This is a genomic window from Mesorhizobium sp. B264B1B (genome assembly GCF_020165765.1).
Taxonomy (GTDB): Bacteria; Pseudomonadota; Alphaproteobacteria; order Rhizobiales; family Rhizobiaceae; genus Mesorhizobium.
Genome location: NZ_JAIUIS010000003.1, coordinates 170,840 through 282,504 on the forward strand (window position 1 = coordinate 170,840; position 111,665 = coordinate 282,504).

General features: G+C 63.3%; 112 protein-coding genes and 1 tRNA gene (2 of these 113 running past the window's edge). 51 read left to right on the top strand and 62 right to left on the bottom strand.

The window, feature by feature from the left end; genetic code table 11:
• On the bottom strand, positions 1-107 hold the beginning of the coding sequence (locus LB547_RS07415; RefSeq protein ID WP_140513579.1) for a hypothetical protein. It extends 175 nt beyond the left edge of the window; only the first 107 of its 282 coding nucleotides appear in the window; its start codon is at positions 105-107; the stop codon falls past the left edge of the window.
• A gap of 364 nt (positions 108-471) precedes the next feature.
• Here LB547_RS07415 and LB547_RS07420 point away from each other — a divergent pair, with 364 nt between their 5' ends.
• Positions 472-810 (top strand): DUF427 domain-containing protein, encoded by a 339-nt coding sequence (locus tag LB547_RS07420; protein ID WP_318013600.1) that lies wholly within the window; start codon positions 472-474, stop codon positions 808-810.
• 76 nt (positions 811-886) lie between these two features.
• Here LB547_RS07420 and LB547_RS07425 read toward each other — a convergent pair whose 3' ends face one another.
• From LB547_RS07425 to LB547_RS07435, 3 genes are read right to left on the bottom strand one after another with little or no spacing between them, the layout of a single operon-like run.
• Positions 887-1,303 carry an HD domain-containing protein gene (locus LB547_RS07425; RefSeq protein WP_140560366.1) on the bottom strand — a complete coding sequence of 139 codons (417 nt, stop codon included), beginning with the start codon at positions 1,301-1,303 and terminating at the stop codon, positions 887-889.
• 13 nt (positions 1,304-1,316) lie between these two features.
• Positions 1,317-2,372, bottom strand: a complete 1,056-nt coding sequence (locus LB547_RS07430; protein WP_140560377.1) for an ATP-dependent DNA ligase — start codon at positions 2,370-2,372, stop codon at positions 1,317-1,319.
• Positions 2,324-2,740, bottom strand: a complete 417-nt coding sequence (locus tag LB547_RS07435; protein ID WP_140556685.1) for a GFA family protein — start codon at positions 2,738-2,740, stop codon at positions 2,324-2,326. Before LB547_RS07435 ends, LB547_RS07430 begins: the two co-directional genes overlap by 49 nt.
• 238 nt (positions 2,741-2,978) lie before the next feature.
• Between LB547_RS07435 and LB547_RS07440 the strand changes: the two genes are divergently transcribed.
• Positions 2,979-3,587 carry a cysteine hydrolase family protein gene (locus LB547_RS07440; RefSeq protein ID WP_140522250.1) on the top strand — a complete coding sequence of 203 codons (609 nt, stop codon included), beginning with the start codon at positions 2,979-2,981 and terminating at the stop codon, positions 3,585-3,587.
• Positions 3,588-3,606: 19 nt separating this feature from the next.
• Here the strand turns inward: LB547_RS07440 and LB547_RS07445 are convergent, their stop codons facing one another.
• The 4 genes from LB547_RS07445 to LB547_RS07460 all read right to left on the bottom strand — a co-directional run bounded on the left by LB547_RS07445 (position 3,607) and on the right by LB547_RS07460 (position 7,223).
• A complete protein-coding gene (locus tag LB547_RS07445; RefSeq protein ID WP_140522248.1) occupies positions 3,607-4,050 on the bottom strand; it encodes a PPC domain-containing DNA-binding protein in 444 nt (147 codons plus the stop codon).
• A 145-nt stretch (positions 4,051-4,195) separates the two neighbouring features.
• Positions 4,196-4,360: a hypothetical protein gene (locus tag LB547_RS07450; protein ID WP_181165226.1), complete on the bottom strand. Its 165-nt coding sequence runs from the start codon at positions 4,358-4,360 to the stop codon at positions 4,196-4,198.
• A gap of 101 nt (positions 4,361-4,461) precedes the next feature.
• Positions 4,462-6,060 carry a DHA2 family efflux MFS transporter permease subunit gene (locus LB547_RS07455; RefSeq protein ID WP_140522246.1) on the bottom strand — a complete coding sequence of 533 codons (1,599 nt, stop codon included), beginning with the start codon at positions 6,058-6,060 and terminating at the stop codon, positions 4,462-4,464.
• On the bottom strand, positions 6,057-7,223 hold the full coding sequence (locus tag LB547_RS07460) for an HlyD family secretion protein (protein WP_140556194.1): 1,167 nt from the start codon (positions 7,221-7,223) through the stop codon (positions 6,057-6,059). The genes LB547_RS07455 and LB547_RS07460 overlap by 4 nt, the downstream gene beginning before the upstream one ends.
• A gap of 39 nt (positions 7,224-7,262) precedes the next feature.
• Here LB547_RS07460 and LB547_RS07465 point away from each other — a divergent pair, with 39 nt between their 5' ends.
• Complete coding sequence (locus LB547_RS07465; protein WP_181165225.1) at positions 7,263-7,535, top strand: hypothetical protein; 273 nt, start codon at positions 7,263-7,265, stop codon at positions 7,533-7,535.
• A gap of 108 nt (positions 7,536-7,643) precedes the next feature.
• Here the strand turns inward: LB547_RS07465 and LB547_RS07470 are convergent, their stop codons facing one another.
• A complete protein-coding gene (locus LB547_RS07470; protein ID WP_140759955.1) occupies positions 7,644-10,112 on the bottom strand; it encodes a membrane-bound PQQ-dependent dehydrogenase, glucose/quinate/shikimate family in 2,469 nt (822 codons plus the stop codon).
• A 195-nt stretch (positions 10,113-10,307) separates the two neighbouring features.
• Between LB547_RS07470 and LB547_RS07475 the strand changes: the two genes are divergently transcribed.
• Genes LB547_RS07475 through LB547_RS07530 form a run of 12 tightly spaced genes read left to right on the top strand, consistent with a single transcriptional unit; the run spans position 10,308 to position 22,212 of the window.
• Complete coding sequence (locus LB547_RS07475) at positions 10,308-10,964, top strand: cytochrome c3 family protein (protein WP_140522240.1); 657 nt, start codon at positions 10,308-10,310, stop codon at positions 10,962-10,964.
• On the top strand, positions 10,948-13,923 hold the full coding sequence (locus tag LB547_RS07480) for a TAT-variant-translocated molybdopterin oxidoreductase (protein ID WP_140759967.1): 2,976 nt from the start codon (positions 10,948-10,950) through the stop codon (positions 13,921-13,923). The genes LB547_RS07475 and LB547_RS07480 overlap by 17 nt, the downstream gene beginning before the upstream one ends.
• Positions 13,916-15,289: an NrfD/PsrC family molybdoenzyme membrane anchor subunit gene (gene nrfD / locus LB547_RS07485; RefSeq protein WP_140518004.1), complete on the top strand. Its 1,374-nt coding sequence runs from the start codon at positions 13,916-13,918 to the stop codon at positions 15,287-15,289. Before LB547_RS07480 ends, nrfD begins: the two co-directional genes overlap by 8 nt.
• Positions 15,286-15,813: a DUF3341 domain-containing protein gene (locus LB547_RS07490; RefSeq protein ID WP_140518005.1), complete on the top strand. Its 528-nt coding sequence runs from the start codon at positions 15,286-15,288 to the stop codon at positions 15,811-15,813. Before nrfD ends, LB547_RS07490 begins: the two co-directional genes overlap by 4 nt.
• The gene (locus tag LB547_RS07495; protein ID WP_140556188.1) at positions 15,810-16,346 is read left to right on the top strand and encodes a c-type cytochrome; all 537 of its coding nucleotides are present in this window, start codon (positions 15,810-15,812) and stop codon (positions 16,344-16,346) included. Before LB547_RS07490 ends, LB547_RS07495 begins: the two co-directional genes overlap by 4 nt.
• The gene (locus LB547_RS07500) at positions 16,343-17,476 is read left to right on the top strand and encodes a hypothetical protein (protein ID WP_140759973.1); all 1,134 of its coding nucleotides are present in this window, start codon (positions 16,343-16,345) and stop codon (positions 17,474-17,476) included. The genes LB547_RS07495 and LB547_RS07500 overlap by 4 nt, the downstream gene beginning before the upstream one ends.
• Positions 17,469-17,969, top strand: coding sequence for a hypothetical protein (locus LB547_RS07505; protein WP_140672492.1), 501 nt, complete (start codon positions 17,469-17,471; stop codon positions 17,967-17,969). Before LB547_RS07500 ends, LB547_RS07505 begins: the two co-directional genes overlap by 8 nt.
• Positions 17,966-18,718 carry an SCO family protein gene (locus tag LB547_RS07510; protein WP_140518008.1) on the top strand — a complete coding sequence of 251 codons (753 nt, stop codon included), beginning with the start codon at positions 17,966-17,968 and terminating at the stop codon, positions 18,716-18,718. Before LB547_RS07505 ends, LB547_RS07510 begins: the two co-directional genes overlap by 4 nt.
• The gene (coxB, locus tag LB547_RS07515; RefSeq protein WP_140518009.1) at positions 18,715-19,674 is read left to right on the top strand and encodes a cytochrome c oxidase subunit II; all 960 of its coding nucleotides are present in this window, start codon (positions 18,715-18,717) and stop codon (positions 19,672-19,674) included. Before LB547_RS07510 ends, coxB begins: the two co-directional genes overlap by 4 nt.
• Entirely contained in the window at positions 19,671-21,314 is a 1,644-nt protein-coding gene (ctaD, locus tag LB547_RS07520; RefSeq protein WP_140759978.1) for a cytochrome c oxidase subunit I, read from the top strand. Before coxB ends, ctaD begins: the two co-directional genes overlap by 4 nt.
• Positions 21,311-21,952, top strand: a complete 642-nt coding sequence (locus tag LB547_RS07525; protein WP_140666761.1) for a cytochrome c oxidase subunit 3 — start codon at positions 21,311-21,313, stop codon at positions 21,950-21,952. Before ctaD ends, LB547_RS07525 begins: the two co-directional genes overlap by 4 nt.
• Before the next feature lie 5 nt (positions 21,953-21,957).
• Positions 21,958-22,212 carry a cytochrome C oxidase subunit IV family protein gene (locus tag LB547_RS07530; RefSeq protein ID WP_140522223.1) on the top strand — a complete coding sequence of 85 codons (255 nt, stop codon included), beginning with the start codon at positions 21,958-21,960 and terminating at the stop codon, positions 22,210-22,212.
• Between the two features lie 28 nt (positions 22,213-22,240).
• Here LB547_RS07530 and LB547_RS07535 read toward each other — a convergent pair whose 3' ends face one another.
• Entirely contained in the window at positions 22,241-22,678 is a 438-nt protein-coding gene (locus LB547_RS07535) for a GFA family protein (protein WP_140759983.1), read from the bottom strand.
• Between the two features lie 232 nt (positions 22,679-22,910).
• On the opposite strand from LB547_RS07535, the gene LB547_RS07540 reads away from it, so the two are divergent.
• The 11 genes from LB547_RS07540 (at position 22,911) to LB547_RS07590 (ending at position 33,775) form a co-directional block, all read left to right on the top strand.
• Positions 22,911-23,219: a hypothetical protein gene (locus tag LB547_RS07540; protein WP_140522219.1), complete on the top strand. Its 309-nt coding sequence runs from the start codon at positions 22,911-22,913 to the stop codon at positions 23,217-23,219.
• 100 nt (positions 23,220-23,319) lie between these two features.
• Positions 23,320-24,855 (top strand): sugar ABC transporter ATP-binding protein, encoded by a 1,536-nt coding sequence (locus tag LB547_RS07545; RefSeq protein ID WP_140556178.1) that lies wholly within the window; start codon positions 23,320-23,322, stop codon positions 24,853-24,855.
• The gene (locus tag LB547_RS07550; protein ID WP_140759989.1) at positions 24,852-25,844 is read left to right on the top strand and encodes an ABC transporter permease; all 993 of its coding nucleotides are present in this window, start codon (positions 24,852-24,854) and stop codon (positions 25,842-25,844) included. The genes LB547_RS07545 and LB547_RS07550 overlap by 4 nt, the downstream gene beginning before the upstream one ends.
• A complete protein-coding gene (locus LB547_RS07555) occupies positions 25,841-26,869 on the top strand; it encodes an ABC transporter permease (RefSeq protein ID WP_181177976.1) in 1,029 nt (342 codons plus the stop codon). The genes LB547_RS07550 and LB547_RS07555 overlap by 4 nt, the downstream gene beginning before the upstream one ends.
• A gap of 102 nt (positions 26,870-26,971) precedes the next feature.
• Positions 26,972-28,192: a sugar ABC transporter substrate-binding protein gene (locus LB547_RS07560; protein WP_224618028.1), complete on the top strand. Its 1,221-nt coding sequence runs from the start codon at positions 26,972-26,974 to the stop codon at positions 28,190-28,192.
• 65 nt (positions 28,193-28,257) lie between these two features.
• Entirely contained in the window at positions 28,258-29,547 is a 1,290-nt protein-coding gene (gene hisD / locus LB547_RS07565; protein ID WP_140518013.1) for a histidinol dehydrogenase, read from the top strand.
• Between the two features lie 23 nt (positions 29,548-29,570).
• Entirely contained in the window at positions 29,571-30,614 is a 1,044-nt protein-coding gene (locus tag LB547_RS07570) for a LacI family DNA-binding transcriptional regulator (protein WP_140760003.1), read from the top strand.
• Positions 30,607-31,224, top strand: a complete 618-nt coding sequence (locus LB547_RS07575; protein ID WP_140760008.1) for a hypothetical protein — start codon at positions 30,607-30,609, stop codon at positions 31,222-31,224. The genes LB547_RS07570 and LB547_RS07575 overlap by 8 nt, the downstream gene beginning before the upstream one ends.
• A complete protein-coding gene (locus tag LB547_RS07580) occupies positions 31,196-32,071 on the top strand; it encodes an N-acyl homoserine lactonase family protein (protein ID WP_140760011.1) in 876 nt (291 codons plus the stop codon). Before LB547_RS07575 ends, LB547_RS07580 begins: the two co-directional genes overlap by 29 nt.
• Positions 32,068-33,009 carry a 3-hydroxyacyl-CoA dehydrogenase gene (locus LB547_RS07585; RefSeq protein ID WP_140760029.1) on the top strand — a complete coding sequence of 314 codons (942 nt, stop codon included), beginning with the start codon at positions 32,068-32,070 and terminating at the stop codon, positions 33,007-33,009. The genes LB547_RS07580 and LB547_RS07585 overlap by 4 nt, the downstream gene beginning before the upstream one ends.
• Positions 33,010-33,025: 16 nt before the next feature.
• Entirely contained in the window at positions 33,026-33,775 is a 750-nt protein-coding gene (locus tag LB547_RS07590) for an SDR family NAD(P)-dependent oxidoreductase (protein WP_140760045.1), read from the top strand.
• Positions 33,776-33,852: 77 nt separating this feature from the next.
• On the opposite strand, the gene LB547_RS07595 is transcribed toward LB547_RS07590, so the two are convergent.
• From LB547_RS07595 to LB547_RS07625, 7 genes are all read right to left on the bottom strand, one after another.
• Entirely contained in the window at positions 33,853-34,989 is a 1,137-nt protein-coding gene (locus LB547_RS07595) for a succinylglutamate desuccinylase/aspartoacylase family protein (protein ID WP_181168601.1), read from the bottom strand.
• On the bottom strand, positions 34,979-35,995 hold the full coding sequence (locus LB547_RS07600) for an ABC transporter ATP-binding protein (protein WP_140522206.1): 1,017 nt from the start codon (positions 35,993-35,995) through the stop codon (positions 34,979-34,981). The genes LB547_RS07595 and LB547_RS07600 overlap by 11 nt, the downstream gene beginning before the upstream one ends.
• Positions 35,992-37,011: an ABC transporter ATP-binding protein gene (locus LB547_RS07605; protein WP_140760059.1), complete on the bottom strand. Its 1,020-nt coding sequence runs from the start codon at positions 37,009-37,011 to the stop codon at positions 35,992-35,994. Before LB547_RS07605 ends, LB547_RS07600 begins: the two co-directional genes overlap by 4 nt.
• The gene (locus LB547_RS07610; RefSeq protein ID WP_224655834.1) at positions 37,008-37,901 is read right to left on the bottom strand and encodes an ABC transporter permease; all 894 of its coding nucleotides are present in this window, start codon (positions 37,899-37,901) and stop codon (positions 37,008-37,010) included. The genes LB547_RS07605 and LB547_RS07610 overlap by 4 nt, the downstream gene beginning before the upstream one ends.
• A gap of 1 nt (position 37,902) precedes the next feature.
• Positions 37,903-38,841 carry an ABC transporter permease gene (locus LB547_RS07615; RefSeq protein WP_140522202.1) on the bottom strand — a complete coding sequence of 313 codons (939 nt, stop codon included), beginning with the start codon at positions 38,839-38,841 and terminating at the stop codon, positions 37,903-37,905.
• A gap of 131 nt (positions 38,842-38,972) precedes the next feature.
• Positions 38,973-40,547: an ABC transporter substrate-binding protein gene (locus LB547_RS07620; RefSeq protein ID WP_140496108.1), complete on the bottom strand. Its 1,575-nt coding sequence runs from the start codon at positions 40,545-40,547 to the stop codon at positions 38,973-38,975.
• A gap of 189 nt (positions 40,548-40,736) precedes the next feature.
• Positions 40,737-42,761, bottom strand: coding sequence for a CocE/NonD family hydrolase (locus tag LB547_RS07625; RefSeq protein ID WP_140760070.1), 2,025 nt, complete (start codon positions 42,759-42,761; stop codon positions 40,737-40,739).
• A gap of 107 nt (positions 42,762-42,868) precedes the next feature.
• Between LB547_RS07625 and LB547_RS07630 the strand changes: the two genes are divergently transcribed.
• A complete protein-coding gene (locus tag LB547_RS07630; protein ID WP_140582224.1) occupies positions 42,869-43,681 on the top strand; it encodes a helix-turn-helix domain-containing protein in 813 nt (270 codons plus the stop codon).
• Positions 43,682-43,801: 120 nt separating this feature from the next.
• Here the strand turns inward: LB547_RS07630 and LB547_RS07635 are convergent.
• Positions 43,802-43,878, bottom strand: a tRNA-Met gene (locus LB547_RS07635).
• Positions 43,879-44,118: 240 nt separating this feature from the next.
• On the opposite strand from LB547_RS07635, the gene LB547_RS07640 reads away from it, so the two are divergent.
• The gene (locus tag LB547_RS07640) at positions 44,119-45,084 is read left to right on the top strand and encodes a Gfo/Idh/MocA family protein (RefSeq protein WP_140582221.1); all 966 of its coding nucleotides are present in this window, start codon (positions 44,119-44,121) and stop codon (positions 45,082-45,084) included.
• A gap of 37 nt (positions 45,085-45,121) precedes the next feature.
• On the opposite strand, the gene mnmA is transcribed toward LB547_RS07640, so the two are convergent.
• Complete coding sequence (gene mnmA / locus LB547_RS07645) at positions 45,122-46,312, bottom strand: tRNA 2-thiouridine(34) synthase MnmA (RefSeq protein WP_140496104.1); 1,191 nt, start codon at positions 46,310-46,312, stop codon at positions 45,122-45,124.
• 288 nt (positions 46,313-46,600) lie between these two features.
• On the opposite strand from mnmA, the gene LB547_RS07650 reads away from it, so the two are divergent.
• Positions 46,601-46,876, top strand: coding sequence for a DUF1153 domain-containing protein (locus LB547_RS07650; RefSeq protein ID WP_006203587.1), 276 nt, complete (start codon positions 46,601-46,603; stop codon positions 46,874-46,876).
• A 70-nt stretch (positions 46,877-46,946) separates the two neighbouring features.
• Here LB547_RS07650 and LB547_RS07655 read toward each other — a convergent pair whose 3' ends face one another.
• Positions 46,947-47,873 (bottom strand): NADP-dependent oxidoreductase, encoded by a 927-nt coding sequence (locus LB547_RS07655; protein ID WP_140657040.1) that lies wholly within the window; start codon positions 47,871-47,873, stop codon positions 46,947-46,949.
• An 89-nt stretch (positions 47,874-47,962) separates the two neighbouring features.
• Here LB547_RS07655 and LB547_RS07660 point away from each other — a divergent pair, with 89 nt between their 5' ends.
• Positions 47,963-48,361 (top strand): winged helix-turn-helix transcriptional regulator, encoded by a 399-nt coding sequence (locus LB547_RS07660; RefSeq protein ID WP_140556158.1) that lies wholly within the window; start codon positions 47,963-47,965, stop codon positions 48,359-48,361.
• Positions 48,362-48,422: 61 nt separating this feature from the next.
• Here LB547_RS07660 and LB547_RS07665 read toward each other — a convergent pair whose 3' ends face one another.
• On the bottom strand, positions 48,423-48,800 hold the full coding sequence (locus tag LB547_RS07665) for a flagellar export protein FliJ (RefSeq protein ID WP_140496101.1): 378 nt from the start codon (positions 48,798-48,800) through the stop codon (positions 48,423-48,425).
• 451 nt (positions 48,801-49,251) lie between these two features.
• Between LB547_RS07665 and ctrA the strand changes: the two genes are divergently transcribed.
• Complete coding sequence (gene ctrA, locus LB547_RS07670) at positions 49,252-49,947, top strand: response regulator transcription factor CtrA (RefSeq protein WP_006203583.1); 696 nt, start codon at positions 49,252-49,254, stop codon at positions 49,945-49,947.
• Between the two features lie 87 nt (positions 49,948-50,034).
• On the opposite strand, the gene LB547_RS07675 is transcribed toward ctrA, so the two are convergent.
• Both LB547_RS07675 and chpT read right to left on the bottom strand, forming a co-directional pair.
• Positions 50,035-50,403, bottom strand: a complete 369-nt coding sequence (locus tag LB547_RS07675; protein ID WP_140496100.1) for a response regulator — start codon at positions 50,401-50,403, stop codon at positions 50,035-50,037.
• A gap of 242 nt (positions 50,404-50,645) precedes the next feature.
• Positions 50,646-51,275, bottom strand: a complete 630-nt coding sequence (chpT, locus tag LB547_RS07680) for a histidine phosphotransferase ChpT (RefSeq protein WP_140582215.1) — start codon at positions 51,273-51,275, stop codon at positions 50,646-50,648.
• A 387-nt stretch (positions 51,276-51,662) separates the two neighbouring features.
• On the opposite strand from chpT, the gene LB547_RS07685 reads away from it, so the two are divergent.
• Positions 51,663-52,199, top strand: coding sequence for a DUF1134 domain-containing protein (locus tag LB547_RS07685; RefSeq protein WP_224518884.1), 537 nt, complete (start codon positions 51,663-51,665; stop codon positions 52,197-52,199).
• A 186-nt stretch (positions 52,200-52,385) separates the two neighbouring features.
• Complete coding sequence (locus LB547_RS07690; RefSeq protein WP_140518301.1) at positions 52,386-53,534, top strand: hypothetical protein; 1,149 nt, start codon at positions 52,386-52,388, stop codon at positions 53,532-53,534.
• 2 nt (positions 53,535-53,536) lie between these two features.
• Here LB547_RS07690 and LB547_RS07695 read toward each other — a convergent pair whose 3' ends face one another.
• The 5 genes from LB547_RS07695 to LB547_RS07715 form a co-directional block, all read right to left on the bottom strand.
• Positions 53,537-54,340 carry a TrmH family RNA methyltransferase gene (locus LB547_RS07695; RefSeq protein WP_140760075.1) on the bottom strand — a complete coding sequence of 268 codons (804 nt, stop codon included), beginning with the start codon at positions 54,338-54,340 and terminating at the stop codon, positions 53,537-53,539.
• A 139-nt stretch (positions 54,341-54,479) separates the two neighbouring features.
• On the bottom strand, positions 54,480-54,824 hold the full coding sequence (locus LB547_RS07700; protein ID WP_140760683.1) for an ArsR/SmtB family transcription factor: 345 nt from the start codon (positions 54,822-54,824) through the stop codon (positions 54,480-54,482).
• Positions 54,825-54,980: 156 nt separating this feature from the next.
• Complete coding sequence (locus LB547_RS07705) at positions 54,981-55,760, bottom strand: HugZ family protein (protein ID WP_140582207.1); 780 nt, start codon at positions 55,758-55,760, stop codon at positions 54,981-54,983.
• 66 nt (positions 55,761-55,826) lie between these two features.
• The gene (locus tag LB547_RS07710; protein ID WP_140518304.1) at positions 55,827-56,588 is read right to left on the bottom strand and encodes a 3-hydroxyacyl-CoA dehydrogenase; all 762 of its coding nucleotides are present in this window, start codon (positions 56,586-56,588) and stop codon (positions 55,827-55,829) included.
• Positions 56,589-56,647: 59 nt separating this feature from the next.
• A complete protein-coding gene (locus LB547_RS07715; RefSeq protein ID WP_140496094.1) occupies positions 56,648-57,184 on the bottom strand; it encodes a GNAT family N-acetyltransferase in 537 nt (178 codons plus the stop codon).
• 286 nt (positions 57,185-57,470) lie between these two features.
• On the opposite strand from LB547_RS07715, the gene LB547_RS07720 reads away from it, so the two are divergent.
• Positions 57,471-58,469, top strand: coding sequence for a glutathione S-transferase family protein (locus tag LB547_RS07720; protein ID WP_140760078.1), 999 nt, complete (start codon positions 57,471-57,473; stop codon positions 58,467-58,469).
• A 1-nt stretch (position 58,470) separates the two neighbouring features.
• Here the strand turns inward: LB547_RS07720 and LB547_RS07725 are convergent, their stop codons facing one another.
• The gene (locus LB547_RS07725; RefSeq protein WP_140556147.1) at positions 58,471-58,968 is read right to left on the bottom strand and encodes an NUDIX domain-containing protein; all 498 of its coding nucleotides are present in this window, start codon (positions 58,966-58,968) and stop codon (positions 58,471-58,473) included.
• A gap of 53 nt (positions 58,969-59,021) precedes the next feature.
• Between LB547_RS07725 and LB547_RS07730 the strand changes: the two genes are divergently transcribed.
• Complete coding sequence (locus LB547_RS07730) at positions 59,022-59,945, top strand: metallophosphoesterase family protein (RefSeq protein ID WP_140496091.1); 924 nt, start codon at positions 59,022-59,024, stop codon at positions 59,943-59,945.
• On the opposite strand, the gene LB547_RS07735 is transcribed toward LB547_RS07730, so the two are convergent.
• The 4 genes from LB547_RS07735 to leuA form a co-directional block, all read right to left on the bottom strand.
• The gene (locus tag LB547_RS07735; RefSeq protein WP_140496090.1) at positions 59,929-60,546 is read right to left on the bottom strand and encodes a hypothetical protein; all 618 of its coding nucleotides are present in this window, start codon (positions 60,544-60,546) and stop codon (positions 59,929-59,931) included. The genes LB547_RS07730 and LB547_RS07735 overlap by 17 nt on opposite strands.
• Positions 60,547-60,656: 110 nt before the next feature.
• A complete protein-coding gene (locus tag LB547_RS07740; RefSeq protein WP_140760084.1) occupies positions 60,657-61,460 on the bottom strand; it encodes an alpha/beta fold hydrolase in 804 nt (267 codons plus the stop codon).
• A 329-nt stretch (positions 61,461-61,789) separates the two neighbouring features.
• The gene (locus LB547_RS07745) at positions 61,790-63,565 is read right to left on the bottom strand and encodes a tetratricopeptide repeat protein (RefSeq protein WP_140728532.1); all 1,776 of its coding nucleotides are present in this window, start codon (positions 63,563-63,565) and stop codon (positions 61,790-61,792) included.
• A gap of 182 nt (positions 63,566-63,747) precedes the next feature.
• Positions 63,748-65,484, bottom strand: coding sequence for a 2-isopropylmalate synthase (gene leuA / locus LB547_RS07750; RefSeq protein ID WP_140760093.1), 1,737 nt, complete (start codon positions 65,482-65,484; stop codon positions 63,748-63,750).
• A gap of 541 nt (positions 65,485-66,025) precedes the next feature.
• Between leuA and LB547_RS07755 the strand changes: the two genes are divergently transcribed.
• Positions 66,026-67,102 (top strand): siderophore-interacting protein, encoded by a 1,077-nt coding sequence (locus LB547_RS07755; RefSeq protein WP_140567155.1) that lies wholly within the window; start codon positions 66,026-66,028, stop codon positions 67,100-67,102.
• A gap of 40 nt (positions 67,103-67,142) precedes the next feature.
• On the opposite strand, the gene LB547_RS07760 is transcribed toward LB547_RS07755, so the two are convergent.
• The 5 genes from LB547_RS07760 to LB547_RS07780 all read right to left on the bottom strand — a co-directional run bounded on the left by LB547_RS07760 (position 67,143) and on the right by LB547_RS07780 (position 70,239).
• A complete protein-coding gene (locus tag LB547_RS07760; RefSeq protein ID WP_140524940.1) occupies positions 67,143-68,246 on the bottom strand; it encodes an AbrB family transcriptional regulator in 1,104 nt (367 codons plus the stop codon).
• A 62-nt stretch (positions 68,247-68,308) separates the two neighbouring features.
• Positions 68,309-68,566 (bottom strand): type II toxin-antitoxin system Phd/YefM family antitoxin, encoded by a 258-nt coding sequence (locus LB547_RS07765; protein ID WP_140524939.1) that lies wholly within the window; start codon positions 68,564-68,566, stop codon positions 68,309-68,311.
• Between the two features lie 5 nt (positions 68,567-68,571).
• Entirely contained in the window at positions 68,572-68,880 is a 309-nt protein-coding gene (locus tag LB547_RS07770; protein WP_140567149.1) for a putative quinol monooxygenase, read from the bottom strand.
• Between the two features lie 63 nt (positions 68,881-68,943).
• The gene (locus tag LB547_RS07775; protein ID WP_140672479.1) at positions 68,944-69,735 is read right to left on the bottom strand and encodes an SDR family NAD(P)-dependent oxidoreductase; all 792 of its coding nucleotides are present in this window, start codon (positions 69,733-69,735) and stop codon (positions 68,944-68,946) included.
• 66 nt (positions 69,736-69,801) lie between these two features.
• Positions 69,802-70,239 carry a DsrE family protein gene (locus LB547_RS07780; protein WP_140524937.1) on the bottom strand — a complete coding sequence of 146 codons (438 nt, stop codon included), beginning with the start codon at positions 70,237-70,239 and terminating at the stop codon, positions 69,802-69,804.
• Positions 70,240-70,342: 103 nt separating this feature from the next.
• On the opposite strand from LB547_RS07780, the gene LB547_RS07785 reads away from it, so the two are divergent.
• Positions 70,343-71,434, top strand: a complete 1,092-nt coding sequence (locus LB547_RS07785; RefSeq protein WP_140672478.1) for a hypothetical protein — start codon at positions 70,343-70,345, stop codon at positions 71,432-71,434.
• A 66-nt stretch (positions 71,435-71,500) separates the two neighbouring features.
• Positions 71,501-71,746 (top strand): antitoxin, encoded by a 246-nt coding sequence (locus LB547_RS07790; protein ID WP_140524936.1) that lies wholly within the window; start codon positions 71,501-71,503, stop codon positions 71,744-71,746.
• Between the two features lie 344 nt (positions 71,747-72,090).
• On the opposite strand, the gene LB547_RS07800 is transcribed toward LB547_RS07790, so the two are convergent.
• From LB547_RS07800 to LB547_RS07825, 6 genes are all read right to left on the bottom strand, one after another.
• A complete protein-coding gene (locus tag LB547_RS07800; RefSeq protein ID WP_224702874.1) occupies positions 72,091-73,038 on the bottom strand; it encodes a cation diffusion facilitator family transporter in 948 nt (315 codons plus the stop codon).
• Positions 73,039-73,043: 5 nt separating this feature from the next.
• A complete protein-coding gene (locus LB547_RS07805) occupies positions 73,044-75,233 on the bottom strand; it encodes an anthranilate synthase (protein ID WP_140516966.1) in 2,190 nt (729 codons plus the stop codon).
• A 222-nt stretch (positions 75,234-75,455) separates the two neighbouring features.
• The gene (locus LB547_RS07810) at positions 75,456-76,511 is read right to left on the bottom strand and encodes a succinylglutamate desuccinylase/aspartoacylase family protein (protein WP_140657054.1); all 1,056 of its coding nucleotides are present in this window, start codon (positions 76,509-76,511) and stop codon (positions 75,456-75,458) included.
• A 95-nt stretch (positions 76,512-76,606) separates the two neighbouring features.
• Entirely contained in the window at positions 76,607-77,782 is a 1,176-nt protein-coding gene (locus LB547_RS07815) for an MFS transporter (RefSeq protein WP_140675615.1), read from the bottom strand.
• 198 nt (positions 77,783-77,980) lie between these two features.
• A complete protein-coding gene (locus tag LB547_RS07820; RefSeq protein ID WP_140675612.1) occupies positions 77,981-79,357 on the bottom strand; it encodes an FAD-containing oxidoreductase in 1,377 nt (458 codons plus the stop codon).
• Complete coding sequence (locus LB547_RS07825) at positions 79,354-79,815, bottom strand: DUF4126 domain-containing protein (RefSeq protein WP_140516958.1); 462 nt, start codon at positions 79,813-79,815, stop codon at positions 79,354-79,356. Before LB547_RS07825 ends, LB547_RS07820 begins: the two co-directional genes overlap by 4 nt.
• Before the next feature lie 133 nt (positions 79,816-79,948).
• On the opposite strand from LB547_RS07825, the gene LB547_RS07830 reads away from it, so the two are divergent.
• Positions 79,949-80,506 (top strand): sugar O-acetyltransferase, encoded by a 558-nt coding sequence (locus tag LB547_RS07830; RefSeq protein WP_140675609.1) that lies wholly within the window; start codon positions 79,949-79,951, stop codon positions 80,504-80,506.
• A gap of 15 nt (positions 80,507-80,521) precedes the next feature.
• Here the strand turns inward: LB547_RS07830 and LB547_RS07835 are convergent, their stop codons facing one another.
• Entirely contained in the window at positions 80,522-81,517 is a 996-nt protein-coding gene (locus tag LB547_RS07835) for a GlxA family transcriptional regulator (protein ID WP_140675606.1), read from the bottom strand.
• 132 nt (positions 81,518-81,649) lie between these two features.
• Here LB547_RS07835 and LB547_RS07840 point away from each other — a divergent pair, with 132 nt between their 5' ends.
• Complete coding sequence (locus LB547_RS07840) at positions 81,650-82,294, top strand: cysteine hydrolase family protein (protein ID WP_140516952.1); 645 nt, start codon at positions 81,650-81,652, stop codon at positions 82,292-82,294.
• Between the two features lie 69 nt (positions 82,295-82,363).
• Here LB547_RS07840 and LB547_RS07845 read toward each other — a convergent pair whose 3' ends face one another.
• The 8 genes from LB547_RS07845 to LB547_RS07880 all read right to left on the bottom strand — a co-directional run bounded on the left by LB547_RS07845 (position 82,364) and on the right by LB547_RS07880 (position 92,858).
• Positions 82,364-84,043, bottom strand: coding sequence for a formate--tetrahydrofolate ligase (locus LB547_RS07845; RefSeq protein ID WP_140496069.1), 1,680 nt, complete (start codon positions 84,041-84,043; stop codon positions 82,364-82,366).
• A gap of 392 nt (positions 84,044-84,435) precedes the next feature.
• Complete coding sequence (locus LB547_RS07850) at positions 84,436-85,560, bottom strand: DUF2333 family protein (protein ID WP_140516950.1); 1,125 nt, start codon at positions 85,558-85,560, stop codon at positions 84,436-84,438.
• A gap of 103 nt (positions 85,561-85,663) precedes the next feature.
• Positions 85,664-86,962 carry a DUF6638 family protein gene (locus LB547_RS07855; RefSeq protein WP_140516948.1) on the bottom strand — a complete coding sequence of 433 codons (1,299 nt, stop codon included), beginning with the start codon at positions 86,960-86,962 and terminating at the stop codon, positions 85,664-85,666.
• A gap of 42 nt (positions 86,963-87,004) precedes the next feature.
• Positions 87,005-88,915 carry an AAA family ATPase gene (locus tag LB547_RS07860; protein ID WP_140760108.1) on the bottom strand — a complete coding sequence of 637 codons (1,911 nt, stop codon included), beginning with the start codon at positions 88,913-88,915 and terminating at the stop codon, positions 87,005-87,007.
• A gap of 24 nt (positions 88,916-88,939) precedes the next feature.
• A complete protein-coding gene (locus LB547_RS07865) occupies positions 88,940-90,085 on the bottom strand; it encodes a hypothetical protein (RefSeq protein WP_140760123.1) in 1,146 nt (381 codons plus the stop codon).
• Between the two features lie 220 nt (positions 90,086-90,305).
• Positions 90,306-91,394, bottom strand: a complete 1,089-nt coding sequence (locus tag LB547_RS07870) for a hypothetical protein (RefSeq protein ID WP_140496064.1) — start codon at positions 91,392-91,394, stop codon at positions 90,306-90,308.
• A gap of 326 nt (positions 91,395-91,720) precedes the next feature.
• The gene (locus LB547_RS07875; protein WP_140496063.1) at positions 91,721-92,110 is read right to left on the bottom strand and encodes a c-type cytochrome; all 390 of its coding nucleotides are present in this window, start codon (positions 92,108-92,110) and stop codon (positions 91,721-91,723) included.
• Positions 92,111-92,246: 136 nt separating this feature from the next.
• The gene (locus LB547_RS07880) at positions 92,247-92,858 is read right to left on the bottom strand and encodes a thymidine kinase (RefSeq protein WP_140516940.1); all 612 of its coding nucleotides are present in this window, start codon (positions 92,856-92,858) and stop codon (positions 92,247-92,249) included.
• A gap of 75 nt (positions 92,859-92,933) precedes the next feature.
• Between LB547_RS07880 and LB547_RS32300 the strand changes: the two genes are divergently transcribed.
• The 4 genes from LB547_RS32300 (at position 92,934) to choV (ending at position 96,204) form a co-directional block, all read left to right on the top strand.
• Positions 92,934-93,059 (top strand): hypothetical protein, encoded by a 126-nt coding sequence (locus LB547_RS32300; RefSeq protein WP_263483040.1) that lies wholly within the window; start codon positions 92,934-92,936, stop codon positions 93,057-93,059.
• 37 nt (positions 93,060-93,096) lie between these two features.
• Positions 93,097-94,032 (top strand): choline ABC transporter substrate-binding protein, encoded by a 936-nt coding sequence (locus LB547_RS07885; protein WP_140496061.1) that lies wholly within the window; start codon positions 93,097-93,099, stop codon positions 94,030-94,032.
• Between the two features lie 139 nt (positions 94,033-94,171).
• Entirely contained in the window at positions 94,172-95,026 is an 855-nt protein-coding gene (choW, locus tag LB547_RS07890; protein WP_140567114.1) for a choline ABC transporter permease subunit, read from the top strand.
• The gene (gene choV, locus LB547_RS07895) at positions 95,023-96,204 is read left to right on the top strand and encodes a choline ABC transporter ATP-binding protein (protein ID WP_140631799.1); all 1,182 of its coding nucleotides are present in this window, start codon (positions 95,023-95,025) and stop codon (positions 96,202-96,204) included. Before choW ends, choV begins: the two co-directional genes overlap by 4 nt.
• A 15-nt stretch (positions 96,205-96,219) precedes the next feature.
• Here the strand turns inward: choV and LB547_RS07900 are convergent, their stop codons facing one another.
• Positions 96,220-97,629 (bottom strand): ATP-binding protein, encoded by a 1,410-nt coding sequence (locus LB547_RS07900; RefSeq protein WP_140496058.1) that lies wholly within the window; start codon positions 97,627-97,629, stop codon positions 96,220-96,222.
• Positions 97,626-98,342, bottom strand: coding sequence for a response regulator (locus LB547_RS07905; RefSeq protein WP_140561408.1), 717 nt, complete (start codon positions 98,340-98,342; stop codon positions 97,626-97,628). The genes LB547_RS07900 and LB547_RS07905 overlap by 4 nt, the downstream gene beginning before the upstream one ends.
• A 280-nt stretch (positions 98,343-98,622) precedes the next feature.
• Between LB547_RS07905 and LB547_RS07910 the strand changes: the two genes are divergently transcribed.
• The 4 genes from LB547_RS07910 to clpS all read left to right on the top strand — a co-directional run bounded on the left by LB547_RS07910 (position 98,623) and on the right by clpS (position 100,138).
• Positions 98,623-98,925: a hypothetical protein gene (locus LB547_RS07910; protein ID WP_140556114.1), complete on the top strand. Its 303-nt coding sequence runs from the start codon at positions 98,623-98,625 to the stop codon at positions 98,923-98,925.
• A gap of 38 nt (positions 98,926-98,963) precedes the next feature.
• Entirely contained in the window at positions 98,964-99,197 is a 234-nt protein-coding gene (locus LB547_RS07915; RefSeq protein WP_140496055.1) for a hypothetical protein, read from the top strand.
• Between the two features lie 211 nt (positions 99,198-99,408).
• The gene (locus LB547_RS07920) at positions 99,409-99,732 is read left to right on the top strand and encodes a hypothetical protein (protein ID WP_140496054.1); all 324 of its coding nucleotides are present in this window, start codon (positions 99,409-99,411) and stop codon (positions 99,730-99,732) included.
• 100 nt (positions 99,733-99,832) lie between these two features.
• Positions 99,833-100,138 carry an ATP-dependent Clp protease adapter ClpS gene (gene clpS, locus LB547_RS07925; protein WP_140496053.1) on the top strand — a complete coding sequence of 102 codons (306 nt, stop codon included), beginning with the start codon at positions 99,833-99,835 and terminating at the stop codon, positions 100,136-100,138.
• A gap of 46 nt (positions 100,139-100,184) precedes the next feature.
• Here the strand turns inward: clpS and LB547_RS07930 are convergent, their stop codons facing one another.
• The 4 genes from LB547_RS07930 to LB547_RS07945 all read right to left on the bottom strand — a co-directional run bounded on the left by LB547_RS07930 (position 100,185) and on the right by LB547_RS07945 (position 107,163).
• Positions 100,185-102,263 carry a hypothetical protein gene (locus tag LB547_RS07930; protein WP_140760137.1) on the bottom strand — a complete coding sequence of 693 codons (2,079 nt, stop codon included), beginning with the start codon at positions 102,261-102,263 and terminating at the stop codon, positions 100,185-100,187.
• Positions 102,264-102,326: 63 nt separating this feature from the next.
• Positions 102,327-105,149: a DUF4159 domain-containing protein gene (locus tag LB547_RS07935; RefSeq protein WP_140631801.1), complete on the bottom strand. Its 2,823-nt coding sequence runs from the start codon at positions 105,147-105,149 to the stop codon at positions 102,327-102,329.
• Positions 105,146-106,159 carry a DUF58 domain-containing protein gene (locus LB547_RS07940; RefSeq protein ID WP_140760149.1) on the bottom strand — a complete coding sequence of 338 codons (1,014 nt, stop codon included), beginning with the start codon at positions 106,157-106,159 and terminating at the stop codon, positions 105,146-105,148. Before LB547_RS07940 ends, LB547_RS07935 begins: the two co-directional genes overlap by 4 nt.
• The gene (locus LB547_RS07945) at positions 106,159-107,163 is read right to left on the bottom strand and encodes an AAA family ATPase (RefSeq protein WP_140496049.1); all 1,005 of its coding nucleotides are present in this window, start codon (positions 107,161-107,163) and stop codon (positions 106,159-106,161) included. The genes LB547_RS07940 and LB547_RS07945 overlap by 1 nt, the downstream gene beginning before the upstream one ends.
• A gap of 135 nt (positions 107,164-107,298) precedes the next feature.
• On the opposite strand from LB547_RS07945, the gene LB547_RS07950 reads away from it, so the two are divergent.
• From LB547_RS07950 to LB547_RS07960, 3 genes are read left to right on the top strand one after another with little or no spacing between them, the layout of a single operon-like run.
• Positions 107,299-107,928, top strand: coding sequence for a DUF1285 domain-containing protein (locus LB547_RS07950; RefSeq protein ID WP_140517010.1), 630 nt, complete (start codon positions 107,299-107,301; stop codon positions 107,926-107,928).
• A 13-nt stretch (positions 107,929-107,941) separates the two neighbouring features.
• Complete coding sequence (locus tag LB547_RS07955; protein ID WP_140524963.1) at positions 107,942-108,574, top strand: CoA pyrophosphatase; 633 nt, start codon at positions 107,942-107,944, stop codon at positions 108,572-108,574.
• Complete coding sequence (locus tag LB547_RS07960; RefSeq protein ID WP_140567097.1) at positions 108,571-109,836, top strand: CCA tRNA nucleotidyltransferase; 1,266 nt, start codon at positions 108,571-108,573, stop codon at positions 109,834-109,836. Before LB547_RS07955 ends, LB547_RS07960 begins: the two co-directional genes overlap by 4 nt.
• Positions 109,837-109,894: 58 nt before the next feature.
• On the opposite strand, the gene LB547_RS07965 is transcribed toward LB547_RS07960, so the two are convergent.
• The 3 genes from LB547_RS07965 to hemF all read right to left on the bottom strand — a co-directional run.
• Positions 109,895-110,080, bottom strand: a complete 186-nt coding sequence (locus LB547_RS07965; protein WP_140496047.1) for a DUF1059 domain-containing protein — start codon at positions 110,078-110,080, stop codon at positions 109,895-109,897.
• A gap of 215 nt (positions 110,081-110,295) precedes the next feature.
• Entirely contained in the window at positions 110,296-110,556 is a 261-nt protein-coding gene (locus LB547_RS07970; RefSeq protein WP_140760152.1) for a DUF1344 domain-containing protein, read from the bottom strand.
• A gap of 309 nt (positions 110,557-110,865) precedes the next feature.
• Positions 110,866-111,665: the 3' portion of an oxygen-dependent coproporphyrinogen oxidase gene (gene hemF, locus LB547_RS07975; RefSeq protein WP_140524918.1), read on the bottom strand. Its footprint extends 115 nt past the window's final position; the window shows 800 of its 915 coding nt (coding positions 116-915); the start codon falls outside the window, past its right edge — the gene reads right to left on this strand; it ends in the stop codon at positions 110,866-110,868.

The following is a 111,665-nucleotide window of genomic DNA, read 5'->3' on the forward strand; positions in this document are numbered from 1 at the left end:
TCTGGAAGAACCCTGCCGCCCTTGATTGCATCCCAGTCCGCCTGCTGGATTGCCGGGGCTTCAGTTTCGTCCCGTTGTTCGGATCGTTGCTTCTTGCGCGGTTCCATCTCATGTCTCCGATATGAACGGGTGCCTCATGTGGCCCCTTTGTCGCCAGTTGCATCTCTTTCCGCCGCCAGAACTCGGCTATCCTGATGGATCGTGGAATCGGAAAGGCTAACGGATAACCGCCGACCCGGCCCGTTGTTCCTCTCAGTGGGATCGGTTGGTGTTCCGCCTTGGGCCTGGGATGCAGCATCGCGGGGTAGCCGCCGCATTCGCGCAACCAATCCCGCATTACCTCGTTTTGCCTTTGAGACCGGCCCTTGAACTTTACCAATTGGAAATCTCAGAGACACTCAAATGAACCCTTCAGCCGAGCCCCGATCACCGTCGGGAAACAATCTCCATATTCAGCCTTTCCATGGAACGGTGACTGTCAGATTCTCCGACGCCATCATCGCCTCCACCGAACATGCGCTGCAGGTCCAGGAAACGGGGAGGGATCCTGTGTTCTACATCCCGTTCCAGGACATCTATTTCGACCTGCTCGAGAAAACCGATACCACCTCGATATCGCCAAAAGGCACTGCGAGCTATTGGCGTGTGCATGCCGTTGGCGGATCGGCGGATGATTTCATGTGGGCGTATGAAGAGCCCGCGGCGCCTGTCCGGGTGCTTGCTCGCCATGCCGCCTTCGATCCCGGCAAGGCTCGCATAGACGCCGATCCCGCTGAAGACGAGCGCCACACGCCTCACATAGTGGAATAGCAGGGCAGCGGCAGGATCTATCCAAGGGAACCGATTCCATTGGGTTGTGGTGCGATGACACCGGCCCAGGTCGCCTTCACGCTGCGCGGTCTTCGTCGAGAATGCGCAGGCCCTCTTCAAATTTCGCGAGAGGAATCCCGGCCCGGCGCGCTTGCCACAGGTTGTCGGCCAGATCGGCACGCTTGACCGCCCGCGCCAGGGGATTTGACGCAGCCCGGCGCACGAAAGCGATTTCGTTCTCGCCAGGCCTCTTCGTCAGTGCATCGACCGCGGCGACAATCGAGGGGCCAAACCCCGCCGATTTCAGCCTTGTCCTTGTCCAGCCTTCCCCTTTTTCGAGGACGTCATGCAGATAAGCCACGATCTTCTGGTCAAGGGTTTCGACCGTGTCGACCACGCGCCTGCAGTGTTCGATATAGGGTTGCCCGGTCTTGTCGGTCTGCGATCGATGCGCGTCCTCGGCAATCTTGGCCGCGCGGTAGAGCATGCTCATTGCCAGCCTCCCTTCATTCAATCTGTTCGAACCCGCATTGCCGGGGCGCCTTGTCCGGCCGCCATCGCAGCAGTTTCGTTCCATGGCGAAACCGATTGCCGGTGACATGATCGAAACGGACTTCGACCACCAACTCCGGCCGCACGGGCTCCCACTCCCCGCTGCGTTCGGTGCTCCAGCGGCTCGGCCCGCCGGGAGCCTTGCCGGTAAAGCCGGGTCCGCCTCTCAGGTTCTCGAGCTTCGCGGTAATTTCTGCCCTGTCGTCCTTGCCGATCGTCGACGTAAACCCGACATGGTCGAGTTTGCCGTGGTCGTCATAGAGACCGAGCAGCAGGGATCCGACCTGGCTGCTGCCCGTCAGGTAGCGGAACCCGCCGACGACACAGTCCGCGGTGCGCAGCCGCTTCACCTTGATCATGGTGCGCTCGCCCGGCCGATAAGGGTCCATCAGCAGTTTGGCGACAACTCCATCGGTGGAGCCGTGGCCGGCCTCGCCCAGCCAGCGCCTGGCGGTGGTCACGTCGGTGGTGCGCGGCGACAACCGCAACGAGGAAACGCCCGACCTCATGACGAAGCGCTCGATCGCGGCCCGTCGTTCCGTCAAGCTCTTGTCGAGCATGATCCCCCCGTCCGGATCGGCGAGAATATCGAACAGGACGAGACGGGCCGGGGTTTGCGCGCTCAGCATGCGAATCCTGCTTTCGGCAGGGTGAAGCCGCATCTGCAAGGCCTCGAAGGAAGGATCGCCATTCACTTCGATGACTATCTCGCCGTCAAGAACGAAAGACTGGGTATCGAGATCGCGCAACAGTGTCGTTATTTCCGGAAAATACCGGCCGAGCGGCTTGCCGGACTTGGCCCTGAGATCGACGCTTGCGGTGCCTTTGAAGGCCAGGCAGCGGAATCCGTCCCACTTCGGCTCATACTGCCAGAGACCATCGTCGCCCGGCAGTGCGTCGGCCGCCTTGGCCTCCATGGGGCGGGTATCCAAAGGCAGCGGAAAAGCAGCGGCCACGGCTTCTACCACCGCTCTTCGGCGTCGTGGTGCGGCAGGTCCACACCGCAGCATGTCCATCCGAGCCGTTGCGCGGATCCGTAATTGTAGCGTGGCTCGAGATCGGCGGGATCGTCGAAGGTTCCGACATGCAGGGCGATCTCATCCGGCGATGCATCGTAGGCCAACGCGACGGGCGATCCGCAGTCGCGGCAGAAGCTTCTTTGTGCGATGGGTGATGACCTGCGGCAGAAAGGCTTGTTGGAAAGCCATTCCAAGCTGGCTGATGGTACCCACGCCAGGACTGCGAACGCACTGCCGGTCGAGCGTCGGCACATGTCGCAGTGGCAATAGTGAGTGCGCGGCCTGGAGATGGTGCGATAGCGGACGTTGCCGCACAGGCATCCCCCGGTTCGTTCTCTCATTTCTTGCTGCGCGACCATTGGCCGATCTCTCGAACCTCGATGCTGGTCAACGTTCCACCGATGATGTGGTTTCCGAGAGCCCGAGGGGAACGAGTTTCGCTGCCTCGCGTTTGGTCGGCACTCGAGAAACTGGGGACTAGCGCAAGGATGTCGACTTGAACGGAACCCCTATCCGGCTGGCATGTGCGTTTTGGTATCCGTCCCTGGCCGCCTTGTGCCGGCTCGACGCCGAAGACGACAAAGCGGGTCGCTGCTGATGTCGGCTCCGGGTCTGGCATATGGACCTCTGGGCGATCATTGTGCCCATCTGTGTGTCGACATGCAGCGGCTGTTCGCCGAGCCGTCGGAGTGGGCGACACCCTGGATCACCCGTGTCCTTCCCCGGATCGTCAGCCTTGCCGAAAGATATCCTTCACAAACGATCTTCACTCGCTTCCTTCCGGCGCGACGCCCGGGGCAGGGCACCGGCACCTGGAAGCGGTACTATGAACGCTGGGCATCGATGACCATCGACAGGATCGGCGAGGAGATGATCGAACTCCTGCCGCCGCTGGCGGCATGCTGCCCGCCGGCGATCGTTGTCGACAAGCACATCTACTCACCGTGGCCCGAAGGGCATCTGCACACGCTGCTTTCATCCCGCCGGATCGACACTCTCGTCATCACCGGCGGCGAGACCGACGTCTGCGTTCTGGCGACAGTGCTTGGCGCGATCGATATCGGCTACCGCGTGGTTCTGGTGACGGATGCCCTGTGCAGCTCTTCGGATGCAACACACGACGCGCTGATGACCGTCTATCATCAGCGGTTCGCGCAGCAGGTCGAAACGGTCGAGATGGAGACGGTTCTTTCCAACTGGACCTGATCTCGAAGCAATGTCCAGGTCAGGCGCTCAGGTCGATCAAGGCGATGCCGAGATCGGCGTGTTTCGTGCGGCGCAGATGAGCGGGGGACTCGACTAGTGTGACCTCCAGGGTCGGTCGCACCACGCCGCCCAGCAGATGTCCGCCCCGCGTCGCTCCGTCGCTCAGTCCGAGCACGGCATGCAGGTGGAGGCTGGGCTTGCCGTCATCGCCCAAGGCAATGTCGCCGATCGCGCTGAGAACCTCGCACTGCTCGTTGACCGGTATCTTGCGATAGTCCTTTGCCTCGAAATCGAACCAACCGACCGCTGCTCGCTCGAACGCGCCGAGCGCGGTCAGCGATGCGCCGTCGATCTGTTCTTCGCTGGCAAAGGCAGTGAGCACGCCAATCGCCTCTTCGCCAGGCTCGAGCACCACCACGAAGGTCCTCTGTCCCGCGACTTTCGAAACCAGTTTCGATTTCATTGCCGTTGTCCTGTGGCCAAGGTGCAGAAACCTTGGCGGTGAATTTTCAGGCCGGCCCACTTATTCGAACGAACCGTTCGCGTCCCGGTTCCATATTGCGGCAGGCGCGCGGCGTCGAAGCGGCCGGCAGTATCCGCCCGAACGCCTACCCCTCAGCCTTGAAGTTCTTGGCTTCCTTTTTCACCTCTTTCCTGTCGTTGTCGTGCTTGCGGATAAGATCTTTCGCCTGCTTGGGCGAGACGTCGGTCGTTTCGGCCAGATGCACGGCTTCGCGATCTTCGTCTTGTGGCCGGATCTTTTCCTTGGCCATCGGTCTGTCTCCTTTTTTCCGTGTCATGGGACGTAACCAGACAAGCGCCGCCCGGTTCCATGAAACTGCCTTGCTCGAAGGAGCGCCTGCCTCGGTAGAAGCTATTTCGCGGAGGAACTCGACTTGGGAGAGCGCAGCAAAAGTGCGAGCGGCACGAGCAGGGCGGTCGCGATCGCGGAGTAGCGAAACAAGTCCACGTAAGCCAGAAGCGTCGCCTGCCGGCCTATCGTCTGGCCAATCCAGCCGACCGCCTGGACTTTCGCCTCGACCGCGGGCGAGCCCTGAGCGACGAAATAGTCAGTCATGCGCCGAAGCATCTGCTGATAGACAGGCGAGGACTGCGCCGTGTTGCCGATCAGATGGGTCTGATGCAGTTGTGCGTTCTGCGCCACGACGGTGTTGGAGAGCGATACGCCGACGCTGCCGCCGATATTGCGGGCGACATTGATCAGCGCCGAGGCCTGGTTGGTCTTTTGCGGCGGCAGGCCGACATAGGCGGCCGTCGAAATGGGGATGAACAGGAAGGGAAGCCCTACCGTGATGAAAATGCGGGCATAGGTGAAATAGCTGAAACCGGCATTCGGCGACAGTGAAGTCAGGTGCCACAATCCCACGGCAACCGCCGACATGCCGATCATGATCAGGTATTTCGGCTGCACGAAGCCGGAGGCGAAGCCGGAAATCGGCATCAGCATCAGCATGGCGATGCCGCCAGGCATCATCGAAAGTCCCGAAAGCGTCGCGGTGTAGTCGAAGGTGGTCTGCTGGAGCTGCGGCAATATCTGCGTTGTGCTGAACAGCACCGCGCCGACCGCCATCATCACCAGGAAGGATGTGCCGAACTGGCGGGTGAAAACCAGCCGCATGTCGACGATCGGATCGCGATGGCGAAACTCCCAGGGGATCAGGAAAAAGAACGAGACGGCCGAGATCACGGCGAATGTCGTGATGAAGCCCGACGCAAACCAGTCGTTGCGCTGGCCCTCGTCAAGGAAGATCTCAAGGGATCCGAGCGCCAGCACGACGAAGATGAAGCCGATCCAGTCGATCTTGAGGCCATCCTTCAGCCTCTCCTGGCGCTCGCGCTCCAGCACGTCTGGTTCGACCAGCAGCCATTGCACAAGGGCCAACGACATGATGCCGAAGGGCACGTTGATGAAGAAGATCCAGTGCCAGGAGAAATGGTCGGTCAGCCAGCCGCCGATGGTCGGCCCGACCGTCGGTGCAACGATGACGGCGATGCCGTAGAGCGCGAAGGCCTGCGAGCGTTTTTCGGGCGGGAAAGTATCGGCGAGGATCGACTGCTCGCTGGGTGCCATCCCACCGCCGCCCAGTCCCTGAAGGATGCGAAACAGGATCAGCATTTCCAGGTTCGGCGCGAGGCCGCAGAGCAGCGACGCGAGCGTGAAGGTAGCGACGCAGATCATGTAGTAGCGTTTGCGGCCGATCACGCCGGCGAGCCAGCCGCTGATCGGGATGATGACGGAATTGGCGACCAGATAGGTGGTGATGATCCAGGTGCTTTCGTCCATTCCGGCCGCGAGGCTGCCGGCTATGTTGCGCAGCGCCACATTGGCAATGGACGTATCGAGCACCAGCATGAAGGTGGCGATGGAGACGACGATGGCGATAAGCCAGGGATTGCGCCCGCCCGCGGCGGACCGGCTTTCGCCGGCTTGCGCGGTCGCCTGGCCGGTCATCGCACCTTGACCGTCGGCACGACGGACATGCCGGGCCCGAGCAGCAGGCCGGTCTTCTTGTCGAAGACGATCTTCACGGGCACGCGCTGCACCACCTTGACGAAATTGCCGGTCGCGTTCTCTGCGGGCAGCAGGCTGAAAGCGGTTCCGCTGCCGGCCTGGATGCTGTCGACGTGGCCCCTGAAGGTCTGCTCCGGGTAGGCGTCGATATCGATCTCGACGGGCTGGCCAGGCCGCATAAGGTCGAGTTGTGTTTCCTTGAAGTTGGCCTTCACCCACACGTCCTCGGGCACGAACATCATCAGCACTTGCCCCGGTTGGGCATATGCGCCCACGGCGGCGGATATGTTCGTCGCCCGTCCGGCCACCGGAGCGGTGATCGAGGTGCGGGAAAGCGCGGTGCGGGCCTGCTCTTCGCTGGCATGGGCCTGGTCGAGTTTTGCCGCCACGCTTTTGCGCTGGGCCTCGAGGACGGCGACTTGTCTCTGGGCCGCCACGACGTTCGCCTGCGAGCTGTCGAGCGTCGCCTGGGCCTGGCGAAGCGTCGAGGCAGCCTGTTGCGCCTGCTGCAGCGTTCCGGTTCCCTTGGCAAGCAATTCGCTGTTGCGCTGATTTTCGGCTTTCGCGAAATCAAGCGCTGCCCGGCCTTGCGACACCTGCTTCTGGGCTTGGTCCACCTTGGCCTGCTGCGCTTCGATCTGGGCTGCGATGTCGGCGGTTTCGGCGTCGGCCTGCGCCACCTGCGCCTGAACCTGCTTGAGGGATGCCTGATAATCCCTGTCGTCGATGCGCAGCAGGACGTCGCCGGCCTTTACGCTCTGATTGTCGGTCACCGCCACATCGGTGATGCGGCCGGCGATTTCGGCACCTATGGTTACGGTACGGGCGTCGATGAAGGCATCGTCGGTCCATTCATACTGTCGCGCCTGGAGCCACCAGATTATCGCTGCGGCCGATGCCAGCAGCAGAACAAGGATGACCGCGGCGGTGACGTAGGGGTGCCGCCTGAGCGAGCCGAACAGGCCCTCTTTGTTCCCGGCGGAAGCATCGAGGTCCTGTTTCGGTTGTGGGCGCGACGAGGCGCGCTTCGGTCGTGCATCGGGGCGACGTTTTGTTTGAGGTCTTTCGTCGACCGGTGCGACGTCTGGAGAGTTCGTGTCCACGTTAGCGGTCCGCGGTAGGGTTGGTGCGGCAAAGGCCGCGTGCTGGAAGGACGTAAATCAACGGACCCGCGTCCGAAAAAGTTCCTGTTTCAGATTGAGCGTTTGTGGCCGGCCGCGCTAGGCGAAGTGCAGCAGCATCATCACCAGCACGATGCCGACAAGTCCCGCAATGAAGACGATACGGCGCGTTCGCGTTCGCAGGATAATCTCGCCTTGCCGCGCATCCTCTGCGGAAAAACAGGCCCCTCCTTGTCGGGATCGTTGCTCATGAGCTGCTCCTTCCGACGAATTTGGAGTGTCTCAGGCAGCTAAACCTGCTCATCCCGGCAAGGTTCCCCAGAAATCACGGGGGCTGACGGCCGGGGTCACGCTTTGCCAGCCGACAAGCGCAAGCCAGTCCGGGCCACGCCGGGAGCGCCATCAGTCGGCCGGCAACGCATAGGCGATCACGTCGTCGCCGACCTTCGTCTCCATGAAATGATGACCGCCGGGCGCGATGACGACATATTGCCGGCCGCCGACCTCATAGGTCATCGGGGTGGTCTGGCCGCCAGCGGGCAGATCCGTCTGCCAGACCACCTTGCCGGTCTTGATGTCGATGGCGCGCAGCTTGTCGTCCGTCGCCGCCGCGATGAAGATCAGGCCGCCGGCGGTCACGAGCGGCCCGCCATTGTTTGGCGTGCCGATATCCAGCGGCAGCATGGACGGGATGCGCCAAGGGCCATTCTCGACCGCCTCGCCGAGCGGCTTGTCCCAGAGCGTCTTGCCTGTCTTCAGCTCGATGGCACGGATATGGCCGTAAGGCGGCTCGGAACAAAGCAGCCCCGTCGAGAGGCGCCAGCCCGCGTTGACGGCAATGGCGTAGGGCGAACCCATCTGCGGGTCACCCATGTCCTTGGCCCTTTTCGAAGCGCCGCCCTGTTCGATCGACCTGAAGCCTATCTGGTCCGCCTTTTGGCGCGGTATCAACTGATCATAGTTGGGCATGTCGTTGTAATTGGCGACCAGGATGCCGGCGTCGGTGTCGACGGCAACGCTTCCCCAGTCGGAGCCGCCATTGTAGCCGGGATATTCGATGAAAGGCTTGTCCACCGTGGGGGGCGTATATTCGCCCTGGTAGGAAGCCTGCCGGAACTGGATGCGGCAGTAGAGCTGGTCGAGCGGACTCATGCCCCACATATCCTTCTCGGTCAGCACAGGCTGGTCGAGATGGGCATAGCCGGAATAAGGCTGCGTCCTGGACAATTTCTCTGGTTCGACGCCGCCCGACGGCACCGGCCGTTCTTCGACCGGGAACAGCGATTTTCCGGTCTTGCGATCGAGCACATAGATCTGGCCCTGCTTGCTGGGCACGATGATTGCGGGAACCTTTCCGTCGGTAGACGGAATATCGACGAGCGTCGGCTGCGAACCGAGGTCATAGTCCCAAAGGTCGTGATGGACGGTCTGAAAATGCCAGACCGGCTTGCCCGTCGTGACATCGATGGCGACGATTGAGGAATTGTATTGGTTTTCGAAGTCCTTGCGATCGACACCGTAATAGTCGACGGCGGCGTTGCCGAGCGGCAGGAAGACGTAGCCGAGCTGCGGATCGGCGGCGGCTACGGTCCACATGTTCGGCGTGCCGCGCGTGTAGGTATCGCCCTGGGGCGGTGCGCCCGTGCGGTCCGGATGGCCCATGTCCCAAGCCCAGACCAGTCTCCCCGACATCACGTCATAGCCGCGCACGACGCCTGACGGCGCATCCTCGGCCTGGCCGTCCAGTACCTGGGCGCCAAGCACGGCAATGCCGCGCACGACGGTCGGAGGCGCCGTCACCGAATACCAGCCGGGCACGGTCTTGCCGAGCCCCTGGGTGAGATCGACGACGCCCTGCTGGCCGAAATCGCCACATGCCTTTCCGGTCCTGGCGTCGATGGCAATCAGCCTTGCATCGAGCGTGCCCCACAGGATGCGTGTTGCGCATGGTCGATCGGCGCTTGCGCCTGGAACGGCGTAGTAGGCGACGCCCCGGCAACTGGCGCCGTATGGGATGGCGGCGTCGGATACCTTCGGATCATAGCGCCACTCCTCCTTGCCGGTTGCCGCGTTGGCCGAGATGACGATGCCCTTGGCCGAACATGCAAACAGGTGCCCGTCCACTTCGAGGGGGGTGTTTTCCGGGGAGTATTTGTCGGTCGCCGCCTTGCTTGGCATATCGCCCGTGTGGAAATCCCAAACTTTGGTCAGCTTCGCGACGTTGTCGGCGGTGATCTGTTTGAGAGGCGAATAGCGGGTGGCAAGTTCCGAGCCGCCATAGACGGGCCAATTCGGTCCAGCCTGGTGTATCGCGACATCGGGCTGAGGGCTGACCGGAGACTGACCAGATGCGCTTCCTGCGGCGGGTGGCGTGACCGGGGCAACCGGGGATGCCTCCTGGGATTGTGCCGAGGGCGTGAAATGCTGAAGCCCGATCGCGCAGCCGACAATGAAAAGGGCAGCGGATGCGGTCGCGCAGCCGCGGTCGCGAACCCGTTTCGCGTGCCCGGCGCGAAAGGCAGGCAAGGTCAAAAGAACGAAGATCAGGGTGACCGTCGGCGCGAGCACCCGGGGCATCAACCCCCAGCCGTCCATGCCAACTTCCCAATAAGCCCAGGCGAGCGTCGCGATCCAGGTCAGGACGTAGAGCCAGACTCCGGCGGCATTGCCGCTCAAAAGCAAAACACCCGCCGCCAGGAGAGCCACTCCGGTGGGCAAATAGTACCAGGAGCCGCCCAGCGCGACGAGCCAGGCGCCGCCTGCGCCGATCAGCAGACCAAGTATTGCCAGCAGCACACCCACGAACATAGTCCACCAGAAGGCGACGCCGGAGCGACGCCTGTCCGCGAGATTCGGATTGGCAGAAGTCATGACAGCATTTCCATTACGACAGGCTCATGATTGTTTCGAACGCTGGCCGTCCCGCATGGTTGCGATCGGCCGCGGTTTTCGAGGGTGCTCCCAACTCACCATTTTGTGAGCATTCCGCGCCGACGGAACCTTTGTCGCTTTGCCGCCGTTAGGCGCTCGATCCAAAAGCTTGTTCCAAGCGAAAAATCGGCGAGGATGCCGCAGGTCTTTTCCAGCAACGCCAATGGGATTGCCCGCTTCTTTCTGTGGGGTGTTTGCTGTTTCGCGCTTCTGGCGGCCGTCGGCGGCACGGCGTTTTTGCGTTCAGGGTTCGTTACCGGCGTGGGGCAACCGGTGGCTCAGGCCGTTCCGTTCAGCCACAAGCATCATGTCGGCGATATCGGACTGGACTGTCGTTATTGCCACAACGGGGTCGAGACATCAGCCTCGGCGGGGCTGCCGGCGACAGAAGTGTGCATGACCTGTCATTCGCAGCTCTTCACCAATGCCGAGATGTTGGCGCCGGTGCGCGCAAGTCTCGCCTCGGGACAGCCGCTGCAATGGCAGCGGGTCAATTCGGTGCCGGATTTCGTTTACTTCAACCACTCCATCCATATCGCCAAGGGCATCGCCTGCGAGACCTGCCATGGCGCGGTCGACGAGATGCCGCTGACGCGACGGGCGCATTCATTGTCGATGGAATGGTGCCTTGGCTGCCACCGCGACCCCGGTCCCAACCTTCGCCCGCCGCAAGCCGTTTTCCTGATGCACTGGAAGCCGCCTAACGACATCGAGCAGATCCGGCGTTCCCTGATCAGCGTGCTCGACATTCATCCCGAGACCATGACGGATTGCTATGTCTGCCACCGTTGACCGAAATCCGGCTTTCGATCTTGCGGCATTGCGGGTCGCCGCGGCGGGGCGCGAGCCATGGCGAAGCATGGACGAACTGGCTGACACGGCGGAGTTCCAGCGCTTTGTGGAGGCGGAATTCCCCGCGATGGCCGATCCCCTTCAGCCTGGCTTCGACCGGCGCACCGTCCTGAAACTGATGGGTGCATCGCTGTCGCTGGCCGGACTGGCCGCCTGCAGCGAGGCCGAGAGCATCGTGCCTTATGTCCGCCAGCCGGAGAACATCATTCCCGGCCGGCCGCTCTACTACGCGACAGCCCTCTCCAGCGACGGCTACGGCATCGGAGCCGTGATCGAGAGCCATGAGGGCCGGCCGACAAAGGTCGAGGGTAACCCGGATCATCCGGCATCGCGCGGCGCCACCGATGCCGTTATGCAGGCGGCGGTGTTGTCGCTGTTCGATCCCGAGCGATCTCGCACGCCGCTCAAGCTGGGCGAGCCCGCAAGTTACGATGAGTTCCTGAAAGATATCGCCGAACTGGCTGGTGGATTCCTCGCTTCAGGCGGGCAAGGGCTGGCATTGCTGCTCGAGGCGACGACATCGCCGACGACGAAGGCGCAGATCGCGGCGCTGAGGGTGCGCTATCCCAGACTTCGCGTCTTCCGCCACGATCCGCTTGCGGCCAATTCCGGTGAACAGGCAACGGGTACATTGTTCGGCAGGCCGTTGACGGCGATCTACCGTTTCGACCGCGCCGATGTGATCGTCAGCCTGGATGCCGATTTCCTGGGCGATGGGCCGGGGCGCCTGGCCTATGCTCGTGATTTCGCGCAGCGGCGGCGGGTGCGCAAATCGACGGACACGATGAGTCGCCTCTATGTCGTCGAGACGACTCCCACCATCACGGGTGCTGCCGCCGACCATCGCCGAGCTATCAGGTCAAGCGCCGTCGCAAGCGTTGCGGCGGCGATCAAGGCCGCCCTCGATGGCGACAATGCCGCGGCCGGCTTGTCGCCGCTCGATCCGGAGTGGATAAGGGCGCTTGCCGATGATCTGCACAGTGCCGGCCGCAATGCGCTTGTGGTGGCCGGAGCGCACCAGGCACCGATCGTGCATGCCTTGGCCCTAGCGATGAATGCCAGGCTTGGTGCCCTTGGCAACACGCTGCAATTGATCGAGCCGCCTGATGCCATGCCGGTGGATGGCGATCTTGCCACGCTCTGCCGGGCCATCACGGATGGTTCGATCGACAAGACCGTCGTGCTCGGCGCCAATCCCTTGCACACGGCGCCATCGGACATCGATGCGCGGAAGGCTCTTTCGAGCCTGAAGCTTCTTGTCCACTGGGGACTCTACCGCGATGAGACGGCGTTTCTGGCTCGCTGGCATATCCCAGCCGCGCACGAGTTGGAGAGCTGGAGCGATATCCGGGCCTATGACGGTACGGTCTCGATCGTGCAGCCGCTCATAGAGCCTCTGTTCGGTGGCAAGAGCCTGCATCAGTTGCTTGCCGCGCTGGGCGGTGAATTCGGCCCCAATGCGCAGGCACCGGTGCGCCGGACGTGGGCCGCCATGGACGAGGTGGCCTGGCGCAAGGCGCTGCGCGAGGGCATCGTGCCGAACACTGCTGCTGGTCCCGCTGCCGTTTCGGCACCGCCGGATAGCGATGGCTCGGCACCCAATGCCGCCACCAAGGGGTTGGAGGTTCGCTTCGTCGCCGATCCCTGGCTTCGCGACGGCCGCCACGCCAATTCATCCTGGCTTCAGGAATTGCCCCGGCCGTTAAGCAAGCTCGTCTGGGGCAATGCGGCGCTGGTCTCGCCAGCCACCGCGCAGCGCCTGAGGCTCGAAAACGGGCAGGTGGTCAACCTGGCGCGGGACGGCAGGACGCTGGACGCACCCGTCTGGATCACGCCGGGACAGCCTGACGACACAGTGACGCTGTCGCTCGGTTTTGGACGCAAGGCCGGCTCGGTGGCGGCACTCGCGGGCGGCTACGATGCCTTCGCGATCCGGACCAGCGATGCGCCATGGTTTGCCGACGATGTCGTCCTGAGCCCGCGCGGCGGTTCGGCGCGTGTAGTCACGACCCAACATCATCAAGCGATGGAGGGCAGGGCGATCATCCGCCATGCTTCGCTCGATGCGTTCAGGGCAAATCCCCATTTCGTGCGCGACCACGCGCCCCCAGCGCCCGTGGAATCGCTCTACCCCGACTGGAGCTACGACCAGGAAGCCTGGGGCATGTCGATAGACCTGTCGGCCTGCATCGGCTGCATGGCCTGCGTGTCGGCCTGTCAGGCCGAGAACAACATCGCAACGGTGGGGCCGGACGAGGCGGCACTCGGACACGAAATGCACTGGCTGCGCGTCGACCGCTACTATGCGGGCGGGATCGACGATCCGGACATGTTCTTCCAGCCAGTGCCGTGCATGCATTGCGAGAAGGCCCCCTGCGAGGTCGTCTGTCCGGTCAATGCGACCATCCATACGCATGATGGTCTGAACGCGCAGGTGTACAACCGCTGCATCGGCACGCGCTACTGTTCGCAGAACTGTCCCTACAAGGTGCGGCGGTTCAATTTCCTGGAGTACCAGGAGTTCGACAATGACAGCGCGGGACCGGAGCAGGCCGTCCACAATCCCGATGTCACCGTGCGTTCGCGCGGCGTCATGGAAAAATGCAGCTACTGCGTACAGCGCATTTCGCAAAAACGGATCCGCGCCCAGATCGAGAACCGGGAGATCGAGGACGGTGAGATCGTCACCGCCTGCCAGCAGGCGTGCCCGACAAAAGCCATCACCTTCGGCGATCTCAACAGGAAGGATTCGCAGGTCGTCCAGGAAAAGGCCTCGCCACACAATTACGCGCTGCTCGAAGAACTGAACACAAGACCGCGCACCACCTATCTGGGCAAGGTCAGCAACCCTAACGACAGGCTCGCCGCGACATCCGGCTCGGAGGGCGGCGATGGCTGACGTGGCCGCCCGCAGGACGAGCAAAGGCATGACACCTGTGCTGCGCGGGCGTCACGATTTTCCAGAGATCAGCGGCCGTATCAGCGCGGTGGTCCTGCAAGGGAAGTTGCCGCGGTTCTTCTGGTCGGCGTTCTTCGTCTGCTTCGCATTCGTATTGCTGTTCCTCTATTCCATCACCTACCTGGTCTCGGTCGGCGTTGGCGCCTATGGGGTCAACATTCCCGTGGTCTGGGGCACGATGATCTCGAGTTTCGTGTGGTGGATCGGCATTGGCCATGCCGGTACGCTGATCTCAGCGGTGCTGCTGCTGCTGCGCCAGCCCTGGCGCGCCTCGATCAACCGCTTCGCCGAGGCGATGACGCTGTTTGCCGTGGCGATGGCCGGCCTCTACCCTATCCTGCATCTTGGCCGGCCGTGGTTCTTCTATTGGCTCCTGCCCCTGCCCAACACCCACATGCATTGGCCACAATGGCGCAGCCCGCTGGTCTGGGACTTCGCCGCGATTTCCACCTACGCCACCGTCTCGCTGCTGTTCTGGTACACGGGATTGCTGCCTGATCTCGGCGTGCTGCGCGACCGGGCGAAGTCGCGTGGCGGGCAACTTTTCTACGGCGTCCTCGCGCTGGGCTGGCGCGGCTCGGCCTATCATTGGGCGCGCTATCGGACGGTCTATTTCCTGATGGCGGCACTCGCAACACCGCTGGTCGTTTCGGTTCATTCGATCGTCGCTCTCGATTTCACCTTCGCCATCACGCCGGGCTTCCATTCGACGATCTTTCCGCCCTATTTCGTCGCCGGCGCGCTCCTCTCCGGCTTCGCCATGGTGCTGACCATAGCCATTCCCTTGCGCTGGGCATTCGCTGTGGAAGACCTGATCACGCCGCGCCACATGGACAACGCCGCCAAACTGATGATCGCGGCCGGCATGGTCGTCATTTACGGCTATGCATCGGAAGCGTTCTTCTCCTGGTATTCGGGTGAGCCTTACGAGCGCGCGATGATGGTCCAGCGCGCCGTCGGCCCTTATGCGCCGCTGTTCTGGACCATGCTCTTCTGCAATTGCGCGGTGCTGCAACTGCTTTGGTTTCGCCGTGTGCGATCCAATATGCCGCTGCTGTTTTCGATCGCTCTGGTCATCAACATCGGCATGTGGCTGGAGCGCTACATCATCGTGGTGACCGGCCCGAGCCGCGACTACCTGCCGTCGTCCTGGGGCGAGCAGTCGCTGACCTGGCTCGATTTCGGCATCCTGTTCGGATCGATCGGCACCTTCTTCGCGCTGGTCTTCCTGTTTATCCGCATCCTGCCGGCGATAACCATCTTCGAGGTCGAGGAACTGGCCGAGCAGAAAGGCGGCGCGGCATGAGCGTCCATGGCGTCATCGCGGCTTTCGCCGATCCGGATGCGCTGACCAGGGCGGCGCAAGCGATGCGCGACAAGGGGTACCGGCATATGGATGCGTTCTCGCCGTTCGAGGTGCACGGCCTGACAGACATATTGGGCATGCGAAAGACACGGCTGCCATGGGTCATGCTGGCGGGTGGCGTCGCCGGCGGCGTGCTGGTCTATGCATTGATCCTTTATTCCGTCGAGATCGACTATCCGGTCAATGTCGGCGGCCGGCCGCTGCATTCCTGGCCGCCGTTCACGGTCATCGCCTTCGAAGCCGCGATCCTGGCCAGCGTGTTTGCCGGCTTCTTCGGCATGCTGGCCGAGAACCGGCTGCCGCAATATTATCACCCCGTCTTCAACGCCGAGAGCTTCACCTACGCGAGCGGCGGCAAGTTCTACCTGCTGATCGAGGCCACCGACCCGAAATACCGCAAGGGCGTCACCAAGGGGCAGCTGACACGGCTTGGCGCCGAGACGGTCGAAGAGGTGGCGATATGAACCCGCGGCTGCTTTTGCCGGTTTGCCTGCTCCTCGGCGCCTGCAAGCAGGACATGGCCGACCAGCCTCGCTACGATCCGCTCGAAAACAGCAGAGAGTTCGCCGACGGCATGTCGGCAAGGACACCGGTCGAAGGCACGGTGACGCGTGACGCCGACCTGGCGGCGACGCCGGACAAATTCCCGTACCCGATCACCATGGCACTGCTTCAGCGTGGGCAGCAGCGCTTCGACATATTCTGCTCTCCCTGCCACGGCCGCACCGGCGACGGGCACGGGATGGTGGTCAGGCGTGGTTTCCCGCCGCCTCCGACCTACCATCAAGATGCGCTGCGCAAGGCGCCGGACCGGCATTTCTACGACGTCATCACCGACGGTTACGGTGCAATGTATCCCTATGCCGCGCGTGTCGAGCCGCGGGACCGCTGGGCGATCGTGGCCTATATCCGGGCGCTGCAATATTCGCGACATGCTGCGGCCGGCACGCTGCCCGAGTCCCTTCGCGCGAAACTCGACGCCGAGGCGGCACGATGAAGCGCGCCGCCCGGCCCGACGGCCATCTCGTCCTGCTGCTCGCAGCGGCCGCCGCGGGGCTCTGTCTGTGCGCGGCCGGGCTGCTCGTCGCCGCGCGCGCGACACTGGCCGGCTGGCTGACGATGGTGGTGTTCCTGCTCGGATTGCCGCTCGGCGCAATGACCCTGGTCATGGTGCACGGGCTGACCGGCGGGCGCTGGGGCGACGCGTTGCGGCCGCCGCTGCGCGCGGCCGTCGCGACCTTGCCTGTCGCGCTGCTGTTGATGCTGCCGGTGCTTGCGCGGCTCGATCTGGTCTTTCCCTGGGCAGGGGCCGACCCGGCGGCGCTGACGGAAGCGGTGCGCCAGAAACTGACCTATCTCAACGTACCATTCTTCGTCGTTCGTTTCATCGCCTGTGCTCTCGTCTGGCTGGCGCTGGCCTGGCTTGTACTTGGCTGGACGGCGCCCGGTTCTGCCGCAAGCAGGACCGGCGGCGGCTACGCCATCGGGCTCGTCGCGCACGGCTTTGCCGTGACGGTGTTTGCCATCGATTGGATGATGTCGATAGAGCCGGATTTTTACTCCACCATCTATGCGATGCTCGAAGCGGCGGCCGAGGTCGTCGGCGTGTGCGGGCTGGCGCTGGCGGTGCTTTCGGCGGGCCGTGCGATCGAGTCGGCGCCGGGTGGCGAGGAGGACGTGGCGCTCGGCGAAGACCTCGCCAACATGATGTTCGGCTTCATGCTCATCTGGGCGTATCTGGCATTCATGCAGTGGCTGGTCGTCTGGGGCGGCGACCTGCCCGACGAAATCCATTGGTATGTCATCCGTGGTCGAAATGGCTGGCAGTATCTGCTTTGGCTGCTGATCGCGCTGCAATTTGCCTTGCCCTTCGCCGGTTTCCTGAACCGCTCCGTCAAGCGCAGCCGCGTTGGCCTGATAGGGCTCGGCGCGTTCCTGCTGGCCGGACATTTCGCCGATGTCGCCTGGCGCGTCCGGCCGGCTTTGTCCGCCCTCGGTGCAGGAGTGTCGTGGCCGGACCTCGCGGCAATGGTCGGCGCGGGCGGCATCTGGTTCGGGTGCTTCATCTATATCTGGACCAGGCCTGATCGCATCGTCGTCTGGCGCGGGAGGCTGGCCCGTGGCTAAGGTCGTGCGTCATCCCGAAACACGCGATGTCTGGCCGAGGGCGCTCGTGCTCATTGGCCTCGGCCTGCTTGTCTTCCTGGCGCTCGCCGCGCTTGGGCTGAGACTGATTTTCGATACGGCCCCGTTCTGGCCACTTGCGGGCACGCAGATGAACGGCAGCGCCGCAGGTCCCGCCTTGCAGGATTTCCCCGGGGCCGATCTTGCCGTGTTCCGTCAGCAGGAAGATCGTGAACTCGGCATGCTTGCATGGGTCGACCGCAATGGTGGCATCGCGCGCATTCCGATCGACGACGCCATGAAGCTGATCGCCGCGCAGGGACTGCCGGAGGCGGTAACGCCCGCTGCGGCCGGTGAGGACTGCGCCTTGCTCGAAGGCCAGGTTCCGCGCGCGCCGCAGGCCGGCATTTGCCGCGCCCGAGCGGACGCGGCGCAGCCAAACGCCAGGGCGCCGCAGCAGGGCCAGGCCGCACCGGCCATGGGGGCGAGGCCATGAGGCGTTTGGTCCTGCCGCTCGTGCTCCTGGCTGCAATGACCGCCAGCGTGCGCGCGCGGCCGGTTTTCGAACCGCAGATCGGCGCGCAGCTCAGCCTCGACACAGTCTTCCGCGAGGCTTCGGGCGGACGGCAGACGCTTTCCGGCATTCTCGGCGGGCGGCCGGCGCTGCTCATCTTCGGTTACGACAAATGCCCCAACCTCTGCGGCGTGACCCAGCAGGCGGTTGCCTCGGATCTGAACAAGACCGGCCTCGATCCCGCGACCTACCACGCTCTCTTCGTCTCGATAGATGCTTCCGAGACCGTCGCGGATGCGGCGTCCATCCAAGCCGAAGTCGGGCGGTCCGCCGGTCAGGCAGGGTTGTCCGCGTGGCGCTTCTTGACCAGCGAGGATGGCGCTGGCGCCGCCCTTGCCGTGGAGGCCGGCATCACATTCGACCGGCGCGACCGGATCTCGCAATATGTCCACCCGATCGCGGTCATCGCGCTGACGCCGCAAGGCCGCATCGCGCAAGTACTTCCGGCGCTGAGTTTCGAGCCGCGAGATCTCAGGCTTGCCCTGGTCGAGGCGTCGGCCGGGCGGCTTGGCTCCATCGCCGATCACGTCTTTCTGCTGTGTGCCGGCTTCGATGCATCAAAGGGCCAGTACACGCCAGCGGTCTGGGCAGTCGTGAAGGTGACTGGCATGGCGACGCTGCTTGGCCTTGGCGCCACCATCCTCGTTCTGTCGCGAAGGAGGCCGATTTGACGTTCGGCATCCCTTTTACGCCGCCGCAGGCCTCCTCGATTGCCGGCAGTGTCGACGCCCTGTTCTACGTGCTGCTTGCCTTCACCGTCGCGCTGGGCGTCTTCCTGACCAGCCTGGTCGTTTTCTACGCCATCAAATATCGCGCCGGCTCCAAGGTGGAGCGAACGGGGGAGCGTGCGCGCAGCACGCCGCTCGAGGTGACCTGGACAGTCGCCAGCCTGCTGATCGCTTTCACCATCTTCGGATGGGGAGCCGTGCTGTTCCTGCGCCGCGAACACCCGCCCCTTGACGCACTCGAGATCGCCGGCCTTGGCAAGCAATGGATGTGGGAGTTCCGTCATCCTGGCGGCCAGCGTGAAATCAACGAACTGCATGTGCCGGTCGGCAAGGCGGTGATCGTGTCGCTGGCATCGCAGGACGTGATCCACTCATTCTTCGTACCTGCCTTCCGGGTCAAGCAGGACGCGGTGCCGGGGCGCACCACGCATGTCTGGTTCATCGCCAGCGAGCCCGGGCGGTATCATTTGTTCTGCGCGCAATATTGCGGCACCCAGCATTCGGAGATGGGCGGCTGGGTGACCGTGATGCCGCCGCAAGAATATGCGGCGTGGCTGGGCAACCAGGGCCAGGGTGAAACGCTTGCGGCCGACGGCGAAAAACTCTTCCGCGCGCTCGGCTGCTCCGGCTGCCATGGCAATTCCAGCAAGGTGAGGGCGCCGGATCTGGCTGGGGTCTTCGGACGGCCGGTGGCCTTGGACAATCAACAGACCGTCATTGCCGACGACCGCTATTTGCGCGATTCCATCCTCAATCCGAAGAAGGAGATCGCCGCCGGGTATGAACCCGTGATGCCGAGCTTTGACGGCCTTGTCGACGAGCAGGAGCTACAGATGCTGCTGGCATATCTCAAATCCCTGTCGCCGCGAGCAACCAGGGAAAGCGGGGCGACCCAATGAGCAGGCAAGCCTTGGCGCCTTCGAGCTATCTGCATGGGGAGGCCGGACCTGCCGCCTGGCTCTTGACCACCGACCACAAGCGCGTCGCCTGGCTCTACCTGATGTCGCTGACGGCGTTCTTTTTTCTTGGCGGTGCCTTTGCCGTGATGATCCGGATCGAACTCGCGTCGCCTGCGGGCGATCTGGTGTCGGACGATGTCTATAACAGGCTGTTTTCCCTGCATGGCATCATCATGGTGTGGTTCTTCCTGGTGCCGTCGATCCCCGCGACGCTCGGCAATTTCCTGCTGCCGCTGATGATCGGCGCGCGCGATCTCGCTTTTCCGCGGCTCAATCTCGCCAGCTGGTACGTGTTCATCTTCGGCAGCGCCTTTGCCCTGGCCGCGGTGCTCGCCGGCGGTGTCGACACGGGTTGGACCTTCTACACGCCGCTCTCGACGCTCTATGCCAACGGCTTCGTTTCGATGGCCGCGCTGGGTGTCTTCATCGTCGGCTTCTCGACGATCATGACCGGCATCAACTTCATCGTCACCGTCCACACGTTACGCGCGCCGGGGCTGACCTGGTTCAGACTGCCGATCTTCGTCTGGACGATGTATGCGACCGCGCTGGTCATGGTGCTGGCGACGCCGGTGCTGGCCGCCTCGCTGATCCTGATCGTGCTGGAGCGTGCCTTCGGTATCGGCATCTTCAATCCCGCGCTGGGCGGCGACCCGCTGCTGTTCCAGCATCTGTTCTGGTTCTACTCACATCCCGCGGTCTACATCATGATCCTGCCCGGCATGGGCGTGGTTTCCGAAGTGCTGCCCTGCTTCAGCAAGCGCCCGCTGTTCGGCTACAAGGCGGTGGCGATGTCTTCGATGGCGATTGCCGTGTTCGGCTTCCTGGTCTGGGGTCACCATATGTTCGTATCAGGCCAGTCGGCCTATGCCGGCATCGTGTTCTCGTTCCTGTCGTTCTGCGTCGCGATCCCCTCGGCGATAAAGGTGTTCAACTGGACGCTGACGCTGCGCAAGGGCGAAATCACTTTCGAGACGCCCATGCTTTATGCGCTGTTTTTCCTGGCGCTGTTCACTTTCGGGGGGCTGGCCGGCCTGTTCCTGGCCGCTCTCGCCGTCGACGTCCACGTTCATGACACCTATTTCGTCGTGGCGCATTTCCATTACATCATGGTCGGCGGCATGGTGACGGCCTACATGGCGGGGTTGCATTTCTGGTGGCCGAAGATCACCGGCCGCGTCTATTCCGAAACCTGGGGCCGTATCGCCGCGACCGTGACCTTCCTCGGCTTCAACCTGACTTTCTTCCCGCAATTCGTGCTCGGTTTTCTCGGCATGCCGCGGCGCTATCACACCTATCCGCCGGAGTTTCAGTTCTGGCACGTATTGTCCTCGGCCGGCGCGGTCGTTCTGGCCGTCGGCTATCTTATGCCGCTGCTCTATCTCGGCTGGTCGCTGTTTCGCGGGACGCGGGCGCCGGCCAACCCGTGGGGCGCGACCGGCCTTGAATGGCAGACGGCTTCGCCGCCGCCCCCGCATAATTTCGACACCATGCCCGTGGTCAGGCGGCCGGCCTATGACTATGCCATGGAAGGCCTGAGGCACGAGACGTTCAGCCCGCACAGGGACGAAGCCTCATGAGCGGGCCGACCGAAAGCATTGCCTTCGATACACGGGCCCGCGAGAAGGCGGCCGATGCGTTCGGCATGTGGATTTTCATCGGCTCCGAGGCGATGCTGTTCGGCGCGATCGTGCTGGTGTTCCTCTACGCCCGATTGAGCTATGGCGCGGCATTCGCCGCGGCGTCGCAACATCTGTCATTGCCGCTCGGCACGCTGAATACGGCGGTTCTGATCACCAGCAGCTTCGCGATGGCGCTTGCCCATATGTTCACGGCTGCCCGGCGTTGGCGGCCCGCCCTCTGGGCCTTGATGTCCACGAGCCTGCTTGGCTGCATCTTTCTGGTGATCAAGGCCGTCGAATACAGCAAGGAATTCAGCGAGGGCCTGGCGCCGGTGCTCGGCGCGCCGTTCCGCTTCGCAGGCCCAGATCCGGCCCATGCCGAATTCTTCTTCGCGCTCTATTTCGCCATGACATCGCTGCACGCGCTGCATCTGATAGGCGGCATCGCGGTGATTGCCGGCATGCTGTTGCTCTGGCCGAGGACCGCGCAGGCGAGCCGGGCGCGCCGCGTGCAGGCGATCGGACTCTACTGGCATTTCGTCGACATCGTCTGGGTGTTCCTGTTCCCGGTCCTCTATCTGATCAACCGGGCCTGACGACGATGAGCGACCTCGCCAAGCTCACATTCGCCTATCTCGCGCTGCTCGCCTTGCTGGCGCTTACCGTCGGCTCTTCGTTTGTCGACCTCGGTGGGTTCAATTCCGCGATCAACCTTGCCGCGGCGGCTGCCAAGACAGTGGTGATCGCGCTGCTGTTCATGCATCTGGCGGGCGAGGGCATCCTCCCCAGGCTCGCGGTCGCGGCGGTGGGCCTGTGGCTGGCCATTCTCTTTGGCCTGACCCTGATCGGGCAATAGCCTGCGGGGCCTAGTGTGGCGCGCGTCATCAACGTTCGCGCGGATTGCCCAAGGCTGGATCGCGGCGCCTCGTGTAGCCGTCGACGCGGGGCAAGCCGTCGGCCATGTCGATGAATGGCAGGCGCATATCCCAATAGGCCTGTGCCTGAGGCGGAAACCGCTCCGGCGCGTCCATGAAGCCGATCGAGACATAGAGTTCGTCACGCAGGCCTTCGTCGGCATAGAAGATCGAGGTACCGCAATCGGCGCAGAAGGAGCGGACGACTCCCTTCGTCTTCGAAAAGGTCTTAGGCTTCCCGGCGGTCAGCTTGACCTGGTGCGGACGATAGCCGATCCAGATGGTCATCGGTCCGCCGATCGCCCGCCGGCAATCGTCGTCATGGTCGAAGCAGATCCAGAAGGGCTCTCCTTCCATCACCGCCGTGACGGCACCGCAGAAACAATGTCCGCGCTCGATGCGAGCCATGTTGCTGCCCGTTGTCAGAGACTGTCGGTCGTCAGGACGGCGCTTCCGCTGCGGTCGAGCATGAATTTTCTCCGAAGCTGTTGGGGGATCTGATCCTGCGGGGTCAACGCAGCGCCGCCAAATTGGTTTCCGGCCATAGGAGCGGCGGCGGATTCAAATCTGCGCTTCCGGCCTAGCCGCTGGAACCTGCCGGTCGAAACCAGGTTATGACTGTGCCAAAGGAGGACCGGCCATGACTGGAAGCGAAAATCGCCGCGAGACTGGTGCCACCAAATATCCGGCCAGGAGCGACGGCGATCCCGCCGATTCATTCTCCCAGGACGCCGCAGGCAACAAGCCGCCGGCGTCCGGGCAAGGCCTGACGCGCCCTTCAGGCGAGGTGAATGAGAAAACGCATCAGTCCGAGGGGCAGAATCCATCCCGGCGGGCGCCCCCCGACCAGCCGCCCAGAAAAGGCGCCGGCTCAGCCACTTCTGAGCACTCAAAAGACGGCCAAGTGCCGCCCGGAGGCCGGGAGCCTGGTGCGTTCGACAAGGAATGAACGATTCACAATTGACAAGCCGGCGGCGCTTGTGGATTAGTGAGAACGTTCTCAGAGAACGTTCTCACCGCTGCGGCGGACTTACCTTTTGGGAGGAGGTATGGGTACCGACGAGATCCGGCTGGCTGTTCGCATCGCGAATATTGCAAAATCCTACGGACCCACAGTCGCACTCGATTCCGTCTCCATTGATCTGCGGCCAGGGGAAGTCCATGCGCTGTTGGGCGAGAACGGCGCCGGCAAATCGACGCTCGTGAAAATCCTCAGCGGCGTCGTGACGCCTGACGGCGGATCCATGTCGATCTTCGGCAAGCCTTATGCGCCGCATGGCATCATCGATGCGCGGGCGCAGGGCGTGGCGACGGCCTTTCAGGAACTCAGCCTGCTGCCGAATCTCAGCATCGCCGAGAATCTCGTGCTGCCGAAAATGCCGAAGGGCAAGCTAGGTCTCGTTTCGCGCCGCACCGCCACGGCATCAGCTGGCAAGGTTCTTAACGACTACGCTCTCTCCCACTTTGATCCTGACACGCCCGTCGGCGTGCTTTCGCTTTCGGATCGTCAGCGGCTTGAGATCGTGCGCGCCTTCACCCATGCCTCGAAGCTCTTGATCCTCGATGAGCCGACGGCCGCGCTGGCGGACGTCGAATGGCTGTTTGAGCTCGTGCGCCGGCAGAAGAACCTGCAGACCGCCATCCTCTACATTTCCCACCGCCTCGGCGAGGTGCGCACCCTGTGTTCGCGCGCCACCATCCTGCGCAATGGCCGCAGCATCGGCACCGTCGAGTTGTCCGGCGCTTCGGACGAGAACATTTTCGAGATGATGGTCGGCCGAAGCGCGCGTGAGACGACCGCCTCGCAGCCTTTGGTCGCCGACACCGCGCCCGTCGCGCTCAGCGTTCGGGGCCTCTCCGGCGGCATTTTGCGCGACGTGTCGTTTGATGTCAGGCGAGGTGAGATCGTCGGCATCGCCGCGCTCGAGGGGCAGGGCCAACGCGACCTGTTCAGGACGATGATCGGCCTCTCCAAGGCGAAAAGCGGCGGCATCGAGATCGACGGCGTGCCCGCCCAGATCGCCAGCCCGGGCGCCGCGCTCCATTTCGGCAACGGCCTTGCCTACCTGCCGGAGGACCGCAAGTCGGAAGGGATTTTCGCCGGCCTCAGCACCGCCAGCAACATGGTGTTGCCTATCATTTCGCGTATCGCGCAGGGTGGCGTCGTCTGGCCGGCCAGCGAGCGTCGCATTGCGAAAAAAACCGCTGAGGCGGTCGAACTGCAGGAGCGCTATCTGCAGTTCAAGATCGATGAGCTTTCCGGTGGCAACCAGCAGAAGGCGCTTCTGGCGCGCGTCATGATGACGGGTGCGCGCACTCTACTGCTTTTCGATCCGACGCGTGGAGTCGATGTCGGAACCAAGCAGTCGATCTACGAGGCGATCCGGAAGTTCGCTGCCGATGGCGGCTCGGTGCTCTTTTACTCGTCCGAACTGCCGGAACTCGTCCATCTCGCGCATCGCTGCATGGTGCTCTATGGCGGCCGCGTCTTCGCCGAATATCAGGGCGATGCCATCGATGAGCCGACTATCGTCGGCGCGCTGATCGGCCACGCTGCGGGCGCGGTGAATGGAGTGGCCGCATGACCGCGGTCCAGGCAAATCCCGCGCCCCGCCGCTCCGCGTTATGGAGGGCTGTCATCAGCGGCACCGGCATCGTGGCGATAATCTATGTCCTGCTTTATGCGCTCTACGCGTTCTGGCAACCGGATGCGCTTTCGGTCTACACCTTCACCGACCTCGTCAACAACTCGACGCCATTGGCGCTCGCGGCAGCGGGCGAGACGCTGGTCGTCATCAGCCGCGGCTTCGACTTGTCCGTCGCAGGCGTCGTCTCGCTGACCAATGTGCTGATGGCGGTCTATCCGTTCGGTGGTCCGGGCGGTGCGCTGGCCAGCCTCCTGATGTGCTGTGCGATCGGCGGTGCCGTCGGCGCAATCAACGGCATTCTCGTGGCCAGGCTTGGACTGCAGACCATCGCGGCGACGCTCGGCACGATGATCGTCTGCCAGGGACTTGCGCTGGTTATCCTGGACGCGCCTGGCGGTATGGTTGCCGACTTCGTCACCTATACGCTGACCGACACCCTGTTCGGTATCATCCCGATCGCCGGGCTGTTTCTGGTTGCCGCCATCGCGCTTTGGCTTGCCTTCCGGCGGACCAATACCGGGATCGGCCTCTATGCGATCGGCGCCGACGAGCAGTCGGCTCGCTTCTCCGGCGTGCCCGTGGCAGGGGTACGCATCACGGCCTTTGTCGGCGCCGGCATCCTCTACGGCGTCGCCGGCTTCATGCTGAGCGCCCAGACGGCGACAGGAAATCCGACAGCCGGCACGCCATTCCTGATGCTCACCTTTGCCGCGGTGGCGCTCGGCGGCACGCCGTTGAGCGGCGGCCGAGGCAGCCTCGTTGGCTCGATCCTCGGCGCCGGTACGCTGATGCTTTTGCAGAAGGTGCTTTTCTCGGGTGGGGTCTCGTCCTTCTACACCGGCATATTCCAAGGTTTCGTGCTGGTGCTTGCGATCGTGTTCGGCAGCGCCGTGGCGCGCCTGCTCAAGAAGGAAGAGATCCGGTGAGCGCGCATAAGGACGTCGCAACGCGTTTCGAGGCCAATTCCGACCGGCGCGGCAGGCAAAGGCTCGACCGGGAGGTGGTGAATACGTTTGTGGTGTTTGGGCTGAGTGTCGTGCTTGTGGTGTGCTCGCGCTTCATCAGTCCGGCGCTGGGTTCCTGGGATCAGGTGCTGACGGTTCTTATCCTCGCGTCCTTCCTGATCGTGTTGTCGTTCGGGCAAGGGCTCGTCATCCTGATCGGCGGGCTCGACCTATCGGTCCCCGCCCTCATCACGCTCGGCGGCGTGTTGACGACGACTTGGATTGGTAGCGGCAACGCCGGCATCTGGTACATGCTGCCGGCCATTCTGGTCATTTGCGCGCTGGTCGGCACGATCAGCGGACTGGGAATTGTCTGGCTGAAGGTTCCTCCCTTCATCATGACCATGGCGACCTCGATCGTCGTGGCTTCGGTGGCGCTGGGCTATACCAGCGGGACGCCGCGCGGCGGTTCCCCGTCCGTCTTGCTATGGCTGATGAAGGAATGGTTCCTCGGCGTGCCGCTGGTCATCTACTTCACCGTCGTTTTCATCCTGTTCGGCTGGTTCTTGCAGAACTTCACTGCGCTCGGCCGCCGGCTCTACGCCCTTGGCACCAACAGGAACGCCGCCCTTATCGCCGGCGTCGCTGTCAATCGGCTCGAGCTCGCCCCCTATGCGATCAGTGCCACCTGCGCAGGGTTCGTCGGCATGATGCTGGTGGGCTATTCGAACGGGGCGACGCTGAGGATGGGTGACAGCTACATGCTGCCTTCCATCGCTGCCGTCGTGGTCGGCGGCTCCTCGATCCTCGGCGGCAGCGGAACTTTCATCGGGACGGTCGGCGGCGCAATTCTTCTGACGACGCTTGGCACCGTTATCTCCGCCATCGGCCTCAACGAAGGATGGCGCACCGTCATAGAGGGCGCAATCATTGTCGCCGCCCTGCTGGTGCTGCGCGGTGAATTCCTGGCCGATCTCGGAAATCGAATGCTGACGCGGAGGAAGTGACCATGCCTGTGCGTGAAATGCGTTTGTCCAATTGTGAGAACGTTCTCACAAGCTCTGGTCCGGCACCTGCAAGGGCCAAATTCCAACGGGAGGTTGATCGAAATGAGGCTGTTAAAAAGACTGGGACTGGCCGCGTCGCTGACGCTTGCCACCGCCATGGGCGTTGGGATGGTTGTCGACCATGCCCAAGCGCAGGACAAGAAGTTCAAGATATATCTGTCGCTGAGCTACAGCGGCAATTCGTGGCAGTCGGAGGCTGCGAACATCGTCAAGGCGTTGGCGCAGACGCCGCCCTACGACAAGACGGTGGAGCTGAAGGAAGTCATCTCGGGAACCGACCCCCAGGCTCAGATCTCGGCCTATGAAAGCATGATACAGGCTGGCGCCGACGGCATCATCAGCTTCCCGATCTCGTCGACGGCGCTGAACCGCACGGTCCATCGCGGCTGCCAGAAGGGCGTGCTCTTCTTCATGTACGACGCCACGGTGACCGAGCCTTGCGCCTACAATGTCAGCTATATCACCGCAGGCTTCGGCGAGAACACCGCCCAGGCCTTGGTCAACATCCTGGGAGGCAAGGGCAAGATCTTCCTGAGCCGTGGCGTCCCGGGCAACTCGGTGGATAAGCGCCACACCGACGGCGCGATGCACATTTTCAACCAGTATCCCGGCATCAAGGTCGTCGCGGAATACTACTCCTACTGGGATGACCGCACCACACAGCAGGAGACGGCCAAGGCTCTCGCTGCGCATCCCGATGTTGACGGCATCTGGGCTCAGGCAGGCGAATATGGCGCCGTTCAAGCGCTGCTCGACAAGGGCAACAAACTGGTTCCGATGACCGGCGAGAACTCGGACGGTTTTCGTCTCGGACTGGCAGACCCGAAGATGCAAGGCATGGGTCTCAAGGGTGTGTCCGCCGGTTCGCCGCCTGCTACGTCAGGCTATGCCTTCAAGCTGATGATGGAGATCCTGACCAAGAAGCGCGACCTGAAGCCGATGAACATCGAGTACCCGCTGCCTTGGGTGCCAGCGGATCAAGTAAAACCCTGCAAAGGCGATACCTTCGCCGACGGGTGCAATGTTTTCCCGTCCGACAAGGTCCCGAGTTCCTTCGTCACCGAGGTCTTCAATCCCGATTTGCTGCCGGAACTGTCGCTGCAGTCGGCGCTCGAGGGCAAGCCAACACCAGGAGCGACCATTCAGGCATTGCCCGCGGACGTGAAGCAGGCGCCCGATGCCCCTGGCATCAACTGCTCATCGTGCAAGGCTCCGGCCGACGAATACAAGCTCACCAAGATCGAGCCGACGGTAAAACCCTGACGATCAGCAATGCAACAGGTGGACGGCATCCTGCCGCCCACCTGACTCAACATAAGGATGAGAATATGCCGACTTTTCTGAAACGGGGCAGGGATCCCGAAGCTGTCGCCCAGAGCGATGCGGCCGTCCGGACGACCGTCGAGACGATCCTTGCCGACATAGAAAAGCGAGGCGATACCGCTGTCCGGGAGTTGTCGGAGCGTTTCGACAAATGGTCGCCGCCAAGCTTCCGGCTCAGCGACAGCGAGATCGAGCAGGCGATGTCCAAGGTGTCGGCAAGCGACATCGAGGATATTCGCTTCGCCCAGGCCCAGGTTCGCAATTTCGCCGAGAAGCAGCGCGCCTGCCTCCAGGACCTCGAAGTGGAAACGCTTCCCGGCGTTGTCCTCGGCCACAAGAACATTCCCGTGGAAACAGTCGGCTGCTACGTGCCGGGCGGGAAATACCCGATGGTCGCCTCCGCGCATATGAGCGTGGTGACGGCCAAGGTCGCCGGGGTGAAGAAGATCATCGCCTGCGCGCCGCCGTTCCAGGGCGGTCCGCATCCGGCTATCGTGGCCGCAATGCACATGGCCGGCGCGGACGAGATCTACGTTCTGGGCGGTGTGCAGGCCGTCGGCGCCATGGCGCTCGGAACCGAAACCATCGGGCGCGTCGACATGCTCGTCGGTCCTGGCAATGCCTTCGTCGCTGAAGCCAAGCGGCAATTGTACGGCCGTATCGGCATCGACCTGTTCGCCGGCCCGACCGAGACGCTGGTCATTGCCGACGACAGTGTCGACGGCGAGATCTGCGCGACCGATCTGCTCGGCCAGGCCGAGCATGGTCCGACCAGTCCCGCCGTGCTTTTGACAAATTCGGAGAGGCTCGCGCGCGACACCCTGGCCGAGATCGAGCGGCAGCTGAAGATCCTGCCGACCGCCGAGATCGCCGCCAAGGCATGGGCGGACTATGGCGAAGTGATCGTCTGCGCTTCCTACGAGGAGATGGTCGCGGAGGCCGACCGGATCGCATCCGAGCACGTCCAGGTCATGACGCGCGATCCGGACTACTTCCTCGACAACATGCGCAATTACGGCGCTCTGTTTTTGGGAGCGCGTACGAATGTTGCCTATGGCGACAAGGTCATCGGCACCAACCATACGCTGCCGACCAAGAAGGCGGCCCGTTACACAGGCGGTTTGTGGGTTGGCAAGTTCATCAAGACCTGCACCTATCAGCGCGTTCTGACCGACGAAGCGAGCGCCATGATAGGCGAGTACTGTTCGCGCCTGTGTGTCCTCGAGGGATTCTATGGGCATGCCGAGCAGGCCAACATCCGGGTCCGCCGCTATGGAGGTCGCAACCAGGCCTAAGCCAGCGCGCCAACGGAGTTTTCATGTCGATCATCGCCCGCAACAAGAACAGCAAGCCCCGCCTGACCGTGAAGGATCTGGCGCGCGATCTCGGCATGTCTGTTTCGACCGTATCCAGGGCCTTTCACGCCGATGCCGTGATCGCCAAGAATACGCGGGACCTGGTGCTGAACCGTGCGAGGGAGATCGGCTATTCGCCGAACCCTTTCGCGCGCAGCCTCATCACCAAGAAGACGCGTATCGTGGGTATCGTCGTCGCGGACATCAAGAACCCGTTCTATCCGGAAGTGCTGACGCGGCTGACCACCGCCCTTCGTGCCATCGACATGAACGTGATGCTCGTCGCCGCCGACCAGTCGGGAGACGTCGACCAGGCGCTACGCCTGCTGCTCAACTACCAGCCAGATCTTGCCATCATCCTGGCGGCCACCCTGTCTTCGGCGGCCGCGCAGGAATGCCGTAGGGCCGGCACTCCGGTGATCTTTTTCAACCGACTCTCGGCCGACGACCACGCGTTCGGCATTTCCTGCGACAATATACTCGGCGGCCGCAGCATCGCCGACTATCTCGTCGATACCGGCCACCAGCGCCTGGCCTACATCGCCGCCTTGCCCGATGCCTCCACCAATGTCGCACGCCACAGGGGCTTCAGCGAACGCGCCGTCGAGCGTGGCCTCGCCGCGCCGATAGTTATCGAGGCAGGCCAGTTCAGCTATCACGCCGGCTACGAAGCGGCGCGCAAGCTGCGTGACGTGAAAGAGGTTCCCGACGGTGTCTTCTGCGCCAACGACATTCTCGCCATCGGCTTTCTCGACGGCGTGCGGCGAGAGCTGGCGCTCGGCGTGCCGGACGACATTTCGATCGTCGGCTTCGACGATATCGAGATGGCCCACTGGCCTTCGCACGGGCTGACGACCGTCCGGCAGCCCATTGACCAGATGCTCGAGGCCACGGTCAGCCTGGCGAAGGAATTGAGCACGAATTCGGGCCGGGAGCCGATCGTTCAACTAATCCCGCCCGGCGCGGTGATCGAGCGCGCGACGACGCGAAAAAGGCACCATGGCTGATATCCCGGGAAAGCGCTTCTTCGAGCGGGCGGTAAGCGTCCACCGCTATGACTGCGAGGTCGTCGCGGCGCCCCATGTCTCCGTCGCCGGAAGCGAGGAACCCGTCGCCACCGTGAACGATGCCGCGTTGGCCGACGAAGCCATCGTCCGCTACGTCGTGGCAACCCGCCCCGTCTACGAAGGCCTGCGCCGGCTGATCGGCCAACTCGCTGGCCTGCTGGTCCTGGCTCAGGCCGGCGGACGCCGCGACGTGCTCGATCTGCCTGACATTCCGGTGGCCCGCGAACGGTGGACGGAGGTGGAGCAGCGGCTGGGCGCCTTGCACGCGCCGCATGGGCTCGAAAGCCATTGCGCGCGTCTGGGGGCCGCTCATGCAACGCTGGGCGAGGTCCTGGACGATTTCGGTTCGGCCCGACTGCGGCGCGACTGGCAGCAGGAGCTCGACCGGGCCGGGGAGAGGATCAAACGCGCCTACGCCGGGCTGCAGGCGGCGTCGGAACCGCGGGCCGGTATGACGCCGGTCGATTTCAATCACGCCTGCTGCAGCTGTGCGCAGCGTTGGCGACAACAGGGAGGAAGCAATGAGCCAATATTCGATCTGGGTGCTTGAGTACAGCTACGTCAGCAACTACCACAAGAGCGGCGTGCTCTACGGCGCCCACAACCAGGGTTACGTCAAGCTTCCCTACTGCTACGCGCTGATCAAGGGCAACGGTCGCGTTGCCATGGTCGATGTCGGCTACAACAACAAGGACTACGGCAAGCATCTCGCCGACAAATTTGGCGTCGAGAACTGGCACTCGCCCGACGCCGTTCTTGGCGAAATCGGCCTCTCGCCCAAGAACGTCGACACAGTTTTCGTCACGCACGCGCATTTCGACCATTTCGGCAATGTCGAGGACTTCCCGAATGCGACCTTCTACATCCAGGAGAGGGAGATCGCGAAGTGGGTCTGGGCGATGTCGCTGCCGGACCGCATGCGCTGGATGAACGTAGCCGTCGACCCCGGCGACATCGTGCGCGGCGTCGATCTGGCCCGTCAGAAGCGGTTGGTAACGATCGACGGATCGAAACAGGACGTCCTGCCCGACATCGATCTCCATGCCGCTTTTGACAGCCATACCTACGGGTCGATGTGGGTCACCGTGCGCAACGGCAAGGACGACACCTGGGTGCTGGCTGGCGATCTGGTCTACGTCTTCGACAACATCGAGGGCTCGGGAGCTGCCGTCGATATCGAGACGCTCTACGTTCCGGTGGGGCTTGCGGTCGGCAGCCAGACCAATCTCGTTCTCGCTACCGAGGAGATGATGAAGCAGGTGGGCCACGAGGCACGGCGGGTTATTCCCATCCACGAAGAGCGGTTGAAGGACCGGTTCCCATCCCGCATCACTCAGGATGGCCTGCGGATCACCGAAATTTGCCTCGCGGACGGCGAGACGTCGCGGGTGCAATGATGGATGCAATCCGCAAAGTCGCCATTGTCGGTGCCGGACTGGTCGGCCGTGGCTGGGCGATCGTCTTCGCCCGGGCCGGCCATGATGTGACCATCTATGACGGCAGCGCCGACATCCGCGCCGCGGTGCTCGACAAGATCCGGGCCAGCCTTGCCGATATGCAAGGGGCCGGGCTGGTAGATGCCGTCGATGCAGTCATGCGGCGGCTGAACGTTGTCGATACGCTGGAGGGTGCGGTAGCGGATGCCGACTACATCCAGGAGTCGGTGCTGGAAGTGCGCGACATCAAGGAGGCGGTCTGTCTGGAGATTGACCGGGCGATGCGGCCCGACGCGGTCGTAGGCAGCTCCAGCTCCGGCATTCCGGCCTCGGCCTTCACCGGGTCCTGTGCCAACCGCCGGCGTTTTCTCGTCGCTCATCCCGTCAATCCACCGCATTTGATCCCGTTGGTGGAACTGGTCCCGGCGCCCTGGACCGACGCGGAGGCCGTTGCGTGGCTGCGGGTGCAGATGGAGGCCGTAGGGCAGGCTGCCGTGATCGTGCGCAAGGAAGTCGAAGGGTTCGTCCTCAACCGGCTTCAGGGGGCATTGCTGAACGAAGCCTGGGCCCTGCTCGAGGAGGGCGTGGCAAGTACCGCCGATATCGACCTTACGGTATCGCATGGGCTCGGCTACCGGTGGTCCTTCATGGGGCCTTTCGAGACGATCGATCTGAATGCGCCCGGCGGGATCGCGGACTACGCGAGACGTCTGGGACCGCTCTACCATTCGATCGCCCTCGCCAGGCGCGATCCGGCCCCCTGGTCGGAAGGGCTGGTTGCCAAGGCCGAGGAAGCGCGCCGCGAAAAGTTGTCAGCATCCCAACTCGCCGAACGCAGCGCCTGGCGCGACCGCAATCTAATGGCGCTGGCCGCCCATAAGCGAAGCACCGGGGTTTGACACTCAGGAGACGGCCATGACAGCCACACTCACAGGCAAGGTTGCCCTGGTCACTGGAGCAACCGGCGGCATCGGCGCGCGGATCGTATCCAGGCTTGCTGCGGAAGGGGCTTCGGTTGTCATCGGCTACAACCGTTCGCGGCAGGCGGCCGACGATCTGGTTTCGTCATTGGCGTACGGCGATCACTTCGTCGCCGAGGCGACCGTGACGGACAGCGATTGCCTCGCGCGCCTCGCTGGTCAGATCGAGAAAAGCTTTGGCCGGCTGGATGTCCTGGTCAATTGCGCCGGGACAACCCGCTTCGTGCCACATCCGGATCTCGACAGCCTGGACGATGAATTGATCGACCGCATCTTCCGCGTCAACGTGCGCGGTGTGATTGCTGCGACGCGGGCCATGCGGCCGCTGCTCGATCGCACCGGCAGCGGGGTTGTTGTCAACATCTCGTCGATCGCAGGGGTCACCGCCATGGGAAGCAACGTCGCCTATTGTGCGTCGAAAGCCGCTGTCGATAATCTGACCAAGTCGCTGGCGCGTGCCCTGGCCCCGAGAATCAGGGTCGTGTCGGTCTCGCCCGGCGTCGTCGACACCGACTTCATCAAGGGCCGTGACGAATCCTGGCGGGACGAACAGGCAAGCCGGACGCCGCTGGGACGGCTGGGGACGCCCGACGACGTCGCCGAGGCGGTTTTGGCGGCTGCGACCCATCTCCGTTTCGTGACCGGCGTTATCATTCCGGTCGACGGCGGTCGGCCCCTGGCCTAGAGCCCGGGACGGATCAGATCGAACGGACTTCCTTTCGCCATCATCGATCTGCGGTCAAGAAGTGCCTGCTGATTGGTCTAATCCTCCAGCAGATAGCCTGTCCGGTGGGCGAGGGGCTTTTGGCCCACCACCTTGGCAATGACCTGATTGGCGGCGACGAGTTTCTTCAGCCTTCGTGTCACCACGAGCCCGTCGGTGCGCGCCCGTACCGTCACGCGCGCCTCGCGGCCCAGCGAAGAAGGCACGATGATGTCCGCGATCGGCTGTCCACAAGTGACGCGTTCACCCAGTTCGGCGCGGTAGACGATGACACCGAAAGCGGGCGTGCGAACCACATCGCACGCATCGAAGCCGGTGATCTCGCAAAGCGCGGCGGGCGGCAGGCCCGCTTGCCCCGCGACGTAGCCGCGGCGGCGAAGCACGTTGAGCAAGGCGGAAGCGTCAGCCGACGCCATCTCATCACTGATGTCGATGAAGCCGCGCAGTTCCACCGTCGCGGCGAGGCAGCCGATCGGGATCACCTTATCGGGAAGGGCAGCCGCAAGCCTGATCCAGGGCTCGACGCTTGCTTCGGCGAAGGTTGAGCCGCCCGACGAACCCTGTGAGAACACCGCCCGGCAACCGAGTTCCCGCGCAAGGTCGGACAATTCGGCCGAGATCTCGGGCCGCACGAACAGATGCATCAGCCCTTCGTCGTCGCAGTGCAGATCCAGCACAAGATCGGAATCGAAAGCCTCGCGTGCCAAGGCGGTGTAAAGGGAATCGACAGGCTGCCCTGCGCCGCGTTCGTCGAGAATTTCGCGAATCGTGCTGCGGATGAGCACCGTGTTGTCGTCGGCGCTGCTTCCGAGCCGATCGGCAAGTCGGATGGTCAATTCGCCGGCGACATCAGGCCATTTGCGGTTGAAATTCCGGCCGCTGGCCAGATCGTAACGCCCCAGATGATCGCCATTGACGAACTGCGCCAGGCCGAGCGGGTTGGCGTAGGGAACGACGACGATCTGGCCCCGGATTTCGCCGCGCGCGTCGGCGGCGTCAAGCTGCTCGACCAGATGGTGTAACACCAGCAGGCCGGGCGCTTCGTCGGCATGCAGCGCGGCATGTATGTAGGCTTTCGGGCGCGCGTCGGCGGCACCATACCGGATAATGCGCACGCTGTGTTGGCTGCCCGGCGTGCCGTTGGCAAGAGGAACATCGAGGATTTCACGAGACATTGGTGGCTCCGGCGAGCGCACGTTCCGATAGCGGGAAGTGGCAATTGAAGACATGGCGGGGATCTTCCCGGTCGGCTGCCCGGGACGGGAAGACGCTTTTGCAGATGCCCTGCGCATAGCGGCAGCGGGTGTGAAACTCGCAGCCCGTTGGGCGCGTCATCAGGCTCGGCACCTCGCCGCTGAGCTCGACCCTGTCGAGCACGGCGTCCGGGTCGGGTTCCGGATTGGCCGACAGCAGCGCCTCCGTATAGGGGTGGCGCGGCTGCGCGAATATCCGCTCAGTCGAGCCGACCTCGATGAAGCGGCCGAGATACATGATCGCCATGCGATCGGTCATGTGGCGCACGACATTGAGATTATGCGTGATGATGAGAATGGCGATGCCGAGTTCGCCCTGCAAACGTCCAAGCAGATTGAGGACTTCACCCTGAACGGACACGTCCAGTCCCGCGGTCGGCTCGTCGGCGATGATAAGATCGGGTTGCAATGCAAGGGCCCGCGCCACGCCGACGCGGCGCGCTTGGCCTCCGGAAAGCTGGTGTGGATATCGCCGCCCGAAATCGGCGGGCAGGCCGACCATGTTGAGCAGGCGTTCCGCTTCGGCGGCGGGGTCGCGGCCGGTAACGCCGTGAATGCGGAAAGGCTCCATCAGCAGTGAGCGTACAGTGAGTCGCGGCGACAGCGATCCGACCGGATCCTGGAACATCATCGCCATGCGCCGAAGATGCGGCTTGCGCTCCGTCGGGGCGAGGCCGTTCAGCACCTGACCATCGAAGCGTATCGTGCCGCCCGTTGGCGGCCGCAGGCCCATGATGGCGCGGGCGATGGTGGATTTTCCCGAACCGCTTTCACCGACGAGGCCGAGCGTTTCGCCCTTGCGGATCTCGAAGGAAACGCCGCAGACGGCGTCCACGAACGGGTTCTTAACGCCGCTGGCGAGCGCCTTCAGCGCGCCCATGGTGCGGAAGCGTACGCGAAGATCCTCGACAGAAAGCAGGGGGCTCATACCGGCGCCACCAGCGTGTCGTAGAGACGATGGCAACGTGCGGTGTGCGTTGCGCCGATAGCGCACGGGACAGGACTGTCATCCACGCACCGGGTAAAGGCTTGCGGGCAGCGCCGACGGAAGATGCAACCCGCCTGGGTACCGAGGAGGCTCGGCACCTCGCCTGGGATCGTCGGCAACTGGCGGGTGCGTTGCCGGATGCGTCCGGGATCACATTCGAGCAGCGCGCGCGTATAGGGATGCCCCGGTCGGCGGAAGATGTCGCGCACGGTGCCGTATTCGACCACCTCGCCCGCATACATGACCGCCACCCGGTCGCAGAGCTCGGCGACAGCGCCGAGGTGGTGAGAGACGAACAGGATCGAGCAGCCGATCTCCTTTTGCAGCTCTTTCAACAGATGGATGATCTGCACCTCCAGCGTCGCGTCGAGCGCTGTGGTCGGTTCGTCCGCGATGAGCAGCGCCGGCTTCACCAGCAGCGCCATGGCGATGCAGATACGCTGGCGCATTCCGCCGGAAAACTCGTGCGGATAGCCGCCGATGCGGCTCTCCGGGTCCGGAATGCCGACCCGATGAAGCATACCCAGGGCGCGCTGGCGCTTGGTCCGGTGCGAGCCGCCCTCGTGATGCTGGATATCGATCATCTGGCTTTCGATGCTGCGCACAGGGTTCAACGCCGTCATCGGATCCTGGAAGATCATCGACATGCGGTTGCCGAGCAAGCCGCGCCGCTCCGCCGGAGCCATGCCGAGCAGGTCGCGCCCCTCGAACAGGATGGCGCCGTTCACCATCTCGGCATTTTCCGCCAGCAGCCCCATCACGGCATAGGCGAGCGTCGATTTGCCCGAACCGCTTTCGCCGACGATGCCGACCACTTCGCCCGCCGGCACGTCGATATGGATATCGCGCAGTGCATGGGCGCGACCGCGCGGCGTGCCGAAATCGAGAGACAGACCGCGGATCGCCAGAAGCGGGTCGCGGTTTGGAGAATGTCTTGCCTGAGCGCCGGTGTTCATAGGTCTTTCCGAAGCTTGGGGTCGAAAATGTCGCGCAGCGCCTCGCCGAGGAAAGTGAAGCCCAGCGTGGTTATGACGATCGGGATGCCGCCGGCGATCACCAGCCACACCGTCTTGTGGATATAGCCATAGCCGTCACTGAGGATGGTTCCCCAGTCCGGCGTCGGCGGACGGACACCCATGCCTAGGAAGCTCATGCCGGCCTCCAGCGTGATGACCAGCGGAACATCCATGCTGACCAGGATCAGCAGCGGCCCGATCACATTGGGTAGCACGTGCACGGCAAGGATGCGCACGATGCCGGCGCCCATGGCGCGCTCCGCAGTGATGAACTCGCTCTCGCGCAGTGCGTGGGCCTGCGTGCGCACCACGCGCGCATAGATCGGCACGGACGTGATCGCGACGACGAAGATGACGCTGGCAAGGCTCGGCCCGAGCAGCGTCACCACTGCCAAGGCGAAGATGATAACCGGAAAGGAGCGGATCGTGTCGAAGACCAGCAGCAGCAGATTGTCCAGCCAGCGCGGACCGAAGGCGGCGATGAGGCCGAGCACAAGCCCTGCGCTGAGCGAGGCGCCCAACGAGACGAAGGCGACGAGCAGCGCGATCCTTCCGCCCATGACGACCCGCGAGAAGACATCGCGTCCCAACTGATCGGTGCCGAGAAGAAAATGCAAAGAGGGCGGCGCCAGCCGGGGCCCAACCATGATCTTGATCGGATCGTGAGGCACGATCCAGGTGGCGAAGACCGCAGTCGCCACCATCAGCACCACCAGCACGGCGCCCATCATGCCGAGCGGAGACTTGCGCAATTGCCGCAGGAACATGGTGGCCGCGCCCGGCCCGCGGCGTTCATCGACCGCCTCGCGAATGAGTTGAACTTCGGACACGCTACAAATTCTCGCGGATTCTTGGATCGAGCGCCGCGTTGACGAGGTCGGCGAGCGTCGTGGAGATGACGAACAGAACGGTGGTGACGAGGACCGTGCCCATGACGATCGGATAGTTGCGCGAGTCCACCGCCTTGACGATCAGCGCGCCGATGCCGGGCCGGGCGAAGACCACCTCGACGAAAACCGCCGCCGAGAGCAGGTGCGCCATGCCGACGCCGATGATCGTCACTGTCGGCACGATCGCGAGCGGCAGCGCGTAGCGCGCCACGATGCGCCGCTCCGAAAGGCCGAAGGAGCGCGCCATGCGAATGTGGTTCTCGCCAAGAATCTCCAGCATGGAGGCGCGCACGATGCGCGAGATGTAGCCCACCCAGCCGATACCGACGACGAAGGCTGGAAGGATGAGATGGACGAACCCGTCGCGGAAGCCTGAGCCGGCGCCGATGGCCGGCAGCCAGCGCAGGCCGACCGAGAAGATCAACAGCGCATAGATCGCCATGACGAAGGACGGGATGGCGATGGTTCCGACCGCGAATACACCCACGACCTTGTCGATCACGGAGTTGCGGCGCAGCGCCGAATAGCAGCCGAGCGGCACGCCGACGATAACGGCCCAGGCGATCGAAACCAGGATGAGTTCGATCGTGTAAGGCAATTGCTCGAAAACGATGGCCGCGACAGGGCGCTGGGTAAAGACATCGGTGCCGAGATTACCGTGCAGCAGCCCCCCGAAGAATGAGACGATCTGCACGGGCAGCGGCTTGTCGAGGCCCATTTCCTCGTGCAATTGCGCCTTCAGTTCCGGCGTCGCACGCGGTCCGAGCAGGACCGCGGCGGGATCGCCGGGAACGGCCTGGATCATCAGGAACAGCAGCGTGACGGCAACGACGACAATTGCCGCCGCCAGCACGATACGCTTGCCAAGATATAACCACATGTTTTGACTCAGCCTGTCCCAGCGACCGCGTCAGAGCGGTTCAGCGTTTGATAGAATCGCCGACCCGCTCTAACCCTTTGTTTTTTCGCAATTCCGGACGGAAAACCGCTACGCACTTTTCCTAGAATGCCCTAGGCCGATTTCGGCTCAAAGCCGAGATAGAGTGGCCGCCCGTCTGGGCGCGTCTCGGCCTCGAGTTGCGTCGTTCGGTACATGATCGGCGAGCCTTCATGGGTGAGGAACCGGTAGGAGCCGGAATCTTCCATGATGTCCTGCATCTCATAATACATCTTGGCCCGTTCCTGCGGGTCTTCGACGGTTACCGCCTTGGCGTTGAGCTCGTCGAAGCGCTCGCTGCGGAAGCGCTCCCAGTTCCACACACCGACCTGGTCGCGCACGAAAAAGGTGGTGGCGTAATAGGGATCCGGCACCATCGAGAAACGCTGCACGATCAGCTGCATGTCCTTCCAACGTTCGCCTTCCGATTCCATGCCGATGGTCCAGAACGAACCGGAATCCTGAACATTGACCTCGACCGTGATGCCGATCTGCGACAGCTGCGCCTGGACCATTTCCGCGATCGTGGAGAAGGTGGTCACGTTGAGCGCGTCGATGGTGAGGCTGAGTTCGGTGATGCCGGCCTTCTCAAGATACTGCTTCGCCTTTTCGAGATCGCCCTCCGGCGGTATCAGCGCTTTTTCCCGGTGTCCCACCAAGCCTGGAGCGATAAGGCCGGTCGCGACCTGGGCCTGGCCTGAATAGGCCGCGTCCATGATCTGCGGCACATTGATGGCCCATTGAATCGCCTTGCGGACATTGACGTCCTTCAGCTTCGGATGGTCCGAGTTCATGCCGATATAGACATAGTAGAGCGAAGGCTTTTCTTCGATCTTGGTGTTTTCGGGCGGGCTGTCCTTCAACGTGGCCAGCGAATCGAGGCTGAAATCGGTGAAGTCGATGTCGCCTGCCTGATAGGCGCGCTCGGCGGTCTTGATATCGCTCATGGGCAGGATATGAATTTCGTCGAAGCCCGGCCTAGGGCCTTTCCATTCGGGATTTCGGGTCAACAGGACGAGCTGGTTCGGCTTCCAGTCCGACAACACGTAGGGACCTGAATAGCAGGGCGGCTTCATGCCGAAATCGCCGCCGTCGGCAACTGCCTTCGTCACCGCTTTTTTCGAGACGATGTGGCCGCAACCATAGGGAAGAGTGATGTTCCAGAGCGGCACGAAAGGCGTCTTGAGCACGATCACGCCAGTATGGTCGTCCTCGATCTCGATGCGGTCGAGCGGACCCCAGTCGCCCTTGACCGGAGAATTGTGCTGGATGACGCGCTCGAACGAGAACTTCACGTCCTCGGCGGTCATTTCGCCAAATCCGCCAGTGAAATTGATGCCCTTCTTCAGGCGGAAGCGGATGTGCGTCGGATCGATCTGCTCGACGGATTCGGCGGCCTCGAGTTCCCAGCCCCACTCCGAACCCGGTTTATAGCGCGTAAGCTTGGTGTAGATGCAGTTCATGACGTCGACATTGTACGCGTTCTGGTAGAAGCCAGGATCGAGCTTGTCGATATCGGAATAGGCGCGGGCCTTGAGTACCTTGCCTTCGGCCGCCCATACGGCCTGCGACAAGGGCAGGCCGGAGGCGATGATCCCCGCGCCGAGGCCGGCGCCTGCCTGCAGGAAATGCCTGCGATTCAATTTCATTCCATTCACGGTTTCGTTCCCCTTTCAACTGAGCGGGTTTCCCGACGATTGCCGGGATCCCTCCTTTTTGGTGCCGCGCCGCCTGATGGGGCCGCGAGTTCGGACGGCGCATTCTTCAATTCAGCCGGCAAGCCGGTCAATTTCGCTGCCGACGCAGATGTGAGCGAGATTAGCGTCAGTTCGCGAATGTCACAGCAGGCGGCGCTCTATCGCCTCGGTCCATTTCTGTTCGTGGACAAGCTCGTTGCCTTCCCATGCCTCGAGATGCGCCTCGACGTGGAAGTGCGATGGCGTCGCGGTCATGGTCGTTTCGGTCACAGAACGCATGCGCCAATCAGCGCGCGAAAATTCGAACTCCCATTTCGCCTCGGCCCTGGCCGACCCGAAATCATTGCCGCGGAAGGAATAGCGTTCGCGGCCGAGCGAGGTGATGGTTAGATCGTTGTCGACGATGCGATAGGTGCCGGCGCCTTCGCCGATCTCAACGACAGTCGAAGCGTCTGCCAGATTCTCCGTGATCGCCCAATCCTTTTGCGGCTTCGAGATCGTCTCCACCCCTAAGGGCGACGCCCCTTCGGGTTCGGCAAAAGGTGCCGGCTCCGGATCTCCGGCGCCTCCGACGCGGACCGGAAGTTCAAGGCGGCAATCCGTCGGATGGACGGTGAGCGTGACCGGCTCGGGCGAAGGCCAAGCGATCGGGAAGTAATTTGTCGAGATGGCAAGGCGTATGCGATGCCCCGCGCTGAAGCGCTGTGCTACGTGCTTGAAGGGGACAGAGGTGCGGTAGCGCCTTGCCGGTTCGAGCGGTTCGGGCCTCTCATGGCTATCGCGATGCGTCAGGTTCAAAAGGCCGTAGCTGACGCGCGTCGTCGCGCCATCGGGGGCGACATCCGAAAGACGGACGGCCACCATGGCGACGGGCCTGTCGCTTTCGAAGACAAGATCGAGCATTGCATCGCCGGCGATCTCAACATCGTGCGCCAGCTCTTGCGTCTCATAGACCAGACTGCCGGCATCGTCGCCGCGCTGGTCAGCCGGCTGGTCGCCGGGCACGGCATAGGAGCACCATTTGCCGCCGCGCAGGCCAACCGACAAGGGCGAGCGGACCGTCTGCGTTCCGGCCGCATCGTCTGCCCGGCGCAGGGACAGGCGCCCATTGCCGGAAAGGAAGAAGGACTGCCGCTCGATATTCGGCGATGGCCATGCCGGCTCCGTGACCCAGCGTCCGGCGCGCGTCTCGTAGGAAGTTTGCGGCGGGGCGCTATCCTGCATGAACAGGCGCAGCATCGGCTCGTCCATGATGCCGGTGTCACGGCCCTTCAGCCATTGATCCCACCAGCGGACGCATTCCTGCAGAAAGCCGATGGCAGGACCAGGCTTGCCGATATGGGGATAAGTGTGCGCCCATGGCCCGACCAGCCCCTTGCGCGGGCCCTGCAGCTTTTCCATCAGGCGGAAGACCGAGCGGCAATAACCATCGGCCCAGCCGCTGACGGCGTAGACCGGGCAGGTGATCGCGCCGAAATCCTCGCAGACCGAACCGTGTTTCCAGAACTTGTCGCGGTGCTGGTGCTCCAGCCAGTTCTTCAGCCATAGCCCGCTTTCCTTCAATCGACTGTGCCACAAAGCGCGCCAATTGTGCGGCTTGTTGCGTGGGTCGGGCGGCAGCGTGTTGCGCCCGAACATGATCGCCGCCCAGGAGAGATTGTCGATGAGCAGCGTGCCACCCATGTGGTGGACATCGTCGGCGTAGCGGTCGTCGGTCGAGGCGCAACTGATCACCGCCTTCAGCGCAGGCGGCCGCATGGCCGCGATCTGCAATCCGTTGAAGCCGCCCCAGGAGATGCCGATCATGCCGACGTTGCCGTCGCACCAGGGCTGGGAGGCCAGCCATTCGATGACCGAGCAGCCGTCGTCCAGCTCCTGCTGAAGGTACTCGTCGAGCATCAGCCCTTCGGAATCGCCGGTTCCGCGCAGGTCGACGCGCACCACTGCGTAGCCGTGGCCGGCCACGTAGGGGTGCATGACGACATCACGCGCGGCGGTCAGATCGTTCTTGCGATAGGGGATGTATTCCAGGATAGCCGGCACCGGCTTTTGTTCGGCACCCTCGGGGAGCCACATGCGCGCCGCAAGCCGGCAACCGTCCGGCATCGGAATCTCGAAATGGTCGACCGAGCGGATCGGATGGGGGAAGTTGGACACTGTGCGCATGACGAGGCCTCTGTTGGAGAGCGCCACTTTGGGCAAATCGGCGGTGCCGCACAATTTCGCGACCCTTCGCGACTTGACACTGTTCTGGCGTCAGTATGCATTAGGTCATGCAGACCGAACCGCTTCCCCAGAACCTCGCCTTCCTGTGCAGCTATTATCCGTCTATCGCCGCCGTGTGCCGGCGCCTGCAGATCAACCGCCAGCAGTTCAACAAATATCTGAGCGGCCAGACCTGGCCGTCCCGCCGCAACATGCGCAAGATCTGCGATTTCTTCGGCGTGAGCGAAGGCGAGCTTTTGATGGACCAGCAGCGCTTTGCCGAGATCGTCGGCCTGCGCCGCCGCCCGCTCGGCGTCCACGCGCCGTCGGACATGCTGGTGCATATGGAGCAGCTCTATCAGCGTTCCGGCGATCTCGGGCGCTATGTCGGCTACTATTTCCGCTATTTCTACTCGTTCGGCTATGCCGGCAAGATCATCAAATGCCTGGTCGTGATCTATGAAAAGGAAGGCCGCTATTTCTGGAAATGCATGGAAAGGCTCGTCCATTTCGGCAAATATGGCGTGAAGACCTCGAAATATTCGGCCGCCCTGCTGCTGCTCGGCGATCGCATATTCGCGCTCGAATCCGAAACCCTGCTCAAGACCAGCATCACCCAGGTGATCCTCTATCCGAGCTACCAGACGAGCGTCGCCTATCTGGTCGGCATCCAGACGGGCATGCCCCTTTTACGAGGGCGGAGACCAGCGGCCTCGGTCGTGCTTCTGGAATATCTCGGCCGCTCCGTCGACCAGCGCAAGGCGCTGCAGGCCTGCGGCCTATTCGACGAAACTGACCCCGCCATCGATGCCGGCATCCGCGCCATGATCACCAACCGCATCCCCGCTGGGACATTCGTGCTCGAGACGGAAGAGGTGTAGACGTTCCTCCCCACGCGACCCGCATCAGCGTGGGCCTGTCCAACCCGTTCAGCGCGAGGTTGTCACCCATGTCTTAGGTACAGTCTGTTACCTATGTCTCCGGGCCGTACAGGTGAGAGGTGGTAGCGGGAGAGGGACTTGAACCCCCGACCCCAGGATTATGATTCCCGTGCTCTAACCAACTGAGCTACCCCGCCAGGGCGGCGAAAGGCCCGAAATCCGCCTTAAATCGCAAGGCATTTCGAGGCGTTCGCCAAGGTCGCGCGGATATAAGGTTGGGAGGGTGAGCCTGTCAAGCTTCGAACCGCTCGGCAGGGGCGCTTATTCTCGCTGCCGAAAAGCTTTGCCGCGCCGATAATTGGTTGCAGCCGCCGGGGTTGAGTTCGAAGAGGCACGTCGCTATGTCTCGGCCACGAGTTTTTAGAGTTTGAGAACAGATGAAGCCGCGCATTGCAGTCCTCGGTTGCGGATACTGGGGCTCCAACCACATCCGCACCCTCAAGGCGCTCGGCACGCTGCACGCGGTCTCCGACGCCAACCGTGCCCGCGCCGAAGGCTTTGCCAGCGAACAGGACTGCCTCGCGATCGAACCGGACCAGTTGTTCGTCCGCAATGACATCGACGCCATCGTCATGGCGCTGCCGCCGCAATTTCATGCCGAGATGGCGGTGCGCGCCACCGAAAGCGGCAAGGACGTGCTGGTGGAGAAGCCGATCGCGTTGACGGTTGCCGATGCCGAGCGCTCGGTGCAGGCGGCGAAGGACAAGGGCCGCGTCTTCATGGTCGGCCACGTCTTGCGCTTCCATCCCGCGTTCGAGACGCTGAAGGCGCTCATCGACAAGGGCGAGCTCGGCGAGGTCCGCTACATCCATTCGCACCGGCTCGGCCTCGGCAAATTCCACACCGAGAACGATGCGCTATGGGACCTGGCGCCGCATGACCTGTCGATGATCCTGGCCATCACCGGCACCGAACCGATCGAGGTGCGCGGCGAAGGGGCGGCGCTGCTCGACAATCTCAGCGACTTCGCGCATCTGCACATGCGCTTTCCCAACGGTTTGCGCAGCCATCTCTTCGCCTCGCGGCTGAACCCTTACCGCGAACGGCGGCTGACCGTGGTCGGCACCAAGGCGATGGCTGTCTTCGACGATGTCGAACCATGGGAGCGCAAGCTCGCCGTCTATCGCCACGCGGTCTGGCAGGACAGCGGCCAATGGGCGTTCACCACCAATGAGCCCTCCTATGTCGCGGTTGGCCAAGGCATGCCGCTGACGCGCGAACTCGAGCACTTCATCCATTGCATCGAAACGCGGGCCGAACCGCGCACCAGCGGCGAGGAGGCAATCCGGGTGCTGCGCATCCTGACCGCGGGTACGGTCACGCACACCAAATCCAATCCCTGAAGAAGATCGGGCCGCGTCGCGGCGGAGAGATCGTTGCCTACTCGGCGGGAACCTGCGCCGGTGACGCGGCAAGTCGGCTCAACATCGCCTCGGCCTCGGCGCCGCGCTCGGAGCGTTCGATGAAGCCGCCGCCGAACACGCGGGCCTCGTTGCCGTCGTCGGAATAGAGCACGCAAGCCTGTCCAGGCGCGATACCGGACTCGCCATCGGCCAATTCGACCGATGTGACGCCCGCCTCGTGACGCAGCATCGCCGGGCGTGGCGGCCTGGTCGAGCGGACCTTGGCGAACAGTTCCAGCCCGCCCGCGGGCATGTCGGCCAGCGCGCCGTCACCAAGCCAGTTCATGTTGCGCAGGTAGATCTTGTGCGTCTCCAGCGCCTCGCGCGGCCCGACCACGACACGGGCGCGCTCGGCGTCGAGATGGACGACATAGAGCGGCTCGCCGGAGGCCACGCCGATGCCGCGGCGCTGGCCGATGGTGTAGCGCAGAATGCCTTCATGGCGGCCGAGCACCCGGCCGTCGATATGGACGATGTCACCCGGATTGGCGGCCGTCGGCTTCAGCTTGGCAATGATGTCGGAATATTTGCCCTGGGGCACGAAGCAGATGTCCTGGCTGTCCTGCTTGGCGGCTACCGTCAGGCCCATCTCCTCGGCAATGGCGCGAACCTGCGGCTTCGGCAGGCCGCCGAGCGGAAAGCGCAGATAATCGATCTGCGCCTGCGTGGTGGCGAAGAGGAAATAGCTCTGGTCGCGATCGGCGTCGACCGGCCTATAGAGCGCGCGATGGGCGCCATTGGCGCCGGAGCGAATGTAGTGGCCCGTGGCCAGCGCGTCGGCGCCGAGATCCTTGGCGGTGGCCAGCAGATCAGCGAACTTCACCGTCTGGTTGCAGGAAACGCAAGGGATCGGCGTCTCGCCGGCGACATAGCTCTCAGCGAAGGGATCGATGACCGCCTTGCGGAAGCGCTCTTCGTAGTCGAGCACATAATGCGGAATGCCGAGCGTCTCGGAAACGCGGCGGGCGTCATCGATATCCTGCCCGGCACAGCAGGACCCGGCCCGGTGCGTCGCGGCGCCATGATCGTAAAGCTGCAAGGTGACGCCGACGACATCATAACCCTCGCGCTTCAAGAGACCCGCGACGACGGACGAATCGACGCCGCCCGACATGGCGACGACGATACGGGTGTTTTCGGGACGTCCGGGGAGATCGAGGCTGTTCATGGTTCTTTCGTTCTGCGCGGCGCTTGCATGCCAATGACGCGAATATAGGTCAAGCTTGGCGGCTGCGCCAGCTTGCGGGACCGATCGGCGGGCAACTGCCGGCCCGGTGACCGCGCAGATTTTTCGAGCGAATCCGGAACTTCCCGGCAGATATTTCAAATGTATGCGAAAAGACTAACGCGGCGTTCATGATCATTACCTAGCTGTTAGGGTCTGCTTAGGCAATTTTTAAAGCTGTGGCGGTAACGTGGTGGGGATTGGGTCTTTGAGTTTTTTGTAGAGAGTACGATGACCGATCTGGTTAGACCGCGAGTCAAATATGTTATCGGGCCTGACGGCAGCCCTCTCACAATTGCCGATCTGCCGCCGACGAATACACGTCGCTGGGTTATCCGGCGCAAGGCGGAAGTGGTTGCAGCGGTGCGCGGCGGGCTTTTGAGCCTCGAGGAGGCATGCCAACGCTACAAGCTGACCACCGAGGAGTTCCTGTCCTGGCAGGCCTCGATCGACGAATACGGCCTGGCCGGGCTGCGCACGACGCGCATCCAGCAATACCGGCACTGACGCTCAAGAATCTGCAAAAGGGCGCGAAGTTCACGCCCTTTTGGCTTTTTTGACAGAATTTGCGTCCGTTTCAGACCGTCAGCACCACCTTGCCGACCGGCTTGCTGGCGAGGAAAGCGTGCGCGGCGCCGGCCTGTTCTAGCGGGAAGGTCTTTGCCACATGCACGGTAAGCTTTCCCGCATCGACGAGCCTGCCAAGTTCCAGCAGGCCTTCGCGGTCGGGAACAACGGACATGCGTTCGACGCGGATGCTTCGCGCCTTGGCATCCGCCCTGGTCTTGTCGCTGACGTCGAGCAGTGACACCAGCACGCCGCCGTCCCTGAGCACCTTCAACGATTGATGGGCGTGCTCGCCGCCCACCGTCTCGAGCACCAGGTCGATGTCCTTCGCCTTGTCGGTAAAATCATCCTTGGTGTAGTCGATGACCTCGTCGGCGCCGAGCTTGTGGACGAAATCCAATTTTTCCGTGCTGACGGTGGCGGCAACCCAGGCGCCGCCCGCCTTGGCGACCTGCACCGCCAGATGGCCGACGCCGCCGGCCCCGGCGTGGACCAGCACGCGCTGGCCGGCTTTCATCGCGCCATGACGCACGAGGCCTTGCCAGGCGGTGAGGCCGGCCAGCGGCAATGCGCCTGCCTGGACGTAATCGGCGTGCGCGGGCTTGCGCGCGATTTCATCGGCGGGCACCGCGGCCAGTTCGGCATAGGCTGCCGCCTGCTTTGGGAAGCGCGGCATGCCGAACACCGCGTCACCTGGTTTCAGGCCGCTGACACCAGGCCCCAGTGCCTCGACGGTTCCCGAAAGGTCCCAGCCGAGGATGAAGGGTGGTTCGCCGAGCAGCGGGTAATAGCCGGCGCGCACGGCGCCATCGACCGGATTGATGCCGGCCGCCTTGATGCGGACCAGCACTTCGCCGGCGTTGGGCGAGGGCGCCGGGCGCTCGGCGATGACAAGGACATCGGGTCCGCCGACGGAATTCTGGATAATGGCACGCATAAGATTTCTCCTGATTGACCGGTCCCACTATAATTTGGAGAGTAATGGTCTCTTGTCTAGTATGTACCTTTTTGATATATAGGCACCGTATGGATAGTGATCTCGACTCCCCCTTCGGCTATGATGCATTCCGGCGGACCTGTCCCTCACACACGGTGCTGGAGACGCTGGCCAGCAAGTGGGTTTACCTGGTTGTTTGTGCGCTGCGCCAAGGCCGGCAGCGCAATGGCGAGCTTGCCCGCAAGCTCGAAGGCGTCACGCCGAAGATGCTGACGCAGACGTTGCGCGTGCTCGAGCGCGACGGCCTGGTGCGGCGCGAGGTGTTTGCGGTCGTCCCGCCTCGGGTCGAATATGAATTGACCGAACTTGGCCAGAATCTGGCGGGATTGCTCAACCAGATCAGATCCTGGTCGGAACAACACGTTCCCGACATCAAGGAGGCCCGGGCGCGGGCTGCGGCCGTGAATGAAGGGGAGTGGGCCGTTTAGCGCTCGCCCAATGCGTTGCGCGCCCGCTTGGACGTGCTCAAAGACGCGGATATCGGGCGGTTCAGCCGATCATCGCGCTACGACCGCCAGTTTCGGCCTCGCGAATCTTGGTGTCGCGCGATTCGAGCATTTCCGCCTTGGAAAGCTCCGCTTCAGCTTCGCCGAGTAATGATTCGGCGGCGCTTCGCTGCTGGGCGAGGTCGCCTTGCGAATTTCTGAGGTTGTCGCGGCGCAAACGGGCCGCCTTGGCGAAGGTCGGATAGGCGAAATGATTGATGTCGGTGATACCGGCCTTCTTTTCCTCGGCGCTGATCTGAAGCTCCAGCTCGGCGGCCATGCGTTCGAATTCGGCGATCATCATGTCGAGCTGCAGCAGCTGCCGCCGCTTCTCATTCACCTGAAACTGTTTCAGCCGAACGAGGTTTTCACGTGACTTCATGATTCGGTACTCCCGGAAACGCACACCTGCACATATCGTCCAAACCACTTGGAAAGGCCCAAGCGCTGCCCGTGTCCACCGGCTTTCCCCGCACTATGGGAAACAAAACCCTAAAGTTTTTTGCCGACGGTAACCATTCGTTTACGGGCATTGTTAATCATACGGGTCAGGACTTAAGGCCGGGTAAAAATCCGGCTGGCGACATGGAAGCGATGTCGATGAGTCCCTGGAGTCACTTAGTCCAGGTTTTTAATGTGTTGCATTAGCGGTTTGGTCCTGTGATTCGGTATTAAATTCAAGAGGGTGTAGAAAGTGGTTAAAAAATCTGGTACCGTCATCGACGCGGAATTAGGTTTTGTTAACCATTCCATGGCAGCCTCTGCACCAAGCAATCACTGCTCCGGTCCCGGATGGGTCGCAAGATGGTCCGGCAGCAGAAAAGGGGAATGAAATGCGTGTTCTGCTGATAGAAGATGACAGTGCAACCGCACAAAGCATCGAGCTGATGCTGAAATCGGAAAGCTTTAATGTCTATACGACCGACCTCGGCGAAGAGGGTGTCGATCTGGGCAAGCTCTACGACTATGACATCATCCTTCTCGACCTCAACCTGCCCGATATGTCCGGCTATGAGGTCTTGAGAACGCTTCGTCTTTCCAAGGTGAAGACGCCGATCCTCATCCTTTCCGGCATGGCCGGCATCGAGGACAAGGTGCGCGGCCTCGGCTTCGGCGCAGACGATTACATGACCAAGCCGTTCCACAAGGACGAGCTGGTGGCGCGCATCCACGCCATCGTGCGCCGTTCGAAGGGACATGCCCAATCGGTCATCACCACCGGCGACCTGGTGGTCAATCTCGATGCCAAGACGGTCGAAGTCGGCGGCCAGCGCGTGCACCTTACCGGCAAGGAATACCAGATGCTGGAGCTGCTCTCGCTGCGCAAGGGCACCACGCTCACCAAGGAAATGTTCCTCAACCACCTCTATGGCGGCATGGACGAGCCGGAACTGAAGATCATCGACGTCTTCATCTGCAAGCTGCGCAAGAAGCTCGATGCTGCGTCCGGCGGCCAGAATTATATCGAGACGGTCTGGGGCCGCGGCTATGTGCTGCGCGAACCTGAAGACATCCGCGTCAGCGCCTGAGCGACGGCCGATCGAAATTCCAGACAAAAACCCGGCGGCAGCCGGGTTTTTTGCGTCATAGACGGGTGGTAACCGCGATCCGACGGATCAGGCAGCGATCTTCAGGGTGCGAAAGCGCTCGAGTAGCTGCGGGCGGTTGAACGGCTTCAACAGATAGCCTTGGGCGCCGGCGCGTTTGGCTCGCATGATCGAGGCGATGTCCAGTTCGACCAGCGAGATCAGGATCTGCGGCTTGGTCGGGCTTTCCATGGCGCGCACGCGCCGGATCAGGTCGACCGCCTGTACATCCGGCAGTGCACCGTCGACGACGATGATATCAGGCATATCGGCGGCGCACATCTCCAGCGCGTCAAGCCCGCTGGCGGCTTCGATGACCATCATGTCGGAACCGCCCAGGATGCGCTTCGCAACTTTCCTGATGACGCTAGAATCGTCGACGAACATGCAGCGTTTCATTTCCGGGTCCTCTTTGCCTTGTGGCAATCCGGTCGCGTCGGGGTATCTGCGGCACAGCATAGGCCGATCTGGTAAAGAAGCCGAAAAGCCATTAGGTAAAATTTTTGCAAATATGCCAGTTGGCAAGCTTTTCTTTGCAGATGCTTTGGCCTGCGCTGTCAGGCGAAGTTGATCTTCCGCCGGTAGGTCCATTCAATCAATATTACAGAACTGAAATACTTTGCTGCTGGTTTGTGCGGATCTCAGGCCGCCGAAAGCACGATCTCTTCCGCGGTCGCATGGATCGATATCGTCATGTTGGCCTCCCGCGCCAGAAGCAGCGTATAGTAAGGCTGCACCGAATGCGCGTCGATCGGTTCTTCCGGCTTGTGGCCGGAATGCAGTTCGAGGAATTTCGGCGGCACCCGCAACATGGGGCCGCTCGCCGAAAGCGCGAAGCGAGGCTCGGTCTCGAGATTCTCCAGCGTCACCGAAAGCTTGCCGCCGCGTGGAATGGCGGCGTTGGCGACCAGGATCAGGTTGAGCAGCAGCTTGACCTTGTTCTTGGGCAACAGTGCACGGGTTCCATTCCAGATGAGTTCCGGCTTCTCGTTCTTGAGGAAGGCGATAGCGACGGCTTCGGCATCGCCGGTGTCGATCTGCATGCCGGCGGAACCAGCCGCGCCGAAGGCAATGCGGGCGAACTGCAGGCGCGCCGAGGCGTTGCGGGCGCTCTGGCGGATCAGCTTCATGGCGTCCTCGTCGGCGCCGCCTTCATCGAGCAGTTCAAGCCCGTTGTTGATCGCGCCAACAGGCGAGATGATGTCGTGGCAGACCCGGCTGCACAAAAGTGCCGCCAGATCGGGTGCGGAAAGGGTGAAAAGATCGGACATCGGCGAAAATCCCTGCAAAAATCCCATAAATCATGGCCGCGCGATCGATCGACGCCTGCCCACGCGAATCACGCTCTCTTCCCGAGCTTTCTGAATACACAGCGCCCGTGCGTGCAGCAACAAACCCAAAATCGCCGTTGGGGCCTATGGCGCGTTCACGCAGGCTGCTTGCCTGTATGAACGACCCCAACAGCCTTCGAACCGCCATCTTCATGTGCGAGTTTAATGGTTGAAAAAGGATTACGGCATAGTTTGCCCCTAACAGCCATCCTTAACGGCCGCCTAAAGAGCCGTACGGGTGCGAGGCGTCGGCGAAAGTGCTCCCTGACGGAGATTGGAAGCATGTTTTCCCGATTCTACGGCCGGAGTTTTCTCCGTGTCCTCTCAATGGCGATCACGCTCATGGGCGTTCTCGTCTTCTCGACATCGGCCCTGCGGGCCCAGGAGTACACCGCTCAGGAGATTGTCGATTCCGGTCACAAGTTCTTCGGCGCGACATCGGGCGGCCTTGCCACAGTCGTGGAGAAGATTTTTGCTTCCTATGGCTTGCCCAATGGCTATCTGCTTGGCGAGGAGGGATCCGGCGCGCTGATCGGCGGCCTGACCTATGGCGAAGGCACACTCTACACCAAGAATGCCGGCGACCATAAAGTGTTCTGGCAAGGCCCGTCGCTCGGCTGGGATTTCGGCGGCGAGGGATCGCGGGTGATGATGCTCGTCTATAATCTCGATGACGTCGGCAATCTCTACAACCGTTATGGCGGCGTCGCCGGCTCGGCTTATGTGGTGGCGGGCGTCGGATTCAATGTGCTGAAGAACAACAATGTGCTGCTGGTGCCGATCCGCACCGGCGTCGGCGCCCGGCTCGGCGTCAATCTCGGCTACCTGAAGCTTACCGAACGGGCGACGTGGAATCCGTTCTGACCCGAGGTCACGACCGGAATGTGTATACGCTTCGATAAGAATCCAGATCCGATGACCCATATGCGCCGCGGCGAGCCCTTGCCGCAGCGCCTGATTTCCGTCATGCCAACAGAGTAACGGTCAAAAGTCGCGACGGCTTTTGATCCTCGTATTGTTGCATGTCGGCGCGCGATAACGGATAGTCACTTGGTTCAGTCGGTCCTGTTCTTTGCTCTCGGCTTTCTCTGCGCCGGCTTTCTGGCGCTGATGGTGGCTCCGGCCATCTGGCGGCGGGCGGTCGCCCTGACGCGCAAACGCATCGAAGCCTCGATCCCGCTGACGCAAGCCGAAATCGGGGCCGACAAGGACCGGATCCGGGCGGAGTTCGCCATGGCGACGCGCCGCCTCGAGATGAACGTCAAGGCGCTGCGCGAGAAATCGACCGAGCAGCTCATCGAGATCAATCGCGGCCGCGAGGCCCTGAAGGGGCTGGCGCTGGAGCGCATGGACAAGAACCAGGTGCTCGATGAACTGGCCGCCAAGAACGCGGCGCTGCACCAGCGCGAGGATGAACTGCACCGGCTATCCGAGCGGCTCAAGGAGACCGAACGCAAACTGGAGAAGCGCGCGCTTGAGCTTGAGAAGCTGGAACGCATGTATGACGACGCCAGCTTCTCCTCCAGCAGCCGCCAGATCGAACTTGTGGCGCGCGAATCCGAGTTGCAGAAGCTCGCCAGCGATATCGCGCTGCTGCGCGGCCAGCGCAAGGAGGCGGACAGGCGCAACCAGGAGATCGCGGCCGAAAGCAAGGCCGCGCGTGAGGCGCTGAAGGCCGAGAGGAAAAAAACCGCCGAATTGGACAAGAAAGTCGAACGGTTGCTCGCCGCGCTTGCCGACCGAGAGGAGAAGCTCGAACGCCGCGAGAAAGATCTGGCGCGGCAGCGCGAAAAAGCGAAGGCTGGGGACGGCGCCTCGGCCTTGCGGTTGATCGGCGGGCAGGTACAGGCGGACAGGCGCGACGACGTCGAAACGGCGATCGCCAGGCTCGACGCCGACCGTGAGCGGCTGGAGGCCAGACTGACGGCACTGGCACGCGAGAACAAGCGGCTGAAGGCGGATCTGTCCGCCGCCGAGGCCGCCAGCCCGCAGGGCGATACACGCCACGCAAGTTCCATGTTGCGCGAACAGATGAATGACCTGGCGGCGGAAGTCGTCAACTTGACAGCCAAGCTCGAAGGGCCGGGGTCGCCGATCGCCAAGGCGCTGGAGGCGCAGCAGGATGCGCGTCCGAACAGCGGCGGCCGCAGCCTTGCCGACCGCGTGCGGGCGTTACAGAAGGCGGTTGCGGCAGATTGAATTCAGGCACCGCCGGCGCAGAAATGATGCAGGGCGATGGCGGATGCCGCCGCGACGTTCAGGCTGTCGAAGCCTTCCGACATGTTGATCCGAACAGTATTGAGACGGGCGAGCAGGCTTTCGGGCAGGCCGTGGCCCTCGGTCCCGAGGTAGAGTGCCAGGCGTTCGGCCGGCTTTGCATCGCGTATGTCTGATGTCCCGCGCGGCGACAGCGCAAATTGGGTAAAGCCACGCCGGTCGAGCGTCGCGGCGAACCGCGCGGTGTCGCTGAACGAGGCGAACGGGACCTTCAAGGCCGCGCCGACCGAAACGCGGATCGCCTTGCGATAGAGCGGATCGCAGCAGGTCGCATCCAAAAGGATCGCATTGGCGCCGAACGCGGCGGCGTTGCGGAAAATCGAGCCCATGTTGTCATGATTGGCGATGCCGACGAGCACCACGATCAATGCTCGGGCAGGCAAGCCGTCCAGCAGGGCCTCGGCCGGCTGGGGCGTCTCCTTGCGACCAATGGCAAGAATGCCGCGATGCAGGTGAAACCCGGCAATGGCATCCATCACAGCTCCGGCGGCGACATAGACCGGCAGGTCAGGAGATGCGTTGTGCAGGATTTTTTCGAGGCCGGCCAAGCGGTTCTCCAGAACCAGCACCGATTCGGCGCGGAAGCGCGCGGCCGACAGTAGGATGTCGAGCACCACCTTGCCCTCGGCAATGAAGCGGCCCTGTCGACCGGCGAGGTCACGCTCGCGGATGTCGAGATAGGCGGCGACGCGCGGATCCTGCGGATCGTCGATGTGGACAAGGATCATCTGAGCCTCGGCTGACAATCGGAATCGGTTGCCAAGAACACGATGCGCGGATGCAGTGTCAAAGTGTATTTTGCGCGCCCAGGATGGACGCACATTGCCGAAGGCCGCTGGCGGCGTAAACGTTTACGCGCCCAGCCGTTCAAGTTCCGGCGCGACGCAGCCTTTGTGCCATCTGGGACAGATCATCCTTACCGCTGCCGAAAATGCCGTCGAGCGTGGCAAGCAGTTCGCGCACAGCGTCGGATTTGCAGGAGTAGTAGATCATCTGGCGGTCGCGGCGGGTGTCCACAAGGTCCAGCGCCCGCAACCTTGCCAAATGCTGCGACAGGGCGGACTGGCTGAGCATCACCTTCTCGGCGATGGCTCCGACCGACATTTCACCGTCGATCAGATAACTCATGATCAAAAGCCGTTTTTCATTGCCCATCAGCATCAGAAATTCGGCCGCCGATCCGGCGTTGGCGATTAGCTTTGTCGAGATCATCGATCCCCCATGCTCTTTGCTCATCGAGGCACCATGGGGGCAATGGTGCCTGAATCCATAAACTCAGTTGTGAATGGTCGCCAACGAGTCAGCGCCACAGCCAAAGGGTAGAACATTTCATTCAAATCTCAAGCGTTGCTTTTGATCAAACGTAATTTAAGTGCGGTTATTTGGCGACGTTGCCGCCCGGCCGCTCTTGGCCATGTCGACCAAGACGTGCCTCAACTCATGCGCTGTGACCAAGGGCTGCGGAAAGAAGACCCTGCCGGCATCGTCGCCAGAGGCCAGATCCATGCCGTCGGCATCGAACCCGGCGATGACCCAGCCGTCGCCGGATGCCCGGGCAAAATGATGCGCGTAGAGGGCGACGGCGTCGAGATGGTCCGCATTCATGTGGTCGATCGCGGATTGCTCGCTGGCTGCCAGTTCCTCGACGATCGGCCCGTCGGTGATGAGATCGGTGCGATCAAGCAGGTAGGCCTTGCCGAAGCCGCCGTTCAGGCTGGCGCGCTGCGGTTCGAGACGAAAGATCGAAAAGTCGCCGAGGCCGGCATAGAGGCTGGCCTTCGGATTGTGGTTGAGATAGCGGCGTTCGGCGCGTGCATGCGCGTCCGATCCGCGCTCGATCCGCGCTGCCCGGCAGATCAGCGTCAACCGAGGATGCGCGAGCGGGTCGCCCTTGCCCGGCTCGCCGAGCAGCAGCGAACAGCGCGGGTCCGCAAGTATGGCGGGCGTATGGGCCGAAAGCTGCGATACCAGGATCAGCGGCGTGCCGTCGATGTCGGTGGCGACGCCGACCCGACTCGCCAGCGGCGAACCCGTTTGCGGCTCCAACACCGCCAAGGCGCCGAAGCGGGCGCGGCGCATGAGTGTCTTGGCCTGCCGGATCGCCTCGGCGTCGGTCTCGCGGATCACGTCCTTCGTTCGATCGGCCAAATGCTCGCCCTGCTAAGTTGATTTGGCTATTCCACTTATCAGACGATGGCGCCAGGCTGGCAAGTGCTACTTCGGAGCCATGCGAATGGCGCCATCGAGACGAATGGTCTCGCCGTTGAGCATCTGGTTCTCGATGATGTGCAAGGCAAGGGCCGCATATTCCGACGGCTCGCCGAGGCGCGAGGGGAAGGGCACCGCGGCGCCCAGCGAATCCTGCACCTCCTGCGGCATGCCGGCCATCATCGGCGTCCTGAATATGCCGGGTGCGATGGTGCAGACCCGGATGCCGGAACGGGCAAGATCGCGCGCCACCGGCAGCGTCATGCCGACGACCCCGCCCTTTGATGCCGAATAGGCGGCCTGGCCGATCTGGCCGTCATAGGCGGCGACGGATGCGGTGTTGACGACGACGCCGCGCTCGCCGCCCTGCAGCGGGTCGAGCTTTGCGGCGCGGTCGGCGACGAGGCGGATCATGTTGAAAGTGCCGATCAGATTGACTTCGATCACCTTGCGGTACTGATCGAGCGAATGGGGACCATCCTTGCCGATCGTCTTCACGCCGATGGCAATGCCGGCGCAATTGACCAGGATGCGCGGTTCGCCCAGCTTGGCCGCGACCTCGGCAAGCGCGGCAACACCGCTGTCGGCGCTGCCGACATCGCATTGGACGGCGATGCCGCCGATCTCGGCCGCCACCTTGGCCGCCCGATCGACGCCGATATCCAAGATGGCGACGCGGGCGCCCCTGGCGGCCAGCGCGCGCGCCGTCGCCTCGCCAAGGCCGGAGCCGCCGCCGGTAACAACCGCGACCTCGCCGTTTGGATTCATGGCGTCATCCTTTCACATGAGAGTCAGGCGTGGATCAGGCGCGCAATCGGCGCGAATGGTCAAGCCATCGCGGCAAAGTGCTCGGCGACCCTGGCCTGGTCGGCATGGCAGACCTCGCCCGTGAGCCTTGCAACCGCGCCCGGCATGATCTCGTGCGACAGCAGCCTGTCGAGATCGACGGGGCGTGGCATCGATATCTGGCCGCGCGGGATACGCTTGAAGCCGAGCGGTCCATAATAGGGCTCGTCGCCGACCAGCATGACGGCGGGCGCTCGGGCCTTGGCGGCCGCTTCCAGCGCGATCGCCACCAGCCGGCGGCCGATGCCGAGATTCTTGAAGGCCGGCCGCACCGCGAGCGGCCCGAGCATCAGCGCGCGTCCGGCGCCTGCGGCGATGCGGGTCATGCGAACTGATGCGACCACGAGATCGCCGTCCATGGCGACGAAGGACAGCGCGCGTTCATGCCCGCCGGCCTCGCGGATCTTGTAGGCGGCCAGCACAAAACGGCCGGGCCCGAAGGCTTCGTCATTGATGGCTTCGATCTGAGGGTCGTGCGCCGGAGTTTCCGGCAGGTATTCTACGTCGGCAAGGCTCATGGTCTTTGCGTTCCGGTACAGGAGGAAAGGTTTGCTGCAAACGGCAGCATTCGCCAATCAGCGCTTTATCAAGCGTGGGCGCCCTTTCGTCGTCGGTCGAACCGGATCAAAGCAAAATCGAACATGCGGAGTGTCCGCTAGCATCAATTTCCCGCCGCTGCAATCGGCGGTTTTGCAGGTAGAGAGCAACGGGCGCCGCGACGTGCTTGACGATCTGTTCAGCGCCCGGCGATTCCATGCAACGACTTGGAGCCCTACATGATGTACTAGACAGGAAGGACAAGCGATGGGATTGCTGGTCGAAGGCAAATGGCAGGACCGCTGGTACGACACCAAAGGCAGCGGCGGCAAATTCGTGCGGGCGCAGTCGCAATGGCGCGACTGGATCACTCGTGACGGGGCGCCTGCCGAAGGCCGCGGCCGCGGCCGCGGCTTCAAGGCGGAGCCCGGTCGCTATCACCTCTATGTCTCGCTTGCCTGTCCCTGGGCGCACCGAACGCTGATCTTCCGGGCGCTGAAGAAGCTTGAAGGCATCATCTCCGTGTCGGTCGTCCATCATTTCATGGGCGCCGATGGCTGGACGTTCCTAGCGCAGGACGGAGCCACAGGTGACACGCTCTATGGCCTGGACTTCCTGCACCAGATCTACACCAGGGCCGACCCTAACTATTCCGGCCGGGTCACGGTGCCGGTGCTGTGGGATAAAAGGGATGAGACCATCGTCTCCAACGAATCCTCCGAAATCATCCGGATGCTGAATTCAGTTTTCGACGCTTGGGGTGACGCCAACCTCGACTTCTATCCGCAGGCGCTACGCGGCGAGATCGACGCGGTCAATGCACTGGTCTATCCTGCCATCAACAACGGCGTCTATCGCGCTGGCTTCGCCACCACGCAGGCCGCCTACGAGCAAGCGTTCGGGGAGTTGTTCGCCGCGCTCGACACGCTGGAGCATCGGCTGTCGAATCAGCGCTATCTCGTCGGCGAGCGGATCACCGAAGCCGACTGGCGGCTGTTCACCACGCTGGTGCGCTTCGACCCGGTCTATGTCGGCCATTTCAAATGCAATCAGCGCCGCATCGCCGACTATCCCAACCTGTCGAACTATCTGCGCGATCTTTACCAGGTGCCTGGCGTAGCCGGCACGGTGAACCTCAATCATATCAAGTCGCACTATTACGGCAGCCACGAAACGATCAACCCGACGCGTATAGTGCCTGTGGGGCCGGAAATTGACTACGGCGCGGGGCATGACAGGGCACGGTTCGCCAAGGCGGCTGCCTGAACTACCAATAGGGTGACGGCGGCTTCCCGCCAAAAACCTCGGCGATGCGCCGCAGCGTTGCCGGGGTCGTACCCTGGGGCAAACGGTCGAGCGGAAAGAAACCGGCCTCGGCGATCTCGCGGTCCGGCAGTTTCGGGGCCGCCTGGCTGAATTTTTCGATCAGGTACAGGCCGACATGGTCGCGGCGGCTGGCGCGGCGGTTGAAATGCATCGAGCGCAGCACCGGCGGAGCGGTCAGCGTGATATTGCCCTCTTCCGCCAGTTCGCGCGCCAGCGCTTCGGCCATCGTCTCGCCGATCTCGACCCCGCCACCGGGAAGCTGCCAGCCCGGCACATAGGTGTGGCGGATGAGGAAGAGGGAGTTGGATGCCGTTTCGTGGATGAGCCCGCGCACGCCAAGCGTCATTGGCCGCCGCAGCACAAAGTAGAGATGGAACAGCCTGGCTCGCAGCCCCGGCCAGCCGGTCTGGCGCAAAGTGCTCTCGGGATCGGTCGTCATCAGTCGCGAAACCGTGGGTGGAAAGCCGCGTGCGCGTCGCCTATGAAAGAGAAATGTTCAGGCTCGCACATATTTCCGATATCCATTTGGGGCCACTCCCTGAAGTAACCTATCGCGATCTCGCCTCCAAGCGGGTGCTGGGCTACGTCAACTGGCAGCGCAACCGCCGCCGGCACATGCACGATGCGGTGATCGACACCATCGTGGCCGATATCAAGGCCAGCGCGCCCGATCACCTCGCGGTTACCGGGGATCTCGTCAACCTGGCGCTCGATGGCGAGATCGAGATGGCCAAGCACTGGCTGGAGACGCTCGGCTCGCCGCATGACGTGTCGGTGGTGCCGGGAAATCATGACGCCTATGTGCCTGGCGCCTTCGACAAGGTGTGCCGGTCCTGGGCGGCATGGATGACGGGCGACGGCGTCAACAGTCCGGTCGATCGCAATTCGTTTCCCTATCTGCGCGTGCGCGGCAATGTCGCGTTGATCGGCATCACCACGGCGCGTGCCACGGCACCCTTCATGGCCAACGGCTTCTTCATGGAAGGCCAGGCCGAGCGGCTGCGCAAAATACTCGATGCGACGGCGAAGCAAGGATTGTTCCGTGCGATCATGATCCATCATCCGCCGGTGCGGGGCGCCGTCCCGCAGCACAAGCGGCTGTTCGGCATCGCCCGCTTCCACAAAATCATTCGCCGGCACGGTGCCGAGCTCGTCCTGCATGGCCATTCACATCTGCCGTCGCTGTTTCAGATCGGCCCGCGCGACGCCAAGGTCCCGGTGGTTGGCGTCGCCGCGGCCGGCCAGGCTCCCGGCGGCAAGCCTCCGGCGGCGCAGTACAATCTGTTCGACATAGACGGTGAAAAAGGCGATTGGCGCATCCGCCTGACGCGGCGCGGCTTGACGGGGCCGGCGATACCACCTTCGGATCTGCAGACGCTCGAACTCGGGGCGCAACCGGCTATGGCCGCAAGCTGAGCCCCAGCGCCACGATACGGTCCCAGAACAGCACGATCGAAACCGCCAATCCCACCAGCGCGCCTGCGGCGATCAGGCCAAGGCCGGACAGGACGGCCGACCAGCCCTTGCTGCGCGGTGGCGATCGCAAAGGCGGCTCGGCTTCCGGCACCACGTGCCGCTTCATCCCGGGAACGGCAGCCTCGACGCCACCCTCCATCATTCTCTGACGTTCGACGATCCGCTCGGCGACATAGCGCGTCACGGAATCGGCAACCGGCTTCATCTCGCTCGATTCGGCCAGCACCACACGGCCGATGCGGGTGTCCTTCAGGAAACGGTAGGTGCGGCGGTCGCGCCCCATGGCGACATGGCTGACGGCGTCGATCCACAGGCGCGGCTGCAGACCGGACGAGACGACGAAGTCGAAACTGTCCATGTCGGCGGGAACGTCGGCAAAAACGGGCGCGAGTTCGGTGGCAAGAAGGTCGAGCCGCATGCGATGCGCCTCGCGCATGTCGACGACGACGTCGTCGCGATCGGCAAAGGCATTCTTTACATCGCGAATGGCATCGGACAATTTTCTCGACGGGTCGATGATCTTTTCGCCTGCATCCTTCATGGGCGTGGCCTCGCGGGTTTGGTTAACATGGAGTTAACACAGCCGCCGGCAAAATGCACTGGCGAGATCAATGCATCAAGGGTCGCCGTTGGCGGCGCAGACGGAAGAAGTCAGCTGGCCGCGGCGGACAGTTTCACCCGTTGCGGCCCGACGCGGCGATTGCTGTTGCGGCGAATGATCTCGGCGATCAGGTCGGGCGCTTCCTCGGCCAGCATATGGCCGGCCTCCAGCACATGGTGCACATGGAAGCGCTCCGGCGGGTCATCCACTTGGGTAAAGGGTAGAACGGCGTCATCCGATCCCCACGCCACCATCACCGGCATGTTCAGCGCATCGAGCCGCTCGCGCGGGATGACGCCCTGTCGATCGCTCCTGGTCATGGCGGCCGCGATCTCGACGAGCTTTTCGGTTTGTCCGGGGCGGCCGCGCATTTCGCACAGCAATTCGGCCATGCGACGCGAGGGCGCGGCTCGAGGGCCGGACATTTCGGCGAGGCAGGCCTGGACTTCGGCCAGGTCCTGCGCGCGGGCAAAGCGGCGCAACAACGGTCCATTGGTTTCGGGGCCAAAACCGCCCGGCGCCAGGAGCGTCAGCGAGGCGACTTTTGCCGGCTCCGCCAACGCCATCAGCGCTGCAACCGCGCCGCCCATCGAATGGCCGACGAGGTGGACGCGCTTGATCGCGCGTGCGGAGAGGTCGGCAAGGATGGCGTTTGCCGCGACCTTGGCCGGTCCGGCCGACGGAAAGTCGAGCGACAGGCCGTGTCCCGGCAGATCATAGGCCAATGTGCGTACGGAAGGCGGCAGCAAGGAGATCACCTCGCGCCAGACATCGTGGCTGCCGCCAAAACCATGCAGCAGGACGATGGTCTTCGAACCCACACCCCGTTCGTCGGCATAAAGTGATGAAGTCATGAAAGATTGAGGCTTTATTCGAGAAGGCGCGATGGAAATGTGGCTGAATTGCTCCTAGTCCAGAGCATTCGCCAGTAAAATTTTCGCGATTAGGCGATTGGCCGAACAGCGAGCCGGCTGCTGGTGGATGCCGCTCCCAAAAGCGACCTCGATTTGGGCGAACGACACGCACGAGCAAAAAGACCTAAGGCGTGTCGCATGAATCCGTTTCGACGCGAAACGCTTTTGGGCCTTTCATTATTCGATGGACTCGCTGTCCGCTTGAAGTCCTCATTTTCACGCAACTCCGGAAGGGAACCCGGCACTAGCTGCCCTGGAATGGCTCACATCTAGCTCGCGTTGAAGAGCCCGGCGGCACGCAAGGCGTCGACCAGCCGCTCGGTCAGATCGGCGGGATATTTTCTGTCGATGAAGGTTGCGCGCGGATTGGCGGCGAATTTCGGAAATTCGGTTATCAGCTCATCAAGCAGCCTGCGTGCCTGGTTGTCCCGACCGGCGATCTTGGCGCCGATCAGACGGGCGGCGAGATAGTGCGATTTCGCCGCAGTGGTTCTCAGAGCGCTGCTGGCTATCGCTGCCTTGCTGGTATCGCCCAGCATTAATTCTCCGGCGAAAAGCCCAAAGTCCCACCAGGTCGGGTGGCCGCTCGAGGCATCCACGGCATGCGCCAGAAGAGGTGTTCCTTCGGCGTACCGGCCGGCGAAAACCAGCCCGTAGCCATAGGCGGCGGCCATGGCGAGATCGTAGGGGTTAAGATCATGGGCCTTCCGCATCCATCGCAGGGCCTCGTCGGCATTGCCGAGGCGCGAATTGATGTAGCCGTAGGAGCGATGTGCGTACGGGCTGGTCGGCCCCATCTGCACGGCGCGATGGGCAAACGTCATCGCCTTCTCGATCGTTGCGTCCGGCGGGTAGGCGTAGTGGTCGGTCACGGCCTCCAAATGCAATGAGGCGAGTTCCGAATAAACCAGTGACGATTTCGCGCCACTGTTGGCAAGGGCTTCGAGGCAACGATAGGCGGTCTCGTGAGTCCTGGCGTTCTGGTCGAGATAGTACTTGTCGTTGAGCAGCAGGCACTGCGTCAGGCCGGTCTCCGCGCCGGACTGCTCGATGTAATTGTAGATGGTGCCAGAAGCGGGAAGTGCTGCACTGAGAATGCCGGATATGCGATCCTCGACTACGGTTGGTGCGCTGTCGGCGGCGGTCAGGTTGCGCGACAACAGCACCCGTCCGGACGCCAAGCTTTGCAGTTCGATGGTAACGTCGCCCGCATCTGGTCCAGGCAGGATATCGAAAATGAAACTCGTCGCATCGGCGACCGGATCGGCTTTGTTGACGGTGTTGCGACCGATGAAGTCGATCGTATCAAAGCTGCTCAGGCCGGCACGCAGCGATGCGGCGACGCGACTGGCATTGGGAGTGTTGGCCCTGAGGGCGATGTAGACGAGCGGCAGCGCTTCGACCATGGGCGACGGCGTGATGCTGCCGGTTTCGCCGGCGGTCTCGAACGTTGCCGGGATGTCGCCTCCCGCCAGCAAGGCACCGCCGCCCTGGCGCAGGATCAGAACGCCCAACATGGCGATAACCACGGCGATCGCGATCCAGAAGAACCTGAGATGGCGCGTCACCGAGAGGCCCGCCGCAGGAACCTGGCCGAGCAAGGCCGCCATGGGTGCGGCATCATCGGCGGCACCGGACTGTTCGGGCAGGCTGGCTGTCGGCTCTGCGTGACTGGCGGCTTCCGCTGCTTGCGGCAGGCGGATGGCATTGAGTTCGTAGGCCGGGACGTAACCGCCGCGCGGAATGGCTATGCGGACCGGCTCGGCAATGCCTTCATTGGCGAAATAATGTTGCAGCAGTTCGCGCAGGCGGCCCGCCTGCACCCGCACGACGGCATCGGTGGACGGATCGAAATCGCCGTCCTTGCCGAAAACATCCATGGCGATGGAAAAGCCCTTGAGCCTGTCGGCTTCCCCGGCCTGCTCGCGCTCGACGAGATAGCGAAGCAATTTGCGCGCGCGCTCGGATCTCCCGAACGTTTCGCTGGCAAGCAGTCGCTCCAGTGTCTCGCGCACTGCGGGGGCGGCAGGCGTGGCATGCTGCAAGTGTCGATCCTCTCGAAGTCGGCACAGGTTGAGGCGCGATCATATCGTTGCCGCACCACCGTACAAGCATACACGTATTATGCGATCGCGTACCACACCGGATAATTTCCCGGTGGTTAATGACACAAAAGTCGGGACCAATCGCTAAACGACGATGGTCCCGAATTCGTTCCAAGCCTGTATCAACCGGCTCTTTTGCCGATAATCCGGTTGGCGGCGGACACCACGGCCTCCAGCGAGGCAGCGACGATGTTGGTGTTGATGCCTGCGCCGAACAGCTTGCCGTCAGGATGTTCCATCTCGACATAGGAAATGGCCGAGGCGTTCGAACCGCGCTGCATCGAGTGCTCGGAATAGTCGAGCACCGACATATCGACGCCGACATGGCGCGACAGCGCATCGACGAAGCCGTCGATCGGGCCTGTGCCTGTGCCTGATATCGTCATCTCCTTGCCGTCGTCGATAATGACCGCCTCGACAACGCGCCGGCCCTTTACCTCGGTGTCCGGATAGGTGTGGTGATCGAGGAATTTCAGCCTGGCGCCCGGCTGGTCGACATAGGTATCGAGGAAGCGCTCATAGATGCGCCTGGCCGGCACTTCCTTGCCTTCGGCATCGGTGATCGCCTGGATTGCCTGGCTAAACTCGATCTGCAGGTTGCGCGGCAGGTTGAGCCCGTAATCCGCCTGCAGCACATAGGCGATGCCGCCCTTGCCGGACTGCGAGTTGATGCGGATGATGGCTTCGTAGCTGCGGCCGACGTCGGCCGGGTCAATCGGCAGATAGGGAACCTCCCACACTGGCGTGTTGGCCTTCTTCAGCGCCTTCATACCCTTGTTGATGGCATCCTGGTGCGAGCCGGAAAAGGCGGTGTAGACGAGTTCGCCCACATAGGGATGGCGCTCGGGAATCTTCAGCTGGTTCGAATATTCGTAGACATCCTTCATCCGGTTGATGTCGGAGCAGTCCAGCTTCGGATCGACGCCTTGCGTGTACATGTTGAGCGCCAGCGTGACGATGTCGACATTGCCGGTGCGCTCGCCATTGCCGAACAGCGTGCCTTCGACGCGATCGGCGCCGGCCATCAGGCCGAGCTCGGTGGTGGCGACGCCGGTGCCACGGTCATTATGCGGGTGCAGCGAAATGATCAGGTTCTCGCGCCTGTCGAGATTGCGGCACATCCACTCGATGCGGTCGGCATAGATATTGGGCGTCGACATCTCGACGGTCGACGGCAGGTTGATGATGAGTTTGTTGTCAGGCGTCGGCTTCACGATCTCGGTGACCGCGTTGCAGATCTCCAGCGCCACCTCGAGTTCGGTGCCGGTGAAGCTTTCGGGCGAGTATTCGAAACGGTAGCCGCCGCCGGCACCCGCTGCCATGTCGGTGATCATCTTGGCGGCATCGGTGGCGATGCGCTTGATGCCGGCAACGTCCTTCTCGAAGACGACGCGGCGCTGCAACTCGCTGGTCGAATTGTAGAAATGCACGATCGGGTTGGTGGCGCCTCTGAGCGCTTCGAAGGTGCGGGTGATCAGTTCGGGCCGGCACTGCACCAGCACCTGCAGCGAAACGTCGGCCGGTACGCTGCCCTCTTCGATGGACCAGCGGGCGAAGTCGAAATCGGTCTGCGAGGCCGAAGGAAAACCGATCTCGATCTCCTTGAAACCCATGTCGAGCAGCAGCGCGAACATGCGCGCCTTGCGTTCGTGGCCCATCGGGTCGATCAGCGCCTGGTTGCCGTCGCGCAGGTCGACCGAGCACCAGATTGGCGTCTTGTCGATCACTTTCGAGGGCCAGGTCCGGTCGGTGAGGCCCACGATTGGATAGGGTTGGTACTTGCGGGCGGCGTCCGGCATGCCGCCGTTCTGCTGGCCCGCCGGGGCCTCGCTTACGCGGATTTCTTCTCGTGCGTTCATCGTCGTTTCTCCCGGCGACCCTCGAATCCGCCTTCAGGCGGATGGGTGGCGAGTGGCGCCTTTACCAGTTTTTCGTTCGCTTGATGTGACTGCCAAGGAGCATGCGCTTGCGCGGCGGCTCGACCGCCGGGCGCTCCTTCAGCGAACCCGGCGATCGCCGATAAGGCCGAGAAGAAGCAGCGTCGAGGCAAGCGCGCGCACGGTCTCGCCGGCAAAGCCGGTCTGACGGGAAGCGGTGGTGGCGCGCGTGTTCATGGCGGCTTTCATACAGGAGCGGCCAGCCGGAGGCAAGCCGTACCGAAAGCCATGCCGACAGCCGGGCGCGTGCCGGGCCACGTTCCGTCTGACGTCGTCGCCGACGTGCGTGCCCTTCCAACAGGCCGAGGCCGGACCTGGCCGCCAACGGGACGTAGCGGTTCAATATATAAGATGACTTATGTATTCAAGTTTCTGTGGAAACTTCGGAACGTCTATGGCATGCCGCTGCCGGCGCGGCCCTCCTGCGGCCGATTGCTTCAAACCGTTTCGAAAGACGCGAACGATGGACCAACTGCGAGCGCAAACCCGGATCAGCGATGCGGCGATCAGGTCGGTGATGGACCGGCTGCGCACCGAGCACAGCGAATTCGAGGTCGAGACCGGTGTTGCCGATCGATGGGAACTTCGCCTGTACTACGGTTCGCTGAGCGCGGCACTCGAGGGCGACTCCATGCTGATCCGCGTCTCGGCCGTAGACGAAACCTGCCTGTCCTACATGAAGATGACGGTCGCCGGCCACGTCGCGCAGCATCTCGGAACGACGAGCGGACTGCGCTGGCAAGGCGACGGCAGCGACACCGGCACCCCGATCTTCTTCCGCGAAATCACGGTGGTGTCGTCAAAGCGGATTTCTCCGCACATGCAGCGCCTGCGCTTTGCAGGCGATGATCTTGGCCGGTTTACCCATGGCGGCCTGCACATCCGGCTGCTGCTGCCGCCGCGGGGCAGGCCGCCCGTTTGGCCCTCGATAGGCGCCGACGGCCTGCTTGTGTGGCCTGCCGGTGAGGATGCGCTCACCGTCCGCATCTACACGATCCGGGCGGTGGATCCGACAAGCGGTTGGCTCGATGTCGATTTCGTGCTGCACCCCGGCCATGACACGCCCGCCGCCACATTCGCGCAGAACGCGGTGGCGGGAGACGTCATCGGCATGATCGGGCCAAGCGGCGGCGAGACGCCGACGGCGCCGACCCTGCTGCTGGTCGGCGACGACACAGCGCTGCCGGCAATTGGCCGGATTCTGGGGGAACTGCGGCCGTCAACCCGCGTCGAGGCGCTCATCGAGGTCGATGGCCCGGACGACCGCATCGCGCTGGCGCAAGGCGACAACATCGAAATCACCTGGCTTTACCGGCACGACCGCGCGGCCGGCACCGCCGGCCTGCTGGCGGCCGCCCTGCGCGAGCGCAGCCACATGGCGCTTGCCGATAACCTCTACGTCTGGGCCGGATGCGAGTTCACGGACTTCCGCGAGATCCGCAAGATCGTGCGCAAGGAGTGGGGCCTGGGCCGCGACCGGCACCTGGTAACGGCCTATTGGCGTCGCGACGCGCAGGCCGAGGGCGACGACGAGGATTAGGATCGATCCATAAGTATGCCGGCAGCCGGGGCGGAGCAGCCTATTCCTTCACCGCGCGCGCTACCAGCCGCGCGATGCTCGGGCCGACAAGCAGCACGATCAGGAAACGCGCCGACTGGAGCGCCATGATGAAGGAGATGTCGACGTTCTGGGCGGCGGCGGCGATGATGGCGACGCTGTCCATGCCGCCGGGGCTGGTCGCGAGATAGGCGGTCAGCGGATCGATGTCGAGCAGATGGCTGATCATGAAGGCGAGGCCGCCGCAAAAGGCGATCAGAGCCACGATCGAAGCGACGATCTGCGGCAGGGCACGTGTCGCATGGCGCAGGATCGGCCTTGTGAAGTTCAGCCCGATCGACCATCCGACCATGGCGTAACTGACAGCCAGCAGCCAAGGCGGCAATTGCATCGGCACGCCGAGGCCAAGGTGGATCACCGCGCCGAAGATGAAGGTGCCCAGAAAGGAGGGCGAAGGCAACCGGCAAAGCCTTCCCGCCAGCCCGCCGACCAGCGCGATGCCAATGGTTGCTGCTAAGGCTTGGGCATCGATCGGCGGAAACCAGATAATCGGCGGGATTTCGACGCCTGACGTGTCGACCCACATCTTGGCGACAATGGCCGCCGTCATCGAGACGAAGATGACACGCAGATACTGCATGAAGGCGACGAGGCGCTGGTCGGCGCCGAAGGCGCCGGCCATCAGCACCATTGCGGTGGCCGCGCCTGGGGAGGATCCCCAGACGGCGGTCGTGCCGGGCAGGATGCGCCACCGGCTGATCAGCCAGCCGAGCAGGCTGGACGCCGCGACGGTGGCTGTCACTGCGCCGAGGAACAGCGGCCATTCGGCATAGAAGACGCGAAAAATGTCGGCCGAGATCGAAGCGGCGATGAGGCAGCCGACGATCGCCTGGGCGGAGCCGAACAGAAGCCGCGGCACGCGCACGGTAGCGCCGTTGGTGCCGGCGACGATGGCCGCCAGCATCGGCCCGATGAGCAGCGCCGCCGGCAGCGCGGCCAGTTCGAGCGCACCGGCAAACAGCACGGAAATGACGAGGAGGGCCAGCCATTGCCAAGGCTTGCGCATGCGCGCCATGCGCTCGACGGCCGGCTGGCCAGGAGACGGCTGCTTGGGCGAGGAATCCATGTTCTGGTCTTAGACTGAGCGGTAAGGGATGCGAACCCCCGCTGCATCGAAAAGCGATCGCCTCAGATGTCTGTGCCGAACAGTTGCTCGATTTCTCCACCGCTCATGCGATCGAAACGGTCGGACACCGAAAACTGACCAGCCATAAAGCCAACCCGTCGCGATTGTACCGGCACCGATTGATCCATAGGAATGACCTTGACCAATGACTTGCCAGCCTTGGCGATCATGAAAGGTTCGCCGTTGGCGGCTCGCTGAACGAGACGTGAAAGATTGGCCTTCGCATCGCTAATGTTCACGATTTGGGTCGAGTCATCCACCCGGATCAGCCCGCCTTGTCGTCAGCCAATCCAAAGCCGCCGACGGGGTTGGTTTCCACCTGGAACTCGAAGCCGGCGATGAAGGGCCTTGCCTTGGCGATGGCCGCCTGGACTTCGGGAAGCTGCAGCGAGGCTTTGTGGCTTGCCTGGTCAGTCCACACTTCTGTGACCCAGATGGCATCGGCATCGGCCGGGTCGGTGGCAACGATATAGCTCAGGCAGCCGGGCAGGGCGCCGGTGCTGGCGCGCAGGACGTCCATGACAGCGTCGCGCTGGCCGCGAGCCGCTCGCATCTTGCCGATCAGACCGTACATCCCTTCGTCTCCCTTCAGCGTTTTCGACAAGAGTATACCGTTCGCCAATATGCAGGTCGCGGCTCAAGGCATCAACTGGCCACCATTCACCTCGATCACCTGGCCGGTGATGTAGCCGCTCAACAGATCGGAGGAGAGGAACAGATAAGCACCGACGCAATCTTCAGCCGTGCCGGCGCGCCCCTGCGGAATGGTGGCAACCATGCCCCTGATCTGCTCTTCGGTCGAGTAGCGTTCGTGGAACGGCGTGAGAATGGTGCCGGGTGCCACCGCGTTGACGCGAATGCCGAAGCCGATCAGTTCCTTGGCCATGCCGCGCGTGACGTTGGAGACGAAAGCCTTGGCCGAGCCGTAAAGCCCGGCGCCACCGCCGGCGCCGTTGCGGGCGGCGATCGAGGAGGTGTTGACGATGAAGCCGCCTTGTCTCTTCAGCCACGGCATCGCCTTGCGCGAGGCGGTCAGCACCGAACGCGCGTTGAGATCCATCACCGCGTCGTAATGCGCCTCTGTCTGCTCGGCGTAGGGCACGCGGCCGAGCATCCCGCCGGCATTGTTGACCAGCCCGTCGAGGCGGCCGAAATGCTGCGCGCTGTCCTCGACGACGCGTTCGACGTCGGCGGCCAGGGAAAAATCGCCCTGGACGAGAAGCACCTCGCCGCCATTGTCGCGAATGGCCTTGCCAAGTTTCTCGGCGGCGTCACGGCTGGAATTGTAGTGCAGTGCGACCAGACATTTCTGCGTCGCATAAGCCAACGCGAGTGCCGCGCCGATGCCGGTCGAGGCGCCGGTGACCAGCACCGCCTTGCCGGCGAGATCGGGAATGACAAGCCCAAGGGGAGTGGTTGTCGCTGGCACTGTCGTTTCTCCGGGATTCGCGGTTCTTAGCTGGTCTTGCTACCCTTGCATTCAGTCCATGCAGCTTCAAGGCCTGAGATAGGCATAGCCCTGGCTTTGCAGTTCGGCGAGCTTGACGACGCCGCCACTGTCGGCCGCATGAAAACCGTCGAGCAGGTCGGCGAGCGAAATATCCATGCCGTGCATGGTGTTGGCGCAGGCATGCGGATCGAGCCCTTGCTGGACGAGACCGGTGAAACGACCGGAGATCGCCGCCGATATGCCCTTCGACTTGAAACCGGCAAGAGCCGGACCATGGACGACCAGCGCGATATCGACATTGCCGCCGGTGCCTTCGTAATGGTTCTTGATGTTGCCCAGCACGAAATTGACCTTGTCGAGGTCACTGAGATGATAGGCGACCTTCAATCTCGTGGCCTCGGTGGCCGCGGCTTGCGCCACCCGCAGTCCAATCAGCGTGCCGGCTCCGACGAGAATCGCGCGGAACATGTCGCGTCGACGCATGGCGATGGTTCCCCCCGGGTTGACAGATGGCCGCGAATTGCGTGGCCGCGACGCCGAGTGTAGCATAAATCGGCGTCGCGTCCTGCCGATGCGGAGGGGTCACATGGCGTTCGAACAGAGACTGGCAAGCGTCCTGTCCGGAGCGGCCTTGTTGAGCCTGCTGGGAGCGACGGCTTTCGCCGACGAGGCGGCCAAGCTCACCGAACTCAGTCCCAACGGTCAGGACGCCTGTTTCGGCCGCATCTACGATGCCAAGCACCTCAAGGCGCATCCGGAGCAGAAGGTGGCCCGGATCTTCTTCTACTACGGCCATGATCCGGTCAGCAGGCCGAACGAGGAACCGGCCGCGAATGCCGGCACGTCCTACAATGGCTTCGTCACCACCACGGTGCGTGGCGCCAAGGCTCCGGAATGGGCCGGCGGCTGGTGTAGTCACCAATCCGAGGATGGCGCATCAAACCCGATCCATTGCGGCATGGAATGCGACCGCACGCTGGCGTCGCTGAAAGTCGACGACAAGGGCCGGCTGATCCTTTCGGACCTGCAGCCCGATATCTATCTCGATGCCGGTTCCGAAGAGGAACTCGGCACGACTGAATACAACAGGCAGGCGCTGGGCTCGCAGGACGACAATTTCCGCCTCGACCCGATGCCGGCAGCGACCTGCAAGGCGGAGTTCGCCCGCATCGACCCGATCGACCCGGCGATGGGTCCGCCGCTGCGCGACCGGCTGAAGCCCGACCAGGCCTTCTGCTACGGACGCGACTACGATGCCGCGCATTTCGGTTCGCATCCCGACCAACTGACGCAGTCGATCCGCGTGTTCCGTGGGCCGGTCGAACTGGCTTCATTCGCGGCGGGCGGCGACCTTGCCAATTGGCCTGACGGCGCCGACATCGCCGTTTCGGTCACGACGCGACAAAAGTCGGGCAAGGTCACGCAGGTCTATTCCTGCCAGGGCGAGGCCGACCAGTGGCGCTGCGCGGCGAGCTCGAAGATGAGCGATTTCTCCTGCGATATCACGCAGAAGGAGATTTTCCTCAAGCGCGGCGCCAACGGCATGATGATGCTGGCCAATCCCAACAACAGCCTTGCGATCGTCGATTTCTGTTCACAGGCAGCCGACGGCAAGACGAAGTCGGACGACAAGATCTACCGGCTGGAACCGATGCCGCAATCGGCTTGCGCGCCTTAAGCGGAGCCCTGGTTAGGTCAGCACGAAGGGATATATCTTTGCTATATCTCATTTGAGGATAGCACGATGAACAAAGCGAAAGTGTTCTGGTCAGGCAGGTCCCAAGCCGTGCGCCTGCCGAAGGAGTTCCGTTTCGACACAGAGGAGGTCTCGATACGCCGTCACGGGCAAACCGTCATCTTGGAACCGCTTGCGCAGGACTGGGCGTGGCTCGACCAAGTGATTGGACCGCTTGATGATGATTTCGCCCAGGCAGCACTGGAACGTCAGGACGGGCAGGATCGACCTGCCTTGGAAGACGTCTTCAAGTGATCTACCTGCTCGACACCAATGCCGTCATCGCGGTCACGAAGGGGCGATGAGGGTCTGCTTGCCTGCTGAAACGGCATAGGCCGCAGGACTTTGCCGTCTCGCCTATTGTGTCGAAAATTTGGCGCGTATCGAGGCTCTGCAGTTTCCTGTGCTCGAATTCGATCGGGAAGACGCGAGACATGCCGGAGAAATTCGGGCAACGCTTGCCACATTGGGAACTCCAATTGGTCCCTACGATGCGTTGATTGGTGGGCAGGCGCGCGCGCGATCTTACGCTGATGACCCGCAATATCCAGGACTTCGAGCGGATCAAAGCTCTGTCAGTCGAGACGTGGTGAACTGCCTCACGCGAACGGCACCGCCGTCGTGCCCTTCGGCAGCTTGGCCTCATCATCGGGCTCGACATGGATGGTGACGCGCACGGAAGGGATTTCCGCCTGCAGCGCATCCTCGATGCGGTCGCAGATGACATGGCTGGCGCCGACCGACATGTCGGCATCGACGACGAGATGGAATTCGATGAAGGTGGCGCGGCCGGCGATGCGTGTCTTGAGGTCGTGCACTTCGAGCGCGCCTTTGCAATTGGCCGAAATGATGTCGCGGATGCGCATATGCTCCTGGGTGTCGACGGCGCGGTCCATCAGCCCGTTCATCGACGAGCCGATAACATGCCAGCCCTGCCAAAGAATGTTGAGCGCGACGATCACGGCCAGCGCCGGATCGAGGATCTGCCATCCGGTCAGCACCGCGCCGACAAGGCCGGCGAAGACGCCGACCGAGGTCACGACGTCGGTCATGATGTGTTGGCCGTCGGCGACCAGTGCCGGCGATCTTGCGTTGCGCCCTGTACGGATCAGCGCCCAGGCCCAGAAGGCGTTGATGACTGTCGCCACACCGTTGACGGCAAGCCCTTCCCAAGGCTGCTGGAGCGGGACGGGGTGGAGCCAGGATTGCCAGACCTCGTTCAGGATCAGGAGTGCCGCGACCACGATCAGCACGCCTTCCAGGACGGCCGAGAAATACTCGGCCTTGTGGTGGCCGAACGGATGGTCCTGGTCGGCAGGCTTGTAGCTGACCTGGATCGCCCAGAACGCGGCGGCCGAGGCGATGACGTTGACGATCGATTCCAGCGCGTCCGAATAGAGTGCGACGGAACCGGTGATGTACCAGGCGGCAAGCTTGAGTGCGAGCACCACACAAGCGACGACGATCGACCAGAAGGCAAGCCTTGCGACCTTGCGCCTGGGGGCGGCCTTCGCCGCGACCGCCGTCGTGTCCCGCGTTTCGACCATCGTCTCTAGGCGGCCTTGTCCTTGGCCTTGCGCGGCAGGTGGGCGACGATGTTCTCGATGATGCGCATGCCGGCATTGTGGCCGAGCGTCATGATCGATTCCGGATGGAATTGTACCGCGGCGATCGGCTCCTTGCGGTGCTCGAAGGCCATGATGACGCCGTCTTCGGTCTCGGCGGTGACCACGAAATCGTCGGGTAGCCGCACCGGATCGGCGAAGATCGAATGGTAACGGCCGACGGTGACTTCCTTGGGCAGACCGGAAAAGATGATGCCGGGCTTGGAGACGCGAATGCGCGACGGCTTGCCGTGCATCGGCACATGCAGCTGCCGCAATTCGCCGCCATAGGCCTCGGCCAGCGCCTGCAGGCCGAGGCAGACGCCGAAGATCGGCAGCTCGCGGGCGCGCGCTCGTCCGATGGTGGCGGCGCAGTCGAAATCCTTGGGCGTGCCGGGACCAGGCGACAGCACGACGAGATCCGGCTTCAGCCGGTCGAAAACTTCTTCCGGCACGGGGGTGCGCACGGTCGAGACATTGGCGCCGGTCTGACGGAAGTAATTGGCCAGCGTGTGGACGAAGCTGTCTTCATGGTCGACGAGCAGGATGTTGACGCCGTCGCCGACGCGCGCGGTGGTGCGCTCGGTGCTGGCGGCATTGCCCGTCTTGGCGTCGCGGATGGCGGAGAGCATGGCGGAGGCCTTCAGTTCGGTTTCGGCTTCTTCTTCCTCGGGAATGCTGTCGAACAGTAATGTGGCGCCAGCACGCACCTCGGCAATGCCGTCCTTGATGCGGATGGTGCGCAGTGTCAGGCCGGTGTTCATATCACCGTTGAAATTGACCATGCCGATGGCGCCGCCATACCAGGCGCGCGGGCTCTTCTCGTTCTGCTCGATGAAGCGCATGGCCCATAGTTTCGGCGCGCCGGTGACGGTCACCGCCCAGGCGTGCGAGAGAAACGCGTCGAAGGCGTCCATGCCTTCGCGCAGCCTGCCCTCGATATGGTCAACCGTATGGATAAGCCGCGAATACATCTCGATCTGGCGGCGGCCGATGACGCGCACCGAACCCGGCTCGCAGACGCGCGACTTGTCGTTGCGGTCGACATCCGAGCACATTGTGAGCTCGGATTCATCCTTCTTGGAATTGAGCAGCTTCAGGATTTGCTCTGAGTCGGAAATGGCGTCGTCGCCACGCTTGATCGTGCCCGAGATCGGGCAGGTCTCGACACGGCGGCCGTTGACGCGCACGAACATTTCGGGCGAAGCGCCGATCAGGTATTCGCCTTCACCCAGATTAATGAAGAAGGAATAGGGCGAGGGGTTGATTGACTTCAGCTTGCGCGAAATCTCGGAGGGTTGGGTCTCGCAGCGTTCGTAGAACATCTGCCCGGGTACGACCTCGAACAGGTCACCGCGCTTGAAGCTGTCCATCGCGCGGCGCACAAGATTGGCGTATTCGCCGGGTTCATGGTCGCCGCGCGGCGGGATACGGTCGGCGGTCTTGAACGGCTCGGCGATCTCGTCGCGCGGCAGGCCTTCGGTCGAAAAACCCTTGCCGGCGTAGTCATATCGATCGGTCCAGGCCTTGGCCGAATAATGGTCGACGACCAGGATCTCGTCGGGCAGGAACAGCACGAGATCGCGCTGGCTTGGCTTGCGTTCGAGCTTGTAGTCGACCGGATCGAACTGGAAGGCGAGGTCGTAGCCGAAGGCGCCGTAAAGGCCGAGATTGGCGTCTTCGGCGGTCTTGAACAAGGCGGTGATGGCGCGCAGAACCGTGAAGACGGAAGGAACGCGGCTGCGTTCTTCTTCGGTGAAGACGCGGCCCGGCTTGGCGACGTCGAGGCGGATCAGCTTTTTCGACGCCTCGGCGATCGTGATCTCGGCGATATCGCCGAGCGTCTTGACGATGACCGGCAGAAGCACCTCGCCCCGCCGGTTCAGCGCCTCGATGCGGATGGACCGGCCACGCGCCGAGATCACCAAAGGCGGGTCGATGATGGCGGTGTCCCAACGCGTATAGCGGCCGGGATATTCATAGTTCGAAGAGAACACCGCGCCCCGGCGCGCATTCAGCCCGTCGACATAGGCGTCGATGGCGCCTTCATAGGGCCGGTCGTGGCGCTCGCGGGTGATGGTGATGCCACCCCCGGTCACAAAACTCTCTGCGCCGTTGTCCAGAACCTTCATCGTCATTGCCGTCTCCATCAGCTTCTTGGGCAACGGACCCGGGAATGGCTTGGAAAAAACAAATGGCCGCCCGGACATTCCGCTGCGGCCACCCTCTCTTTTCACGCGCACGCGTTCGAACAGGCCGCTGTCAGCAGGCCCACCACCAAACGGTCTTGATCGAACGCATGTTCATGGCGATTCCCATAGCGGCGATTGAGCGACCGCGCAACTGGATTCGGTGGAGGCTCAATCTTCCAGTGTGCCGGACCTTGCGTCGGCGCTCTTCCTGTCGCCCACCAGTTTCAACAGATCCTCGCCGGCGCGGATGATACGGCGCGAGCGCCGGGTCAGGACGATGCCGGCCTGCGGCGCGAACACCTCGGTGCGGCCATCGGCTTCGCCCGGTGCGTGGACGATGACGGCAAGCCGCGTATCCTTGGCCACGCGGTCGCCGGGCTCCACGTCGTAAAGCACGGCACCTGCCCGGGGCGCCGGCATCATGTCGATGTTTTCGAGCGGTGCGACAACCCCGGTGAAGGCACCGGGTGAGGGCAGGGCCGGGTCGGCGACCACGCCGCGCGCCACCAGCAGCCGGTAGAGCCCCGCGGCGTCCGACGCCGCGAACGCGCCATCGACATCGAGGATGCCGCGATATTCGACCGTCGTGACGACGCGCCGGCCGAGCTTCGCCACATCGGCGGGAACGTTCTGATAGGGCATGATCGAGGCGCCCTCGAAAGTGCCGTCCGTGTCTTCACTCCACAGCACCACCGCCTCGACGCCCATGGCGGCGGCGCAGTCGGCCATTGCCGGCCACAGGCTGGTGTGGACATACAGGTAGGAAAGACCCTCGTCGTCGCAATGCAGGTCGAGCACGATGTCGTGGCCGAGTGAAAGCTGCACCAGTCTCGTCTTCAGCCGCTGGTCGGGCGTGCCGTGCGCGGTGTCGGGCAGGAGTGCCGTGTCGGGCGCGGCGAGCAGCGGAAAACCGCGGTTGAAGTTGGTGCGCGTGCCCAGATGAAAACGGCCCTGATGTTCGCCGAAATGATACTGGGCGCGGCCGATCGGATTGGCCCAGGGCACGATGGTGATGTCGCCCTTGATGCGCCCCTCCGCCTCGGCCCTGGCCAGCATCGGCATCAGTGCATCAATGGCGACGACTCCGGGCAGTTCGCCGGCATGGAGTGCTGCCTGCAGATAGGCCGAAGGCGCGGATTTGTCGGTTCCAGCGAAGCGAAACAGCGGGAATTCATAGGAAACGCCCTCGCTGTCGCCGGCTATGCGTTCGATCGATTTCTGCATGGTCTTTTCTCCGTCGAGAGGCGAGAAGGACATGCCTCTTCGATCGTGCGCTTGTCGATTGGTCCAGGCTGTCGCGCTATGGGCGCAAGCAGCTACTACGCGGCAGGCTGAAGAGCGACGGCCGGAGCGCGCCGGTCCAGTGCCTGCGAGGCAACGGCCACGGCGACCGCCAGCAGAGCGAGTGCCGCGCCCACCAGCGGCAGGTTGGCATAGGAAACGCCCCAGGAGAGCGCCACGCCGCCGATCCAGGCGCCGCTGGCGTTGCCGACATTGAAGGCGCCCTGGTTCAGCGTGGCGGCAAGGTTCGGTCCCTCGGAAGCGGCTTCCACGACACGGATCTGCAACGGCGGCACGACGACGAAGACGAGCATGCCCCACAGGAAGACGATGCCTATGGCGACACTGGCGATAGCGCCGAACTGCATGAAGCCGACAAACAGGACCGCCAGCAGCAGCAGCGTGCCGATGACCGTCGGCATCAGCTTCCAGTCGGCCAGCCGGCCGCCGATGATGTTGCCGATGGTCATGCCGGCGCCGAACAGCAAGAGCACCCAGGTGACCGCTGAAGTCGAGAGGCCGGACACGTCGGTGAGATAGGGTTTGATGTAGGTGAAGACGGCAAACAGGCTGGCTGAGGCGAGCGCCGCGATCAGCATGGCCAGCCACACCTGCAGCTTGCCGAGCACGCGCAATTCGCCGCGCAAGCCGTCGCCGCTTGGTTCAGTGACATCCGGCGGCACTAGCCAAGCGATCGCCGCGACCGAGATCAGCCCGATGCCGACCACCGCCAGGAAGGTGGCGCGCCAGCCGAAGGCTTCGCCAAGCGCCGTTCCGGCGGGAACGCCGAGGATGTTAGCCAGCGTCAGGCCGGCGAACATCAGCGCGATGGCGCTGGCACGCTTGTTGCGGGGCACCAGGCTGGCGGCGACGACCGAACCGATGCCGAAGAAGGCGCCGTGGCCGAAGGCGGTGAAGACGCGCGCGCCCATCAGCATCCAGTAATTGGGCGCGATGGCGCAGAGCAGGTTGCCGACGACGAACAGTGCGGCCAGTCCGACCAGCACCGGCTTGCGCGGCAGATGCGCGGTGGCCATCGCCACGATTGGCGCGCCGAAGACCACGCCCAGCGCATAGCCCGTGACCAGCAGCCCGGCCGCGGGAATGGTCACGCCAAGGTCGGCGGCGACCTCCGGCAGCAGACCCATGATGACGAATTCGGTGGTGCCGATGCAGAAGGACGCAATGGCAAGCGCAAGGATCGGCAAAGGCATGGGAGGTCCAGACTGAATCGGTTCAAATGGAAACTGCGCGAGCGCCCCATGGCGCACAAGCGCCATTGCAGCAATGCAGCAATGCAGAAAGCGGAGAGCAAAGAGGCACTGGCAGCGGTGCTTGTGCCGTGCCCTGCCGGGCTAGACGACCCTGACCGAACCCGGCCGAGCGGCCGAACCGACCGGCTGAGCCGGAGTTCAGACCAGCGGCTTCAACTCCTGGGCGATGGTAGGCAGCAGTTCCGAGACATTGGGGTGGATGTGCATGGCGCGCGCCAGCGTGTCCACAGGTGCCTTGGCATACATCAGATCAAGCACGCAATGCACGGCTTCATCGCCGCCGGGGCCAAGCACGCAGCAGCCGAGGATTTCCCTTGTGTCGGCGTCGACGAGGATCTTCATGAAGCCTTGCGTCTCGCCTTTCTCGATGGCACGGCCGACACGGGTCATCGGCCGCTGGCCGACCAGCGCGCGGCGTCCCGACTTCTTCACCGACGCCTCGGTCATGCCGCAGCGGCCGAGCGGCGGATCGATGTACAGAGCGTAGGCCTCGATGCGGTCGGTGACCTTGCGCGGATCATTGTCGAGCAAATTGGCCGCAACGATCTCGTAATCGTTGTAGGACGTGTGGGTGAAGGCGCCCTTGCCATTGCAGTCGCCCATCGCCCAGATGCCGGGCACGCTGGTGCGCAACTGGTCGTCGACGGTGATGAAGCCGCGTTTGTCGACCTCGATGCCGGCCTGGTCGAGGCCGAGATCGTCGGTATTGGGCGTTCGCCCCAGAGCCAGGAGCACATGCGAGCCGACGGCCGGCGGCTTGCCGGCGGAGAAGGCAACAGCAATATCCTCGCCCTGCCTGGCGAAGCTTATGGCGTCGGCGCCGAGATGGACCGCGATGCCTTCGTTTTCGAGGATCAACAGGATGGCGTCGGACACATCCTCGTCTTCGCGGCCGATCAGCCGCGAGCCCTTTTCGATAATCGTGACCTCCGCGCCGAAGCGGCGGAACATCTGCGCGAATTCGAGCGAGATGTAGCTGCCGCCGACCACCACGAGGTGGCGCGGCAACACGTCGAGGTCCATCATCGAAGAGTTGGTGAGAAAGTCGATGTCGTGAATGCCGGGCAGATCCGGTAACGATGCGCGGCCGCCGGTGTTGAGAAAGATCTTGCCGGCGGTTAGGAGATCATCGCCGACGCGCACCGTGTTGGCGGATTCGAAACGCGCATGGCCGCGATAGAGCGTGCATTTATCCATGTCGGCGATCCAGGTTTCCAGATTGCCGCGGGCGTCGTTCGACACCTTGTCCTTGCGCGCCTTGACCCTGGGATAGTCGACGCCGACCGGGCCGGAGAGGGTCACGCCATAGTCCGCGGCGCGCCGCGCGAGATGCGCGGCATAGGCGCTGGCGACCATGGCCTTGGTCGGCATGCAGCCGGTGTTGACGCAGGTGCCGCCGACCAGCTTGCGCTCGATCAGCGCCACGCTCATGCCGGCCGCCGTCAGCCGGCCGGCCAGCGGAGGGCCGGCCTGGCCGGCACCGATGACGATGGCATCGAAGGTTTTCGCCGTCATGCCACCGCCGCCACGATCAAGAGGCCGCCAACGATCGCGACCGCGTCCTCGATGAAGGCCGCGGGCTGGTCCTTGCCGAAGGCGGCCGCCAGCCGGCCGCGCGCCTCCGCGCCGCCGAGCGTGCCGATAACGGCCCCTATGGCGCCGGCGATCAGGCAGACGATGGTGGCGCCGCCAGTGGCGCCGATCACAGCGCCGCTGAAGGCACCGAGCAGGATACGGGCGCCGAATTGCTGCGGCACCTTGCGGCTCGGCGTCGACGGCAACTGGTCGGTGACCAGCTCGACGATAGCCAGGATAGTGAAAATGCCGACAGCGGCCCAGTGGCTCATGAAGCTTGCCCAGGTGCCGGCAACCGGCAGCCAGCCGAGCCAGGCGCCCCAGGCGACGGCGGCCGGCGCGGTCATGGCGCGCAGGCCGGCAATGACCCCGATCAGAAGTGCAAGAATGTAAAGCATGTTCATCCCCCTCGATCCCGGGCCGGGACAGCCCTGAAAAGGCAGGCTACCATAGGTCCGGTATTTGGCCAGTACTTGCATAGGCGCTCTCTTACGCCGCAACGGTGCGTGGCAATGATGACGGAGGCACCGCATGGCTGAGAGCGAACGCGCAAAAATGGCGGCGGGCGAGTGGTATACGTGCATGGATGACGAACTGGAGGCGCTGCGCGGCGTGGCTGCGGGCGCCGTATTCGAGCACAATTCGCTTGCGCCCCGTCAGCGCGGCAACATCGGGCCTGCCTTGCGGGATCTGCTCGGCGGCGCGGGCGAGGGCGCCCGCATCGAGGCGCCGTTCCACTGTGCCTATGGCTTCAACATCTTTCTCGGGGACGGCGTCTTTCTCAATGCCGGCTGCATCATTCTCGACACGGCAAGCGTGCGCATCGGCAAGGGAACGCTGCTCGGCCCCAATGTGCAGATCTATTGCGCCGAGCATCACAGGGAGGCCGCGGGGCGACAAGCCGGGCTGGAAATCGCCAGGCCGGTCGAGATCGGTGCCGATGCCTGGATCGGCGGCAGCGCGGTCATCCTGGCTGGGATCAGCATCGGCGGGGGCGCCATCGTCGGCGCCGGCGCCGTGGTGACGCGCGACGTGCCCGCGAACATGACGGTGGTCGGCAATCCGGCGCTGGCGGTCAAACGCGGTTGAGTGCTCGGCGGGCGCTCAGTGCGAAAGCGCGTGCGGCGACCGGTCGCCTTGGTCGGCCCGCCTGGAAAATTCACGCCGGTATTGCGCCGGTGAGGTCCTGAGACGCGCCGAAAAATGCTGGCGCAGCGAGGTGGCGCTGCCGAAGCCGGCCTCGAAGGCCACGACGTCCATCGATTTTTCCGTCGCCTCGAGCAGACGCTGCGCCAGTTCAAGCCGTTGCTCGATCAGCCAATCGCCGAAACTGGTGCCGATCGATTTCTGGAAGCGGCGGGTGAAGGTGCGCCGTGTCATGCCGGCGGCTTCGGCGACGCGGTCCAAGCTGTGCGCATCGCCGAGCGTCGCACGCACCGCGTCGAGTGCTTGTGTGAACCTGTCGGTATCGGCGCTCCTCGCCAGCGGGCGCTCGATGAACTGCGCCTGTCCGCCTTGCCGGTGCGGGGAGAGCACGATCTGCCGCGCGAGCCGCAGTGCTGCCTCGGCGCCGTAGCGGGCGCGAACGATATGGAGGCAGCAGTCGAGCCCGGCCGCGACGCCGGCCGACGTCACCACGTCGCCATTGTCGACATAGAGCACCTCGGCATCCACCGCGATGTCGGGATGAAGCTTCTGAAGCCGCTCGGCATAGGCCCAATGCGTGGCCGCACGCCGACCGCCAAGCAGTCCGGCAGCAGCGACTGCGAATGTTCCCAGGCAAAGGCCGACGATCAGGGCACCATTGCGGTGGGCCCGCCGCAATGCTTGGCTCAGCGGTTCCGGCAGCGGATCTTCGAGATCCCGCCAGCTCGGCACGATGATGATGTCGGCGCCATCGAGGCCCTCTAGCCCATGGGGCGCGGCGACGCTCAGCCCGGCCTCGGTGTGGACGGGACCGGCCTCGATCGCGCAGATGCGGAAGTCGAAGCGCGGCAGGCCGAACGATGTGCGATCTTCGCCGAACACCAGGCAAGGCACGGAGAGATGGAACGGGCTGATGCCGTCGAAGGCGAGGACGGCGACGATCTGGTGGGTCATGTCTTCCGGGGATTTCTGCGCGGGGTTATGCGGATTGTCCCAATTCTTTCGAATGATGTCAATCGGGCCACTTTCGCCCGATGGTGGCGGACCTATGCTCGGGCATCACATCAAGCCTGAAAGGAATGCATCATGTCCGAACCAGCCAGCAAGACGCCGCGCCGCGCGCTCGTCGTCGTGGACGTCCAGAATGACTATGACGGCGGCAATCTCGCCATCCAGCATCCGCCGTTCCGCGACAGCGTCGTCAACGTGGCGCGCGCAATGGACGCGGCAGCAGCGGCCGGCATCAAGGTGGTGGTCGTCAAGCAGATGGCGCCGGAGACGTCGCCAATCTTCGCCAAGGGCAGCCATGGCGCGGAATTGCATCCCGAGATATCGAGGCGGCCACGCGACCACTATGTCGAGAAGACGCTGCCTTCCGCCTTCACCGGCACCGATCTCGAAGAGTGGCTGCGCGCCAACGCCATCGATACGATCGTGGTGGTCGGCTACATGACGCATAATTGCGACCTGTCGACCATCATCCATGCCGTGCATATGGGCTTTGCCGTCGAGTTCCTGTCCGACGCGACCGGCTCGGTGCCTTACGCCAACAGCGCGGGCTATGCCTCGGCCGAGGAGATCCACCGCGTGGTGACAATCATCCTGCAGTCGCGCTTCGCCGCCGTGCTCAAGACCGCCGAATGGATCGAGTGCCTGAAGACCGGCACCTTGCCGGAACGCGATACGATCTTCGGCTCCAACCAGCGGGCGCTGGCTCGCAACGCTGCGTAGTCGTCTGCGGAAATACAAAGGGCGCCGCATCGCTGCGGCGCCCTTTGCACTTTTTGGAATTGAGGATTTCTAGAACAGGCCTTCGATCTGGCCGGCTTCGTTGAGGAAAATCTTTTCCGACGACGGCGCCCTGGGCAGGCCGGGCATGGTCATGACCTCGCCGCAGATAATGACGACGAAGCCGGCACCCGCCGAAAGCCTGACCTCGCGCACCGGTACGGTGTGGCCGGTTGGCGCGCCGCGCAGGTTCGGGTCGGTCGAGAAGGAATACTGCGTCTTGGCCATGCAGACCGGCAAGTGGCCGTAGCCGGCCTGCTCCCAGGCGTGCAACTGGTCGCGCACCGACTTGTCGGCGATCGCTTCCGAGCCGCGATAGATGCGCTGGACGATGGTGTTGATCTTCTCGAACAGCGGCATGGCGTCGGGATAGAGCGGCGCGAACTGCGAGGCACCGGATTCGGCCAGCGCCACCACTTTCTTGGCGAGATCCTCGATGCCGGCCGAGCCGTTGGCCCAGTGCTTGCACAGGATCGCCTCTTCGCCCATCGAGGCGACATAATCCTTCATCGCCTGGATTTCGCCATCCGTGTCGGAGTAGAAGTGGTTGATGGCAACTACCGCCGGCACGCCGAACTGCCTGATGTTCTCGATGTGGCGGCCGAGATTGGCGCAGCCCTTCTTCACCGCCTCGATGTTTTCCTTGCCGAGGTCTTCCTTCTTGACGCCGCCATTCATTTTCATGGCGCGTACGGTGGCGACGATGACCGCCGCCGCCGGCTTCAGCCCGGCCTTGCGGCACTTGATGTCGAAGAATTTTTCCGCGCCGAGATCGGCGCCGAAGCCGGCTTCCGTGACGACGTAGTCGGCAAGCTTGAGCGCCGTCGTGGTGGCGACCACCGAGTTGCAGCCATGCGCGATGTTGGCGAACGGGCCGCCATGCACGAAGGCCGGATTGTTCTCCAGCGTCTGCACCAGATTCGGCTGCATGGCGTCCTTGAGCAGCACGGCCATGGCGCCGTCGGCCTTGAGGTCACGGGCATAGACAGGCGACTTGTCGCGGCGATAGGCGACGATGATGTCGCCCAGGCGCTTCTCCAGGTCCTTCAGGTCGGTGGCGAGGCACAGGATGGCCATGACCTCGGAAGCGACGGTGATGTCGAACCCGGCCTCGCGCGGATAGCCGTTGGCGACGCCGCCGAGCGAGCAGATGATCTCGCGCAGCGCCCGGTCGTTCATGTCCATGACGCGGCGCCAGGCAACGCGGCGGGTGTCGATGCCGAGCTCATTGCCCCAATAGATGTGGTTGTCGATCAACGCCGACAGGAGGTTGTGCGCCGTGGTGATGGCATGAAAGTCGCCGGTGAAATGGAGGTTCATATCCTCCATCGGCACGACCTGCGCGTAGCCGCCGCCGGCCGCACCGCCCTTGACGCCGAAATTCGGACCGAGCGAGGCTTCGCGGATGCAGATGATCGCTTTCTTGCCGATGCGGTTCAGGCCGTCGCCGAGGCCGACGGTGGTGGTCGTCTTGCCTTCGCCGGCCGGGGTCGGGTTGATGGCGGTGACCAGGATCAGCTTGCCGTCCTTGTTGCCCTTCACCGATTTGATGAATTCGGCGGAGACCTTCGCCTTGTCATGGCCATAGGGCAAAAGGTGTTCGGTCGGGATGCCGATCTTGGCGCCGATCTCCTGGATCTGTTTTTTCTTCGCACCGCGGGCGATCTCGATGTCGGACTTCACTTCTGCCATGACGGCTTTCCTCTGGATTGGACGGTGGAGGGGACGGGTTGATCACTGGTGCATGTTCGATACGCCGCGCGGGCAAGGGCATGTTCTAGCCCTCTCGCTGCCGTGGCGTCAACTTTCATGCAACTATGTTTCCTATGAAGAAAATTCCTCTGCGGCGGGCCGACCTGCCTCCGGTTCTTTCTGGCTCCGCTTGCCGCGCCGTATAGAAGCCAGAGCGGGGACGCGTCCGCCGTCTCAAAACAGCCGCGCAATGCACGGAATGCGACAGACACGGCGGCGCAAATCCGCCATCGCCGGCCTAAAGCGCATCGCGCTTCAGGCATTTGTTTCCATGCATATCGTTCTTCCCAGGCCGGACCACTTTTGGGTGACATGCATTGGGCCGACCGGCCCTACTGCGTCAGCACGTTGCTGATTTCGACCATGTTGGAACGCACCCTGAGCACATAGAAACCCATGGTCGTCAGATGCGTGGGCAGCAGCCAGCCGTCCTCGCGGCCATTGGCGATGATGAAGGGCTGGATGCGCAGCGCCGAGACGAACTGCGCGTCCATCGTATCCCACAGGCTCTGCAGGTGCTTTTCCTTGATGACGTCCTCGAAGTCGGCCTGCGCGCCCTTCATCAGTCCGTAATAGGCGTAGAGCTGGCCATAGGCGAACCAGTAGCGGTCGTCGGCGCGGAAATCGAACCAGCCATTGTTATGGTTTTCGGCACGTTCCTTGAGGATGGCCGAGGTCGAGCCGATATCGCTGGCGATACGGTCGATATATTGCTTCAGATTGTCGGCACGGGCATCAAAGGTGGCCTGGCAGGTGGCGAGGCGGGCGTTGAAGGAGCGCAGCTTGCGCACGGCGTCGCGATAATAGCTCGGGGTCGGCGTCTTCGGGCCGAACGGGCTTACACCGAAATACCAGGTGTACTCGTCGAACTGCAGATTGCCGCGCGCATCCTGCAGGTCGGCGTCGATCTGCGATGTCGTGCGCACACGGCCGAGATTGTCGGCGAGCTCGGTCGCGGTGCGGCGCACCGCCTGGTTGATGCCGCGCTGGAACGAGGCCTTGTTGTCCATCCACGGCGTGTTGTCCCAGCTGATGCCGAACAGGCCGAGCTTGTAGAGGATCATCGACGAGATCCAGGCATTCTGGTTAACGTTGAAGTCGGTCAAATCGGCGGCAATCTGGGCGATGCCGGAGTTGCCACAGGTCCTGGCAGTGTCGGCACCGGCACCGGCTGCTACCTGTTCGCCCGCCGAGATGTTGCGCTTCTCGAACGTGTAGGTGTCGGGATAGCTCGGATTGAAATTATTCCACCACTGGGTGGCGTAGAAGAAATTGGCGTAGAGGCCGAGCAGCACCAACAGGGCGAGGCCGAGCACGGCCTTGAGGATCCAACCGCGCTGCGCATACCAGCGGCCGGCCCACATGAACGGCCACAAGATGACGCCGATCAGGAGGCCGATGCCGCGGCCGATCCATTGGAAAATCCTGACGAAGAAGTTCACGATCGGATCGAGCATGGCTGTGTCACCCCTCAAGGCATAATGTCAAAAAGTTGCGGACTTTTGGATAACATCATGCGCCAAAACAACAAGTTAGAACGAAATGACGGCCGGTTTCGTTCTAGTCAGTCAGGCCGTAGAGGCGCGTGCGGAACGCCACCTTGTCCTTCAGATATGTGGTTTTCAGAACGTCCACAACATGCGATCGCCAGGCGTCGCTGAAGCCCTCATAGTCCTTGTAGAAGCCCTGCTTGTTGAAGACGTAGCGCGAGACGAAGTCCGACGGCACGAAATCCGAGATCAGCCGGTTGGTCAGCCAGGCGTCGGGATGGTCGGGCTTGGCGCGGACCACCAGGAAGCGCTGCTGCGGGAACACATCCTCGATCTTGAGATGGCCGAGCTGGGCAATCTCGCGCTTGGCGGCGTTGAGGAAGGGGAAATTGCCGTCCCTGGTGATCAGGTCGGCATGGCCCTGGATCCAGGTCTGCAGCCAGACCTTGTCGACGTCGGTCAGATTGCGATCCGGCTCGGCGTCGCGGATCAGCGCGCGCACCACCATCTCGGCGCGGTGCTCGAGATAGCCCGAGGCTTCGATCCAGGAGGCGCGCGGCAGTTCGATGCGGCCGGTGGCGGCGAGGAACTTGAACACCTTGTCGGCGTCCTTGATCGAGAGATAGCTTACCTGCCACGGCCGCGAGCGGCGGAAACCGGGGGCCGCCGGATCGCTGATGACGGTCGTCATGTCGGGGTCGACGAACACGTAAAGCCCGCCAAAATGACTGGTCCAGTAGGCGTTGTGGCGGAAGATTACCTGGTCGGGCACCAGCGCGTTCTCGCGGATATCGCCGCAGATCTTGGCCAGTTCCACCATGCGGGTGAGCATGGCGTTGTCGCGCCAGGCGTCAGGCTCCTGTTTCAGGCGGTCGACGAGCTTGCCGAGCTCCGCGGCCTTGCCCAGCACATCTTCGGCCGACAGCACCTTGAACTCGACTTGGTTGATCGACAGCAGATCCTCGATATCGTTGACCTTGGGAATGGAATCCTCGATCTCGCCGTAGATGACATCCTTGATGGTCAGCGCGTCGATGGCGCGCTGATTCCTGGACATGAACTCGAACATCAGCTGCGAGGTGTTGGAGAAGGCGGTGTGCACCACCGGCAGGTCGATCTGCGACGGCGTCAGGATGATGAAGCGGCGGTTGACCTCATTGGGATCGAGGTAGCCGTAGTCGCCGCATTCCTCCGCCACTTCCGGCGAAAAACCGGTGCGGTCGATCTGGAAGCTCTTCAGCTTGGTGGGCTCGAGGCCAAAGGCGGCAAGCGCCTTGTTGTAGCGCTCGATGAGATGCGGCTCGTCGACGACGAGCAGCCGGCCGTAAATGAGCTCGTTGTCGCGCAGGAGATCGGGTTTGCGGGCCATTATTCCTTCTCCCACAAGGGGAGAAGGAAAGGCCGGAGCGCATCACGCATTCCACAGCCCCTTTTTCTTCATCTCCTCCATCTCACGCGCTGCCCGTTCGCGCAGCCGCGCGTCACGCAGTAGCTTTTCCACGGCGGAGTCGTCGGACTTGTCGGAGTAGCGGAACTCGCTGTCGGCGTAGCGGTTGATCTCCTGCATGACCATGTCCATCGAGAACGGGCCGCGCAGTTGCTCGATCATCACTTTCTTCTCGTCATAGCTCTTGTGCATGAAAACCTCTGGTTTTTCGAACCAGTCGTCGGGAAGCTCGATGTCCATGGCGCGCATCTTGATGGCGTCGGTGACGTTCTTGATGGCGCGGCCGGTGAAGCGCGGCTCGGCCTGCTTGATCAGGTGCAGATAGGTGCCGATGTCGGCCATGGTCTTGGGCGCGCCATTCTCCTTCATGTAGCGCTCATGGACCCGGATCAGCCCGTCCTCCTGCGGCTTCTCGTGCTCCTCATAGGCTTCGGCCACGGCGCGCTGGATCTCCTGCGCGGCGTAGAGTTCGTGGTCGCCGAGCGGGATCTTGTGGTTCTTGCCGGCGAGCAGCACGAAAATGTCGATGTAATCGTCACGCGTCTGCGGCCCGTCGACCAGCCAGCGGGCGCCGGCGCGCTGGCGCAGCGCATCGTCGACATTTTCGGGATAGTTGGAGAACATGCCGAACGAGCAGTTGCCGCGCACCACTGTGGCGGCACCGGCGAAGGCGTCCATCAGCACGCCGGTGATCTCCTGCTGGCCGGCCGAGGCGCGGTCGTCGGAACGGCGCGCCGCCACCTGGTCGACGTCGTCGATGGTGCCGAAACCGATGACGCGCGGGTTCAACACATTGTTGATGAACTGGCGGCAGTTCTGGCCGGACTTGCCCTGATAGGACGAGATCTGGTCGACGCCGAAATTCTCGTAGGCGAAGGGATAACCGGCGACCTGGCAGTAACCATTGACGAGACCGGCAATCATCTGGATCAGGGTCGTCTTGCCGGTGCCCGGCGCGCCGTCGCCGATGAAGGTGAACAGGAAGCCGCCGAGCTCGACGAACGGGTTCAGCTCGCGCTCGAAATCATAGGCCATCAGCATCTTTGCGAGCTTGACCGACTGATATTTGGCGATGTGGTTGCCGACGACCTCTTCCGGCTTCTTGAAGGTCATCACCAGCGGCTTGGAACGCTTGCCCGGCGCGACGTCGAAGCCGTCGAGCGTGAAATCGTCGGCATCGATGCGGATATGCGCGTTCTCGAATGGGCCGATGCCGTCGAAGCGGCCTTTTCGCGCCAGGAGGCCGTCGATGGCGACACGGGCGAAGGCGCGCGCCCTGGTCATCAGGTCGGCATCGTCGGATGCGCCCGAAATCGCCTTGTCGAGACCGGCCAGGATCGACTTCACCGCGTCCTGCGGCGTGTCGAAGAGGAAATCCGGCTCGGGAATGTCGTTGGGCGCCTCGCCGTCGCTGTCGATGAGCTGGAACAGATAGGAGGACAGGCTGAAGGCGGCAATGTAAGCCGAGGCCGACAGAAGCTTCTTGAACGTGGCGGCCTCGTCGCCTTCGAGGGGAGCGCGGGTGTTCCTGGCCTGCAGGCTTTCGAGATCCGAGCCTTCGGCGAAAACATCCGATATGGCGAGCGCGAGCGCCGTGCCGCGCCGGGCGCGAAACAAAAGTGTGTGCTGCGGGATGGTCAGCAACTGGTCGTCGGGGTGAACGGCGCCGACGGTCTTCGCCAGCTCGACCTCGCGCGTGCGGCGCACCGAACCGACAGAGACGGTGGAGACGAAGCGGCGATTGGTGCCGGCAAGCGCGGTGCCGGAGGAGCTAGACGGGTCTTCCAGCACGACGATGCGGGTGATGAAGCTCTGCGCGGTGGCGCGGTGCTCCTCGATCGCCGCTTCCGGGATGGTGGTCAGGCCGGTATCCATGAAGGTTGCTCCGTGGTGTGACGGTCAGACGTCCGAGATGACCTGTCCGTTGGACAGGATATGGACCTTGTAGCCGGAAAAGATCTTCTGCGCCTCGCCGGCGGCATAGAGCGCCTGGTAGGCCTCGTGCGGGATCAATGCGTGCTTTTCGTAGCTCGACACGCCCTGGCGCGCGGCCTCGAGGTCGTCGGTGTTGATGAAGAACTCCTGCGTCGTCTTCTCGCTCGAAAACAGCCCCTTGCGGCCGGGCTTCTCGCCCTTGGAATAGACCTCCTGGATGGTCCAGGTCAGCAGCCAGGCGTTCTCCGGCTTGCGCACCTTGGCCAGAACCTCGGTCACCGTAGAATTGTTGTCGGTGATCCCGGCCGAATAGAAGGGGCCGAGCACGACGCGCCGAAGCTGCTTGGGGTGCAGCGGCTCGAAGTCCTTGTCGAGATTGACGGCGATCGTTGCCGGCGACAGCGTATAGGCCGAGTTCTTCTCGGTGAAATCGTCGAAGCGATGGGCAAGCTCGGGATTGAGCAGGCCATCGACTGGCAATGGAATGTCGATCTGGTCGTTGAGCTTGCCATTGCGGTCGACGAGCTGGCGGATCATGTCTTCGGAGGAATCTTCCACCGTCACCATGTAGACCAGCGGCAGGTTGGCGCTGCCGTCGAAGGTCGCCCAATGGACCAGGTAGTAGGGCCGCGCCGTCTTCGGATTGACGGAAACCTTGGCCGTCTGCGCCAGGGTGAAGGGGCCGAAGGTCTGCTCGCTCTTGACGTCCTCGAGATAAAGCCTCTCGGCCATCGACTTCTGCAGCGCTTGGGGGAATTCCTTGTGGCGCAGGATGAAGTCGGCCATCTCCTCGCGCAATTCGTCGGCCAGTGGGATGTTGGCGAGCCGCGTGTCAGCCTGGCGGCGGTCGTTTTCGAGCTCGAGCAGGTTCTGGAACACCGGGAATCCGCTTTCGGCGCGCGAAATGCGGAACGTGTCCATGAAGCCCAGCCGGTTGCGCCAGCAGGAGAACGACTTGTCGAGCCGGGCGATGTATTCGGCGACGATCTTGGCGACGATGCCGTGCCGGTAGAGCGGCGAGCGATCGTCGCGCATGAACACTTCCAGCCCGCTGAGCGCTGCCGTGATTGCCGAGAAATACCGCGCCGCCGCGTCGTTTTCGGAGATCATGCTACTAGCCTCAAGTCGGTGCCAAGCACCCCCCTCTGTCCTGCCGGACATCTCCCCCTCAAGGGGGGAGATTGGCTGTTGCTTCGTCTCGCATTTTTTTTCGGTGTTGAAGATTGGCGAAAGCCGATGTCACAAGCGATCTCCCCCCTTGAGGGGGAGATGTCCGGCAGGACAGAGGGGGGCGTGACGGAACGCGACATTGGCGAGTGCAGCAATGCAATTACGACTGCACGTAATTGGCCGAATTGTGCTTCTTCAGCACTTCGTCGAAACGGCGGGCGAAGGCGTCGTCGGCCAGTTTCTTGCGGCGCTGGATATCGGCGGTGGCAACCATGTTCTTCTCATGCATCTCGAGCAGGTCGCCAATGTGCTTCTGCGAGGCGGCGCCAATGCCGGCCATGGTCTCCTCGGCGGTATTGTCGACCTGGCTGCCCAGCGTGTTGATCTTGTGGGCGACGTCCTGCTGGGCCGCGGTCTTCAGCGAATCCTCCAGCGCCTTGTAGAGGACGATGCGCTGCTCGGTGTCGATGGTCAGCTTGTTGATCAGGGTCGACTGTGCTGCGATCTGGTTGTTGAGCGAATCGACGAAGGTCTGGAACATCGAGGTGTAGCGCTCCAGCGTCTGGCTCTCGGCCAGCAATTCCTGTTCCTTGGCCTGCTTCTCATTGTATTCCGTGGCGAGCTTGGAACGTTCGCCCTCGAGCTGCGTGCGTTCCTTCTGGCTGGTGGAGGCCGCGATCTTGTTTTCGATGTCGAGCAGCATCGGATTGAGCTCCTCGATGCGCTTCTGCACGGTTTCCAGGTTGGACATGGTGGCCTTGCGGCGCTCGATAACCTGCGACAGGCTGGTCTCGGAGGTCTTGTAGCGCTGGTCGAGGACTTCTTTCTGCGCCTTCAATATGCCGACGATGGTGTCGGACTTGGCCAGCAATTCCTGCAGGTTGCCCGCCAGTGACATGTTGCGGACGCGGTCGGTGCGCAGACGCTGCTTGCGTTGGCTGGAGAAGATGCCGATGAAGTTTTCCCAGCCGGTGTAGTTCTTCATGCTCTCGAACTCGGCGCCGAAGACGTTGGTGGCGTCCTCCAGCCCGATGATCAGGTCGGCAATATTGCCTTCCATCACCTTCTGCTGCTTCAGCACGTCTTCGATGCGGGCGTTCTCGATATCGAAATTGGCGTCGCCGATCTTCTTGTCGGCGGTGGCAAGTTTGTCGAGCACGGCGCCGGACTGGTCTATCTTGGTGCGCATGTCCTGGACGACCTGCTTGGTCCTGGCAATTTCGGCATCGAAATTCTGCAATGTCGCCATAAGGGCCTCCCGCTCCGGCATCAGGTCGCTGATTGCGAACAGCGGCGAATATATGTGGGGCTTCAGGGGATTGAAAGACGTGAAGACAGGGGCGCTTCGAAAACAAAAACCTTGCCCACGCCCTTGAAACGCAATCGATCCGCGATCATGGCGAAAGGATCGTTTGGAATACGCGTGGTTCAACTGTCATTGAACTTCAACGTCGGCGGATGTCGGCCAGGCATTCAGTCCCCCGCTGCCACGAATGCCTGAAATCCGACGGAGCATCGAGCGCGGTGAGGACGGTGGCAGCTCGGCGTCCATCGCGGGGACGGAATAATCCTGGCTCAGGGCTTGGGATCGGCCTTCAGATAAGCGATGACATTGGCGATGTCCTCGTCGTTGTTCAGGCCGGCAAAGGCCATCTTGTTACCGGGCACTTTTTGCCGCGGCGCCTTCAGATACTCGGCGAGGTTGGCCTCGTCCCAGACGAGACCGGCGGCGCCTGCACTCTTCATCGCTTCGGAGTAATGGCCGAGGAAGCTCTCGGCACTGCCGGCGGCGCGGCCGACGACACCCATCAGATGCGGGCCGACCTTGTCGCGGTCGCTCGCTGCTTCATGGCAGGCCATGCATCGGTTGAAGACCCTCTTGCCCAGTGCCGGATCGCCGCCGGCATGGGCGGCAAGGACGCCGGCAAGCAGAAAGGCTGCGGCAGACGAAGCGGCTCGAAACATGGCTATCCCCGACGAGTTCTGGCTGGAACGAGAGGACGCAGAATAGGACCGGGGCCTTAACAAACGCTGCATCGTGGCGGGATCGCGAAAGCCGATCGATGGCGGCAAGTGTGGCGGCCGTGATGCCACAGCCCGGTCAAGGCGCGACAAAGCCGATGAAATCGTCGGGGGCGGCGCGACCCATTTCTTCTTCCCAGTGGCGACGGCAGAGCGAGACATAGACGTCCTTGCCGATCGCCACCTGTTCGCCCTGCCGAGCGACCTTGCCGTCGGGGCCGAGGCGCACCACCATCGTCGCCTTGCGGCCGCAGCGGCAGATGGTGCGCACTTCGCGCAGCTCATCGGCTATGGCCAGCAACGCGCGCGAGCCGGAAAACAGCTTGCCCTGGAAATCCGTGCGCAGGCCATAGCACATGACCGGAATGTCGAGCCGGTCGGCGATCCGGGCGAGCTGCCAGACCTGCTCCTCCTCGAGGAACTGCGCCTCGTCGACGAAGACGCAATGCACGGCACCGTGCTGATGATGTTCGGCGACGCGGGCGAACAGGTCGTCGCCGTCACGAAACATCTCGGCTTCCGTTTCCAGTCCGATGCGTGACGAAATCAGGCCGGTGTCGCCCTTGCGGTAGTGGCCGGCGACGAACAGCATCGTCGTCATGCCGCGCTCGCGGTAATTGTACGACGCCTGCAGGAGCATCGTCGTCTTGCCCGCATTCATCGTCGCGTAGTGGAAATACAGTTTGGCCATGGCGCCCTTTTAAGCCCACTTGGCCGGGCCCGGGGAAGGCCCCTGGCAGGCCTTCCACCAAAAAAGCCGGCTCGCATGGAAAAAGCGGCTGACGTGTCGCTGATCGGCCAGCCAGCGCCGTTGATCGTGATTGCCTTAATGCTTGAAACCGCACGAGAATGGTGTTTGGCTGACGAAACAAGGCGGGCACAAAAACCGTGACTTCGCCTCGCCAAAGAATCGAAATGGGAGAAAGTTCATGTCGCGTATGAATTCCTTCGTCGCAGGCCTCGGCCTTGCGGCTTTCTTGTCGACGAGCGCTGCCTTCGCCGGGGATCCGGCTAGCTGCAAGGCGGTACGCCTTTCCGATGTCGGATGGACCGATATCCAGGCGACGACCGGCATCGCCTCGGTGCTGCTCACGGCGCTCGGCTACGAGCCGCAGGTAATCCAGCTGTCGGTGCCGGTGACGATGGCGTCGCTGAAGAACAAGGACCTCGATGTCTTCCTGGGCAACTGGATGCCGTCGATGACCAACGACATCAAGGACTACACGGCCGACGGTTCGGTGGAGACCATCAGCACGAACCTGACCGGCGCCGGCTACGGCATCGTCGTGCCGACCTATGTGGCGGATGCCGGCGTCAAGACACTCACCGACCTCGGCAAGTTCAAGGACAAGTTCGACGGCAAGATCTACGGCATCGAGGCCGGCAATGACGGCAACCGCATCATCCTCGACATGATCAAGAACCCGAAGGACAATCTCGAAGGCTTCGAACTGGTCGAATCCTCGGAGGCCGGCATGCTGACGCAGGCCGAGCAGTCGATGAAGAACAATGAGTGGATCGCCTTCCTCGGCTGGACGCCGCACCCGGTGATGGGCGCCATGAAGATCACCTATCTCGACGGCATGGGCGACAGCGGCTTCGGTGCCGCCACCGTCCACACCAATGTGCGCAAGGGCTACACCACCGAGTGCCCGAACGCCGGCAAGCTCATCGCCAACCTCAAGTTCAACCTGGACATGGAGGGCCAGTTGATGGACGCCATTCTCAAGGGTGGCGACGCCCAGACCGTCGCCACCGACTGGCTGAAGAAAAATCCGGATGCCGTGACACCCTGGATCGCCGGCGTGACCACCTTCGACGGCGGCGACGCGGCAGCGGCCATCAAGACCGCACTGGGAAGCTGAGCCGACTGACTTCGGCATGCGCGCGTGAGAACAAAAGGGCAGCCACTGGAAAAGGCTGCCCTTTTTCATATGCTGTGAGAAGATGACGTGACGACAGCGGACACCGCGGCAAAGCGATGCCGGTAGGAGAGGGGGCAAGATGGATCCGATTTCCAAATTCCTGGTCAGCTACAAGATTCCCATCGGCCCATGGGGCAAGGCGTTCTTCGGGTTTCTCACCGACAATTTCGACACCGTCTTCAGGGCCTTTTCCAACGGCCTGAACTTCATTCTCGACAGCCTGGTCGACCTCCTGCTGGTCGTGCCGCCGGTGCTGCTGGCGCTCATCATCGCCATCATCGCCTGGTTGCTGCAGCGTTCGCGCCCGCTCGCCATCGGCGTCTTCCTCGGCCTGATCTTCATCATCAACCAGAACCTGTGGAAGCAGACGGTGCAGACGCTGGTGCTGGTCGTGGCCGCCGCCGCCATGGCGATGGCCATCGGCGTGCCGCTCGGCATCTGGGCGGCGCACAAGCCGAAGGTCTACCGCTTCATGCTGCCGGTGCTCGACCTGATGCAGACGCTGCCGACCTTCGTCTACCTGATCCCGGTGCTGACTCTGTTCGGCCTTGGCAACGCGCCCGGCCTCATCGTCACCATCATCTTCGTCATCCCGACCGCGGTCCGGCTCACGCATCTCGGCGTCGTCTCCGTGCCCAAATCGATCATCGAGGCCGGCGAGGCGTTCGGCGCCACCAGGAGCCAGCTGCTGTGGAAGGTCGAACTGCCCTCGGCGCTGCCCACCATCATGGCGGGCCTGACCCAGTCGATCATGCTGTCGCTGTCGATGGTGGTGTTCGCAGCGCTGATCGGCGCCGGCGGGCTCGGCACCGAGATCAACCGCGCGCTCGGTTCGCGCCGCATCGATCTCGGCCTCGAGGCCGGGCTCGCCATTGTCGTGCTCGCCATCGTGCTCGACCGCATGACCCGCATTGGCGTTGGAGGCAAGAAATGACCGTCGCCGTCGATTTCAGGAACGTCGATATCGTCTTCGGCGCCGACCAGGCGGGTTCGCTGGCGCTCATCGACAAGGGCGCGACGCGCGCCGAGATCCTCGAGCAGACCGGCAATGTGCTCGGTTGTGCCGGCGCCAGCCTTACCGTGCATGAGGGCGAGATTTCCGTCCTCATGGGTCTGTCCGGCTCGGGCAAGTCGACACTGCTGAGAGCGGTCAATCGCCTGAACGTCGTCTCGCGCGGCCAGGTTCTGGTCAAGGATGGCGACCGCACCGTCGATGTCGTCACCTGCGACGAGGCTACCTTGCGGCGCCTGCGGCAGAAGCAGGTTGCGATGGTGTTCCAGCAGTTCGGCCTGCTGCCGTGGCGGACGGTGGAAGAGAATGTCGGGCTTGGCCTCGAACTTGCCGGCGTGCCGGATGCCGAGCGCAAGGAGCGCGTCCACAGGCAGCTCAAGCTGGTCAATCTCGAGCAGTGGTCGAAGAAATACGCGCATGAGCTTTCGGGTGGCATGCAGCAGCGCGTCGGGTTGGCGCGCGCCTTCGCCACCGAGGCGCCGATCCTTCTGATGGACGAGCCGTTCTCGGCGCTCGACCCGCTGATCCGCACCAAGCTGCAAGACGAGTTGCTGCAGCTGCAGGCCGAACTGAAGAAGACCATCATCTTCGTCAGCCACGACCTGGAGGAAGCGCTGAAGATCGGCAGCCACATCACAATCATGGAGGGCGGACGCATCGTGCAGACCGGCGCGGCGGAGGACATCGTGCTCAAGCCCGCCAACGATTATGTCCGCGACTTCATCGCCAATGTGAATCCGCTGTCGGTGCTGACCGCCTGGAACGTGATGCGCGATCGCCGCGATCTCGAACAGGGCAAGGACGGCTGGGTGTGGCTCGACCGGCGCAAGACGACGCGCTTCAAGATCGACGACCATGGCCTTGTGGCGGCGGCTGAGCGTGACGGCAAGCCGGCGGTATGGGTGTCCTGCGCCGACGTCGAAGGCCAGCCCGAGGAAGCGGCCCAGGTGTTCTGGGCCAATCCCGGAACGTCGCTGAAGACCGTGATGCTGGCCATGCACCGGTCGCAGACTGCGCCCGTGGCGCTGTTCGATGACCAGTCGCGCTTCGTCGGCGCGATCGGCATCAGGGACGTGCTGAGCGCGGTGCTGCGGCGGTAATCCCTCAGTCGCGTCTCAAGTCGCCAGCGGCAGGCGCAGCTCCGTCAGCAGGCCGCCGTCCGGATGGTTGGACAGGCGGATCTCGCCGCCGGCGGCACGCGCGATGTTGCGGGCGATGGTGAGGCCGAGGCCGAGGCCGCCGGTCTGGCGGTTGCGGGACTGTTCCAGGCGCACGAAAGATCCGAACACGGCGTCGATCTGGGCTTGCGGAATACCCGGCCCCTCGTCGCGTATGGCCAGCGTGATCATGTCGCCCGACCGGTACAGGCTGAGATGCGCCTTCTTGCCGTAGGTGACTGCATTTTGCACAAGATTGGTGACGCAGCGCTTGAGCGCGACCGGTCGCGCCATGCAGATCAGGCCGCGCGAGCGCGTATCATCATTGTCGAAGGAGACCTCGGCGTAGCCGTCGGCGATCGATTCCACCAGCGACCAAAAGTCAATGCGCTCGCTCTTTTCCTCGTTCACCTCGAAAGTGGCGAAGTCGATGACCGAACTGGCGATGCTCTCGACATCGGCGAGATCGTGCGCCAGCGCCTCGCGAACCGCCGACTTGCGCAACAGTTCCAGGCGCAGCCGCATCCTGGTCATCGGCGTGCGCAGGTCGTGCGCCAGCGCGGCGGCCAGGTGCTCACGGTCCTCGACATATTCACGCAATCTCGCCTGCATGGCGTTGATCGCCTTGGCGGCGGCACGCACCTCGCGGCTGCCGCTTTCGGCGATCGGCGGGCTCTTGAGGTCATTGCCGATCCGGTTCACGGCGGTTTCCATCATCCGGTAGGGCGCGGTCAGCCGGCGCAGCGACCAGATCGACATGATCACCACCAGCCCCGCTATCAGCGAATAGAGCGGCAGGCTGTCGAAGCTCAGGATCGGGCCGACCGGCGTGATCGGCTCGGTGAAGTTCAGCCATTGGCCGTCGGCGAAGCGCAGCGAGGCGGTCAGCTTGTCACTCTGGGCGAAATTCGCCGCCAGCACCAGGAGATCGCGTTCCACCTGGCCGACGTCCCTGTTCATGACCTCGCCACCGGGGCTGTCGGATTCCTGCGTCGCCGGATCGCGCCGGACGCGCGCGTCGGTGACGCCGAACTTCGACAGCCGTCCAACGAGAATGTCTTCCAGCTCGGCGAGTTCATCGTCGCCGGCGATCGACGAGGTGACCGCGGGGGTGTCTGAAACCGTGAGAGCGTAGGTGGCGTTGAACAGGCCGGATGCGGTCGCCTTGCGCTCCTCGGGCGTGGCGGCATGCATCAGCTGCACCAGCGAATAGGCGCGGTCGTTGAGGCGGTAGAGATCGACCACGTCATTGGCGGCCGCGCGGTCGCGCGACACGATGTAGAGCGTCGCGACCTGACTGATCAACAGGCCGGCAATGACGATCAGCAGCACCCACACAGGCAGGGTCTGCGGCAGGAAACGTCTCATTCGGAAGTCGTTTCGGGGAGGAACTGATAACCGCCGCTGCGCACCGTCAGGATCAGCTTGGGCGTCTTGGGGTCATCTTCCATCTTGCGCCGCAGCCGGCTGACCAGGATGTCGATGCTGCGGTCGAAGGAATAATCGCTATCGCCGCCGGAGAGTTCGATGAGCTGGTCGCGGGTCAGCACGCGCTGTGCGCTCTTGACGAAGGTCTGCAACAGATTGAACTCCGCCATGGTCAGTTCGACCCTGACATCGTCGGGCGCGGTCAGCCGGCGCCGCGAACAATCCATCGTCCAGCCGGCGAAGCGGTAGATCTGCTTCGATGTGACGCGTTTGGGCTCGGGGGCACCGTTGCGCCGCAGCACGGCGCGTATGCGGGCCAGCAATTCGCGGGGGTCGAAAGGTTTGGGCACATAGTCGTCGGCGCCCATCTCGAGGCCAACCACGCGGTCTGTCGTCTCGGTGACGGCGGTCAACATGATGATCGGCGTCGAATACTGGGCCCGGATGTCACGGCACAGTTCCAGCCCGCTCCTGCCGGGCAGCATGACGTCGAGCACGATGAGATCGACCTGTGCACGGCGCAGGATCGTTTCCATCTCGGTGCCGTCGGCGGCAACCGATGTGTGCAGGCCGCGCTTCTGGAAGAACTCCTGCAGCAGGTCGCGAATGCCCTTGTCGTCGTCGACGATCAGTATGTGTGCGTCGGATTTCACGGGGATCCTGTCTTCGTTGACCTGCCAAGCCGGCAGGCGGCCACCCACACGATAGAATTCGGGCCATATGTTGGCCAGTGCCTTGGATTTCAAGGCAAGGTAAATCTGGCAATCTCCACACCGAATGCGCTGGAGGCCTCCCGCCGGGGCGCACAGACACAATCCAGAAACAAAATTCTATAATCGGGAAAAACTCCTGAAAAACTAGGCCGGCATAACGGTGCCGTGGCGGTCAGGTCATTTGGCCGCGACGCAAGTCTCCGGGTTCACGGATTAACCGATGCCAAGGTTGTCGATCAGTTTGTTGGGTGCGTTGATGGGCATTTCGCTCGTCACAGCCGCTGCTGGACAATCGGATGCAAAAGTGACGCCCACCACCCGGACCGAGCGGTGTGCCAATCTCAGCCACCAATTCGATGAAGCCCTCGAAACCCATGCCACGGCAACGCAGGTCACCGCGGCAAAGGCACTTCAGAGAAAGGGCAACCGGTACTGCGCCGCCAAGAAACAGGCACAGGGTATCCGGATGCTCGCCAACGCTTTGAAGTTGCTGGGGGTGACACCGAACGACCCGGTTCAGTGACACTCGAAACCCGACCCGCATGAAAAGGAAATGAAGCCATGAAAAAGTCCATCCTCTCCGCCACCGGTCTCGCCGTTGCTCTCGCCTTCGCCATGCCGGCTCTCGGCAACGCCGCTGCCACCACGACCGCCGCTCCGGCTGCTTCCTCGACGACCACCGCTCCGGCGACCACGACCGCCAAGCCTCCGGTGAAGAAGGTCGTTGCCAAGAAGCACAAGAAGGCGAAGAAGACTGTCAAGAAGACCGACAAGAAGGTCGCTCCGAAGGCTTAATCCAGGTCGGGCACACTGCCTGCCTTATGACAAGGCCGCTCCAGTCGCGTTTTGCTGGAGCGGCCTTCTTCCTGTCCGAAAAAGCCGAAGGCCGTGTATCGGCAGTGAAGCGAACGGACAGGTCCGAACGATGTGGCCGAAGCCGGCGCCGGCGGCTTTGTCTCGATCGGCCTTAACCCGATTGCAAGGCCGGCGCCGTAGGACAATCCGCATGAAGAGGCGGCTTTCGTCCATTCTGCGCTCGATCGTGTTCGGCAGCCTGGTCGCCACCGGCGCCGCCCGGCTTATGATCCTGTTCACCGCCAGTCCCGTGCCGGATCCGGCCAGCGGCCGCACCGAGCCGTCACTGTTCGCGCCTGTGATTTCCACCGACTGGGATTACATCACGCCCGCGCAGACCTGGCTGCTCATCGCACTTGCCAGCGTGACGCTGATCTGCGTCGTCGCCTGGCCGGTCGCATCCTGGATGGAACGCCGGTCGGATGCTGCCGGAAACTTGCCCTCCCGGAGCGGCTTCGGCCGCCAGGGCCGTTGAACCGCGGGCCGCACTTCCCACATAGCTCTGTGATTGGACGCTCGCTTTCGCCCGTGCGAAAATAGGGGCGTAGCCGAGGCTCGCGCAATTGCCGGTTCCCATGCCTGAAATCACGACAAAACCCCGTACGCAGACCCTACCCAAGACCGAGCGGCCGAAGCTCTACAAGGTCATCCTGCTCAATGACGATTTCACGCCGCGTGAATTCGTGGTGACGGTGCTGAAGGGCGAGTTCAAGCTCAGCGAAGACCAGGCGCATCGGGTGATGATCACGGCGCATCGGCGCGGCGTCTGCGTCGTCGCCGTCTTCACCAAGGACGTCGCCGAGACAAAGGCGACACGGGCCACCGACGCCGGCAAGGCCAAGGGCTATCCGCTGATGTTCACGACGGAGCCGGAAGAGTAGAGCAGGTTTCTTCCCTTCTCCCACAAGGGGAGGAGGGAAAATGCTCCTATCGTCCTTCGCGGTACCACATCGAACCCATCGCCAGCAGCAGCAGGCCGAGGCCGAGAAAGCCGCCGAACAGCGGAACGCGCGAGACCGCCTTGAGCACGCTGTCGTCGGTGGTGCGCAGGCCGATCCAGTCGGCGCCGGACGCTTCTCCCGAGGACCGTACGGGGACGATCGAGGGCAAGGTCACGTCGCCGCCTCCAAGGGTCGATCCCGCAAGCCTGCGAACGCTGCCGCCGGTGGCTTCGGCGGGAGCCTTCAGCCGGTCCTGCGTGGAAACGACGTCGGCGAATTCGGGTGCGTTGACCGGCCCGACATGGGCGAGCGCGGTAAGGTCGCCATTGCCGACCTGGTAAAGGCCGATCTCGGAGGTCTGGGCGCTGCCCAGGAAGACACCGGGTTCGGATTTCTCGAGCTTGACGGTAATGGTCTTGCCGGAGGGCGTAATGATCTGGGCCGGGCCGGGGTCGTCGGCCATGGTCTGGCGGCGGATTTCCAGCACCATGCCGCGCCCGTCGGCGGTCAGCCGTTCCTCCTCGAGCTCTGGCTCCTTCATCAGCCAGTGGGCGATGCGGCGGTAGAGCTGGACATGCGGGCCGCCGCCTTCGAAGCCGCGCGCCCACAGCCAGCCCTGGTCGGACAGAAGCATGCCGACGCGGCCTTCTCCCTTGCGGTCGAGCAGGAGCAGCGGCCGGTTGTCGGCCCCCTTCATCACCACCTCGCCTTCGGGATTCTGCACGCCTATGGTGCGGAACCAGCGGCTCCAGTGCGGCGGCTCGCTGGCAGAACCGTCGAGACCGCGCGTCACCGGATGGCGCTGGCCGATGTCGGTGAGGCGTGGGTAGAACGCCTTGTCGACGACCTCGCCGGTCGGCATCGCCGGCAGCGCCGACATCAGCGGCGTGCGCGCGATCGAGCTTTCACCGGCATATTCGGGTCCGGCCGCAATCAGCAGCGCGCCGCCTTTTTCGACATATTCGGAGATGTAGTCGTAATAGAGGATCGGCAGCACGTCGCGGTGCTGGTAGCGGTCGAAGATGATCAGGTCGAAATCCTTGATCTTCTCGACGAACAGTTCCCGCGTCGGGAAGGCGATCAGCGACAATTCGTTGATCGGCGTGCCGTCCTGCTTCTCCGGTGGCCGCAGGATGGTGAAATGGACGAGATCGACCGAGGCGTCGGATTTCAACAGATTGCGCCAGGTGCGCTCGCCCGCATGCGGCTCGCCGGAGACGAGCAGCACGCGCAGGTTCTCGCGAATGCCGTCGACCAGCGCGATGGCGCGGTTGTTGGTGTCGGTGAGCTCGCCCGGCTCGCGATCGATGGCGAGTTCGATGATGTTGCGCCCGGCGCTGGGAATGGTCACCTGCAGCGGCATGGCCTGGCCGACGGTGGCATGCTCGACCGCGACCTGCTCGCCATTGACCGAAACGCGCACATCGACCGGCCCGGTCTCGTTGCTGGTTGAAATGACGCGATAGGTCATATCGAGCGGCTTGCCGACGAGGGCGAAGCGGGGCGCGTTCTCGAAACGTATGCGGCGATCCTTCTCGTGGTCGTTGCCGGTGATCAAGGCGTGCAGCGGGGCATTGAAATCAGGCGCGCCGGCGGGTGCGTCATGCACTTCGCCATCGGTGATCATGACGGCGCCGCCGATGCGCGAGGGCGGCACGTCGCGGAAGGCGTTTTCGAGCGCGCCGAACAGCCGCGTTTCCGTGCGTTCCTCGGCGGCTTCCGACTTGCCGGCCTCGACCACGCGGACGTCGAACTGCTTGAAGCGGCCGAGGCGCTGCTCAAGCCCGGCCAGCGCCTCGTCGGTCTGTTTGGTCCGTTCACCGATGTCCTGGCTCTGGCTCCGGTCGACGATCAGGGCAACCACGCTTTGCTGCGGCTCGCGCTCCTCGTTGAGGAACACCGGATTGAAGAGAGCGGCGGCGAGCGCCAGCAATGCGACGAGGCGCAGGACCGCGCCGCGCTGGCGAAACCACAGGCCGACGGCCGCGAGCAGGGCCAGCGGCACCAGCACAAGGGCCAGCAGCGGCCAGGAGATCAGCGGTTCGAAGGAGATCGACCAGTTCATGCCTTACCCTCCCCCTTGCAGGGAGGGCCGATCCGGGGAGCGAGCGCAAGAAGGAGCGTCATCTTACTGGCCCAACCGTTCAAGCAATATGGGCACGTGCACCTGGTCGGATTTGTAGTTGCCGGTCAGCATGTACATCATGATGTTGACCCCGGCGCGCAGCGCATAGATGCGCTGCATCGGATCGTTGGGCACGGTCGGCAGCAGCGGGTCGCCATTCTCGTCGACGGCCCAGGCGCCAGCAAAATCATTGGCGGTGATCATGATCGGCGAGACGCCGTCACCGGTACGCACCGGCCGGTTTTCGGCATTGCTGGCGTCGAGCGATGCCTCGACCCAGAGCGGGCTGCCGGCGAAGCGGCCAGGGAATTCGGGCAGGATGAAGAAGGATTTGGTCAGAACATGATCCGACGGCACCGGCTCCAGCGGCGGCACGTTGAGGTTGCCGAGGATGTCGCGCAGCCGCTCGGTGGCGGGGCTGGTCGAGTCGGCGCCGATGCCGTTGGCGAACTGGTCGCGCGTGTCGAACAGCACGGTGCCGCCCTGCTGCATATAGGCATCGATACGGGCAATCGCGGCCTGGCTGGGCATGGCTGCGGCCGGATCGATCGGCCAATAGATGAGGGGAAAGAACGAAAGCTCGTCCTTGGAGATGTCGACGCCGGCCGGCGCGCCCGGCTCGAGCGCGGTCTTCTCAATGAGGAAGCGGGTCAGGCCCTCGAGCCCGGCGCGACTGATCGAATCGTCGCCGGGCACGCCGGTCAGCACATAGGCTATCCGGGTCTTGGAGATGTCCTCTATCGCGGCGGTGTCGCCAGGCTTGGCATCGTCGGCGCGCGCGGGGCCGACATGGCCGAACAGCGCGCCGAGCCCGATCAGAATGGCCGCCATGGTGGTTACGGCCGCAGCGCGGCGCGGCCTGCGCGTCAACAGGCCGCCCATCCAGAACACCGCCAGCGTATCGAGCACCATCAGCGCCAGCGCGGCGGCCACCAGCGCGCCCTTCAAATTACGCGATTCGTCAAAGGCATACTGAATTGTGGTGACCGGGACAGTGATTTGCGGGCGCGCCAGCGGCGCAAGCGTGCTTGTCGCATCGAGCAAATTGTGGGCGAAAACGCCGGCTTCCGAGCCATAGAGGCCGGGCGGGTTTTCGAAGGTCACCGGCAGTGTACCGGCGCCCGGCACCAGCGGGCGCGCATCCGGCGTCGGCGGCACCAGCATTCCGTCGGCCGCTATCATGCGGTAGGGCGCCAGCGAGGTGGCGGCGGCTTCGGCATTGGCGATGGCGGCTCCCTGGTTGCGCGACAGCTGCACGATGCGGCGCAGCATCTCGACGAAGCTGCCTGAGATCGGCAGGTTCGACCAGGTTGCTTCGGGCGTGACGTGGAACAGCACGAGCGTGCCCTTGCCCTTCTTCAGGCCGGTGACCAGAGGCGTGCCGTCGGCAAGCGCTGCCCAGGTGCGCTCGACGATATCGGGCGTCGGTTCGGCCAGCACCTGCCTGGAAACGGTCACCTCGGTCGGCGGCGCCAGATCGGCGAAGGGGCCAGCCTTGGGGAATTCGGTGACCGGCTGCGGCGTGGTCCATGACAATGCGCCGCCGAGCGAGCGTTCGCCGGTGCGCAGACGCACCGGCAGAAGGTCGTCGTCATTGCCGGCGGCGGCCAGCCGCGACCCGGCGAAACGCACCAGGGTGCCGCCCTTTTCAACCCAGTCGACGAGCCTTGGCCTGATCTGTGCGGGAATGGTGCCGATATCGGCCATGACGATCATCGCCGGCTTCTGGTCGAGGATCTGCGGAATGGCGTCGGCCAGGTCGGCGCTGGAAGGTTCGACCAGGTCGGCGAAGGGCTGCAGCGCGCGCCTGATATAGTAGAGCGGCGACAGCAGCGGCTGCGCCTGGTCGGCCTCGGCCTGCGACAGGAGTCCGACACGGCGGCGCTTGGAGCTTTCGTCCAGCACGCGCACCGCGCCCGCCTGACGCTCGCCATCGAGCGCGATCGAGGCGAAATCGTTGCGCAGCTCGAACGGCACCGCCATGGTGCCGGTGGCGGTGGATTGGCCGGGTGCGAAAGTCAGCGTCGCATCGGCGATGCGGCGGCCCTTGTCGTCGAAGGCGCCAGCGGTGACTTGCGCCGGTGCCGCATCGCCGGGCGCCCGGATGGCGGTGAGGGCAAAACCGTCGACCTCGTTCTCGGCGCCCGTCAGGCCGGTCAGCGACATCCGGTCGGCAACGGCCCACACGACGCGGGCGGCGTTTTTGGACAGGAGCGTGTTGAAGGCGGCCTCGTCGCCCTTCGCCGCCAGTCCGTCGGCCAGCACGGCGACGCTGGCGCCCGGCAGGCGCTCCAGGGCGGCGGCGACGCGGGCGTAGACCGCCGGCCGGTCGGTCGGGATCGGCCGCGGCTTTGCCGCGCGCAGGCGGTCGAGCGCCGCGGCCGCATCGAAGGGGCCGATCTCGGCATTGGGTTTTTCGGCGGTGAAGGCGATGATGACCGGCACGCCGTTCGAACCGGCGTCGGCGATCAGCCGCTCGGCGGTTGCGATGCGCTTGTTCCAGTCGGCGGCGCTTGCCCAGCCATTGTCGACGACCAGCGCCAGGGCCGCGCCCTCGGCCGGCAGTTTCTCGCGCGGATTGAAGACCGGTTCGGCAAGGGCGGCGACGATGAGCGCCGCCATCAGCAGCCTGAGCAGCGTCAGCCACCAGGGGCTCTGCTGCGGGGTTTCCTCGCGCTTCAGCACGCGCGCCAGGATCTTCAGCGGCGGAAACACCTCGGTCTGCGGCCTGGGCGGGGTCAGCCTGAGCAGCCACCAGATCACCGGCAGCGCCAAAAGACCCCACAGCAGCATGGGCGCGCCAAAGGAAAGCGGCAGCCAGCTCATGCGACGGCCTTTCCTGGCTGATCGCCACCAGCGATCATGCCGCCACGACCGCCAGCGGTCGGCCCGGGCTGATCGCCACCGGCGATCATGCCGACGTGGCCAACAGCGGTCAGCCCGGGCTGACCGCCATCGGTCATCGCCATGTGCAGGCGTACCAGGGCGTCGGAAGCCAGCCGATCGGTGTGGTTGACGGTGAAGCTCCAGCCGAGCCGTTTGCACCAGCTGGCCAGTTCCTGGCGTCGGGCGCCATAGAGCAGGCGATACTCATCGGCCAGCATCTCGGCGCGGCCGGCGGTCAGCTTCTCGCCGCTCTCCGGGTCGGTGAATTCGGTGCGGCCGGCATAGGGGAATGTCTCCTCGGCCGGGTCGGCGACCTCGATCAGATGCGCGCGCACGCCATGGCGGGCGAGCACGTCGAGCCAGGCCATGGTTTCCTCGACCGGGTCGAGGAAATCACTGGCGATGACGATGTCGCAGAAGCGGCGGATGCCGGAGAGATCGGGCTTGGCCGGCAAGTCGCCGGCATGCATGAGCTGGGCGGCGATGCGCTCGGCGCCGTTGCGGGCGGTGAACGGATCGGTAAGGCCGGGCCAGGCGATGCGCTCTCCGCTGCGCGACAGCAGCTCGGCCATGGCCAGCGCCAGCACCAGGCCGCGCGATTGCTTGGAAACGGCGGCACCGGTCGATTTGTAGAGCATGGACGGTGAGGGGTCGGCCCACAGCCACACCGTATGGGCAGCTTCCCATTCGCGGTCGCGCACATAGGTGTGGTCGTCGCGAGCCGAGCGGCGCCAGTCGATGCGCGAGGAATCGCCTTCGACATAGGGCCGGAACTGCCAGAAATTCTCGCCGATGCCGCGCTTGCGGCGGCCATGCCAGCCGGCGATCACGGTGTTGACGATGCGGCGCGCCTCGACCAGCAAGTCGGGCACGAGCGAAGCCCGCAACCGGCCGCGGGCGAGCGCGTCGCGCGTCGCTGCCGGAGCCTGGAGCTCGCCGATGCGCGCCATCAAATCCCTTTCACGAGCTTGGCCACCACATCGCGCACGCTGGTGCCTTCGGCGCGGGCGGCGAAGGTCAGCGCCATGCGGTGCTGGAGCACCGGCTCGGCCAGAGCACGCACATCGTCGACCGACGGCGCCAGCCGCCCATCATAGAGCGCGCGCGCCCTCGTGCACAGCATCAGTGCCTGGCTGGCGCGGGGACCCGGGCCCCAGGCGACATGCCTGTCGGTTTCGGCATTGCCCTGGCCGGGGCGCGCCGAGCGCACCAGGGCCAGGATTGCCTCGACCACGCTTTCAGGCACCGGCATGCGGCGGATCAGCGTCTGAATATCCCTCAGCCGCGCCGGCTGCAGCACATTCTGTGCCTTCGCGTCCTCGACCCCAGTGGTTTCCAAAAGGATGCGGCGCTCGGCCTCGAGTTCGGGATAGAGGATGTCGACCTGCATCAAAAAACGGTCGAGCTGTGCCTCGGGCAGCGGATAGGTGCCTTCCTGTTCCAGCGGGTTTTGCGTCGCGAGCACATGGAAAGGCGAGGGCAGGTCGTGGCGGGCACCGGCAATGGTGACGTGATACTCCTGCATGGCCTGCAGCAGCGCCGACTGGGTGCGCGGCGAGGCGCGGTTGATCTCGTCGGCCATCAGCAACTGCGCGAAGATCGGCCCGGAAATGAAGCGGAAGGAGCGCTTGCCGAATTCGTCCTGCTCCATCACCTCGGAGCCGAGAATGTCCGAGGGCATCAGGTCGGGGGTGAATTGGATGCGGCGCGAATCGAGGCCGAGCACGATGCCCAGCGTCTCGACCAGCTTGGTCTTGGCGAGGCCCGGCACGCCGACCAGCAGCGCGTGGCCGCCGGCCAGAAGCGCCACCAGAGCGCGTTCGACGACACTTTCCTGGCCGAAGATGATGCGACCGACCCCGTCGCGGACCCTAGAAATGTCGGCCAGCGCCTTCTCGGCCTCGGCGATCATGTCTTTTTCGCTGATCGGGCTTTCCTTGACCATCACGCTCATGCAGCATCGATCCTTGTGGTTGGAAATACCAGCTTGACGCAGAATGCCGCGATTCGGCTCCGTCTGGCGCCTGCCTTCAAATTTAAATCACAGAGTTAGGCTGACAAGCGCAACAACAGTGACTATTTCGTGACGATGGCAGAGGGCTCCGAACAAAGACAGCAAAGCCTGGCGGCCGCGACCGAGGCGCGCGGCCTCGAGGCGCTGATCTCGCGTGCGGCCCGCGCCGGCAAGGGGCCGGCCCCGGTGGAGCGCTGGAATCCCGACTTCTGCGGCGATTTGGATATGGAAATCAAGGCTGACGGCACCTGGTTCTATCTCGGCACGCCGATCGGCCGCATGCCGCTGGTACAGCTTTTTTCCTCGGTGCTGCGCAAGGACGCGGACGGCAGGACCTATCTGGTGACGCCGGTGGAAAAGGTCGGCATCCGCGTCGCCGACGCACCCTTCATCGCCGTCGAGATGGATGTCTCGGGCAGCGGCGAGGGCCAGATCATCACGTTCCGCACCAATGTCGGCGACGTCGTCGAGGCCGGACCGGAGCGGCCGCTGCGCTTCGTCGACGAGCACGAGACCGGCGGGCTGAAGCCTTATGTGCTGGTGCGCGGGCGGCTGGAGGCGCTGGTGGCGCGGCCGGTGATGTACGAACTGGTCGAGCATGGCGAGGAGATCGAGATCGGCGGCAGGTTGATGTTTGCCGTTCGTTCGAAAGGCCAGGCCTATCCGATCATGCCGGCCGACAGGCTGAGGCAGCTGAGCGCGTGACGGACAGTTCATGATGGACCAGGTGACGCCGACGCCCTTTTCCATTGCCGATTTGCGCGCGCGCTTTGCCGCGCAGCCGCAGGCGCATGCCGGCGACGACTATGGCGATCATCGCTTCAATCCAGGCCATCCGCGCCTCCACCGGGCGAAACCGCTGCGCGAAGCGGCGGTGCTGATCCCGATCGTCGATCACCAGGACGATGCCACGGTTCTTTTGACCAAGCGGGCCGAGACGCTGCGCAACCATTCCGGGCAGGTGGCCTTTCCCGGCGGGACGATCGATCCGACCGACGCCAGTCCGGAAGCGGCGGCGCTGCGCGAGGCTTTCGAGGAAATCGGCCTTGGCCGGGACCATATCGAGGTCATCGGCCGCATGCCCGATTATGTCGCGGGCAGCGGTTACAGGATCGCGCCGGTGCTGGGCATCGTGCGGCCGCCTTTCCAGTTGACACTCAATGCCGAGGAGGTCGACTTGGCCTTCGAAGTGCCGCTGCGCTTCCTCATGGATCCGGCCAACCACATCAGGGACAGCCGCATTTGGAACGATCTCGAATGGTTCTTCTACGATATGCCCTATGGCGACCGGCGCATCTGGGGCGTCACCGCCGGCATCATCCGCACGCTCTATGAAAGGCTCTATGGGTGAAGGTCTCGATCGCTGACAGGGCCGACTGGCTCGGCGACAAGCATCTGCAGCGCCTGCTTGCCATTCTGGCGAGCGGCGGCGAGGCAGCGCGGGTCGCCGGCGGCGCGGTGCGTAACACGCTGATCGGCCAGCCCGTCGCCGACATCGACATCGCCACCACCTGCCTACCGCAGGAGACAATCCGCCGCGCCGAGGCGGCGAGGTTCAAGACGGTTCCGACCGGCATCGAGCACGGCACGATCACCGTGATTGCCGGCGGCAAGCCTTATGAAATCACCACGCTGCGCGCGGATATCGAGACCGACGGCCGCCGCGCCAAGGTGTCGTTCGGGCGAGACTGGAAGCTTGATGCCGAACGGCGCGACTTCACCATCAATGCGCTCTACGCGGAAGCCGACGGCACGGTCGTCGATCTGGTCGGCGGCGTCGCCGACATAGAGGGGCGCCGGCTGCGCTTCATCGGCGATCCGGAAGCGCGTATCCGCGAGGACTATCTGCGTATCCTGCGCTTTTTCCGCTTCTTCGCCTGGTATGGCGAAGGCCGGCCGGACGCCGAGGGGCTGAAGGCTTGCGCCCGGCTGAAGGGAGGGCTCGTGCAGCTCTCGGCCGAGCGCGTCTGGTCCGAACTCAAGAAACTGTTGTCGGCGGCCGATCCGTCCCGCGCGCTGTTGTGGATGCGGCAGGCGAGCGTTTTGACCAGCGTGCTGCCGGAAAGCGAGAAATGGGGCATCGACGCGATCCACGGCCTGGCCAGAGCCGAGAAGGATCTGGGCTGGACCGCGGACCCGCTGCTCAGGCTGGAGGCGATCGTGCCGCCGGATGCGGCGCGCATGAAGACGCTGGTCGAGCGGCTGAGACTGTCGACGGCGGAAGCAAACCGTTTGCGCGACTGGGCGCTTACGCCGGGGATCGCGCCGAAAACGACCGAAGGCGAACTGGCCAAGACGCTCTACCGCGGCGACCGGCAGGGGGTCGTCGACCGGCTTCGCCTGTCACTCGCAGCGGCACGGGTGCGCGCGGTGGACCAGACCGATGCGCTCATCGAGGCAGGCGGCTTTTCCCGACTTCTCGCCTTCGCATTGAGATGGGAAAGGCCCGTGTTTCCGCTCAAGGGCGCCGATCTGACGGCGATCGGGGGGATGCCCGGGCCAAAACTCGGCGCGATCCTCAGGAATCTCGAAGCGGAATGGGTCGATGCCGGGTTTGGGCCCGATCGCGACGCGCTGCTCAAGCGCGCCGCGCAGGCCCTGAAGGCCGGATAAAGCATCAGTCAACGCAATCCGGGCGGAAATCGCCGCGATTTCCGGAACTTGCTCCAAATCAGGCGGCGTCGCGGACCTTCTCGATGCGCGAGCGGATCGCTTCGATCATCGTTTCGCGGATGATCGTCTCGCCATGCGTCTCGCGCATATGTTCGACGGCACGGCGCATGACCTCGGCTTCCTCTTCGGCGCGCGTGTGCCATTCACAACCTGGAACGAGCGAGCCGCAGTGGAATTCCTTCATGGGATTTCTCCTTTTCCTCCATGGAGTCCGGTCGACCGCCCTGCAAAAGGCGGCAGGGACTCCGCATCTTCTTGGCGCGTTGTCCGACCTTGAGACTGGTTGGACCACGAGCGGGTGAAACCATAACACAGATGGGGTGGCATTGATTGCCGTCAACGACAAAAAGGCGGAGCAGCGCTGCTCCGCCCTCTTACGCCAGCCCTATGGGCAGGTCATCACTTCATGATCTTGACTGCCTCGGCAACCTTATCCTTGCCGCTCATGTCCCATGAAACTCTGACCTTCTCGCCGACCTTCAGGCCAGGATCCTTGAAGGTCCGGGGAAGCGTAAAAGACGATCCATTGTCGAGAACCAGGCTTTTGGACGCCGTATCAAAGGTCTTGATCGTGCCGGTGGTGTGCTTGACGGCGGCGAATGCCACCGAACCGGAAGCAAGAAGGGCAACCGCTGCGGCCGAAACAATGATCTTGCGCATTGCGAAGTACTCCTGGAAAGCGCGGGCACCCTTTTGGCAGAGGTGTCCCGCATCGTCCTGGGCCGTCCGGTTGCGTCGAGTCGCGATCCGCTTCGTTCTGACGCAATTCCGAACGGAGAACCGCTCTGCACTCCTGGAATTGCGCAGGCGAACCGCCGGCGCTTCCCGACCCGTCCCGACAAATAGCCTAGTCTTTTCCGATGCCTATTAGACGAAAAAGAAACTTTGCGACGGCTCCCGCGCCACATTCGGTGCCCATTTCGCAGCGAATGGGACATCAATGCGGCTCACGGCGCGCTCACCATCTTTTTACGGCCAGCGAGCCTCCGGCGGCAGGCTGGAGAGGATCGAGGCGACGTTTCCGCCGGTTTTCAGGCCGAAGATGGTGCCGCGATCGTGAAGCAGGTTGAACTCGACGTAACGGCCGCGACGGATGAGCTGTTCGTCGCGGTCGCCATCGGTCCAGTTCTCGTTAAAATTACCCCGCACCAGATGGCCGTAGACCACGAGAAAAGCGCGCCCGACATCCTGGACGAAGTTGAAATCGGCATTCCAGCCGCCTTTGTCCTCGCCCGAATGCAGCCAGTCGAAAAAGATGCCGCCGGTGCCGCGCGGCTCGTTGCGATGCGGAAGGAAGAAATACTCGTCGCACCAGGCCTTGAATTTCGCATGGTCGGCGATGCCGGCGTTCTTCTCGCAGGCGAACTGCATGGCGCGGTGGAAGGCCATTGTGTCAGGGTCGTCCTGTGTGCGGCGTCGGTCGAGCACCGGGGTGAGGTCGGCGCCGCCGCCGAACCAGTGGCGCGAGGTGACGACCATGCGCGTATTCATGTGCACGGCCGGAACGTTGGGGTTCCAAGGGTGCGCGATCAGCGAAATGCCGGATGCCCAGAAGCGCGGGTCCTCCTCGGCGCCGGGCATCTGCTTCCTGAATTCGGGCGAGAATTCGCCGTAAACCGTCGAGGTGTGGACGCCAACCTTCTCGAAGACTCGGCCGTGCATCATCGACATGGTTCCGCCACCACCCTTGCCGGAATCACGCTCCCACGGCGTCCTTTCGAACCGACCCGGCGACCACGAAGCGAGCGGGCCCTGGAGATCCTGCTCGA

What these genes read in the sequence shown, in the direction of transcription:
- LB547_RS07585 (WP_140760029.1), top strand. Translation starts at nt 32,068, where the DNA reads ATGATGGATGCAATCCGCAAAGTCGCCATTGTCGGTGCCGGACTGGTC.
- LB547_RS07500 (WP_140759973.1), top strand. Translation starts at nt 16,343, where the DNA reads ATGAAGCGCGCCGCCCGGCCCGACGGCCATCTCGTCCTGCTGCTCGCA.
- LB547_RS07740 (WP_140760084.1), bottom strand. Translation starts at nt 61,460, where the DNA reads ATGACTTCATCACTTTATGCCGACGAACGGGGTGTGGGTTCGAAGACC.
- LB547_RS07580 (WP_140760011.1), top strand. Translation starts at nt 31,196, where the DNA reads ATGAGCCAATATTCGATCTGGGTGCTTGAGTACAGCTACGTCAGCAAC.
- LB547_RS07525 (WP_140666761.1), top strand. Translation starts at nt 21,311, where the DNA reads ATGAGCGGGCCGACCGAAAGCATTGCCTTCGATACACGGGCCCGCGAG.
- LB547_RS07445 (WP_140522248.1), bottom strand. Translation starts at nt 4,050, where the DNA reads ATGAAATCGAAACTGGTTTCGAAAGTCGCGGGACAGAGGACCTTCGTG.
- LB547_RS07755 (WP_140567155.1), top strand. Translation starts at nt 66,026, where the DNA reads ATGGACCAACTGCGAGCGCAAACCCGGATCAGCGATGCGGCGATCAGG.
- LB547_RS07820 (WP_140675612.1), bottom strand. Translation starts at nt 79,357, where the DNA reads ATGACGGCGAAAACCTTCGATGCCATCGTCATCGGTGCCGGCCAGGCC.
- LB547_RS07855 (WP_140516948.1), bottom strand. Translation starts at nt 86,962, where the DNA reads ATGGCCCGCAAACCCGATCTCCTGCGCGACAACGAGCTCATTTACGGC.
- LB547_RS07770 (WP_140567149.1), bottom strand. Translation starts at nt 68,880, where the DNA reads ATGTACGGTCTGATCGGCAAGATGCGAGCGGCTCGCGGCCAGCGCGAC.
- LB547_RS07550 (WP_140759989.1), top strand. Translation starts at nt 24,852, where the DNA reads ATGACCGCGGTCCAGGCAAATCCCGCGCCCCGCCGCTCCGCGTTATGG.
- LB547_RS07495 (WP_140556188.1), top strand. Translation starts at nt 15,810, where the DNA reads ATGAACCCGCGGCTGCTTTTGCCGGTTTGCCTGCTCCTCGGCGCCTGC.
- LB547_RS07560 (WP_224618028.1), top strand. Translation starts at nt 26,972, where the DNA reads ATGAGGCTGTTAAAAAGACTGGGACTGGCCGCGTCGCTGACGCTTGCC.
- LB547_RS07605 (WP_140760059.1), bottom strand. Translation starts at nt 37,011, where the DNA reads ATGAACACCGGCGCTCAGGCAAGACATTCTCCAAACCGCGACCCGCTT.
- LB547_RS07710 (WP_140518304.1), bottom strand. Translation starts at nt 56,588, where the DNA reads ATGAATCCAAACGGCGAGGTCGCGGTTGTTACCGGCGGCGGCTCCGGC.
- LB547_RS07685 (WP_224518884.1), top strand. Translation starts at nt 51,663, where the DNA reads ATGGCGATCACGCTCATGGGCGTTCTCGTCTTCTCGACATCGGCCCTG.
- LB547_RS07700 (WP_140760683.1), bottom strand. Translation starts at nt 54,824, where the DNA reads ATGATCTCGACAAAGCTAATCGCCAACGCCGGATCGGCGGCCGAATTT.
- LB547_RS07725 (WP_140556147.1), bottom strand. Translation starts at nt 58,968, where the DNA reads ATGACGACCGATCCCGAGAGCACTTTGCGCCAGACCGGCTGGCCGGGG.
- LB547_RS07630 (WP_140582224.1), top strand. Translation starts at nt 42,869, where the DNA reads ATGCAGACCGAACCGCTTCCCCAGAACCTCGCCTTCCTGTGCAGCTAT.
- LB547_RS07860 (WP_140760108.1), bottom strand. Translation starts at nt 88,915, where the DNA reads ATGGATACCGGCCTGACCACCATCCCGGAAGCGGCGATCGAGGAGCAC.
- leuA (WP_140760093.1), bottom strand. Translation starts at nt 65,484, where the DNA reads ATGAACGCACGAGAAGAAATCCGCGTAAGCGAGGCCCCGGCGGGCCAG.
- LB547_RS07830 (WP_140675609.1), top strand. Translation starts at nt 79,949, where the DNA reads ATGGCTGAGAGCGAACGCGCAAAAATGGCGGCGGGCGAGTGGTATACG.
- chpT (WP_140582215.1), bottom strand. Translation starts at nt 51,275, where the DNA reads ATGTCCGATCTTTTCACCCTTTCCGCACCCGATCTGGCGGCACTTTTG.
- LB547_RS07810 (WP_140657054.1), bottom strand. Translation starts at nt 76,511, where the DNA reads ATGCAGAAATCGATCGAACGCATAGCCGGCGACAGCGAGGGCGTTTCC.
- LB547_RS07720 (WP_140760078.1), top strand. Translation starts at nt 57,471, where the DNA reads ATGGGATTGCTGGTCGAAGGCAAATGGCAGGACCGCTGGTACGACACC.
- LB547_RS07470 (WP_140759955.1), bottom strand. Translation starts at nt 10,112, where the DNA reads ATGACTTCTGCCAATCCGAATCTCGCGGACAGGCGTCGCTCCGGCGTC.
- LB547_RS07950 (WP_140517010.1), top strand. Translation starts at nt 107,299, where the DNA reads ATGGCAGAGGGCTCCGAACAAAGACAGCAAAGCCTGGCGGCCGCGACC.
- ctrA (WP_006203583.1), top strand. Translation starts at nt 49,252, where the DNA reads ATGCGTGTTCTGCTGATAGAAGATGACAGTGCAACCGCACAAAGCATC.
- LB547_RS07970 (WP_140760152.1), bottom strand. Translation starts at nt 110,556, where the DNA reads ATGCGCAAGATCATTGTTTCGGCCGCAGCGGTTGCCCTTCTTGCTTCC.
- LB547_RS07825 (WP_140516958.1), bottom strand. Translation starts at nt 79,815, where the DNA reads ATGCTTTACATTCTTGCACTTCTGATCGGGGTCATTGCCGGCCTGCGC.
- LB547_RS07440 (WP_140522250.1), top strand. Translation starts at nt 2,979, where the DNA reads ATGTCGGCTCCGGGTCTGGCATATGGACCTCTGGGCGATCATTGTGCC.
- LB547_RS07625 (WP_140760070.1), bottom strand. Translation starts at nt 42,761, where the DNA reads ATGCGCACAGTGTCCAACTTCCCCCATCCGATCCGCTCGGTCGACCAT.
- LB547_RS07840 (WP_140516952.1), top strand. Translation starts at nt 81,650, where the DNA reads ATGTCCGAACCAGCCAGCAAGACGCCGCGCCGCGCGCTCGTCGTCGTG.
- LB547_RS07850 (WP_140516950.1), bottom strand. Translation starts at nt 85,560, where the DNA reads ATGCTCGATCCGATCGTGAACTTCTTCGTCAGGATTTTCCAATGGATC.
- LB547_RS07595 (WP_181168601.1), bottom strand. Translation starts at nt 34,989, where the DNA reads ATGTCTCGTGAAATCCTCGATGTTCCTCTTGCCAACGGCACGCCGGGC.
- LB547_RS32300 (WP_263483040.1), top strand. Translation starts at nt 92,934, where the DNA reads ATGGAAAAAGCGGCTGACGTGTCGCTGATCGGCCAGCCAGCGCCGTTG.
- LB547_RS07620 (WP_140496108.1), bottom strand. Translation starts at nt 40,547, where the DNA reads ATGAAATTGAATCGCAGGCATTTCCTGCAGGCAGGCGCCGGCCTCGGC.
- ctaD (WP_140759978.1), top strand. Translation starts at nt 19,671, where the DNA reads ATGAGCAGGCAAGCCTTGGCGCCTTCGAGCTATCTGCATGGGGAGGCC.
- LB547_RS07900 (WP_140496058.1), bottom strand. Translation starts at nt 97,629, where the DNA reads ATGAGACGTTTCCTGCCGCAGACCCTGCCTGTGTGGGTGCTGCTGATC.
- LB547_RS07570 (WP_140760003.1), top strand. Translation starts at nt 29,571, where the DNA reads ATGTCGATCATCGCCCGCAACAAGAACAGCAAGCCCCGCCTGACCGTG.
- LB547_RS07805 (WP_140516966.1), bottom strand. Translation starts at nt 75,233, where the DNA reads ATGACGATGAAGGTTCTGGACAACGGCGCAGAGAGTTTTGTGACCGGG.
- LB547_RS07835 (WP_140675606.1), bottom strand. Translation starts at nt 81,517, where the DNA reads ATGACCCACCAGATCGTCGCCGTCCTCGCCTTCGACGGCATCAGCCCG.
- LB547_RS07715 (WP_140496094.1), bottom strand. Translation starts at nt 57,184, where the DNA reads ATGAGCCTTGCCGACGTAGAATACCTGCCGGAAACTCCGGCGCACGAC.
- LB547_RS07875 (WP_140496063.1), bottom strand. Translation starts at nt 92,110, where the DNA reads ATGTTTCGAGCCGCTTCGTCTGCCGCAGCCTTTCTGCTTGCCGGCGTC.
- LB547_RS07650 (WP_006203587.1), top strand. Translation starts at nt 46,601, where the DNA reads ATGACCGATCTGGTTAGACCGCGAGTCAAATATGTTATCGGGCCTGAC.
- LB547_RS07880 (WP_140516940.1), bottom strand. Translation starts at nt 92,858, where the DNA reads ATGGCCAAACTGTATTTCCACTACGCGACGATGAATGCGGGCAAGACG.
- LB547_RS07475 (WP_140522240.1), top strand. Translation starts at nt 10,308, where the DNA reads ATGCCGCAGGTCTTTTCCAGCAACGCCAATGGGATTGCCCGCTTCTTT.
- LB547_RS07695 (WP_140760075.1), bottom strand. Translation starts at nt 54,340, where the DNA reads ATGATCCTTGTCCACATCGACGATCCGCAGGATCCGCGCGTCGCCGCC.
- LB547_RS07510 (WP_140518008.1), top strand. Translation starts at nt 17,966, where the DNA reads ATGAGGCGTTTGGTCCTGCCGCTCGTGCTCCTGGCTGCAATGACCGCC.
- LB547_RS07955 (WP_140524963.1), top strand. Translation starts at nt 107,942, where the DNA reads ATGGACCAGGTGACGCCGACGCCCTTTTCCATTGCCGATTTGCGCGCG.
- LB547_RS07435 (WP_140556685.1), bottom strand. Translation starts at nt 2,740, where the DNA reads ATGGTCGCGCAGCAAGAAATGAGAGAACGAACCGGGGGATGCCTGTGC.
- LB547_RS07640 (WP_140582221.1), top strand. Translation starts at nt 44,119, where the DNA reads ATGAAGCCGCGCATTGCAGTCCTCGGTTGCGGATACTGGGGCTCCAAC.
- LB547_RS07870 (WP_140496064.1), bottom strand. Translation starts at nt 91,394, where the DNA reads ATGGCGACATTGCAGAATTTCGATGCCGAAATTGCCAGGACCAAGCAG.
- LB547_RS07540 (WP_140522219.1), top strand. Translation starts at nt 22,911, where the DNA reads ATGACTGGAAGCGAAAATCGCCGCGAGACTGGTGCCACCAAATATCCG.
- LB547_RS07945 (WP_140496049.1), bottom strand. Translation starts at nt 107,163, where the DNA reads ATGAGCGTGATGGTCAAGGAAAGCCCGATCAGCGAAAAAGACATGATC.
- LB547_RS07425 (WP_140560366.1), bottom strand. Translation starts at nt 1,303, where the DNA reads ATGAGCATGCTCTACCGCGCGGCCAAGATTGCCGAGGACGCGCATCGA.
- LB547_RS07535 (WP_140759983.1), bottom strand. Translation starts at nt 22,678, where the DNA reads ATGGCTCGCATCGAGCGCGGACATTGTTTCTGCGGTGCCGTCACGGCG.
- LB547_RS07490 (WP_140518005.1), top strand. Translation starts at nt 15,286, where the DNA reads ATGAGCGTCCATGGCGTCATCGCGGCTTTCGCCGATCCGGATGCGCTG.
- LB547_RS07935 (WP_140631801.1), bottom strand. Translation starts at nt 105,149, where the DNA reads ATGAGCTGGCTGCCGCTTTCCTTTGGCGCGCCCATGCTGCTGTGGGGT.
- LB547_RS07655 (WP_140657040.1), bottom strand. Translation starts at nt 47,873, where the DNA reads ATGCGTGCCATTATCCAGAATTCCGTCGGCGGACCCGATGTCCTTGTC.
- LB547_RS07915 (WP_140496055.1), top strand. Translation starts at nt 98,964, where the DNA reads ATGAAAAAGTCCATCCTCTCCGCCACCGGTCTCGCCGTTGCTCTCGCC.
- LB547_RS07450 (WP_181165226.1), bottom strand. Translation starts at nt 4,360, where the DNA reads ATGGCCAAGGAAAAGATCCGGCCACAAGACGAAGATCGCGAAGCCGTG.
- LB547_RS07615 (WP_140522202.1), bottom strand. Translation starts at nt 38,841, where the DNA reads ATGTGGTTATATCTTGGCAAGCGTATCGTGCTGGCGGCGGCAATTGTC.
- LB547_RS07675 (WP_140496100.1), bottom strand. Translation starts at nt 50,403, where the DNA reads ATGAAACGCTGCATGTTCGTCGACGATTCTAGCGTCATCAGGAAAGTT.
- LB547_RS07845 (WP_140496069.1), bottom strand. Translation starts at nt 84,043, where the DNA reads ATGGCAGAAGTGAAGTCCGACATCGAGATCGCCCGCGGTGCGAAGAAA.
- LB547_RS07530 (WP_140522223.1), top strand. Translation starts at nt 21,958, where the DNA reads ATGAGCGACCTCGCCAAGCTCACATTCGCCTATCTCGCGCTGCTCGCC.
- LB547_RS07455 (WP_140522246.1), bottom strand. Translation starts at nt 6,060, where the DNA reads ATGACCGGCCAGGCGACCGCGCAAGCCGGCGAAAGCCGGTCCGCCGCG.
- LB547_RS07575 (WP_140760008.1), top strand. Translation starts at nt 30,607, where the DNA reads ATGGCTGATATCCCGGGAAAGCGCTTCTTCGAGCGGGCGGTAAGCGTC.
- LB547_RS07735 (WP_140496090.1), bottom strand. Translation starts at nt 60,546, where the DNA reads ATGAAGGATGCAGGCGAAAAGATCATCGACCCGTCGAGAAAATTGTCC.
- LB547_RS07780 (WP_140524937.1), bottom strand. Translation starts at nt 70,239, where the DNA reads ATGCGTCGACGCGACATGTTCCGCGCGATTCTCGTCGGAGCCGGCACG.
- LB547_RS07430 (WP_140560377.1), bottom strand. Translation starts at nt 2,372, where the DNA reads ATGCTGCGGTGTGGACCTGCCGCACCACGACGCCGAAGAGCGGTGGTA.
- LB547_RS07590 (WP_140760045.1), top strand. Translation starts at nt 33,026, where the DNA reads ATGACAGCCACACTCACAGGCAAGGTTGCCCTGGTCACTGGAGCAACC.
- LB547_RS07885 (WP_140496061.1), top strand. Translation starts at nt 93,097, where the DNA reads ATGTCGCGTATGAATTCCTTCGTCGCAGGCCTCGGCCTTGCGGCTTTC.
- nrfD (WP_140518004.1), top strand. Translation starts at nt 13,916, where the DNA reads ATGGCTGACGTGGCCGCCCGCAGGACGAGCAAAGGCATGACACCTGTG.
- hisD (WP_140518013.1), top strand. Translation starts at nt 28,258, where the DNA reads ATGCCGACTTTTCTGAAACGGGGCAGGGATCCCGAAGCTGTCGCCCAG.
- LB547_RS07865 (WP_140760123.1), bottom strand. Translation starts at nt 90,085, where the DNA reads ATGATCTCCGAAAACGACGCGGCGGCGCGGTATTTCTCGGCAATCACG.
- mnmA (WP_140496104.1), bottom strand. Translation starts at nt 46,312, where the DNA reads ATGAACAGCCTCGATCTCCCCGGACGTCCCGAAAACACCCGTATCGTC.
- LB547_RS07800 (WP_224702874.1), bottom strand. Translation starts at nt 73,038, where the DNA reads ATGGTCGAAACGCGGGACACGACGGCGGTCGCGGCGAAGGCCGCCCCC.
- clpS (WP_140496053.1), top strand. Translation starts at nt 99,833, where the DNA reads ATGCCTGAAATCACGACAAAACCCCGTACGCAGACCCTACCCAAGACC.
- LB547_RS07965 (WP_140496047.1), bottom strand. Translation starts at nt 110,080, where the DNA reads ATGAAGGAATTCCACTGCGGCTCGCTCGTTCCAGGTTGTGAATGGCAC.
- LB547_RS07785 (WP_140672478.1), top strand. Translation starts at nt 70,343, where the DNA reads ATGGCGTTCGAACAGAGACTGGCAAGCGTCCTGTCCGGAGCGGCCTTG.
- LB547_RS07600 (WP_140522206.1), bottom strand. Translation starts at nt 35,995, where the DNA reads ATGAGCCCCCTGCTTTCTGTCGAGGATCTTCGCGTACGCTTCCGCACC.
- LB547_RS07665 (WP_140496101.1), bottom strand. Translation starts at nt 48,800, where the DNA reads ATGAAGTCACGTGAAAACCTCGTTCGGCTGAAACAGTTTCAGGTGAAT.
- LB547_RS07790 (WP_140524936.1), top strand. Translation starts at nt 71,501, where the DNA reads ATGAACAAAGCGAAAGTGTTCTGGTCAGGCAGGTCCCAAGCCGTGCGC.
- LB547_RS07480 (WP_140759967.1), top strand. Translation starts at nt 10,948, where the DNA reads ATGTCTGCCACCGTTGACCGAAATCCGGCTTTCGATCTTGCGGCATTG.
- choV (WP_140631799.1), top strand. Translation starts at nt 95,023, where the DNA reads ATGACCGTCGCCGTCGATTTCAGGAACGTCGATATCGTCTTCGGCGCC.
- LB547_RS07940 (WP_140760149.1), bottom strand. Translation starts at nt 106,159, where the DNA reads ATGGCGCGCATCGGCGAGCTCCAGGCTCCGGCAGCGACGCGCGACGCG.
- LB547_RS07660 (WP_140556158.1), top strand. Translation starts at nt 47,963, where the DNA reads ATGGATAGTGATCTCGACTCCCCCTTCGGCTATGATGCATTCCGGCGG.
- choW (WP_140567114.1), top strand. Translation starts at nt 94,172, where the DNA reads ATGGATCCGATTTCCAAATTCCTGGTCAGCTACAAGATTCCCATCGGC.
- LB547_RS07730 (WP_140496091.1), top strand. Translation starts at nt 59,022, where the DNA reads ATGTTCAGGCTCGCACATATTTCCGATATCCATTTGGGGCCACTCCCT.
- LB547_RS07920 (WP_140496054.1), top strand. Translation starts at nt 99,409, where the DNA reads ATGAAGAGGCGGCTTTCGTCCATTCTGCGCTCGATCGTGTTCGGCAGC.
- LB547_RS07910 (WP_140556114.1), top strand. Translation starts at nt 98,623, where the DNA reads ATGCCAAGGTTGTCGATCAGTTTGTTGGGTGCGTTGATGGGCATTTCG.
- LB547_RS07545 (WP_140556178.1), top strand. Translation starts at nt 23,320, where the DNA reads ATGGGTACCGACGAGATCCGGCTGGCTGTTCGCATCGCGAATATTGCA.
- LB547_RS07760 (WP_140524940.1), bottom strand. Translation starts at nt 68,246, where the DNA reads ATGGATTCCTCGCCCAAGCAGCCGTCTCCTGGCCAGCCGGCCGTCGAG.
- LB547_RS07930 (WP_140760137.1), bottom strand. Translation starts at nt 102,263, where the DNA reads ATGAACTGGTCGATCTCCTTCGAACCGCTGATCTCCTGGCCGCTGCTG.
- LB547_RS07815 (WP_140675615.1), bottom strand. Translation starts at nt 77,782, where the DNA reads ATGCCTTTGCCGATCCTTGCGCTTGCCATTGCGTCCTTCTGCATCGGC.